This window comes from Phaeobacter gallaeciensis (assembly GCF_001678945.1).
Lineage (GTDB): Bacteria > Pseudomonadota > Alphaproteobacteria > Rhodobacterales > Rhodobacteraceae > Phycobacter > Phycobacter gallaeciensis_A.
The window spans coordinates 2,072,960-2,185,873 of the sequence record NZ_CP015124.1; the positions used below are offsets into that span (position 1 = coordinate 2,072,960).

The 112,914-nt window shown below is 62.5% G+C and carries 109 protein-coding genes, 3 tRNA genes and 2 riboswitches (2 of these 114 only partly in view); of the genes, 65 read left to right on the plus strand and 47 right to left on the minus strand.

Annotation, left to right across the window (positions count from 1 at the left end):
- Positions 1–427, plus strand: the 3' portion of a protein-coding gene (locus JL2886_RS09940; protein ID WP_065271857.1) for a UbiH/UbiF/VisC/COQ6 family ubiquinone biosynthesis hydroxylase. The gene continues 800 nt to the left of window position 1, outside the view; 427 of the gene's 1,227 nt are visible here — the last part of the coding sequence; the start codon falls outside the window, past its left edge; its stop codon occupies positions 425–427.
- Between the two features lie 108 nt (positions 428–535).
- Here the strand turns inward: JL2886_RS09940 and JL2886_RS09945 are convergent, their stop codons facing one another.
- The 3 genes from JL2886_RS09945 to JL2886_RS09955 are packed head-to-tail and all read right to left on the minus strand — an operon-like array spanning position 536 to position 2,334.
- Positions 536–730, minus strand: coding sequence for a Trm112 family protein (locus JL2886_RS09945; protein ID WP_065271858.1), 195 nt, complete (start codon positions 728–730; stop codon positions 536–538).
- The gene (locus JL2886_RS09950) at positions 727–1,371 is read right to left on the minus strand and encodes an LON peptidase substrate-binding domain-containing protein (protein WP_065271859.1); all 645 of its coding nucleotides are present in this window, start codon (positions 1,369–1,371) and stop codon (positions 727–729) included. Before JL2886_RS09950 ends, JL2886_RS09945 begins: the two co-directional genes overlap by 4 nt.
- A 27-nt stretch (positions 1,372–1,398) precedes the next feature.
- Positions 1,399–2,334, minus strand: coding sequence for a tetratricopeptide repeat protein (locus JL2886_RS09955; RefSeq protein ID WP_065271860.1), 936 nt, complete (start codon positions 2,332–2,334; stop codon positions 1,399–1,401).
- A 74-nt stretch (positions 2,335–2,408) separates the two neighbouring features.
- Between JL2886_RS09955 and JL2886_RS09960 the strand changes: the two genes are divergently transcribed.
- Complete coding sequence (locus JL2886_RS09960) at positions 2,409–2,930, plus strand: DUF6653 family protein (RefSeq protein ID WP_237028354.1); 522 nt, start codon at positions 2,409–2,411, stop codon at positions 2,928–2,930.
- Positions 2,931–3,136: 206 nt separating this feature from the next.
- On the opposite strand, the gene JL2886_RS09965 is transcribed toward JL2886_RS09960, so the two are convergent.
- Positions 3,137–3,925: an exodeoxyribonuclease III gene (locus tag JL2886_RS09965; RefSeq protein ID WP_065271861.1), complete on the minus strand. Its 789-nt coding sequence runs from the start codon at positions 3,923–3,925 to the stop codon at positions 3,137–3,139.
- Positions 3,926–4,216: 291 nt separating this feature from the next.
- Positions 4,217–4,903, minus strand: coding sequence for a response regulator transcription factor (locus JL2886_RS09970; RefSeq protein WP_065271862.1), 687 nt, complete (start codon positions 4,901–4,903; stop codon positions 4,217–4,219).
- Positions 4,904–5,074: 171 nt separating this feature from the next.
- Between JL2886_RS09970 and ribA the strand changes: the two genes are divergently transcribed.
- A complete protein-coding gene (ribA, locus tag JL2886_RS09975) occupies positions 5,075–6,163 on the plus strand; it encodes a GTP cyclohydrolase II (protein ID WP_065271863.1) in 1,089 nt (362 codons plus the stop codon).
- An 11-nt stretch (positions 6,164–6,174) separates the two neighbouring features.
- Positions 6,175–6,675 (plus strand): L,D-transpeptidase family protein, encoded by a 501-nt coding sequence (locus JL2886_RS09980; protein WP_065273630.1) that lies wholly within the window; start codon positions 6,175–6,177, stop codon positions 6,673–6,675.
- Here the strand turns inward: JL2886_RS09980 and JL2886_RS09985 are convergent.
- Positions 6,659–7,318 (minus strand): YggS family pyridoxal phosphate-dependent enzyme, encoded by a 660-nt coding sequence (locus JL2886_RS09985; protein ID WP_065271864.1) that lies wholly within the window; start codon positions 7,316–7,318, stop codon positions 6,659–6,661. The two genes, JL2886_RS09980 and JL2886_RS09985, sit on opposite strands and share 17 nt — an antisense overlap.
- 139 nt (positions 7,319–7,457) lie before the next feature.
- A complete protein-coding gene (locus JL2886_RS09990) occupies positions 7,458–8,441 on the minus strand; it encodes a porin (protein ID WP_065271865.1) in 984 nt (327 codons plus the stop codon).
- A gap of 446 nt (positions 8,442–8,887) precedes the next feature.
- Between JL2886_RS09990 and JL2886_RS09995 the strand changes: the two genes are divergently transcribed.
- From JL2886_RS09995 to JL2886_RS10015, 5 genes are all read left to right on the plus strand, one after another.
- A complete protein-coding gene (locus tag JL2886_RS09995) occupies positions 8,888–9,373 on the plus strand; it encodes a DUF3576 domain-containing protein (RefSeq protein ID WP_065271866.1) in 486 nt (161 codons plus the stop codon).
- Between the two features lie 91 nt (positions 9,374–9,464).
- Positions 9,465–12,032 (plus strand): leucine--tRNA ligase, encoded by a 2,568-nt coding sequence (leuS, locus tag JL2886_RS10000; RefSeq protein ID WP_065271867.1) that lies wholly within the window; start codon positions 9,465–9,467, stop codon positions 12,030–12,032.
- Positions 12,019–12,552, plus strand: a complete 534-nt coding sequence (gene lptE / locus JL2886_RS10005) for an LPS assembly lipoprotein LptE (protein ID WP_065271868.1) — start codon at positions 12,019–12,021, stop codon at positions 12,550–12,552. The genes leuS and lptE overlap by 14 nt, the downstream gene beginning before the upstream one ends.
- Positions 12,549–13,580, plus strand: coding sequence for a DNA polymerase III subunit delta (gene holA, locus JL2886_RS10010; RefSeq protein ID WP_065271869.1), 1,032 nt, complete (start codon positions 12,549–12,551; stop codon positions 13,578–13,580). Before lptE ends, holA begins: the two co-directional genes overlap by 4 nt.
- Before the next feature lie 116 nt (positions 13,581–13,696).
- The gene (locus tag JL2886_RS10015; protein WP_065271870.1) at positions 13,697–14,287 is read left to right on the plus strand and encodes a glutathione S-transferase family protein; all 591 of its coding nucleotides are present in this window, start codon (positions 13,697–13,699) and stop codon (positions 14,285–14,287) included.
- Here JL2886_RS10015 and JL2886_RS10020 read toward each other — a convergent pair.
- Complete coding sequence (locus JL2886_RS10020; RefSeq protein WP_065271871.1) at positions 14,260–15,468, minus strand: TIGR03862 family flavoprotein; 1,209 nt, start codon at positions 15,466–15,468, stop codon at positions 14,260–14,262. The genes JL2886_RS10015 and JL2886_RS10020 overlap by 28 nt on opposite strands.
- 80 nt (positions 15,469–15,548) lie before the next feature.
- On the opposite strand from JL2886_RS10020, the gene JL2886_RS10025 reads away from it, so the two are divergent.
- Positions 15,549–15,854, plus strand: a complete 306-nt coding sequence (locus JL2886_RS10025; RefSeq protein ID WP_065271872.1) for a hypothetical protein — start codon at positions 15,549–15,551, stop codon at positions 15,852–15,854.
- A gap of 248 nt (positions 15,855–16,102) precedes the next feature.
- Here the strand turns inward: JL2886_RS10025 and JL2886_RS10030 are convergent, their stop codons facing one another.
- Together JL2886_RS10030 and JL2886_RS10035 are read right to left on the minus strand one after the other, a co-directional pair.
- Positions 16,103–16,714, minus strand: a complete 612-nt coding sequence (locus JL2886_RS10030) for an enoyl-CoA hydratase/isomerase family protein (protein ID WP_065271873.1) — start codon at positions 16,712–16,714, stop codon at positions 16,103–16,105.
- Complete coding sequence (locus tag JL2886_RS10035) at positions 16,711–17,460, minus strand: SDR family oxidoreductase (RefSeq protein ID WP_065271874.1); 750 nt, start codon at positions 17,458–17,460, stop codon at positions 16,711–16,713. Before JL2886_RS10035 ends, JL2886_RS10030 begins: the two co-directional genes overlap by 4 nt.
- A 147-nt stretch (positions 17,461–17,607) precedes the next feature.
- On the opposite strand from JL2886_RS10035, the gene JL2886_RS10040 reads away from it, so the two are divergent.
- From JL2886_RS10040 to JL2886_RS10065, 6 genes are all read left to right on the plus strand, one after another.
- Positions 17,608–19,137 carry a DUF2125 domain-containing protein gene (locus tag JL2886_RS10040; RefSeq protein ID WP_065271875.1) on the plus strand — a complete coding sequence of 510 codons (1,530 nt, stop codon included), beginning with the start codon at positions 17,608–17,610 and terminating at the stop codon, positions 19,135–19,137.
- 144 nt (positions 19,138–19,281) lie between these two features.
- A complete protein-coding gene (locus tag JL2886_RS10045) occupies positions 19,282–20,628 on the plus strand; it encodes a TldD/PmbA family protein (RefSeq protein WP_065271876.1) in 1,347 nt (448 codons plus the stop codon).
- Positions 20,615–21,454, plus strand: a complete 840-nt coding sequence (locus tag JL2886_RS10050; RefSeq protein WP_237028355.1) for an inositol monophosphatase family protein — start codon at positions 20,615–20,617, stop codon at positions 21,452–21,454. Before JL2886_RS10045 ends, JL2886_RS10050 begins: the two co-directional genes overlap by 14 nt.
- Before the next feature lie 141 nt (positions 21,455–21,595).
- Complete coding sequence (locus JL2886_RS10055; RefSeq protein WP_274840507.1) at positions 21,596–22,729, plus strand: 3-deoxy-D-manno-octulosonic acid transferase; 1,134 nt, start codon at positions 21,596–21,598, stop codon at positions 22,727–22,729.
- Positions 22,716–23,720 carry a tetraacyldisaccharide 4'-kinase gene (lpxK, locus tag JL2886_RS10060; protein WP_065271878.1) on the plus strand — a complete coding sequence of 335 codons (1,005 nt, stop codon included), beginning with the start codon at positions 22,716–22,718 and terminating at the stop codon, positions 23,718–23,720. The genes JL2886_RS10055 and lpxK overlap by 14 nt, the downstream gene beginning before the upstream one ends.
- A 116-nt stretch (positions 23,721–23,836) precedes the next feature.
- A complete protein-coding gene (locus JL2886_RS10065; RefSeq protein ID WP_133245378.1) occupies positions 23,837–24,316 on the plus strand; it encodes a hypothetical protein in 480 nt (159 codons plus the stop codon).
- A gap of 134 nt (positions 24,317–24,450) precedes the next feature.
- On the opposite strand, the gene JL2886_RS10070 is transcribed toward JL2886_RS10065, so the two are convergent.
- Together JL2886_RS10070 and JL2886_RS10075 are read right to left on the minus strand one after the other, a co-directional pair.
- Positions 24,451–25,122: a DsbA family protein gene (locus tag JL2886_RS10070; RefSeq protein WP_065271880.1), complete on the minus strand. Its 672-nt coding sequence runs from the start codon at positions 25,120–25,122 to the stop codon at positions 24,451–24,453.
- Positions 25,119–25,646: a DUF721 domain-containing protein gene (locus JL2886_RS10075; protein WP_065271881.1), complete on the minus strand. Its 528-nt coding sequence runs from the start codon at positions 25,644–25,646 to the stop codon at positions 25,119–25,121. The genes JL2886_RS10070 and JL2886_RS10075 overlap by 4 nt, the downstream gene beginning before the upstream one ends.
- 84 nt (positions 25,647–25,730) lie before the next feature.
- On the opposite strand from JL2886_RS10075, the gene mutY reads away from it, so the two are divergent.
- Complete coding sequence (gene mutY, locus JL2886_RS10080; RefSeq protein WP_065271882.1) at positions 25,731–26,810, plus strand: A/G-specific adenine glycosylase; 1,080 nt, start codon at positions 25,731–25,733, stop codon at positions 26,808–26,810.
- 77 nt (positions 26,811–26,887) lie between these two features.
- Positions 26,888–28,033 carry an alkane 1-monooxygenase gene (locus JL2886_RS10085; RefSeq protein ID WP_065271883.1) on the plus strand — a complete coding sequence of 382 codons (1,146 nt, stop codon included), beginning with the start codon at positions 26,888–26,890 and terminating at the stop codon, positions 28,031–28,033.
- 45 nt (positions 28,034–28,078) lie between these two features.
- Here the strand turns inward: JL2886_RS10085 and hemN are convergent, their stop codons facing one another.
- Entirely contained in the window at positions 28,079–29,434 is a 1,356-nt protein-coding gene (gene hemN, locus JL2886_RS10090) for an oxygen-independent coproporphyrinogen III oxidase (RefSeq protein ID WP_065273632.1), read from the minus strand.
- A 233-nt stretch (positions 29,435–29,667) separates the two neighbouring features.
- On the opposite strand from hemN, the gene JL2886_RS10095 reads away from it, so the two are divergent.
- The 14 genes from JL2886_RS10095 (at position 29,668) to JL2886_RS10155 (ending at position 43,722) form a co-directional block, all read left to right on the plus strand.
- Positions 29,668–29,754, plus strand: a tRNA-Leu gene (locus JL2886_RS10095).
- A 158-nt stretch (positions 29,755–29,912) separates the two neighbouring features.
- Complete coding sequence (locus JL2886_RS10100) at positions 29,913–30,611, plus strand: fumarylacetoacetate hydrolase family protein (RefSeq protein ID WP_065271884.1); 699 nt, start codon at positions 29,913–29,915, stop codon at positions 30,609–30,611.
- Between the two features lie 516 nt (positions 30,612–31,127).
- Positions 31,128–32,174, plus strand: a complete 1,047-nt coding sequence (locus JL2886_RS10105) for a TRAP transporter substrate-binding protein (protein ID WP_065271885.1) — start codon at positions 31,128–31,130, stop codon at positions 32,172–32,174.
- 73 nt (positions 32,175–32,247) lie between these two features.
- A complete protein-coding gene (locus tag JL2886_RS10110) occupies positions 32,248–32,829 on the plus strand; it encodes a TRAP transporter small permease (RefSeq protein ID WP_065271886.1) in 582 nt (193 codons plus the stop codon).
- Positions 32,826–34,331, plus strand: coding sequence for a TRAP transporter large permease (locus JL2886_RS10115; protein ID WP_065271887.1), 1,506 nt, complete (start codon positions 32,826–32,828; stop codon positions 34,329–34,331). Before JL2886_RS10110 ends, JL2886_RS10115 begins: the two co-directional genes overlap by 4 nt.
- Before the next feature lie 268 nt (positions 34,332–34,599).
- Positions 34,600–36,138: a benzoate-CoA ligase family protein gene (locus JL2886_RS10120; protein ID WP_065271888.1), complete on the plus strand. Its 1,539-nt coding sequence runs from the start codon at positions 34,600–34,602 to the stop codon at positions 36,136–36,138.
- The gene (locus JL2886_RS10125; protein WP_065273633.1) at positions 36,138–36,956 is read left to right on the plus strand and encodes an alpha/beta fold hydrolase; all 819 of its coding nucleotides are present in this window, start codon (positions 36,138–36,140) and stop codon (positions 36,954–36,956) included. The genes JL2886_RS10120 and JL2886_RS10125 overlap by 1 nt, the downstream gene beginning before the upstream one ends.
- Position 36,957: 1 nt before the next feature.
- The gene (locus tag JL2886_RS10130; protein ID WP_065271889.1) at positions 36,958–37,413 is read left to right on the plus strand and encodes a DUF309 domain-containing protein; all 456 of its coding nucleotides are present in this window, start codon (positions 36,958–36,960) and stop codon (positions 37,411–37,413) included.
- A gap of 142 nt (positions 37,414–37,555) precedes the next feature.
- A complete protein-coding gene (boxC, locus tag JL2886_RS10135) occupies positions 37,556–39,214 on the plus strand; it encodes a 2,3-epoxybenzoyl-CoA dihydrolase (protein ID WP_065271890.1) in 1,659 nt (552 codons plus the stop codon).
- 51 nt (positions 39,215–39,265) lie between these two features.
- Complete coding sequence (gene boxB, locus JL2886_RS10140) at positions 39,266–40,717, plus strand: benzoyl-CoA 2,3-epoxidase subunit BoxB (protein WP_065271891.1); 1,452 nt, start codon at positions 39,266–39,268, stop codon at positions 40,715–40,717.
- Positions 40,718–40,802: 85 nt separating this feature from the next.
- Positions 40,803–40,976 (plus strand): hypothetical protein, encoded by a 174-nt coding sequence (locus tag JL2886_RS19590; protein ID WP_165832684.1) that lies wholly within the window; start codon positions 40,803–40,805, stop codon positions 40,974–40,976.
- Entirely contained in the window at positions 40,977–42,182 is a 1,206-nt protein-coding gene (gene boxA, locus JL2886_RS10145; RefSeq protein WP_065271892.1) for a benzoyl-CoA 2,3-epoxidase subunit BoxA, read from the plus strand.
- 19 nt (positions 42,183–42,201) lie between these two features.
- Positions 42,202–42,660, plus strand: coding sequence for an acyl-CoA thioesterase (locus JL2886_RS10150; protein WP_065271893.1), 459 nt, complete (start codon positions 42,202–42,204; stop codon positions 42,658–42,660).
- Between the two features lie 144 nt (positions 42,661–42,804).
- Entirely contained in the window at positions 42,805–43,722 is a 918-nt protein-coding gene (locus JL2886_RS10155) for a helix-turn-helix transcriptional regulator (RefSeq protein ID WP_065271894.1), read from the plus strand.
- Positions 43,723–43,747: 25 nt separating this feature from the next.
- Here the strand turns inward: JL2886_RS10155 and JL2886_RS10160 are convergent, their stop codons facing one another.
- Positions 43,748–44,962 (minus strand): winged helix-turn-helix domain-containing protein, encoded by a 1,215-nt coding sequence (locus tag JL2886_RS10160; RefSeq protein ID WP_065271895.1) that lies wholly within the window; start codon positions 44,960–44,962, stop codon positions 43,748–43,750.
- The gene (locus tag JL2886_RS10165; RefSeq protein WP_065271896.1) at positions 44,962–45,987 is read right to left on the minus strand and encodes a LacI family DNA-binding transcriptional regulator; all 1,026 of its coding nucleotides are present in this window, start codon (positions 45,985–45,987) and stop codon (positions 44,962–44,964) included. Before JL2886_RS10165 ends, JL2886_RS10160 begins: the two co-directional genes overlap by 1 nt.
- A 158-nt stretch (positions 45,988–46,145) precedes the next feature.
- On the opposite strand from JL2886_RS10165, the gene JL2886_RS10170 reads away from it, so the two are divergent.
- Positions 46,146–46,222 (plus strand) — tRNA-Arg (locus JL2886_RS10170).
- 166 nt (positions 46,223–46,388) lie between these two features.
- Here JL2886_RS10170 and JL2886_RS10175 read toward each other — a convergent pair.
- The 5 genes from JL2886_RS10175 to JL2886_RS10195 all read right to left on the minus strand — a co-directional run bounded on the left by JL2886_RS10175 (position 46,389) and on the right by JL2886_RS10195 (position 52,202).
- Positions 46,389–47,876: a globin-coupled sensor protein gene (locus JL2886_RS10175; RefSeq protein WP_065271897.1), complete on the minus strand. Its 1,488-nt coding sequence runs from the start codon at positions 47,874–47,876 to the stop codon at positions 46,389–46,391.
- 260 nt (positions 47,877–48,136) lie between these two features.
- Positions 48,137–49,534, minus strand: coding sequence for an adenylate/guanylate cyclase domain-containing protein (locus JL2886_RS10180; RefSeq protein WP_065271898.1), 1,398 nt, complete (start codon positions 49,532–49,534; stop codon positions 48,137–48,139).
- A gap of 179 nt (positions 49,535–49,713) precedes the next feature.
- Positions 49,714–50,817: a site-specific DNA-methyltransferase gene (locus JL2886_RS10185; RefSeq protein WP_065271899.1), complete on the minus strand. Its 1,104-nt coding sequence runs from the start codon at positions 50,815–50,817 to the stop codon at positions 49,714–49,716.
- 110 nt (positions 50,818–50,927) lie between these two features.
- Entirely contained in the window at positions 50,928–51,545 is a 618-nt protein-coding gene (locus JL2886_RS10190) for a ribonuclease HII (RefSeq protein WP_065271900.1), read from the minus strand.
- Positions 51,546–51,668: 123 nt separating this feature from the next.
- Positions 51,669–52,202, minus strand: coding sequence for a hypothetical protein (locus JL2886_RS10195; RefSeq protein WP_065273634.1), 534 nt, complete (start codon positions 52,200–52,202; stop codon positions 51,669–51,671).
- 188 nt (positions 52,203–52,390) lie between these two features.
- On the opposite strand from JL2886_RS10195, the gene JL2886_RS10200 reads away from it, so the two are divergent.
- The 3 genes from JL2886_RS10200 (at position 52,391) to JL2886_RS10210 (ending at position 55,050) form a co-directional block, all read left to right on the plus strand.
- The gene (locus JL2886_RS10200; protein WP_065271901.1) at positions 52,391–52,684 is read left to right on the plus strand and encodes a hypothetical protein; all 294 of its coding nucleotides are present in this window, start codon (positions 52,391–52,393) and stop codon (positions 52,682–52,684) included.
- Positions 52,656–53,357 (plus strand): winged helix-turn-helix domain-containing protein, encoded by a 702-nt coding sequence (locus JL2886_RS10205; RefSeq protein WP_065271902.1) that lies wholly within the window; start codon positions 52,656–52,658, stop codon positions 53,355–53,357. Before JL2886_RS10200 ends, JL2886_RS10205 begins: the two co-directional genes overlap by 29 nt.
- Before the next feature lie 139 nt (positions 53,358–53,496).
- Positions 53,497–55,050, plus strand: a complete 1,554-nt coding sequence (locus JL2886_RS10210) for a DUF427 domain-containing protein (RefSeq protein ID WP_065271903.1) — start codon at positions 53,497–53,499, stop codon at positions 55,048–55,050.
- Between the two features lie 266 nt (positions 55,051–55,316).
- Here JL2886_RS10210 and JL2886_RS10215 read toward each other — a convergent pair whose 3' ends face one another.
- Positions 55,317–56,261: an AEC family transporter gene (locus JL2886_RS10215; protein ID WP_065271904.1), complete on the minus strand. Its 945-nt coding sequence runs from the start codon at positions 56,259–56,261 to the stop codon at positions 55,317–55,319.
- 13 nt (positions 56,262–56,274) lie between these two features.
- Positions 56,275–57,378: a chorismate synthase gene (gene aroC, locus JL2886_RS10220; RefSeq protein WP_065271905.1), complete on the minus strand. Its 1,104-nt coding sequence runs from the start codon at positions 57,376–57,378 to the stop codon at positions 56,275–56,277.
- Between the two features lie 180 nt (positions 57,379–57,558).
- A riboswitch (TPP riboswitch) is annotated at positions 57,559–57,655 on the plus strand.
- A gap of 44 nt (positions 57,656–57,699) precedes the next feature.
- Between aroC and thiB the strand changes: the two genes are divergently transcribed.
- Genes thiB through JL2886_RS10235 form a run of 3 tightly spaced genes read left to right on the plus strand, consistent with a single transcriptional unit; the run spans position 57,700 to position 60,888 of the window.
- Positions 57,700–58,677 (plus strand): thiamine ABC transporter substrate binding subunit, encoded by a 978-nt coding sequence (gene thiB, locus JL2886_RS10225; RefSeq protein WP_065271906.1) that lies wholly within the window; start codon positions 57,700–57,702, stop codon positions 58,675–58,677.
- Positions 58,653–60,209 carry a thiamine/thiamine pyrophosphate ABC transporter permease ThiP gene (locus JL2886_RS10230; RefSeq protein WP_065271907.1) on the plus strand — a complete coding sequence of 519 codons (1,557 nt, stop codon included), beginning with the start codon at positions 58,653–58,655 and terminating at the stop codon, positions 60,207–60,209. The genes thiB and JL2886_RS10230 overlap by 25 nt, the downstream gene beginning before the upstream one ends.
- Positions 60,196–60,888: an ATP-binding cassette domain-containing protein gene (locus tag JL2886_RS10235; protein ID WP_065273635.1), complete on the plus strand. Its 693-nt coding sequence runs from the start codon at positions 60,196–60,198 to the stop codon at positions 60,886–60,888. The genes JL2886_RS10230 and JL2886_RS10235 overlap by 14 nt, the downstream gene beginning before the upstream one ends.
- Positions 60,889–61,010: 122 nt before the next feature.
- Here JL2886_RS10235 and JL2886_RS10240 read toward each other — a convergent pair whose 3' ends face one another.
- Positions 61,011–61,460 carry a 6,7-dimethyl-8-ribityllumazine synthase gene (locus JL2886_RS10240; RefSeq protein ID WP_065271908.1) on the minus strand — a complete coding sequence of 150 codons (450 nt, stop codon included), beginning with the start codon at positions 61,458–61,460 and terminating at the stop codon, positions 61,011–61,013.
- A gap of 82 nt (positions 61,461–61,542) precedes the next feature.
- A riboswitch (FMN riboswitch) is annotated at positions 61,543–61,801 on the minus strand.
- Between the two features lie 58 nt (positions 61,802–61,859).
- Between JL2886_RS10240 and JL2886_RS10245 the strand changes: the two genes are divergently transcribed.
- Positions 61,860–62,468 (plus strand): FMN-binding negative transcriptional regulator, encoded by a 609-nt coding sequence (locus JL2886_RS10245; RefSeq protein ID WP_065271909.1) that lies wholly within the window; start codon positions 61,860–61,862, stop codon positions 62,466–62,468.
- 34 nt (positions 62,469–62,502) lie between these two features.
- Here the strand turns inward: JL2886_RS10245 and JL2886_RS10250 are convergent, their stop codons facing one another.
- The 3 genes from JL2886_RS10250 to JL2886_RS10260 all read right to left on the minus strand — a co-directional run bounded on the left by JL2886_RS10250 (position 62,503) and on the right by JL2886_RS10260 (position 64,333).
- On the minus strand, positions 62,503–63,228 hold the full coding sequence (locus JL2886_RS10250; RefSeq protein ID WP_082996051.1) for an anti-sigma factor: 726 nt from the start codon (positions 63,226–63,228) through the stop codon (positions 62,503–62,505).
- Positions 63,213–63,767 (minus strand): sigma-70 family RNA polymerase sigma factor, encoded by a 555-nt coding sequence (locus JL2886_RS10255; RefSeq protein ID WP_065273636.1) that lies wholly within the window; start codon positions 63,765–63,767, stop codon positions 63,213–63,215. Before JL2886_RS10255 ends, JL2886_RS10250 begins: the two co-directional genes overlap by 16 nt.
- 146 nt (positions 63,768–63,913) lie before the next feature.
- Positions 63,914–64,333 carry a DUF7282 domain-containing protein gene (locus JL2886_RS10260; protein WP_065271911.1) on the minus strand — a complete coding sequence of 140 codons (420 nt, stop codon included), beginning with the start codon at positions 64,331–64,333 and terminating at the stop codon, positions 63,914–63,916.
- A 173-nt stretch (positions 64,334–64,506) separates the two neighbouring features.
- Between JL2886_RS10260 and JL2886_RS10265 the strand changes: the two genes are divergently transcribed.
- The 5 genes from JL2886_RS10265 to JL2886_RS10285 all read left to right on the plus strand — a co-directional run bounded on the left by JL2886_RS10265 (position 64,507) and on the right by JL2886_RS10285 (position 68,559).
- Complete coding sequence (locus JL2886_RS10265; RefSeq protein ID WP_065271912.1) at positions 64,507–65,109, plus strand: glutathione S-transferase; 603 nt, start codon at positions 64,507–64,509, stop codon at positions 65,107–65,109.
- A 214-nt stretch (positions 65,110–65,323) separates the two neighbouring features.
- The gene (gene petA / locus JL2886_RS10270) at positions 65,324–65,884 is read left to right on the plus strand and encodes a ubiquinol-cytochrome c reductase iron-sulfur subunit (RefSeq protein ID WP_065271913.1); all 561 of its coding nucleotides are present in this window, start codon (positions 65,324–65,326) and stop codon (positions 65,882–65,884) included.
- An 11-nt stretch (positions 65,885–65,895) separates the two neighbouring features.
- On the plus strand, positions 65,896–67,227 hold the full coding sequence (gene petB / locus JL2886_RS10275; protein WP_065271914.1) for a cytochrome b: 1,332 nt from the start codon (positions 65,896–65,898) through the stop codon (positions 67,225–67,227).
- A 19-nt stretch (positions 67,228–67,246) separates the two neighbouring features.
- On the plus strand, positions 67,247–68,038 hold the full coding sequence (locus JL2886_RS10280) for a cytochrome c1 (RefSeq protein WP_065271915.1): 792 nt from the start codon (positions 67,247–67,249) through the stop codon (positions 68,036–68,038).
- A 98-nt stretch (positions 68,039–68,136) separates the two neighbouring features.
- A complete protein-coding gene (locus tag JL2886_RS10285; protein ID WP_082996052.1) occupies positions 68,137–68,559 on the plus strand; it encodes a GFA family protein in 423 nt (140 codons plus the stop codon).
- A gap of 35 nt (positions 68,560–68,594) precedes the next feature.
- Here the strand turns inward: JL2886_RS10285 and mtaB are convergent, their stop codons facing one another.
- Both mtaB and dapF read right to left on the minus strand, forming a co-directional pair.
- Positions 68,595–69,857: a tRNA (N(6)-L-threonylcarbamoyladenosine(37)-C(2))-methylthiotransferase MtaB gene (gene mtaB / locus JL2886_RS10290; RefSeq protein ID WP_065271917.1), complete on the minus strand. Its 1,263-nt coding sequence runs from the start codon at positions 69,855–69,857 to the stop codon at positions 68,595–68,597.
- Positions 69,854–70,696 carry a diaminopimelate epimerase gene (dapF, locus tag JL2886_RS10295; RefSeq protein ID WP_065271918.1) on the minus strand — a complete coding sequence of 281 codons (843 nt, stop codon included), beginning with the start codon at positions 70,694–70,696 and terminating at the stop codon, positions 69,854–69,856. Before dapF ends, mtaB begins: the two co-directional genes overlap by 4 nt.
- 188 nt (positions 70,697–70,884) lie before the next feature.
- Between dapF and JL2886_RS10300 the strand changes: the two genes are divergently transcribed.
- A tRNA-Lys gene (locus JL2886_RS10300) sits at positions 70,885–70,960 on the plus strand.
- Positions 70,961–70,964: 4 nt separating this feature from the next.
- Here JL2886_RS10300 and JL2886_RS10305 read toward each other — a convergent pair.
- The 3 genes from JL2886_RS10305 to JL2886_RS19445 are packed head-to-tail and all read right to left on the minus strand — an operon-like array spanning position 70,965 to position 72,509.
- Positions 70,965–72,083, minus strand: a complete 1,119-nt coding sequence (locus JL2886_RS10305; RefSeq protein ID WP_065271919.1) for a tyrosine-type recombinase/integrase — start codon at positions 72,081–72,083, stop codon at positions 70,965–70,967.
- The gene (locus JL2886_RS19440; RefSeq protein ID WP_156767919.1) at positions 72,080–72,253 is read right to left on the minus strand and encodes a hypothetical protein; all 174 of its coding nucleotides are present in this window, start codon (positions 72,251–72,253) and stop codon (positions 72,080–72,082) included. The genes JL2886_RS10305 and JL2886_RS19440 overlap by 4 nt, the downstream gene beginning before the upstream one ends.
- Before the next feature lie 16 nt (positions 72,254–72,269).
- Positions 72,270–72,509, minus strand: a complete 240-nt coding sequence (locus tag JL2886_RS19445) for a hypothetical protein (protein WP_133245379.1) — start codon at positions 72,507–72,509, stop codon at positions 72,270–72,272.
- A gap of 138 nt (positions 72,510–72,647) precedes the next feature.
- Here JL2886_RS19445 and JL2886_RS10310 point away from each other — a divergent pair, with 138 nt between their 5' ends.
- The 6 genes from JL2886_RS10310 (at position 72,648) to JL2886_RS10335 (ending at position 80,850) form a co-directional block, all read left to right on the plus strand.
- The gene (locus JL2886_RS10310) at positions 72,648–73,070 is read left to right on the plus strand and encodes a helix-turn-helix domain-containing protein (protein ID WP_065271920.1); all 423 of its coding nucleotides are present in this window, start codon (positions 72,648–72,650) and stop codon (positions 73,068–73,070) included.
- A gap of 2 nt (positions 73,071–73,072) precedes the next feature.
- Positions 73,073–73,435 (plus strand): hypothetical protein, encoded by a 363-nt coding sequence (locus JL2886_RS10315; protein WP_133245380.1) that lies wholly within the window; start codon positions 73,073–73,075, stop codon positions 73,433–73,435.
- 25 nt (positions 73,436–73,460) lie between these two features.
- Entirely contained in the window at positions 73,461–76,655 is a 3,195-nt protein-coding gene (locus tag JL2886_RS10320) for a site-specific DNA-methyltransferase (protein ID WP_065271922.1), read from the plus strand.
- Between the two features lie 3 nt (positions 76,656–76,658).
- Complete coding sequence (locus JL2886_RS10325) at positions 76,659–79,433, plus strand: BPTD_3080 family restriction endonuclease (RefSeq protein ID WP_065271923.1); 2,775 nt, start codon at positions 76,659–76,661, stop codon at positions 79,431–79,433.
- A 149-nt stretch (positions 79,434–79,582) separates the two neighbouring features.
- The gene (locus tag JL2886_RS10330; protein WP_133245381.1) at positions 79,583–80,011 is read left to right on the plus strand and encodes a hypothetical protein; all 429 of its coding nucleotides are present in this window, start codon (positions 79,583–79,585) and stop codon (positions 80,009–80,011) included.
- A gap of 38 nt (positions 80,012–80,049) precedes the next feature.
- The gene (locus JL2886_RS10335) at positions 80,050–80,850 is read left to right on the plus strand and encodes a hypothetical protein (protein ID WP_156767920.1); all 801 of its coding nucleotides are present in this window, start codon (positions 80,050–80,052) and stop codon (positions 80,848–80,850) included.
- A gap of 330 nt (positions 80,851–81,180) precedes the next feature.
- Here the strand turns inward: JL2886_RS10335 and JL2886_RS19220 are convergent, their stop codons facing one another.
- From JL2886_RS19220 to JL2886_RS10360, 3 genes are read right to left on the minus strand one after another with little or no spacing between them, the layout of a single operon-like run.
- Positions 81,181–82,737 (minus strand): relaxase/mobilization nuclease domain-containing protein, encoded by a 1,557-nt coding sequence (locus tag JL2886_RS19220; protein WP_082996055.1) that lies wholly within the window; start codon positions 82,735–82,737, stop codon positions 81,181–81,183.
- A complete protein-coding gene (locus JL2886_RS10355) occupies positions 82,731–83,159 on the minus strand; it encodes a plasmid mobilization protein (RefSeq protein ID WP_165832686.1) in 429 nt (142 codons plus the stop codon). The genes JL2886_RS19220 and JL2886_RS10355 overlap by 7 nt, the downstream gene beginning before the upstream one ends.
- A gap of 19 nt (positions 83,160–83,178) precedes the next feature.
- A complete protein-coding gene (locus tag JL2886_RS10360) occupies positions 83,179–83,955 on the minus strand; it encodes a helix-turn-helix domain-containing protein (RefSeq protein WP_065271929.1) in 777 nt (258 codons plus the stop codon).
- Between the two features lie 516 nt (positions 83,956–84,471).
- Between JL2886_RS10360 and JL2886_RS10365 the strand changes: the two genes are divergently transcribed.
- The 10 genes from JL2886_RS10365 to JL2886_RS10410 all read left to right on the plus strand — a co-directional run bounded on the left by JL2886_RS10365 (position 84,472) and on the right by JL2886_RS10410 (position 95,997).
- On the plus strand, positions 84,472–85,668 hold the full coding sequence (locus JL2886_RS10365; RefSeq protein WP_082996056.1) for a class I SAM-dependent methyltransferase: 1,197 nt from the start codon (positions 84,472–84,474) through the stop codon (positions 85,666–85,668).
- 343 nt (positions 85,669–86,011) lie between these two features.
- The gene (locus tag JL2886_RS10370) at positions 86,012–87,028 is read left to right on the plus strand and encodes an ABC transporter ATP-binding protein (RefSeq protein WP_065271930.1); all 1,017 of its coding nucleotides are present in this window, start codon (positions 86,012–86,014) and stop codon (positions 87,026–87,028) included.
- Positions 87,025–88,119 (plus strand): ABC transporter ATP-binding protein, encoded by a 1,095-nt coding sequence (locus JL2886_RS10375; protein WP_065271931.1) that lies wholly within the window; start codon positions 87,025–87,027, stop codon positions 88,117–88,119. The genes JL2886_RS10370 and JL2886_RS10375 overlap by 4 nt, the downstream gene beginning before the upstream one ends.
- Before the next feature lie 66 nt (positions 88,120–88,185).
- Positions 88,186–89,712, plus strand: a complete 1,527-nt coding sequence (locus tag JL2886_RS10380; protein WP_065271932.1) for an ABC transporter substrate-binding protein — start codon at positions 88,186–88,188, stop codon at positions 89,710–89,712.
- Between the two features lie 88 nt (positions 89,713–89,800).
- Positions 89,801–90,745 (plus strand): ABC transporter permease, encoded by a 945-nt coding sequence (locus JL2886_RS10385; RefSeq protein WP_065271933.1) that lies wholly within the window; start codon positions 89,801–89,803, stop codon positions 90,743–90,745.
- A 1-nt stretch (position 90,746) separates the two neighbouring features.
- The gene (locus JL2886_RS10390) at positions 90,747–91,628 is read left to right on the plus strand and encodes an ABC transporter permease (protein ID WP_065271934.1); all 882 of its coding nucleotides are present in this window, start codon (positions 90,747–90,749) and stop codon (positions 91,626–91,628) included.
- Positions 91,629–91,645: 17 nt separating this feature from the next.
- A complete protein-coding gene (locus tag JL2886_RS10395; RefSeq protein ID WP_065271935.1) occupies positions 91,646–93,436 on the plus strand; it encodes a gamma-glutamyltransferase family protein in 1,791 nt (596 codons plus the stop codon).
- Positions 93,433–94,179, plus strand: a complete 747-nt coding sequence (locus JL2886_RS10400) for a DUF1028 domain-containing protein (RefSeq protein WP_065271936.1) — start codon at positions 93,433–93,435, stop codon at positions 94,177–94,179. The genes JL2886_RS10395 and JL2886_RS10400 overlap by 4 nt, the downstream gene beginning before the upstream one ends.
- Before the next feature lie 96 nt (positions 94,180–94,275).
- Positions 94,276–95,016, plus strand: coding sequence for a FadR/GntR family transcriptional regulator (locus JL2886_RS10405; RefSeq protein ID WP_065273639.1), 741 nt, complete (start codon positions 94,276–94,278; stop codon positions 95,014–95,016).
- 42 nt (positions 95,017–95,058) lie between these two features.
- Complete coding sequence (locus tag JL2886_RS10410) at positions 95,059–95,997, plus strand: acetamidase/formamidase family protein (RefSeq protein ID WP_065271937.1); 939 nt, start codon at positions 95,059–95,061, stop codon at positions 95,995–95,997.
- A 39-nt stretch (positions 95,998–96,036) separates the two neighbouring features.
- Here the strand turns inward: JL2886_RS10410 and JL2886_RS10415 are convergent, their stop codons facing one another.
- From JL2886_RS10415 to atpD, 8 genes are read right to left on the minus strand one after another with little or no spacing between them, the layout of a single operon-like run.
- Entirely contained in the window at positions 96,037–96,918 is an 882-nt protein-coding gene (locus JL2886_RS10415; protein WP_065271938.1) for a F0F1 ATP synthase subunit gamma, read from the minus strand.
- Entirely contained in the window at positions 96,905–98,545 is a 1,641-nt protein-coding gene (locus JL2886_RS10420) for a F0F1 ATP synthase subunit alpha (protein ID WP_269465797.1), read from the minus strand. The genes JL2886_RS10415 and JL2886_RS10420 overlap by 14 nt, the downstream gene beginning before the upstream one ends.
- A complete protein-coding gene (locus JL2886_RS10425; protein WP_065271940.1) occupies positions 98,511–99,293 on the minus strand; it encodes a hypothetical protein in 783 nt (260 codons plus the stop codon). Before JL2886_RS10425 ends, JL2886_RS10420 begins: the two co-directional genes overlap by 35 nt.
- A gap of 4 nt (positions 99,294–99,297) precedes the next feature.
- Positions 99,298–99,588, minus strand: coding sequence for a F0F1 ATP synthase subunit C (locus JL2886_RS10430; RefSeq protein WP_065271941.1), 291 nt, complete (start codon positions 99,586–99,588; stop codon positions 99,298–99,300).
- A 2-nt stretch (positions 99,589–99,590) separates the two neighbouring features.
- Positions 99,591–100,328 (minus strand): F0F1 ATP synthase subunit A, encoded by a 738-nt coding sequence (locus JL2886_RS10435; protein ID WP_065271942.1) that lies wholly within the window; start codon positions 100,326–100,328, stop codon positions 99,591–99,593.
- Positions 100,329–100,347: 19 nt separating this feature from the next.
- Positions 100,348–100,641 carry an AtpZ/AtpI family protein gene (locus tag JL2886_RS10440; RefSeq protein WP_065271943.1) on the minus strand — a complete coding sequence of 98 codons (294 nt, stop codon included), beginning with the start codon at positions 100,639–100,641 and terminating at the stop codon, positions 100,348–100,350.
- Complete coding sequence (locus JL2886_RS10445; RefSeq protein ID WP_065271944.1) at positions 100,638–101,027, minus strand: hypothetical protein; 390 nt, start codon at positions 101,025–101,027, stop codon at positions 100,638–100,640. Before JL2886_RS10445 ends, JL2886_RS10440 begins: the two co-directional genes overlap by 4 nt.
- On the minus strand, positions 101,017–102,417 hold the full coding sequence (gene atpD, locus JL2886_RS10450; protein WP_065271945.1) for a F0F1 ATP synthase subunit beta: 1,401 nt from the start codon (positions 102,415–102,417) through the stop codon (positions 101,017–101,019). Before atpD ends, JL2886_RS10445 begins: the two co-directional genes overlap by 11 nt.
- A 207-nt stretch (positions 102,418–102,624) precedes the next feature.
- On the opposite strand from atpD, the gene JL2886_RS10455 reads away from it, so the two are divergent.
- The 3 genes from JL2886_RS10455 (at position 102,625) to JL2886_RS10465 (ending at position 106,601) form a co-directional block, all read left to right on the plus strand.
- On the plus strand, positions 102,625–103,062 hold the full coding sequence (locus JL2886_RS10455) for a hypothetical protein (protein WP_065271946.1): 438 nt from the start codon (positions 102,625–102,627) through the stop codon (positions 103,060–103,062).
- A gap of 70 nt (positions 103,063–103,132) precedes the next feature.
- Entirely contained in the window at positions 103,133–105,877 is a 2,745-nt protein-coding gene (locus JL2886_RS10460) for a cation-translocating P-type ATPase (RefSeq protein ID WP_082996157.1), read from the plus strand.
- Complete coding sequence (locus JL2886_RS10465) at positions 105,864–106,601, plus strand: sulfite exporter TauE/SafE family protein (protein ID WP_197492312.1); 738 nt, start codon at positions 105,864–105,866, stop codon at positions 106,599–106,601. Before JL2886_RS10460 ends, JL2886_RS10465 begins: the two co-directional genes overlap by 14 nt.
- On the opposite strand, the gene JL2886_RS10470 is transcribed toward JL2886_RS10465, so the two are convergent.
- The 5 genes from JL2886_RS10470 to JL2886_RS10490 form a co-directional block, all read right to left on the minus strand.
- Entirely contained in the window at positions 106,602–106,847 is a 246-nt protein-coding gene (locus JL2886_RS10470) for an acyl carrier protein (RefSeq protein ID WP_065271949.1), read from the minus strand.
- Positions 106,844–108,007, minus strand: coding sequence for a dihydrolipoamide acetyltransferase family protein (locus tag JL2886_RS10475; RefSeq protein WP_065271950.1), 1,164 nt, complete (start codon positions 108,005–108,007; stop codon positions 106,844–106,846). Before JL2886_RS10475 ends, JL2886_RS10470 begins: the two co-directional genes overlap by 4 nt.
- Positions 108,004–110,007, minus strand: a complete 2,004-nt coding sequence (gene pdhA / locus JL2886_RS10480; RefSeq protein ID WP_065271951.1) for a pyruvate dehydrogenase (acetyl-transferring) E1 component subunit alpha — start codon at positions 110,005–110,007, stop codon at positions 108,004–108,006. The genes JL2886_RS10475 and pdhA overlap by 4 nt, the downstream gene beginning before the upstream one ends.
- Complete coding sequence (gene acsA / locus JL2886_RS10485; RefSeq protein ID WP_065271952.1) at positions 110,004–111,755, minus strand: acetate--CoA ligase; 1,752 nt, start codon at positions 111,753–111,755, stop codon at positions 110,004–110,006. Before acsA ends, pdhA begins: the two co-directional genes overlap by 4 nt.
- Positions 111,756–111,924: 169 nt before the next feature.
- Positions 111,925–112,914 carry the 3' end of an efflux RND transporter permease subunit gene (locus tag JL2886_RS10490; RefSeq protein ID WP_065271953.1) on the minus strand. It continues 2,283 nt past the right edge of the window, so the window shows 990 of its 3,273 coding nt (coding positions 2,284–3,273); the start codon falls outside the window, past its right edge; it ends in the stop codon at positions 111,925–111,927.

Genomic DNA, 112,914 nt, shown 5'->3' on the forward strand with positions numbered 1-112,914 from the left:
TAAGCGCTTTACCTATCCGCTGAACCTGACGCTCGCCAACAGTTTTATCGGGGACCGTATGGCGCTGATCGGCGATGCGGCCCACGGCATGCATCCAATTGCTGGCCAGGGTCTCAACGCCGGGCTGCGCGATGTCGGCGCCCTGGCCGAGGTGCTGACCGAGGCCACCCGGCGCGGCGAGGATATCGGATCATCGCTGGTGCTGGACCGCTATCAGCAGTGGCGCCGCTTTGACACCGCAACGCTGGCGCTGGCGACGGATACCTTCAACAAGCTGTTCTCGAACGACAACCCGCTGCTGCGGCTTGGTCGCGATATCGGCATGGGTCTGGCAGGCGCCGTCCCGGGCCTGCGCCGCGGCTTCATGCGCGAAGCCGCCGGGCTGACCGGCGATCTGCCGCGACTGTTGCAGGGCAAACCCATCTGATCAGGACGCAACCGCGCCGCGCGTTAGTGCGGCGCCGGACCTTAGGCCGCGCCTTTGTTTTGGCAAAGCCAAAGGACAGGCCGGACGCGGGAGTATCCAAGCTTCGCCTCACTCCAGCGGGCGGGCCTCGTCCACCAGCATCACCGGGATCCCATTGCGGATCGGGAAGGCCAGATTGGCAGGTTTGGAAATCAGCTCCTGCGCCGCGGCGTCGTATTCCAGAACTGCATTGGTCACCGGGCAGACCAGCGCCTCCAGCATGCGACGGTCAAAGGCGGGCGCGGCGGTGTGTTCTTCACTCATTGCAGGGGGTCCTCACTTGAACCGCTTCGCAAAGCGAATTCGATCAGGGTGACAAGGGTTTCGCGCCTTGTGGCAAGGCAGGGCGCCTCTAGCAAGGCCTGTTTGTCCTCGGGGTCGAAATCCAGCAGCATCGACAGGGAATTGATCAACAGCTCGTCATCGGCCTCCTGCAACGATTCCCAATCCGTCGACAGGCCGCGTGCCGCGAAAAAGCGTTCCAACAGCTCCAGCAGGTCCCCCCGTTCGAACCCGCAATCCGGTTCGCTCCGGCCCAGATCACCCTCAAAGCCGCTCCAGTTCACCTCGCAGCGGCGGTAGGGCGTGAAGCCATCGCATTCTTGCACCACCCGGAACCGGGATATCCCGGAGAGGGTGATCAGATAGCGCCCGTCATCGGTTTCGGAAAATTGCGATATGCGCCCGGCACAGCCGATGGCATGCAGCCCCTCGGCATCACCGCTGCGCAGCGGACAGGGCTGTACCATGCCGATCAGCCGCGTGCGCGTCTTCAGCGTGTCTTCCAGCATCTGAAGATAACGCGGTTCGAAGATATGAAGGGGCAGCTTTGACCGGGGCAGCAATAGCGCCCCGGGCAAGGGAAACACGGGAATCGTGTCAGGCAGATCTGCAGGCTTAAACATAGCCTTCAGTTTAGCGCGCAGGTGCCTTTAGGCAAATATCATCGAGCTCAGCTTGCGGCGCCCGTTCAGAACAACCGGATCGTTGGCAGGCAACGCCTCGAAGATGGTGAAGAGCTGCGCCTTGGCCGCGCCGTCGTTCCATTCGCGATCACGGCGGAACAGCTCCAGAAGTTCGGACACCGCCGCCTCGGCATCACCAGCCGCATGCAGAGCCTGCGCCAGATCGAAACGCGCTGCGTGGTCGGCCGGGTCGGCTTCGACCTTGGCGCGCAGATCGGCTACCGGACCGGCATTCTGCGCCTGACGGGCCAGCTCGATCTGGGCCCGAGCCGCTTCTATCTCGGCCGCGTCGGAAATCTCGGCAGGCGCGCCGTTCAGAATTGCCTCGGCCTGATCCAGATCTTCCATCGCGATATGCGCCCGCGCCAGACCACCATAGGCGGCGGCGTTCTTGTCATCCTCGCCCAGAACCGCGGCAAAGGTCTGCGCCGCATCGGCCGCTGCGCCTTCGGCGAGCATTTCCTCAGCCGCCTCCAGCGCCTCACCAAGGCCACCGCCTGCTTCCCCGCCTGCGGCCTCAATCACCTTTTTCAGGAAGGCGTCGATCTCGCTTGGCGGCAGCGCGCCCTGGAACATGTCGATCGGGCGGCCCTGCACAAAGGCCACCACTGTGGGGATTGATTGCAGCGGCAGCCCCTGCTGCGCCAGCGCCTGCGCCAGACGCTGGTTCTGGTCCACATCGATCTTGGCCATGGTGACCGCGCCATTGGCGCGCGTGACAGCCGCCTCCAGCGCCGGACCCAATGTCTTGCAAGGGCCACACCAGGGCGCCCAGAAATCGACGATCACCGGCGCCTGCATCGAGGCCTCAACCACGTCCTGCATAAAGGTCGCTTCTGTGACGTCCTTGATCAGATCACCTGCGGGCGTGGGCGCGCCTGCGCCTCCGAGAATATCCATCATGCTCTTGTTCTCCGTTTGGAACTTGCCCCCTATATGGAATCCCAAGGCCAAGAAACCAAGAGAGGAGTTGCCGCGTGCCGGTTCCGCGCATCGACATCTTTGCCCTGTCCGAGCGCCTGATGGCTATGGACGACGCGGCCTGGGCCCGTCACGCAAACCCGCTGAGCGTTTATAGCCGGGTGTCGATTCTCCCGCTTATGACCGTCGCGGTCTGGTCTCATCTCTGGCTCGGGTGGGGCGCTTTGGCGCCGGTTGCTCTGGTACTGATCTGGACATGGTGGAACCCGCGCGCCTTTGGCCCGCCAGCCACAACCGACAGCTGGGCGGCGCGGGGCACCTTCGGCGAACGGGTCTTTCTGAACCGTGCCAAGGTGCCGATCCCACCGCATCACGCGCAATGGGCCAGGATCCTGACCCTGGTCTCCGGGCTGGGCGTTGTTCCGTGGGTTTACGGGGTGTGGCAGCTGGACCCAGGTCTGACACTGTTCGGTCTCAGCTTGATGGTCGGCGGAAAACTCTGGTTCTTTGACAGGATGGTCTGGCTGTATCAGGACATGCAAGCGCAACGCCCGGAATATGCAAAATGGCTGCACTGATGGCATGCCCTCCCGCGCCCGCAGACGCCCCATGAGGCGCCTTCATGCGGCCTTGGGCCGGGCAGCGCGTTACCGCGCTGCTGTTTCTCCACGACGGTGACGTCTGAACGCGGCACCGCGCCGTGCGTCAGCACGGCGCACGGCCTAACTGCGGCGGGGCAATCAACGATTGCTCCAAAGCAGGCGGGAGCGCCCCCGCCCTGCGCCTAGAGGTCGAAGGTGGCAAAGACCGGTGCGTGATCGCTGGGTTTTTCCCAACCACGGGCGTCCCGCAGAACGCGGCTAGAGTGACCTGCGCTGGAAATGTCGCCCGTCGCCCAGACATGATCCAGACGCCGCCCCTTATCCGCTGCATCCCAGTCCTTTGCCCGGTAGGACCACCAACTATAGAGTCGCCCATCCGGGATGTCCTGCCGGGTGATATCGACCCAGTCGCCTGCATCCTGCGTCTCGGCGAGGTGTTCGACCTCAACCGGGGTGTGGCTGACGATCTTCAGCAGTTTCTTGTGGTCCCAGACATCGTCTTCGCGCGGGGCGATGTTGAGGTCGCCGACCAGAATGGATTTCTGTGGCTTTTCGCCGTGGAACCAATCCCGCATGCCAGTGAGGTAGTCGAGCTTCTGACCGAATTTCTCGTTGATCTCGCGGTCGGGTTTGTCGCCGCCGGCCGGGACGTAAAAGTTGTGGATGGTGACGCCATTGTCCAGCTGACCTGCAATATGGCGGGCATGGCCCAGATCGGCAAAATCCATGCTGCCGACCTCGGTGATGGGCATCCGCGACAGGATGGCGACGCCGTTGTACCCCTTCTGCCCCCGCGCGATCATGTGGGTATAGCCAAGCGCGGCAAAGCCCTCCATCGGGATCTTGTCGACCGGGCTCTTGCACTCTTGCAGGCACAGGACATCGGGCGCCTCTTCCTGCAGCAGCTTCAGCACGATCGGCTCGCGCAGGCGGACAGAGTTGATGTTCCAGGTGGCAAGGGTAAAGGGCATTGCGCGTCTCTTTCGTAACAGCGGGTCATGGCAGCGGCTCGGCGCCATTCTTGCCCTTCCGGCCCGCCGGATACCAGAGCCTATTTCCCTGGCTTCCCCCTATCACTCCCGGAAGTCCGCAGACAAAAAAAGGCCGGGCGCAAGGCCCGGCCCAGTCCAACAGGGAGGTGCATATCATGACCCGGATATGCGCGGGATGGGATCAGGGTAAAGATGACTGACAGACAGATCTTTGATCTGCGTCAACAGCTTTTCCCCGCAGGTTTCAAGCCCCGAACTGTCACAATCCGGTCAGGTCGACAGGCGGTAGCCACCGGATTCCGTTACCAGAATACGGGCATTGGAGGGATCGGGTTCGATCTTCTGGCGCAGACGATAGATATGGGTTTCCAGCGTATGAGTGGTCACGCCGGCATTATAACCCCAGACCTCGTGCAGCAGCACATCGCGCGCCACCACACCGTCGTTCGACCGGTAGAGGAACTTCAGGATGTTGGTTTCCTTCTCGGTCAGGCGAATCTTGCGGTTGTCCTCTGTCTCCATCAGCTTCATCGCCGGTTTGAAGGTATAGGGACCCAACGCAAAGACGGCGTCTTCGGACTGTTCATGGGTGCGCAGCTGGGCGCGGATCCGAGCCAGCAGCACCGGGAATTTGAACGGCTTGGTCACATAGTCATTGGCGCCCGCGTCAAGGCCGAGAATGGTATCGGCGTCGCTGTCATGGCCGGTGAGCATCAGGATCGGTGCCTTGACGCCCTGTTTGCGCAGCAGGCGGCACAGCTCGCGACCATCTGTATCGGGCAGCCCCACGTCGAGGATCACCAGATCATAGAGCGCTTCCTTGGCCCGCTCCATGGCGGCCTGACCGTTCTCTGCTTCGAAGACATCAAAGTCCTCGGTCATGATCAGCTGCTCGCTCAGCGCCTCGCGCAGATCGTCGTCATCGTCTACCAGCAAAATCTTCTTCAGTTGCGCCATGGCGGTGTCCTCCAGTTCGTGTGCAGACAGATGCGGTCAGCATCCCCCAACGACAAGGTATGCTGCAGAAGTTTCACGCCCTCGTGTCCGTCAGACAGGAATTGTTTCACTTCCGTTGCATTTGGGCCTAGGTAAGGGCTGTTATAATGTCACGAACTTCCGGATGGTCGCATGAGCCTGATGCCCACCATGATTGAATTGCTGGCCCGCGCACGGGTCGATTTGCGCATGGGCCTGCCCGTGGTGCTGGAGGGTGGCGACAGCGCGGCGCTGGCGATTGCCGTCGAAAGCCTGACGCCCGAGCGGCTGACGGAGCTTCTGTCCCTTGGCCCGGTGTCGCTGGCGCTGACCGCCCGGCGCGCCGAAACCCTGAAGGCGCGCGCCTATGATGAGGATCTCGCGCGCATCCAAGTCCCCGCTCAGGCCTCCTTGCAGTGGATACAGGCGCTGGCCGATCCCGCCGATGATCTCAATACGCCGATGAAAGGCCCGCTCACCAGCCTGCGCGACGGAACCGCCGATCTGCACCGTCTGGCGATTGCCCTGGTGAAATCAGCGCGGCTGCTGCCCGCGGCGCTACTGGTGCCCGTCAACACGCCCCCCCAATTCGCATCCGAGCACGGGTTGACCCGAATCGCCCGGGCTGCAGCCGAACCGCTGCTCAGCCAAAGCTCACCCCTGCATCCGGTGGCCGCCGCCCGCCTGCCGATGGTCGCTGCCGAGGCGGGCCGGTTACACATCTTCCGCCCCGAAGACGGCGCCGAGGAACATTATGCGGTCGAAATCGGCCGCCCCGACCGCAGCAAACCCGTGCTGGCGCGGCTGCATTCGGCCTGTTTCACAGGCGATGTTCTGGGCTCGCTGAAATGCGATTGCGGACCGCAGCTGCGCGGGGCACTGGCGCAGATGGGAGAAGAAGGCGCAGGCGTGCTGCTCTACCTCAACCAGGAAGGCCGCGGCATTGGCCTAGCTAACAAGATGCGCGCCTACAGCCTGCAGGACCAGGGCTTTGACACCGTCGAGGCAAACCACCGGCTGGGGTTTGAGGATGACGAGCGCGATTTCCGCCTTGGCGCTGCGATTCTGAAAGAGATGGGATTCAGCTCCGTCCGGCTGATGACCAACAACCCCAACAAGATTGCCATGATGGAAAAGACCGGCATCGCGGTGGCTGAACGGGTACCGCTGAAGGTCGGCGAAAACGCCCATAACGCGGGTTATCTCGCGACCAAGGCGGCGAAATCCGGGCATCTCTTGTGATGCCCCCCGCGCTGTCGCCCCGGGATCTGGTTCTGACCCCGCGCGGTCTGCGCTTCATGGGGCGCCTCCTGCCCTGTGCCATCGGCAAGGGTGGGCTGACCCAGAGCAAGCGCGAAGGCGACGGCGCCACGCCCGTGGGCGTACATCGCATCGCCGGGATGCTCTACCGTCCGGACCGCATGCTGCCCCCCACGGATTGGGCGGTGCCGATCGGGCCGGGGGATCTGTGGTCGGACGATGTGAGGGACCCCGATTACAACCTGATGGTCCGCGCGCCGCACGGTTTCAGCCACGAGCGCCTGCGCCGCGCCGATCCCCTATATGATCTGGTGCTGATCACTGACTGGAACTGGCCCAACGCGGTCAAGGGGCGCGGATCGGCCATCTTTATCCACCAGTGGAGGAGGCCCGGATATCCGACCGAAGGCTGCCTTGCCTTCAGCCGCAGTGATCTTCGCTGGATCGCGCAGCGGCTCCGTCCCGGCAGCCGGGTAATTATTCCGTCGGCTTGACCCGCTCGCCAAAAATCGCCGAGCCGACCCGCACATGGGTGGCGCCAAGCGCGATGGCAGTCTCGAAATCGCTGCTCATGCCCATCGACAGGCCGTCCAGCCCGTTACGCGCGGCGATCTTGGCCAGAAGCGCGAAATGCAGCGCCGGTTCCTCGTCCACCGGGGGAATGCACATCAGCCCCTTTACCGGCAGGTCCAGCGCCCGGCATTCGGAGATGAAGGCATCTGCATCGGCTGGAAGAATACCGGCCTTCTGCTCTTCCTCGCCGGTGTTGACCTGAATGAACAGATCCGGGCAATGGCCCAGCTCCTGCGCCAGCCGGGCGATGGCCTTGGCCAGCTTGGGACGATCCACCGAATGGATACTGTCAAAAAGCTCCATCGCCTGACGGGCCTTGTTGCTTTGCAAAGGGCCGATCAGATGCAGATCGATCCCGTCGAACCGTTCAGCGAAGCCCGGCCATTTCCCGGCCGCCTCCTGCACGCGGTTTTCACCAAAACAACGGTGGCCTTCTTCCAGCACCGCTTCGACCCGCTCGTTGGGCTGCACCTTGGACACCGCGATCAGATGAACCGAGCCCGGCGCACGGCCTGCGGCCTCTTCTGCCTTTGCGATGCGTGTCTTGATCTCTTCCAGGGACATGGTCGGCCTCCGAGCGATGAAAGTGCGGTTCGGTCTCGGCGCAGAGAAACACTGTTTGCCGACAAATGTTAAGAGGCAAAAGAAAAGGGCGAGCCTGCAAGCAGGCCCGCCCCCAATTTCACGCTAAGCGTGGTTCAGCTTAGAAGCTGAAGTACACACCAGCTTGGAACTGGTTGTCGTCGTCGGCTTCGTCAACGTAACCGGCAACCACGGTGGCGCCGCCACCCAGGTCGTACTGGTAGTTGATGCCGAAGGAGGTGCCGTCAACGCCGCCGTCACCTTTAACGGTGGACACGGAGCCCGGTGCGTCAGCGGAGTTCACCCAAACCAGAACGTTCGACGCTGCGCCGATGTCCATGTTGCCTTCCAGGGTGAAGCTGTCGACCTGGTCGGTGGAACCGTAGGCCAGTTTCGCGCCGAATGCACCGAAGTTACCGCCAGCAGCAGCAAAGGTGATGTCGTTCAGCGGAACGGAGGAGGACTGCATCGCTGCGGTGACATAGTAGTCGCCGAAGGAGTAAGTCGCCATCACGCCGGTGCGGTCTTCGCCGCCTGCGGAACCGGCAACGGTGCCGCCGTTACGCTGCGAGTAGGACACGTGACCGGTGAAGCCGCCTGCGGAGTACAGAACTTCGATGCCGTTGGAGCCAGCGCCAGCGGAGGAGTACGCGTCCCAGTTGAACACGGTGCCGCCGTTGGTTTTGATGGCAATCTGGTGGAAGCCCATGCCGTCGATGCCGGTACCAGCCGAACGGGTGCCGGTTGCGTACAGACCGGGTGCGTTTTCAACCGCGCCGATGATGTTGCCAACGTTCACGGTCACGCCGTTGTACGACACGCCAAAACGTGCGCCGTTGAATGCGCCGGTGCCGGCAACGCCGTCACGGCTTTCAGCCTGTGCGCGGTAGCGAGCGTTGAATGCAACGCCAGCGTCGGTTTCGGCGGTCATGTCGAACTGCAGGCGCAGACGGCTGGTGATGTTGGTTTTGGAACGGCCAACAACGCGCTCGTTTGCGGAGTTGTAGTCCAGACCGAAACGGCCGTAACCGGACATGCTGACTTCAGCAGCAGCCATGCCCGCGGTTGCGATCAGCGCGGTGGTCGCGAAGAGAACCTTTTTCATAGTTTTTCCCTCGGTTTTCAATTCACATGCCCAAACCGGGGAATCCGGCGTGGGTATGACAAGGGGTTTCGCTCTTTCGGCCCCGGTTTGGCAAGAGCCGCCCATTGGCCGCCGATCATTGTGGCCTGTGCTGGTGCAGCTTTGCCACAGTAGTAAATGCCGCCCCGATTTCGCCGCTCCCGCGCGGCTAAGCCATAGAGACAATATACTTTAATCACCGGCAGACCGCAGCGAGACTGTGACCAAGCGCTGCAACGCCATCTCTCTGTCTTCCGTTGATACCTTAACCTCTGCCGCCCAGCACAGCCGCCGCATAATCTCCTGCAAGGACCTCATCAGGCTGCCCCGGATCCGATTCGATGCATCACACCCGGATGCTAAAGCCCTTGCTCAAATTGCTGCGCATGCGATAGGACTGCCTCAAGTCAAAGGCTCCGGGAGCGGCTATGAAACTGCATAAGATATTTCAGGCGACCTTGATCGGCGCATTGTGCCTGAGCGTTGCCGCCTGCGGCGGGCGCAGCAAGGATCGTCCGGCCAACACGAATGTTGCGCAGGAATTCAACAACGACGTCGACGCCGCAAAGAGCGATAAATCCTCGATCTGGGATGTCTTTGGCGGCAAACCGGACCAGAAGGTCCAAGTGAACCGTTACCTGTGGAACGCCAGCATCGATGTGCTGAGCTTCCTGCCGGTGCAAAGCGTTGATCCCTTCACCGGCGTCATCATCACCGGTTATGGCACCCCACCCGGCGGCGGACGCTCCTATCGCGCCACCGTCCATATCAAGGACCCGGCGCTCGATGCGCGCTCTCTCAACGTCTCGCTGCATTCCAAGGGCGGGCCGGTCAGCGCCTCCACCACCCGCGCCGTCGAAGATGCGATTCTGTCCCGTGCGCGCCAGCTGCGCATCGCAGACAAAAAGTTCTGACTCCTCTGCCCTCTGGAAAGCCGCAGAAAACATCAGTATCACCAGCGCCGGGCCCCATCGCCCGGCGTTTTCATTCTAAAGGACCGCATCCATGTCGCGTTACTCTGCCTCTGAGATCGAAGCAAAATGGCAGGAGGCCTGGGAAAAGGCCGGAATCTTCCAGGCCAAACGGACGGCAGACAAGCCGAAGTATTACGTGCTGGAGATGTTCCCCTATCCGTCGGGGAAGCTGCACATGGGGCATGTGCGCAACTACACCATGGGCGACGTGATCGCGCGCTACAAAATTGCGACCGGCCATAACGTGCTGCACCCGATGGGTTTCGATGCCTTTGGCATGCCTGCGGAAAACGCCGCCATGGCCTCGGGCGGGCACCCCAAGGACTGGACCTACGCCAATATCGACACCATGGTCGAACAGATGCAGCCGCTGGGCCTGTCGCTGGACTGGTCGCGGATGTTCGCCACCTGTGACGAGGAATACTACGGCCAGCAGCAGGCGCTGTTCCTGGATTTCCTGGAAAAGGATCTCGTTTACCGCAAGAACGCCGTGGTAAACTGGGATCCGGTCGACATGACCGTTCTGGCCAATGAACAAGTTGAAAACGGCCGCGGCTGGCGCTCTGGCGCGCTGGTGGAACGGCGCGAACTGACGCAGTGGTTCTTCAAGATCTCCGACTATTCAGAGGAACTGCTAGACGCGCTCGATGGTCTGGACAACTGGCCCGCCAAGGTGCGCCTGATGCAGGAAAACTGGATCGGCAAATCGCGCGGTCTGCAGTTCTCCTTTGAACGCGCCGACGGTGGTGAGCCAATCGAGGTTTATACCACACGCCCCGACACGCTGATGGGCGCCTCCTTCGTGGGGATTTCCCCCGACCACCCGATTGCCAAACAGCTGGAGGCCGAGAACCCCGAACTGGCGGAATTCCTGGCCGAATGCCGCAAGGGCGGCACCACCGCCGAGGCCATCGAGACCGCGCCGAAACTGGGCCGCGACACCGGCATTCGCGTCAAACACCCGCTGAACCCGGAATGGGAACTGCCGGTCTGGATCGCTAACTTCATCCTGATGGATTACGGCACCGGCGCGATCTTTGCTTGCCCGGCCCATGATCAGCGTGACCTCGATTTCTGCCGCAAATACGACCTGCCGGTCACCGACACCTTCCTGGCGCTGGACGATCCCAAGCCGGTCGAAAACGAGGCATTTGTGCCGCCGAAGACCGAAAAGGTAAAATGGATCAACCACTTCGCAGGGCTGGACGTGGCCACAGGTGAAGAGGCGATCAACGCCACCATCGACAAGGCCGAATCCGAAGGCTGGGGCGAAGGCGTCACCAAATTCCGCCTGCGCGACTGGGGTCTCAGCCGCCAGCGCTATTGGGGTTGCCCGATTCCCGTGGTCCATTGCGATGCCTGCGGCGTGGTACCGGAGAAGAAGGAAAACCTACCCATCGCCCTGCCCTATGACGAAGACGGCAAGGCCATCGATTTCTCGGTGCCCGGCAACCCGCTGGACCGCCACCCCAGCTGGCGCGACTGTGCCTGCCCGAAATGCGGTAAGCCTGCCCAGCGGGAAACCGACACAATGGATACCTTCGTCGATTCGTCCTGGTATTTCGCCCGCTTCACCGCGCCGCGCGCCGAAACGCCCACGGTAATGGAAGAGGCAGATTACTGGATGAACGTCGACCAGTATATCGGCGGCATCGAACACGCGATTCTGCACCTGCTGTATTCGCGCTTCTTCGCCCGCGCGATGCACATCTGCGGCCACCTGCCGGAGAAGTCGAAAGAACCGTTCGACGCGCTCTTTACCCAGGGCATGGTCACCCATGCGATCTACCAGACCAAAGGCGACAATGGCCGCCCGGTCTATCACTACCCCGAAGAAGTCGAGCTGCGCGACGGCAAGGCCTTCCTCAAGGAGACCGGCGCCGAGGTTGAGGTGATTCCCTCGGCCAAGATGTCGAAATCCAAGAACAACGTGGTCGACCCGCTGCACATCATCTCGGCCTTTGGCGCCGATACCGCGCGCTGGTTCGTGCTGTCCGACAGCCCGCCGGAGCGCGACGTGGAATGGACCGCCGCCGGGGCCGAGGCCGCTTACAAGCACCTGAACCGGGTCTGGAACCTGTCGGTAAAGATCGCCGAGATGGACCCGAATGCATCCGGCAGCGGCGACGAGGACCTTTTGCGCGAGATGCACAAAGCGATCCGCGACGTGACCCTGGGTGTCGAATCCTTCGGCTTCAACGCGGCGATTGCCAAACTTTACGCCTTTACCAACACGCTGGCCAAATCCAAGGCGGGCGCGGCGGCGCAGAAACAGGCGATCATGGCGCTGGCGCAGTTGATGTCGCCGATGACGCCGCACCTGGCCGAGGCCGTCTGGGAAGCGCAGGGCGGCGAAGGTCTAGTGGCCACGGCAGCCTGGCCCGCCGCCGACGAATCGATGCTGGTCGAAGACAGCGTCACCCTGCCAATCCAGATCAACGGAAAACGCCGCGGCGAAATCACCGTCGCCAAAGATCTGGACAAAGCTGAGGTTGAAAAACTCGCGCTGGCGCACGAAGCTGTGCAAAAGGCGCTGAATGGCGGCGCCCCGAAAAAGGTGATCGTCGTGCCGGGTCGTATCGTCAATGTCGTTGCCTGATCCAAGGCATATCCTCGCGCTGCCGCTGGTCCTGTTGCTGGGGCTGGCCGCCTGTGGTTTCACCCCGGTCTATGCGCCGGGGGGCACCGGAGCGGCGCTTTATGGCAAGATCGCCATTCAGTCCCCCGAGGAGATCAAGACCGACAACGAAGTGAACGCCTACCTGCTGGTCCGCAATCTGGAGGAACGGCTTGGCCGCGCCTCTGGCAGCGATTACCGGCTGGACCTGTCCCTGCGCACCCGCAGCGAAGGTCAGGCGATCACCGCGGGCAATGAGACCACCCGCTATTCCATCGTCGGCGTTGCCAGCTACAGCCTGTTCCGCCTGTCCGACGGCATTATCGTGGCCAGCGGCAGCGAAGATGCCTTTACCGGCTATTCCGCCACCGGATCGACGGTGGAAACCCTGGCCGGGGAACGCGATGCCAATGCGCGGCTGATGCAGATTCTGGCCGATCAGATCACCGCCCGGGTGCTGACCACTGCGGATCTGGCCGCTGCGGCGCCGACTGCGGAATGAAGCTCTCCCCGCGCGACGCCGAGGGCTATTTCAAAAAGCCCGACCCGGACAAGACGGGCCTTTTGATATATGGCGCCGATGCCATGCGGGTGGCGCTGAAACGGCAACAGATGCTGGCGGCCCTGCTGGGCGCCGCGGCTGAGGAAGAAATGCGCCTGACCCGGATGCCCGGCTCCGAATTGCGCAAGGATCCGGCACAGCTTCTGGACGCGGTCAAGGCGGTCGGCTTTTTTCCCGGCCCACGCGCGGTCTTTGTCGAAGAGGCCAACGACAGCGCCGCCCCTGCGATTCTCGCGGCGCTGGAGGACTGGCAACCAGGCGATGCCCAGATCGTCGTCACCGCCGGGCAGCTGAAAGCCACATCGAAACTGCGCAAGGGTTTCGAATCGCATCGCAACGCCTATGCCACCGGCATCTATGACGATCCGCCCTCGCGGGCCGAGATCGAGCGGATCCTCTCCGAAGCGCAGATCCGAGATGTGCCTAGCGACAGCATGTCGGCGCTGACCGATATCGCCAATGACATCGGCCCCGGCGATTTCTCCCGCATGATCGAAAAACTGGCGCTCTACAAATACCAGGACAGCAGCCCCCTAAGCCTTGAGGATATCGACGCCGTCGCGCCGCAATCCACCGAAGCCGCACTTGACGATGTGCTGAACGTGGTGGCCGAGGGGCGCAGCGCCGAGATCGGCCCGCTGCTGCGGCGTCTTCAGGCGCAGGGCACCAATGCGGTGACGCTCTGCATCGGGGCGACCCGCCATTTCCGCACGCTTTACACCGTGGCCGCCGATCCCGGTGGTCCGGCGCAGGGCATCGGCCGCCTGCGCCCGCCGCTTTATGGCAAGCGCCGCGACCGGATGCTGCGGCAGGCGCAGGGCTGGGGCGCCGCCAAGCTGCAGACCGCGCTGACCATTCTGACCGACACCGACCTGCAGCTGCGCTCAGCCGGGCAGACCGCCCCGGCACTTGCCTTGATGGAGCGCGCTTTGATTCGGCTGGCGATGCTCAGCCGCGCCCGCCAGTAAGGGCCCAAAAGGCCGCAACGTTCTGCGGCCAGCGACGGGTGCAGGCAGGCTTCAGCCTTGACGCAAAGACAGCTGCGCGCATCTGATGCGCAGCAAAACCTGAGGGAGAGAAACCTATGTACACCGTGATCGGCAAACCGATGACCCGCGCCTTCCGCGTGATCTGGACGCTCGAAGAACTGGGCCAGCCTTATGATCTGAATACTGCCGCCCCGCACAGCCCGGATATCGTCGCCGTGAACCCCTCGGGCAAGGTTCCGGCCCTAGTCGAAGATGGCGAGGTGATCACCGATTCCACCGCCATCATCACCTATCTGGCGGACAAGCACGGCGCGCTCACCGCGCCCGCAGGGACCATGGCCCGCGCCAAACAGGATGCCGTCACCCATCAGATCCTGGATGAAATCGACGCCGTGCTCTGGACCGCCGCCCGCCACAGCTTTGCCCTGCCCGAAGAGCAGCGCGTGCCCGAAATCAAGGACAGCCTGCGCTGGGAGTTCGAGCGCAACATCGCCCGGCTCGAAGCGCGCCTGACCGGCCCCTACCTGATGGGGGACGCGTTCACCATCGCCGATATCATCTGCGTGCATTGCCTGAACTGGGCCTATGGCGCCAAGTTCCCGGTCGAAAGCCGTGCCCTGCTCGACTATTCCAAGACCGTGCGCAGCCGCGACGCCTTTCAGCGCACCGCAGCGCTGGCCAAGTAATCGACCGCGCCACGTCCGGCCCAGCGCCCGGTGGCAAGACAGGCCGTCAGAAGGTAGCCCCCCGTGGGCGCCTCCCAATCCAGCATCTCTCCGGCGCAAAAGGTGCCGGGGATTTCTTTCAGCATCAGCCCCGCATCCAGCGCCTCGTGGCAGACGCCCCCGGCGGTCGAAATCGCCTCATCCATCGGGCGCAGACCTTGGTGACGCACCGGCAGAGACTTGATCCGCGCCGCAAGCTCTGCGGAATCCTGCGGCAGCGGTCGGGCAAATTCCTGCATCAGCGCGATCTGCGCAGGCGTCAGTTTCAGTGCCTTGCGCAGATGATTGGCAAGGCTCGCCTTGCCACGCGGGCGAGTCAGTCTGCGCGTCACCTCTTCCACGGTCAGATTCGGCAGCAGGTCCAGCGTCAGATCCGCGCCCTCCCGCACCGCCGCGCAAATGGCGTAGATTCCGCCCCCTTCCAAACCGCGAGCAGAGATCACCGCCTCCCCGCGCGAAGACAGCGCCCCCGCGCGCAGCGCAATCCCTTTCAGCGGAACGCCGAAATGCGCCGCCATGTGATCCGACCAATCCACCACTAGCCCGGCATTGGCAGGCTTGAAGGGCGCCAACGCCACACCCCGCGCCGCCAGCAAATCCGCCCAGGCCCCGTCCGAGCCGAGCCGCGCCCAGCTTGCACCACCCAGCGCCAGAACGGTCGCCCCCGCGCGCAGCCGCACCATCCCTTCGGGCGTCTTAAAACTCAGGCAGTTCCCCTCCCAGCCAGTCCAGCGCCAGCGGGTGCGGCGTGCAACGCCCAACTCCTCCAGCCGCGCCAGCCAGGCGCGCAGCAACGGCGAGGCTTTCATTTCCCTGGGAAACACCCGCCCAGTGGAGCCGGTGAACAGATCGCGCCCCAGTCCCCGTGCCCAGTCCTGCACGGCGCCCGCATCAAATGCCCTCACCATGGGTGCAAGCCAGTCCCGCGCGGCACCATAATGTTCGATCAGGTCCTCGAAGGTTTCATCCTTGGTCAGGTTCAGGCCGGATTTCCCCGCCATCAACAGCTTGCGCGCAAGCGACGGTTTGGCCTCGGCCACCAGTACGCGATAGCCTGCGCGCGCCAGTTCCTCAGCCGCCATCAACCCCGCAGGCCCACCGCCGATGACCACCGCATCCCACTGTTCCGATTGCCCCGCCATGAAACTCCGCCTTCCGCCCCTTGCCCGCATCCATCTGCGCCGCATCTAATGCAGTCCAGCCGCAAAGACGAGAGGTCAGGATGCCAGAGCCGAACCCGACACCCATATGTCCCCTCTGCAACCGCCCCATCCCCGCGGACGTTCCGCAAAGCCTGCACCACCTGATCCCGAAACTCAAAGGCGGCAAGGGCGGCCCCACCGTGCTGCTACACCATATCTGCCACCGCGAAATCCACGCAGCCCTGACGGAGGCCGAGCTGGCCCGCGACTATGCCACCATCGACGCGCTGCGCAGCCATCCGCGCCTCGCCGGCTTCATCGCCTGGGTCCGCAAACGCCCACCTGGCTTTTCCTCCCGCGTACCGGGAAAGCGACGCAAGCGTTGATGCGCACCCGGCTCTGCTCCGGCACCGACAGCGGGTCAAGGCTGGCCGCAGGCCACCCTGCGCAGCAGGGGCAATGCGCCTTGAGGCGGTGACGGTGCCTCTACACTCGACATGGCCCTGTTGAGGCAGTTTCTGCCCTCAAAGGGCCTCTCAGCAGGAAAAACGCCGCGCGACAGCGCGGCGCTACGCCCAACGGGACGCGGGGCATGGCATGCTCCAAGGACGGGCGGGAGCCGCCCCTGCCCCTCTTAGCGGCACATCTCCAGAATACCGCGTGCAGTCTCCGGCTTGGCGGCCAGGGCATCGCTCAGCAGGGCGCGGGCGCTCTCCACCAGAGCATCGGGCTCCACGATCCGGTCCACCAGCCCCCAGGCACAGGCCTCTTCCGCCTCGATCTTCTGACCGGCGGCCAGGATCATCTTGGTGCGCGCCGGGCCGATCAGCGCCACCATGCGCGCCGGGTCCGAAGGCTGCGGCAGGTAGCCAAGCTTCATCACCGGATAGAAGAACTTTGCCGAAGGCACCGCCAGGCGGATATCACAGGCCAGCACCATGCCATTAGCGCCCCCGGCCAGCGTGCCGTTCAGCGCCGCGATGGTCAGGCAGGGCAGCGCCGCGATGGCGCCCGACAGCCGCTCCCACAGGGGCGAGGTGGCAAGCCCCGCGCGCGCCGCCTCCAAATCGGCGCCGGCGCTGAACACCTTGCCGGTACCGGTCAGGATAAATCCCCGCGCCTCGCCCGCGCGTTCGGCGATCTCGGCCAGTTCCGTCAGCATCTCAGCCGTCAGCGAGTTCGCCTTGTCCGGGCGGTTGATCGTCACCACCCACAGGCCCTCATTCGAAATCTCTAGGTTGATCATATCAGGCCCACCCGGCGGCGGATCGCGTCTTCGCGCAGGGAAATCTCCTGGCCGAGGAAATCATCGGCATCGCTGCCGCACATCCACAACAGCGCCTTCGCGGGCCATTCGGCGGGAATGTGGTCTTCCCAATCGAGCTCGCTCACCGGGTTGATGCCGCTGGCCTTGATCTCGCGCTGCATCTGGGTCGCGACGGTGCCCGGCGACAGGCCCATGGCGCGGATGCCATTGCCACCTTCCTCCAGGTGCAGGGCGCGGGTCAGCATCGCCGCCCCGGCCTTCGAGGTGCAATAAGCGCTCCAGGCCTCCAGCGGGTTATGCGCGGCGCCGGAACTCACCGTGATGATGGTGCCGCCCCCGGCGGGTTTCATCAGCGGCAGCGCGGCGCGGATGCCGTTGAACACACCCTTGATGTTGATATCGATCAGCTTGCCCCAGGCCGCCGGATCAGCCTCTTCCAGACGCGCGATCGGCTCGATCACCCCGGCGTTATTGATCAGCACATCAAGGCTGCCGAAATGCTCATGTGCTTTTTCCAGCGCCGCCGCAACCGCGCTTGGTTCCGCCACATCGCAGGCAAAGGCAAGCGCATTTCCGCCGAGTTCCCCGACCAGTTCGCCCAGCGCATCGGTGCTGCGCGCCAGCAGCGCCAGGTTGGCCCCCGCGGCGGCGAAAACCCTTGCTGCATCGGCTCCGATACCGCGGCTAGCCCCTGTGATGACGACCGTCTTGCCCTGCATATCCATATGATTTCTCTCCAATACCTGTATCGCGACAGTGGTTCCCCTCTGTGGTAAACTCCCTAGGGGGAACGGTCCAGCCCCAGGCCCCTTGACGCCGGTGGCGCCGCGACGGACCATGGTATCCAACGCTTGCTACGAAAGGTTTCACCCATGTCCATTTTTCTCGCGCGCAGCTGTGGCGCCGCTCTTCTTCTGACTGTTTCCGCCCAGGGGGCGCTGGCCGATCTCAGCGCCAAGGACGTCTGGTCCGACTGGAAATCCTACATGACCGGCACCGGTTACGAGGTGACCGCCACCGAAAGCATGTCGGGCGACACGCTGACGGTGTCCGATCTGTCGATGATGATGCCGATCCCCGACGAAGAGGACGTGACCGCCGGGCTCAGCATGCCCGAGATCAAATTCACCGAGAATGGCGACGGAACCGTCAGCATTCTGGTGCCCAAGGAATTTCCGCTGACCGTGCGCGCCAGCGAAGATGATGACAAGCTGACGGTAAATCTGATCATCACCCACGACGGCACGCCGGTGACGGTTTCGGGTGATTCCGAGAACATGACCTATGACTATGCCACCAGCGAGATGACGCTGACGCTGGACGGGCTGGAAGCCACTGGCGAGGACATCCCCCAGGATGCGATCCGGGGCACCGTCTCCCTCTCCGACATGGTGACAAAAACCACCATGTCGCTGGCCGGGGTGCGCAGCTACGATCAGACTTGGACCGCTTCAGCGCTGAGCTATGATCTTGGCTTCAAGGATCCGGACAGCGAGGATTTCGCCTCCTTCAACGGCGCGATGCAGCAGCTTCAGGCGCATGGCACCAGCACGGTTCCGGCCGATCTGGACAAGAGCGGTGATTTCTCCGCGCTGCTGGCTGCCGGTTTTGGTCTTGATACCGATTTCTCCTACACCAGCGGCACCTCTGCCTTTGCCTTTCAGGATGGCAGCGACAGCCTGACCTTTGACAGCACCTCGGGCGGCGGCAACTTTGGCGTTGCAATGGACGCAAGCAAACTGACCTATGACGTCACGCAAAAGGACATGGCCTTCAACGTCACCGGATCGGACATACCCTTCCCGCTGGCGCTCAGCATGGCCGAGGCTGGTTTCAACATCACCATTCCCCTTGCCAAGTCCGAGGAAGAACAGGACTTCGCGCTTGGCGTGGCGCTGCGCGACTTCGCGGTTCCGGAAATGCTCTGGGGCATGGTCGATCCGGCCGGCGCCCTGCCGCATGATCCGGCCAGCGTCGTGCTGAGCCTCACCGGCAAGGGCAAGGTGTTGTTCGACGTCTTTGATGCCGAAGCCATGGAAAAGGTCGAGGATGGCGAGGTCGCACCAGGTGAGTTGAACGCGGTCACCATCCAGGAGTTGCTGGTCTCGGCAGCGGGTGCCAAGCTGACCGGTACCGGTGATTTCGCCTTCAACAACGATGATCTGACCAGCTTTGACGGCATGCCGGCTCCCTCGGGCGAAGCGAACCTGTCGCTGACCGGTGCCAACACCCTGATGGACAAGCTGATCGAAATGGGCCTGATGAGCGATGATGACGCCATGGGCGCCCGGATGATGATGGGCATGCTGGCTGTTCCCGGCGAAGGCGAAGACACGCTGAACTCGAAGATCGAGATTTCCGAAGACGGCAAGATCCTCGCCAACGGCCAGCGCATCAAATAAGCTGACCCACAGCAAAAACGCTTTACGGGACCGCCTTTGCGCGGTCCCTTTTTCTTGCGGCAATTGTCCCTGCGCCCTTGCAGCAGGGGGTTCCTCTGGCTAGCTCTATGGCGACCCGCAGCAACAGGATGGCCCGAGACGCCCATGACCCAGACCCCCGAGACGCTTTGCCATGCCCTGATCGATGCCGCCCGCAAGGCAGGCGCGGATGCTGCCGATGCTATGGCCGCTGCAGGCAGTTCCCTCAGCATCGAGGTGCGCGAGGGCAGGTTGGAGCATGCCGAACGCTCCGAAGGCACCGATCTGGGATTGCGCGTCTTCCTGGGACAGCGTCAGGCGCTGGTCTCCTCCTCCGACAGCCGCCCCGAAACCATTGCCGCCATGGCCGAACGCGCCGTGGCCATGGCCCGAGAGGCGCCCGAGGACCCCTATACCGGCCTTGCCGCACCGGATCAGTTGGCGCAGAACTGGGACCTTGCGGCGCTGGATCTGAACGACCCCACCGCCGATCCGGCCCCAGCCGCCCTGCAAGAGGATGCGCTGGCCGCCGAAGCCGCCTGTCAGGCCATCGACGGGATCAGCCAGGTGCAATCCGCAGGCGCGGGCTATGGCCGCAGCTCGGTCTATCTGGCGACCTCGAACGGGTTTTCCGGCGGCTACACCCGCACCGGCCGGTCGATTTCCTGCACCGGCATCGCGGGCACCGGCACCGGGATGGAGCGTGATTACGACGGCGATTCCCGCACCTATCAAAGCGACCTGCGCAGTGCCGAAGAGATCGGTCGCAGCGCCGGGGAACGCACCGTGGCGCGGATGAACGCACGCAGGCCCAAGACCGGCACCTATCCGGTGCTGTTCGACGAACGGATTTCCGCATCGCTGATCGGTCATCTTCTGTCGGCGGTGAATGGCGCTGCCATCGCACGCGGCTCCTCCTGGCTGCAGGACAGTCTGGGACAGCAGGTGCTGCCCACGCATCTGTCGGTGATTGAGGATCCCCACCGCCCCCGCATTGCAGGCTCGCGCCCCTTTGACGGCGAAGGTCTGGCCACCCGCCGCCGCGCCATCGTCGAGGACGGCACCCTGACCGGCTGGACGCTGGATCTGGCCTCGGCCCGCAAACTGGGGATGGAAAGCACCGCAAACGCCGCCCGTGGCATCGGCTCGGTGCCGTCGCCGTCGAACTGGAACGTGGCGCTGACCCAAGGCGATCAAAGCCGCGCCGATCTAATTGCGGGCATGGGGACCGGGCTGCTGGTCACCTCGCTGATCGGCTCAACCATCAATCCCAACACCGGCGATTACTCGCGCGGCGCCTCAGGGTTCTGGGTCGAGAACGGTGCAATCGCCTATCCGGTGAACGAATGCACCATCGCGGGCAATCTGCGCGACATGCTGATGCGGATCGTGCCTGCCAATGACGCGCGGAGCTACCTGTCCCGCGTCGTACCATCGCTGCTGGTCGAGGGGATGACGCTTGCCGGCAATTGACGACGCCCAGACAGAGGAACAGGCAAAGGGCCTTACGGACCTCGAACTGCTGATCCGCGCCGCCGAGGCTGCGGGCGACATCGCCAGCCGCTACAGCGGGCCAACGGCGCGGCGCTGGGACAAGCCCGGCGGTCAGGGGCCGGTGACCGAGGCAGATCTGGCGGTGAATGCGCTGCTGGAAGAGATGCTGCCCGAGGCGCGGCCTGATTATGGCTGGCTATCCGAAGAAACCGAGGACAGCGCCGACCGGTTAAGCCGCGACAGCGTCTTCATCATCGACCCCATAGACGGCACCCGCGCCTTTGCCGAAGGCTCGCGCACCTGGGCGCATTCTCTTGCCATTGCCACCGCGGGCCGGGTCACCGCTGCGGTGATCTACCTGCCGCAGCGCGGTCTGATGTACACCGCGGCGCAAGGACAGGGAGCTGCCCGGAATGGCACCCCGATCCGCGCCTCCTCGCTGACCGATCTGGCGCTGGCCGAGGTGCTGACCGCGCGGCCCAACCTCGCCGCCGAACATTGGCGTACCCGCAATGCCCCCGGTTTCACCCGCAGCTATCGCCCGTCGCTGGCCTATCGCATGGCCAAGGTCGCAGACGGGCGCGCCGGTGCCATGCTGACCCTGCGCCGCAGTTGGGAATGGGACATCGCCGCCGGCGATCTGATCCTGCGCGAGGCTGGCGGGCAGGCGACCGACCGTCTGGGCCAGGACCTGAGGTTCAACAATCCTGTGCCATTGCTCAATGGGGTGGTGGCCGGACCTCCGGCCCTGCATAAGGAGCTGATCGAGGCGCTGGACCCCGACGGCCCCGGCATTGCAAGCTGATCCGGACGTTACGGTCCGACCACACCGGTTGCCCGCGACACGCAGATGAATTTTTGGACGCCCCATATGCCCAGCCGCAGCTCCCGCCCCGTATCAAGGACGGTTACCAGCACTGACCTGCCTCCGCGCCCGGAGGGGGAAGTGCTGTGGGTGCATGCGACCAGCACCGAACGCTACATGGCCCTCTGCGATGTCGGAAACCGGCTTAAGACGGCGCGGCCGGATCTGTCGGTTCTCGCCACCTGGGAGCCGGACATGGCGCCCCCGCCCGAGGCCGAAGGCTGCGATATCGCTGCGGGCCACCTGCCCCCTGACAGCCCGACGGATGTGCGCGCCTTTCTGGCCCTCTGGCGCCCGGATTTCTGCATCTGGTCCGGCGGACGACTGCGCCGCGTCCTGCTGCGGCACATGCGCGAACAACGCATCGACGCGCTGCTGGTCGACCTGACGGAAAAGGAACTGCCGAGCCGCACCAGTCGCTGGCTGCCCGATCAGCGCCGCCGCATGCTGGATGGCTTCGCTGCGATCCTGACTCCCGATGCCGAGGTCCAGAGCCAGTTGCAGCGCACCGGCATTTCGCCGGACAAGCTGCAGATGGCCGGACGTTTGCGGATCTCGACCTCACCGCCCGGCTGCAACGACGAGGAACTGACCGAGTTGCAAGGGGTGCTTGGCAGCCGTCCCGTCTGGCTGGCGGCGCAAGTGCGCCCGGACGAATTGCCGATGGTGCTGGAGGCACACAGGATCGCTCTGCGGCTGTTGCACCGGCTGATCCTTGTGCTGTCACCGGACAGCTATGGTGGCCTCAATGAATGTCGCGCCGCCCTGAAGGACAGCGGGCTGCAATATGCCGATTGGGACGCCGGGGATGAACCGGACGACTACACGCAGGTTCTGCTGGCGGACAAGGACGACCTTGGCCTCTGGTATCGGCTGGCGCCTGTCTGCCTGATGGCGGGCAGTCTGCACCGAGGCCGTGAGGGTCATTCGCCTCTGGACGCCGCCGCGCTCGGCTCGGCCATTCTGCACGGTCCCGGCACCGTGCGGCATCAGGAGATTTATGCCCAGCTGGCGAATTGCGGCGCTGCCGAATGCGTCTACACACCTCAGGAGTTGGCCGAAATGGTACTGCACCTGTCGGCCCCCGATATGGCGGCGGAAATGGCATTGGCAGGTTGGGAAGCCGTCACAGAGGGCGCAGCGATGACTGATCAGCTGATCGACCGGGTGCAGGATCTGCTCGACCTGAGGGAGGAGCGTAATGCGGCCTCCTGAGTTCTGGAACAAGGCGCCCGGCGCCTTTGATCTGCGCGCCATCCTGCTGGCGCCGCTGGGCCGTCTATATGGCGCGGTGACCCGCTCCCGGCTTGCCAAGGGCACGCCAGCGAAGGTCGACGTGCCGGTGATCTGCGTCGGCAACCTCAATGCTGGCGGCACCGGCAAGACGCCGACGGTGATCTGGCTGATCGAGACCCTGCGCGCCATGGGGCACGACCCGCATGTGGTCAGCCGCGGCTATGGCGGCACGCTGATTGGCCCCGAAGAGGTCATTCCCGCCCGCCACAAGGCCTCGCAAACCGGGGATGAGCCGCTGTTGCTGGCCGCCTTTGCCAATGTCTGGGTGGCCCGCGACCGCGCCGCCGGGGCACGCGCCGCTGCAGCTGCCGGGGCGACGGTGATCCTGCTGGACGACGGGTTTCAGAACCCAAGCCTGGCCAAGGATCTGTCACTGGTGGTGGTGGATGCGGCACGGGGCTTCGGCAATGGCCGCTGCCTGCCCGCCGGGCCGCTGCGCGAACCGGTGGCCGAAGGTCTGGCGCGCGCCGATGCCGTCTTGTCCATCGGCGCTCCTGCGGCGCAAGAGAAGTTCGCCCGCCTCTGGGGTGCGGCGCTGGGGGGGCTGCCACATGTCTCGGCCCATCTGGCGCCTTTGCAAACCGGTATGCCCTGGCAGGGCACCCGGGTTCTGGCCTTTGCCGGCATTGGCTATCCGCAGAAATTCTTTGATACATTGCGCACTCTTGGCGCCGATCTGGCCCGGGCCGAGGCGCTGGACGATCACCAAAGCCTGCCAACGGCGCTTTTGACCCGGCTCGAATCCGATGCAAAGGCACTGAACGCGCAACTGGTCACCACCGAAAAGGACGCCGTGCGCCTGCCCGCCAGTTTCCGCCACAAGGTGATCACCCTGCCGGTGCGGCTTGAGATTGCAGAGGCGGACCCTTTGACGGACATGCTGAAACGGGCGGCACCGCCACCGCCCTAACCACGAAAAGAAGAGGCTATGTCAGAAAATCGTGCTGGTCATCTCTGCGGACGAAGTGGCCATTGCTTTCCTGACGGTTTCTGCGAAGACCAACCGATCCAACAATGGAGGCGATGATGAAAATGTCCGGCACATTCTATCTGGCAAACGCATTTGGCATTATTGTCGCCTCTATCGCCCATGCCGCCGATCCAGCGGACCTCGGGGGCTTCATGTTGGGGAGTTCATTGGAAGCCGCGCAAAACCATGCGCGCGCACAGGAATGGAAACTCGTGCCGCTTTCAGACAATCTGCCTGGAACGTGGACTGTCGAAGGCGCGAACCTTTCCCTGTTTGTTTGCAACGGGGTGGTCTCTTCGGTCTCCGAGACCCTGGAAGGCGACTTCGAACAGTTCGCGGCTCTCGTTTTCTCGATGCAACTCGAGTTTGGTCAGCCCGATGTCCAGATCCTCAGCTATCGTTCAAGCATCGGGGTCATATCGACGATTGATGCACGTTTTGACATAGCTGGCGGAGGTGCCTCCGTCCAACTTCAAAGCCTCGGCGGAGACCGCACGTTCTCCGCAAATCATTGGATAGAAACCGAGTGCCAATGACGGCTGCTGATAATGGCTCGGAGTGAACGGCCGCGAAGGACTCACAGCGAATCAACGTGATTTTCTGATTTGACCAATGAAAAACCCGGCCACATCGGACCGGGTTTTCTGTTCGCGTGGATCCGGAAGCGGGATCAGCCGTCCAGTTCGGCGTCGATCAGCGCCTTGAAGGACTCATAGGACTGGTTCTCGATCTTCTTGCCGTTCAGCACGAAGGACGGCGTCGCGGTCACGTCGTGCTCTTCTGCGTTTTCCTGATACCAGGTCACCAGGGTCTGCGCCTTGGTGCCATCCTGCAGGCAGGCTTCCAGCTGATCGTTCTCAAGCCCGGCGAGGCGGCCGATCTTGCGCAGCGCGTCGACGATCTCGGTGGCGCCACCGGCACGGGCCCAGTCGGACTGCTCCTTGAAGATCAGATCGGTCATGCCAAAGAATTTCTCGGGACCAGCGCAGCGCGCGATCATCGAAGCCCAGAGACCATAGCGGTCAAAGTAGACCTCGCGGTAGATGAACTTCACCTTGCCGGTGTCGATATATTCCTCTTTCAGCTTCTTGTAGGGGCCCGTGTGGAAGTTGGCACAATGCGGGCAGGTGTAAGAAGCGTATTCGATCAGGGTCACCGGAGCGTCCTCGGCGCCCTGCACCATTTCGGTGATGGTCGAGGTGTCGACCTCGGCGTCCTGGGCATAGGCGGCCCCAATCAGCGGGTTTTCGGGCAGCCGGTTTTGGCCACTCAGCCCAGAGATGGCATAGGCGCCGGCAGCGACAGCCACCACGGCAAAGACACCAGACATAAGACGGGTCATTCATACCCCTTTCGAATTGTTTTCTGTTTTGTCAGAACGTTGCGCCCCAGCCGTTCCAGCGCGGCGCGCAACTCTTCGTTTCCCACCCCTTCGGCCGCCGCGGCGGCCTCGGATACGGCCTGTGGATCAGGCCGCAGCGGGGTGTTTTCCTTGGGTGCGTATTTGAACGAGACCTGACCGTCGGAAAACCCGATCGGCGCGGTCTGGGTGATCAGCACCTTGGAAATCGCATTGTAGCCATAGACCGCGTTCACCTTTTCGCGCAGCCGTTCCTTCTGCATCTCAAGCATCGGCGCATTGGCCCCGGTGGTCAGCACCGTCAGCGTTGCTCCGAAAGAACTGCGGCCATAGCCAACCTTGACCGGCCGGGCCATTGCCGCCAGATCGGCCCCGACGATCTCTTCCCAATGGGTCAAAAGGCGCGACACCGCAAAGCCCCGACTTTCGCCAGCCTTGCGGATCTGGTCGTTCAAAAGCTTGGAAGTCCGTGCGAACCCGCGTGTGCTGCTGCGCCTGAATGCCATAACTGTGGTTTTGCGTGACTGACCGCCCTATTGTAAAGGGTCCGTTTGCAGGGGCCAGAAAAAGGCAGGAACCGGGAGTAAACTATGCGTGATCTGAATGCGGATCCAGGCGGGCTCAGCCGCGATATCCTGGACTGGTACGACCGGCAGGCGCGGGACATGCCCTGGCGCACCGGCCCGGCAGACCGCGCCGCCGGGGTGCGGCCCGACCCCTATCGTGTCTGGCTGAGCGAGGTGATGTTGCAGCAGACCACCGTGGCCGCCGTGACCGACTATTTTCAGCGCTTCACCGCCCGCTGGCCCCGGGTCGAGGACCTTGCCGCGGCCGAGGATGCCGACGTAATGGCGGAATGGGCGGGCCTTGGCTACTACGCCCGCGCCCGCAACCTGCTGAAATGCGCCCGGGTGGTGGCGCAGGAGCTGGATGGCACCTTTCCCGACAGCTATGAGGCGCTGCTGAAACTGCCGGGGATCGGCCCCTATACGGCGGCGGCCATCGCCTCGATCGCATTCGACCGCCCCGAAACCGTTCTGGATGGCAATGTGGAGCGGGTGATGGCGCGGCTGCATGATATTCACGAGCCGCTGCCGGGATCAAAACCGCTGCTGAAGGACCGCGCCGCCGAGCTGACCCCTGAGGTCCGTCCCGGCTGCTATGCACAGGCGGTGATGGATCTGGGCGCCACCATCTGCACCCCGAAATCGCCCGCCTGCGGCATCTGCCCCTGGCGGGAGCCCTGCGCTGCGCGAATCGCAGGCACCGCGCCTGAATTGCCAAAGAAGACACCGAAGAAAGCCAAACCCACCCGTCACGGCATCGTCTATCTGGCGCGCAGCAGCGCCGGGGACTGGCTGCTGGAGCGGCGACCGGACAAGGGGCTTTTGGGCGGGATGCTGGGCTGGCCCGGCCCGGAATGGGGCGAGTCGCCCCAGCCTGCGCCGCCGTTTGACGCGGATTGGCAGGATCTCGGCGCCGAGGTGCGCCATACCTTCACCCATTTCCACCTGATCCTGCGGGTGATGGTGGCAGAGCTGCCTGAGGGGTTTGCACCCGCCGAGCAACAGGAGATCATCACCCGACACGCGTTCCGCCCCTCGGACCTGCCGACGGCGATGCGCAAGGCCTTTGACCTGTGGCGTGGCGGGCAGACCGGCGGCGACTGAGGCCATTCGACCTCTTGGGTTTGGGCCGGACCCGGCATAGGGTTTTCCCATCGCGCCATACTTTGGGAGTGCTCACGATGATCGCCGCCAAGATCGCCCCGGAAACCCTGAGCCGCTGGCAATCGGCCCTGCCGTTCTGGCTGTCCTTCCTGCTGGTGCCGCTGTTGTGGTTTTCCGCTATCATGGGTGGCTGGTGGGTACTGCTGACGCCGCTGGTGACATGGTATCTCTTTGCCGTGCTCGACGGGGTTTTCGGCCTCAACCTCGACAATGCCGACCCGATGACGCCCGAGGAGGATCTGCGCTGGTACAGCATGCTGACCATCGCCTGGGTGCCGATCCAGTTCCTGACGCTGTTTGGCCTGATCTTCTACGTGGCGGGCAGTGAAACGCTGAACGGGCTGGAAAAATTCGGCATCTTCTTTGGCATGGGCGTGGTCAGCGGCACCGTGGGCATCAACTACAGTCACGAGCTGATGCACCAGCGCAGCAGGGCGGAACGCTGGCTGGCCGATATCCTGCTGGCGATGGTGCTCTACTCGCATTTCCGCTCCGAACACCTGCTGGTGCATCACCGCTATGTCGGCACGCCGCGCGATCCTGTCACGGCGCGCTACAACGAAGGTTTCCACCGCTTTTATCCCCGGGTGCTGCGGCAATGCTGGCAATCCGCTTTTCGCGCCGAAAAGGAAAAACTGGCCAAAAAAGACCGCCCCTGGAGCGATCCGGCCAATCCGTTCTTCCGCTACTGGGCGCTACAGGCGGCCATGCTGGTGCTGGCGGTTCTGCTGGGCGGGTTTGGCGGATTGGTGCTGTTTTTGGTGCAGGCGGGCGTCGCCATCTGGCAGCTGGAGCTCGTCAATTACGTCGAACACTACGGGCTGACCCGCAAACATCTGGGAGGCGGCAAATACGAACCGGTGCGCCCCTGCCATTCCTGGAACGCTGCGCATAAGGCGTCAAACTGGCTGCTGATCAATCTGCAACGCCATTCCGATCACCACTATAAACCCGACCGGCGCTTCCCGCTGCTCCAGAACTATACCGAGGCAGACGCGCCGCAACTGCCCTATGGCTATCCGGTGATGACGGTGGCGGCGATGATCCCGCCCCTTTGGCGCCGGGTGATGAACCCGCGCGTACGCCACTGGCGCCAGATGTATTATCCGGAAATCACCGACTGGACGGCCTACAACAAGGCGCGCAACCCGATGCCCCGCTAACGAGGCTGCTGTCGCCGGGGCCACAAAAATCCCGGTGCACGCGGCTCAGGAGGCGCGGCTGTAGCGGGCGCCTTCGGGTTTATGCGCATCGAAATGGCTGGCGATCAGCCGGGTCAGGGCGCGTCCTTCGGGGCGGATCTCCAGCGCCTTGCCATCAAGTGTCACTAGGTCCCCGAACCGGGCCTGAACGGCGACCAGATCGGGATCGATACTGCGCGACAGATCACCGAATTCTCGCTCCAGCGCCGCGCGGTCGAGACGGAAATCACACATGATCATCTCGATGGCGCGACCACGCAGGTGGTCCTCTTCGCTCATCTCATGGCCCCGCGCCCCGGCGAGCTGCCCCTTTTCGATCCGCTCCACATAGGCAGGGGTCGCAGCGGCGTTCTGCACATATCCCCCGGCAAAACGCGAAATCGAAGAGGCACCCAACCCGATCAGCGTCGGGCACCGGTCATCGGTATAGCCTTGGAAATTGCGCCGCAGGTGGCCGCTTTTGGCCGCCTTGGCCAAACCGTCCTCGGGCAGAGCAAAATGGTCGATACCAATCGTTTCATAACCAGCGGCGCGGAACTGATCCGCAGCCGCGCAGGCCAGATCATAGCGTTCGGCGTCTCCCGGCAGGGCGGATTCGTCGATCAGCTCCTGACGTTTGGCCATCCAGGGCACATGGGCATAGCCGAACAGCGCGATCCGGTCCGGTGCAAGGCTCAGCACCTTTTCAACCGTATCCTTCAGTCGCGCGGCGTCCTGATATGGCAGGCCGTAGACCAGATCGGCATTGAGCGAGGTGATCCCCGCCTCCCGCAGATCCTCGACACAGGCGCGCGTCACCTCATAGGGCTGTTCCCGGCCAATGGCGGCCTGCACCTCGGGATTGAAATCCTGAATACCGATACTGGCCCGGTTCATGCCTTCTTCGGCCAACGCCGCGATCTTGTCCCGGTCCACCAGCGTCGGGTCGATCTCGACCGAGAACTCCCAGTCCGGCGTCGGCGGGAAGACCGCCTTGACCGCCTGGGCCAGCCTGTGGATCAGCGCTGGCGGCAGGATGGTCGGCGTGCCACCGCCCCAGTGCAACCGCCCCATCTGCAGCCCCGCGGGCAGATGCGGCGCGACCAGCTTCAGCTCGGCCTCCAGCGTTTCGACATAGCTTTCCACCGGCTCGGGCCGACGGGTGCCCTGGGTCCGGCAAGCGCAGAACCAGCACAGCCGCTCGCAGAACGGGATATGCAGATACACCGAAACCGGAACCGCCGGATCAAGCGCATCAAGATGCCCGACCTGTTCCGCCGCACCCACGGCGGAAGAAAAGACCGGAGCGGTCGGGTAGGAGGTGTAGCGGGGCACCCGGCTGTCGAACAGGCCAAGGGCGGCAAGGCGGTCAATCTGTGTCATACCGCCTTTTTGCCGCTCAGGCGCGCGCTGACTTTGCGCAGGATCAAATTGCACGGGAAAAATCACCCACCCGGTCGGCTATTGCAACGGTCCAGCCAGAAAGGCCCCATCAACCGCCTGAATTCGCGGGACATCGGCAGCAGCCATCCCCGCACAAAAAATTTGTGACATTGGGCGCATTTTGAGTTTGACGCCCCGCGCGACTCTGCTTATACGGCCCCTCACCAACCCGTGCCCAGATGGCGGAATTGGTAGACGCGCTAGCTTCAGGTGCTAGTGTCCGTATGGACGTGGAGGTTCGAGTCCTCTTCTGGGCACCATATCATTCTCCTGAAATTGTTGTAGTATCTTGGCCCCGAGCGCCTCTGATCTGTCGCTGTCCGTGATCGGTCCGTGCGGGGCTGCGAGACGGGTTTTCCTGTGCTAGGCATCCATCACGATACCACAGCCCAGCCCGTGACCATCAGGAGCGCCCGAGATGACCGATACCCTGTTTACCCTGCCCGAAACCGCTACGATCCCGGTTCTGGGAGAGGACCGCACCTATCCCATCGGGCGTATCTTCTGCGTCGGGCGCAACTACGCCGCACATGCTGCCGAGATGGGCAATGAGGTCGACCGCGAAGCGCCCTTTTACTTCACCAAATCCGCAGCCAATGCGATTCTGACCGGCGCTACCGTGCCCTACCCGCTTGGCACCTCTGATTTCCACCACGAGATGGAGCTGGCCGTGGCCATCGGCGCGCCGCTGTTCCGCGCCACGCCGGAAGAGGCCCGCACAGCGGTTTATGGCTATGGCAGCGCGCTGGACATGACGCGCCGGGATCTGCAGGGGCAGGCAAAGGACAAACGGCGCCCCTGGGATCTGGGCAAGGATCTGGAGCAAGGCACGGTTTTCGCCCCCCTGACCCGCAGCGCTGACTGGGACGGCCCAGCGGGCAAGCGGATCTGGCTTAGCGTCGACGGTGAAATACGTCAGGATGCCAGCCTGGATGAGATGATCTGGTCGGTCGAGGACATCCTCTGCCACTTGTCGGGTTATTACCACCTGCGGCCGGGCGATCTGATCCTCACCGGCACCCCAGCAGGAGTGGGAGCGGTAACAGCCGAACAGTCGATGACTGGCGGAATCGACGGGTTGAGCCAGGTCGAACTGACCCTCAGCCCCGCTGAATAAGATCAAAGGGCCATAGAGCCGCCCCGAAGGTTCGAAACCGTCAAGAATATGTGCGCTGGGTCCATTCCTGATCCCGGCGCCTTGGCCCTATCAATTACAGGGCTGTGCGCAAAGCGTACCACAGTCCTGCGCAGCGATAGGGAGGGTTGCGACCGCAGCGGCAAGGCAGCGATCCGCCGAAATGTCTTTTTTCATGGCTCCTGCGCCAATCAGTGATTGATCTTCACGAAATGAAATGCTGGAATGTATCCGGTACGGCTCAGATATGGAAATCTTGTAACATTTTCTAAACGAGTCTGAGCGCTGATTTGGGACCAGCCAATTCATGAGTGAAAAATGCATGATCTGCTGTTGATGGTTACAAATGCACCAAATAGCAGGAGGTCAGCGAAGTTTGTTTTGTGATCCGCAGGGGTGTGGAGGGGACCAAAACAGAAAGAAAATAGGCAATATATTGCAATAATGTTAGTTGCCTGCATTATGTTGCTTGGAAGTAGGGTCAAAGGGAGGAATCACATGACCACTCGCAGAAAGATTCTTGGCGCAGCAGGCGCGGCGGCCATTGCCGCAGTATGCGCCACATCCGCCTTCGCGCAGGAGGTAACGCTGAAGCTGCACCAATTCCTGCCGGCGCAGGCAAATGTGCCGAAACTGGTTCTGGATGTCTGGGCCGACAACGTTGAGGCCTCCTCGAATGGCCGTATCAAGATCGACCGCTATCCCTCCATGCAGCTGGGCGGCAAGCCGCCGGAACTGATGGACCAGGCCATCGACGGCGTTGCCGACATCGTCTGGACCGTGGTCGGCTACACGCCGGGCCGCTTCCCGTCGACCGAAGTCTTCGAACTGCCCTTCATGATGACCAACGCGCGTGCCACCTCGCACGCTTATTGGGAAATGTTCGAACGCCACATGAAGGACACCGAGTTCAAGGACGTCCACATCCTGGGCACCTGGGTGCACGGCCCCGGTATGATCCACACCACGGATCCGGTTGAAACCCCCGCCGACCTGCAGGGCATGAAGATCCGTGGCGGTTCCCGCTCGGTCAACGCGCTGCTGACCGAACTGGGCGCAACCCCCGTCGGCATGCCGGTTCCCGCGATCCCCGAAGGCCTGTCCAAAGGCGTGATCGACGGCACCACCATCCCGTGGGAAGTCACCACCGCTCTGAAAGTTCCGGAACTGGTCGAGAACCACACCGAATTCACCGGCAAGGCGCTTTATACCCTGACCTTCGTTCTGGCGATGAACAAGGACAAGTATGAAAGCCTGCCCGATGATCTGAAGAAGGCCATCGACGACAACTCCGGTCTGGAGTTCTCCGTCTTCGCCGGCGGCACCCAAGCAGATTCCGACGGCCCGGCCCGCGAATTCGCGCTGGACAACGGCAACAACGTCATCACCCTCAGCCAGGAACAGACCGACGAGTGGCGCGCGCTGGCTCAGCCGATCTACAACAAATGGCTGGCCGACATGACTGAAAAAGGCATCGACGGGCAGGCCCTGCTGGAAGAAGCAACCTACCTGATCGAAAAATACACACCGCAATACGTGAAGTAAGCGGTAGCATAGTCAAAGGGCCGCAGCGCACCCGTGCCGCGGCCCTTTGCGTACTCAGAAAAGGGTAAACACCATGCAAAAGCTCATGATGGGGTTGGCCAGGAAGATGGCCATATTGGGCGGTATGGTCCTCGTTCTCCTGATCATCCTGACCTGCCTTTCGATCATCGGCCGCCTGCTGAACGGCGTGCTGCACGGAAGCCTCATGCAAGGGCTCGCTCCTGCGCTGTCAGACTGGCTGATCAACTACATCGGACCAATCAACGGGGACTTCGAACTGGTAGAGGCCGGCGTGGCATTCGCCATCTTCGCGTTTATCCCACTGTGCCAGATCACATCGGGCCATGCCTCGGTCGACGTTGTGGCAAACGCCTTTCCCGTCAAGGTGAACCGGTTCCTGCGCATGGTGGTCGCGATCCTGTTCGCGGGGGTTCTCGCCCTGATCACAGAACGGCTCGGCGCCGGCATGGTCGGCAAGTACTACAATGGCGAGACGTCGTTCCTGCTCGAGTTTCCTACCTGGTGGGCCTATGCCGCCAGCCTCTTCGCCTCCAGCATGGCTGCTGTGGTGGCGATCTATGTCGCGATCGTGCGTACAACCGAATTTATGACCGGCCGCATTGAGCTGTGGGACGGTGTGGAGGGTGAGCAGTGACAGCTCTTGAAATCGGAATATCCTCATTCCCCATCCTGATGATCCTGATCTTCCTTCGGGTTCCCATCGGGCTTTCGATGTTCCTGGTGGGCCTGGTCGGGTTGATCCTGGTCACCGACGGAACCCAGGTTGCCTTTGGCCGACTGAAAAGCGAGACCTACTCGACCTTTTCCTCTTATTCGCTGACTATCGTGCCGATGTTCCTGCTGATGGGGCATTTCGCAACGCTGGGCGGCATGTCGTCGGCCCTGTTCAGGGCGGCCGCCAGTTTCCTTGGCCACAAGAAAGGCGGCGTCGCCATGGCCTCGATCGGGGCCTGCGCCGGCTTTGGCGCCATCTGCGGCTCCTCGCTGGCCACGGCGGCAACCATGGGCCGCGTCGCCCTGCCCGAGCTGAAGGAATACGGCTATGCCGGTGGCTTCTCGACCGCAACACTGGCGGCGGGCGGCACCCTGGGCATCCTGATCCCGCCTTCGGTGGTGCTGGTGATCTATGCCATCCTGACCGAGCAGAATATCGCCAAGCTGTTCCTCGCAGCCTTCATTCCCGGCATCCTCGCCGCGGTTGGATATGTCATCGCGATTTCGATCTATGTGCGCATGTTCCCCGAAAGCGCGGGCACCCGCCCCTCGGTTCCCTGGGCGGAACGGATGGAAAACCTGGTCAAGGTCTGGCCGGTTCTGCTGGTCTTTGGCCTTGTGGTGGGCGGCATCTACGCCGGTTGGTTCACCCCAACCGAAGGTGCGGCTGTGGGTGCATTCGGCACCGGGTTCATCGCCTGGCTGAATGGCGGCCTGAACCGTGAAACCATGGTCGACAGCTTCATCGTCACCGCCCGCTCTACCGCGATGATCTTCTTCATCGTGCTGGGCGCCGGTTTCTACAACGGCTTCCTCGCCCTCACCAAGGTACCACAGGAACTGGCAGATTTCGTCGTCAGCCAGGGGCTGAGCCCATGGATGGTTCTGGCGCTGATCCTGGCCTTCTACCTAGTCTTTGGGTGCCTGATGGACAGCCTGTCGATGATTCTGCTGACCATTCCGATCTTCTTCCCGGTGATCTCGGTGATGGACTTCGGCCTGTTGTCCCTGCCCGCGATGCAGGCGGATGCAGCGATGGAGGTGCTGCGCAACGGGGTGCCGGATGGCATGGGGGCTGAAATGCTAGCCTCGATACAGGAAGCCATCGCCAACGGCATGGAACTGACCCGCGAGCAGATGAAGGAACTGGGCATCCGCGTTACCGAAGGCCGCGTCAACCGGATCGAATCGGAATACGTCGCCATCTGGTTCGGCATTCTGGTTCTGATCGTGGTCGAGGTTGGCCTGATCACTCCGCCTGTGGGCATGAACCTGTTCATTATCAACGCGATGGACCGGACCACCCGCATGGTCGACACCTACAAGGCTGTGATGTTCTTTGTGGCATCGGACATCATCCGGGTGATTATCCTGGTCGCCTTCCCGATCATCACGCTGCTGCCGCTGATGCTGCTGCACTGACCATCAGGTCCGACGACCCCCTGCAATTGATCCCCCCGTCAGACCTCTGGCGGGGGGATTTTTTGTCTGCGAGCCACCAGACCGGCCCGCCTCGGACCTTCATCAGCGGAAATATGTGCAAAATAGTGCAGTTTATTGCAGCGATATGTTGCATTATTTTGCGACCGGTGCATTAATCCGTCCCAGAACACGACTGCGCCGCCGGGGAGGGCCGCGCAGGCCGCCGGAGCGCCCCGCGCCTTCCGCGGCACATCAGGGAGGAGCGAGGATGACACCCAGCGGCAATGCGGCAGGATATTTTGTGGATCGCCACCGGAGCGAGCGCCCGGACAAGGTGGCCTTCCGGGAGGCCGCCGGCGCGCAGCGGCAGCTTACCTATGGCGATCTGGCCGAAAGCTCGGACCGGATGGCAGGCGCCCTGCGCCGGGCGGGCATAGCCCGCGAATCCCGCGCCGCCATGCTCGTGCTGGATCAGATCGAATTCCCGCAGATCTTCTGGGGCGCGCTCAAGGCCGGTGTCGTGCCGGTGCCGCTCAACACCCTGCTGTCCACCTCGGTTTACGAGGTCATCCTTAAAGACAGCCGCGCCACCATCCTGTTTGTCAGCGCCGAACTCTGGCCGGTGGTAGAGCCCGCCGTCGCTGCCTGCCCGGATCTGCAGCGCGTCGTGGTGATCGGCGGCGAAACGCCGGAGGGCTGCAACAGTTTCGAGGATTTCCTTGCCGGGGCAGAGCCGATGGAGGCCGTGGCCTGCTGCCCCGATGAAACCGCCTTTTGGCTCTATTCCTCTGGCTCCACCGGGCAACCCAAGGGCGTGCGCCATGTGCATGGGGCGCTGGCCGCTACCGCCGACACCTATGGCGCGCAGGTGCTTCAGGTGGCCGAGGACGATGTGATCTTCTCGGCGGCAAAACTGTTCTTCGCCTATGGGCTGGGCAATGGCATGACCTTCCCCCTGTCGGCGGGCGCCACCACCATCCTGTTCGATGGCCGTCCGACACCGGACTCGGTGCTGTCGATCCTCGATTCAGAAAAGCCAACCCTCTATTGCGGTGTGCCGACGCTTTATGCGGCCACGGTAGCGGCACTGGAAACCGCCGAGAAACCAGACGCGCCCCTGCGCCGCTGCATTTCCGCAGGTGAGGCCCTGCCCGAAGAGGTCGGCCGCAAATGGGAAGACATATGGGGCGTCGAAATCCTCGATGGTGTCGGATCGACCGAGATGCTGCATATCTTCCTGTCGAATGCGCCGGGCGATGTGGTCTATGGCACCTCAGGCGTGGCGGTGCCGGGGTACGAACTGCGGCTGGTGGACGAGAACGACGAGGAGGTGCCCGCAGGCGGCATTGGCGAACTTCTGGTGCGCGGTGCCTCGGCCGCCGAAGGGTACTGGAACCAACGCGGCAAGAGCCGCAGTACCTTCGAAGGCGAATGGACCCGCACCGGCGACAAATACGAACGTGGCGAGGACGGGCGTTTCATCTACTGTGGCCGTACCGATGATATGTTCAAGGTCTCCGGGATCTGGCTGTCTCCGTTTGAGCTGGAACAGGCGCTGGTCGCCCATCCCGCCGTGCTGGAAGCTGCCGTTGTGCCCGCCCGCGACGAGGAGGGTCTGGAAAAACCAAAGGCCCATATCGTGCTGAAGGACGGGACCGGGAACGACGCACTGACCGCCGATCTCAAGGCGTTTGTGAAGGAAAAGGTCGGCAAGTGGAAATATCCGCGCTGGATCGTCTATGCCGACGACCTGCCCAAGACGGCAACCGGCAAGATCCAGCGCTTCAAATTGCGGGAGGATGCATGATGGCGTTTGAATGGGGTGGAAGTGGCACGGTCACGGCAGGCGGTGCCAATCTGGAATATGCCTGCCATGGGCCTGCGCCGGATCAGGCTCCAACCCTAGTGCTGCTGCACGAAGGGCTGGGCTGCGTGGCGCTGTGGCGCGATTTCCCCGAAAAACTGGCTGCGGCCACCGGTTGGGGTGTCTTTGTCTATTCCCGCCAGGGCTATGGCCAGTCCGATCCGGTGACCTTGCCCCGGCCGCTCGATTTCATGACCCGCGAGGCAAAGGACGTGCTGCCCGGGCTGCTGGATACCATCGGTCTGGAGCATGGCGTGCTGATGGGCCACAGCGACGGCGCCACCATCGCGGCGATCTACGGCGGCAGCGTGCTGGATCACCGGGTGCGCGGGCTGATCCTGATGGCCCCGCATTTCTTCACCGAACCGGGCGGCCTTGCGGAAATCGCCAAGGCGAAAGAGGCTTATGACAGCGGCGATCTGAAAGAGAAGCTGGCGAAATATCATAAGGACCCCGAAGGCGCCTTCCGTGGATGGAACGATGTTTGGCTCGACGAAGGCTTCCGTGACTGGGACGTTGCAGATGTGATCGACTATCTGCGGGTGCCGGTTCTGGCCATTCAGGGCCGCGAGGACCAATACGGCACCCTCGCCCAGGTCGAGGTGATCGAGGAACGCACCTATTGCCCCTGCGATATGCTGGTGCTGGAGGATTGTCGCCACAGCCCACAACAGGACCAGCCACAAAAGGTCATCGACGCGGTCGCCGAATTCACCAGCCGTCTGGCCCGGATCGAGGCCGCCGAGGTCGAAACCGCCTGACATGGCCCGTTTTCCGGATCCGCCGCACGCCCATATCCCGGGCCAGACGCCCCGGCATCCGGAAGGCACCTTCGATGCGATCTGCGAGACAGCAAGACCGGAACAGCCCCTTGGGGCTGTTTTCGCGTCAGACGCCTGGCGTGCCGGATGTCAGTATTTCCGGACCGGTTATTTCTGGGAAGCACATGAGGTCTGGGAAGCGGTCTGGATGGCCCTGCCTGATCCCTCGGCCGAACGACGACTAGTGCAGGGGATGATCCAGCTCGCGAATGCAGCGCTGAAGCAGAAGATGCAGCGCCCGCGCGCGGTGCAGCGGCTCTGCGATATCGCCGACGCGCAGATGACCGACCTGCCAGGGGCGCTGTGGATCACCGCAGACCTGCAGGAGGATCAGATTCGGGCGCAGCTGCTGGACCTTCGCCGCCAGACCGAGAACACCACAAAAAGTGCACTATAATGCATTTTCAAAGCGGATATTCCGCAATCACACCGCAATATTCTGCATTATTATGCCGAAAGAAGGCATTATTATGCATCTTTTCCTTTGCCAGCCTGCAAAGCTGCGGTAGGTTACTCACAACAGAACTCAGGAGCGCGACATGCCCCAGGCAATCGATTTTCAAACCGACCCTTCGAAGTATCGCCACTGGCGGGTGGAGTATGATGGCCCCATCGCAAACCTCTACATGGATGTGGACGAAGACGGCGGGCTGTTCGACGGCTACCAGCTGAAGCTCAATTCCTACGATCTGGGCGTCGACATCGAGCTGTCCGACGTCGTGCAGCGGATGCGGTTCGAACACCCCGAGGTCAAGGTGGTGATCATGCGCTCGGGCAAGGACAAGGTATTCTGCGCTGGCGCCAATATCCGTATGCTGGGCGGCGCCAGCCACGCCCACAAGGTGAACTTCTGTAAATTCACCAACGAGACCCGCAACACCTACGAGGCCGCCGAGGCGGATTCGGGTCAGAAATACATTGCCGCCGTTCAGGGCGCCTGCGCCGGTGGTGGCTATGAACTGGCCCTCGCCTGCAACTACATCATGCTGACCAATGACAGCGCCTCCTCTGTCGCCCTGCCCGAAGTGCCGCTGCTGGCGGTTCTGCCCGGCACCGGCGGGCTGACCCGCGTCACCGACAAACGCAAGGTGCGCCGCGATCTGGCCGATATCTTCTGCTCGGTCGAAGAAGGCGTCAAAGGCCAGCGCGCCGTTGACTGGCGTCTGGTGGATGAGGTGGTACCGAATTCGAAATTCGCCGACACCGTTGCCCAACGCGCCCAGGAATTTGCTGCTGCCAGCAGTAAGGCAGACGGGCTGACCGGTATCACCCTGGGTCCGATCACCCGCAGCTTTGGCGAAGATTCGATCACCTATACGCTGGTCGAGGTCGAAATCGACCGCAAAGGCGGCCGTGCCACCGTGACCCTGAAAGGCCCCGATGGCGATGCCCCGGCAGATACCGCTGCGCTCCAGGCCGAAGGCGATCAGACCTACCTGCTGCGTCTGGCGCGTGAGCTGGACGATGCCATCCTGCACCTGCGCCTCAATGAACGCGAAGTCGGCACCGTGGTGTTCCAGACCCAAGGCGACGCCGAAAAACTGCTGGCGCATGAAGCGCTGCTGCTGAACAACCGCGATCACTGGCTGGCCAATGAAATCCTGATGTACTGGAAGCGCCTGCTGAAACGCGTCGACATGACCTCGCGCTCGCTGGTGGCCGTGGTCGAACACGGCTCCTGCTTTGCCGGGCCGCTGGCGGAACTGCTGTGGGCCGTCGACCGCTCCTACATGATGCTGGAAGAATTCGAAGGCGACAATCGCCCGCTGGCCGCCATCACGCTCAGCGAAGGGAACTTTGGCACCTATCCGATGGGCAACGACCTGACGCGGCTTCAGACCCGGTTCCTCGGCACCCCCGAGTCGGTCGAGGCGCTGCGCGATCATATCGGTGAGCCGCTTGAGGCCGATCAGGCCGAAGAGCTGGGCCTTGTGACCTATGCCTTTGACGATATCGACTGGGAGGACGAGGTGCGCATCTTCCTTGAGGAACGCGCCAGCTTCAGCCCCGATGCGATGACCGGCATGGAGGCCAACCTGCGCTTTGCCGGGCCCGAGACGATGGAAACCCGTATCTTTGGCCGCCTGACCGCCTGGCAGAACTGGATCTTCCAGCGCCCCAACGCGGTGGGCAGCGATGGCGCCCTGCAGCGCTACGGCACCGGCCAGCGCGGCGAATACAACATGGAACGCGTGTAACCAGGAAATACAGCGGTAGCCCAAGGCGGCGCCGCGTGACGGAGGAACGATATGCTTGATCTCATCAATGTCAGCTATGACACCCAGATTCCCAACAACGTTGGCCTGTCCAGCGACAAGAAGGTGCTGAAGGCGCTGGAAAAATGGCACCCCGGTTACATCAACTGGTGGAACGACCTGATCCCGCAGAACTTTCAGGAATCGATGGTCTACCTGCGCACCGCCGTTTCGGTGGACCCCAAAGGCTGGGCCAAATTCGACTACGTGAAGATGCCGGAATACCGCTGGGGCGTGCTGCTGGCGCCGCAGGTCGAAGGCCGCACCATTCCCATGGGCGAACACTATGGCGAACCGGCCTGGCAGGAGGTTCCCGGCGAATACCGCAACATGCTGAAGCGCCTGATCGTCATTCAGGGTGATACCGAGCCGGGCTCGGTCGAGCAGCAGCGTTTCCTCGGCCTCACCGCGCCGTCGCTTTATGACATGCGCAACCTGTTCCAGGTGAACGTCGAGGAAGGCCGCCACCTCTGGGCGATGGTCTACCTGCTGCAGAAATACTTTGGCCGCGATGGTCGCGAAGAAGCGAACGAGCTGCTGATCCGCTCCTCCGGCTCCGAAGAGGCGCCGCGGATGCTGGGTGCCTTCAACGAGGAAACGCCGGATTGGCTGTCGTTCTTCATGTTCACTTATTTCACCGACCGCGACGGCAAGATGCAGCTGGAATCGCTGGCACAATCGGGCTTTGACCCGCTGTCGCGCACCTGCCGCTTCATGCTGACCGAAGAGGCGCACCACATGTTCGTGGGCGAAACCGGTGTGGGCCGTACCATTCAGGCCACCTGCGAAGCGATGAACAAGGCCGGGATCACCGACCCCTATGACATCAACAAGATCCGCGACCTGGGTGTCATCGACCTGCCCACCATCCAGAAAAAGCTGAACCTGCACTACACGCTGTCGCTGGATCTCTTTGGTCAGGAAGTTTCCACCAACGCCGCCAATGCCTTCAACTCGGGCATCAAGGGGCGTTACATGGAAATGCGCCTGAAAGACGACCACAAGCTGACCAACGACACCTACGTTGTGCGCACCGTCAAGGATGGTCAGATCGTCGCCGAAGAAGTGCCGGCCCTGACCGCGATCAACATGCGTCTGCGCGACGACTACGTCAAAGACGCCGCAGGTGGCGTGGGCCGCTGGAACAAGATCATCGAAAAGCACGGCATCGAATTCGAGATGAAGCTGCCGCACGAAGGCTTCCACCGCCAGATCGGCGTGTTCTCCGCAGTGCGCTGCGACCCCGAAGGCAACATCATCTCGCAAGAGCAGTGGGACGCCAAGGTCAAGGACTGGCTGCCCAACAAGGAAGACGGTGCCTTTATCCAGTCGCTGATGAAACCGGTCTACGAGCCGGGCAAATACGCCAGCTGGATTTCGCCGCCAAAGGTCGGCATCGACAACAAGCCGGGCGATTTCGAATACGTGAAACTGCACATGGCATAAGCAGGGTTTAACCCTCTCTTTGCCGGCGCCTGTCACACTGACCGGCAGGCGCCGGAATTCAACAGCCAGACCGGAGGATCCCCAGATGGACATCACCCGCAGCCAAGCTGAAACGCCCAATGCCAACCGTGTGTCGGTTCAGATCAATGGCCTCAAAGGCCCCTGTGTGGGCTGTTCCGACTGTGTCGGCATGTGTCGCGAGTTGATCGATGCGCTGACCGTGCCCGATGCGATCCTCAAAAAAGCGCCGAGAAGCTGAATGACCAACGCCCCCACCGCGCCGCTGAAACAGCATCTGATCGATCCCGAGATCTGCATCCGCTGCTACACCTGCGAAATGACTTGCCCCGAAGAGGCGATCGAGCATGACGACATGAACGTCGTGGTCGACGCGGAGAAATGCAATTTTTGCATGGATTGCATCCCGGTCTGCCCGACCGGCTCAATCGACGAATGGCGGGTGGTGAACACCCCCTATTCGGTGGATGAGCAGTTCGAATGGATGGAACTGCCCGAGCAGGAAGAGATTTCCGGCGGCGACGCTGCCGAAGGCGATGTCGAGGCGATGGACGATGCCGTTGCTGCGCTGCTGGCCGATGCCCATGCCGGCGCGGGCGGCAAGGCGACCGCCCCCGCGAGCGCCAGCAAGCCGGTGATCAACATGTACACCCCCGGCAAACCGGCCCGGGTCAAGGTGCAGGGCAATTACCGGCTGACCGACAAGGACAGCGACAGCGATGTACGGCACATCATTCTTGATCCGGCGGGCCTGCCCTTTCCGGTTCTCGAAGGCCAAAGCATCGGTATCATCCCCCCCGGCACCGACGCCGAAGGCAAACCGCATCTGCCGCGGCTTTATTCCGTGTCCAGCCCGCGCGACGGCGAACGCCCCGGCTATCACAACATCTCGCTGACCGTGAAACGCGAGGAACAGGGCCTGTGCTCCAACTATGTCTGCGACCTTGCTGCGGGCGACGAGGTACAGGTGACAGGGCCCTTCGGCGCCACCTTCCTGCTGCCCTCGGATCCCGCTGCCGACATCATGATGATCTGCACCGGCACCGGTTCGGCCCCCTTCCGCGCCTTCACCATGCGCCGCCTGCGTGAGGCACCGCATGAGACCGGCAAGATGACTCTGATCTTTGGCGCCCGCCGCCCGGGTGAGCTGCCCTACTTCGGCCCGCTAAAAAAGATCCCCGATACGTTCATGACCAAGCTCTTTGCCTTTTCCCGGCAGGAGGACGCGCCCAAGCAATACGTGCAGGACCGTCTGCGCGAGGAATCCGACCGGGTTGCCGCGCTGATGCAGAACCCGGCGGGCCATATCTATATCTGCGGGCTGAAAGCAATGGAGCAAGGCGTCGAAGAAGCCTTGCGTGATATTGCCCGCTCCCATGGTTTGAACTGGGCCGAACTGCGCGATAAGATGCGCACCGACGGACGTTACCACGTCGAAACCTATTGAGCCGCAGGACAAAACCCAGATGACAGACCAGATCGCCCCCGCCGGACAGGACGCCGGGACGGAGAACTTCGTGCACGAAATCCGCGTCGGTTGGGGCGACTGCGATCCGGCCAAGATCGCCTATACCGGCCGCCTGCCCGCCTTTGCGCTGGAGGCGATCGATGCCTGGTGGGAACATAACCTGGATGGCGATGGCTGGTTCCAGATGGAACTGGACCGCGGCACCGGCACCCCCTTCGTGAACATGAACATCGATTTCCGCTCGCCGGTGACCCCACGCCACCGGCTGATGTGCGAGGTCTGGCCCTGCAAGCTCGGCACCAAATCGATCACCTTCCGGGTGGATGCACGGCAGGACGGTGTTTTGTGTTTCGAAGGCACCTTTACCTGCGTCTTTATCGATCCGACCAATTTCACCGCCAAGGCGGCACCCCCGGATTACCGCGCCGTGGTCGAACCCCGGCTGCGCCCGGCCTAGGTTCCCATTCCCCGCTCCCGCGCCCCACTGACGTGGGGTCCCGCAAGATAATGCACTCCGCAGCCGCGCTCGTACCGGTTTTCATTTGAACCGGATGCGGCAGCGCCTTAAGTTTGTGCATTATGTTTCATATATCGGCGCCGCATGAGTGAGATCACCAATTTCCGGGGCGAAACCCGGCCCGCGCAGGACAAAAGCGAGATCGACCAGGTCGTTCCCGCCCTGATTTCACGCGTGGGGGAACGGGTCCGCAAGGCACGCGAGCGCAAGGGCATTCCGCGCCGGGTTCTATCGGACCGTTCGGGTGTGTCGCCGCGCTATCTGGCGCAGCTAGAGGCCGGAGAGGGCAATATCTCCATCGGCCTCTTGCAACGGGTGGCCGTGGCGCTGGATCACCGCATCGAATGGCTGATCGGCGAAGAGGATCCCTGGACCTCGGACGCGGTGCGGGTGGCGGATCTTTATCGCGGCGCCACCAGCAGCACCCAGCAGGCGGTTTTGGACCTCTTGGCGCCGCAGACGCCGGAAACCCAGCGCGCCGGGCGCGTCTGTCTGGTGGGTCTGCGCGGCGCAGGCAAATCGACCCTTGGCAGCATGGCGGGCAAGGAGCTTGGTATTCCCTTTGTCGAGCTCAACAGCGAAATCGAAAGCCAGTCCGGCATGCCGGTGTCCGAACTGATGGCGCTTTACGGCCAGGAAGGCTACCGCCAACTGGAGGCGCAGGCGATCAACCGCATCATCGCAACCCATGACAGCCTGATCCTGGCCGTCGCGGGCGGCATCGTCGCCGAACCGGAGACCTACACCAACGTTCTGGCGCATTTTCACACCATCTGGATCAAGGCCCGGCCCGATGAACATATGGCGCGGGTGCGGGCGCAGGGCGATGAACGCCCGATGGCGGGCAACCCCGAGGCGATGGAACAGCTCCGCTCGATCCTGACCAGCCGCGAGGCCCTGTACGGCAGGTCGCTGGCGCAACTGGACACCTCGGATCAGACCGTGGATCAGTCGCTGGCCAGCCTGATCACCATGGTCCAGGAGCGCGGCTTTACCGGTTGATCCGGATTGCATCCGCAAGCTTGTCTCATATCGGGTCGCGCAACCAATCATCGGCGAAGGCAACGTTTTGCAGCCCGGCGAAGCGCGCCACCCTGTCCAGTTCCGCCTCCAGCCTGCCGATACGCGGCGCTGACCAGCTGACCCCGCGCTCGGGCCAGACGGCGGTGATATTCAGCTGCCCCGCGCCGCGATCCGCTTTCATGTCGATCCGCCCCACCAGACGCTCCCGCTCCATCAGCGGGAAGACGTAGTAACCGTATTTGCGCTTGGGTGCGGGGGTGAAGACCTCGATCCGGTAGTGAAAGCCGAACAGGCGTTCGGCCCGCTTGCGATCCCGCAGGGCCGGGTCAAAGGGGCTCAGCACCCGCATCCGCCCCGGTGCCGGACCCAACGCCTCGGCCTGTTCCACGATGCCCGGGCGCGCCAGCACCCGGCGCCAGCCACCATCGGCCTGTTCGATCTCGACCTCCTCAAGGGCGCCAGATTGCAGCTGCGCCGCTGCCCATTCCTTTGCCTCAGTGGCCGAAGCGGTATCCCAGAAGGCCGCGAGTTCGCCCGAGGTGGCAAAACCCAACCGATCCATCGCGCCATTGCACAGCCAGTCGACCGTCGCTGCCACATCCACAGGTGCCACGCCCGGGTGCAGGCGTTCGTCGATCACCCGCTCGGTCAGGTCATAGCATTTCTGAAACCCCTCGCGCCCGACCACCGTCAGCGCGCCGGACCGCCAGAGGTATTCCAGCGCGGTCTTGGAAGGATGCCAGTCCCACCAGCCGCCCGATCCCTTCTTCTCGTCCTTGCCGATATCCGATGAGCTGATCGCCCCGTGATCGCGGATATGTTCCAGCACGGTGGCGAACTGCGCCTCGAATCCGTCCCGCCGCCAGTTGCGCCAGCGGCTGCGCAGCAGATCGGCATCGCGCTGAAACCTAAGATGCCAATGGGTGTAATAGGCCATCGGGATCACGGCGGCATCGTGGGTCCAGTGTTCGAACAGTCCCCGATCCGCCTCGTACAGCCGTTTCAGATGGGCGGGGCGATAGCTGGGCCTGCGGGAATAGAGGATCACATCATGCGCGCGCGCGACCGTGTTGATACTGTCGAGCTGCACAAACCCCAGCCGCGAAATCAGATCCAGCAGGTCAGCGCCCTTCGACGGGCCGCTCGGCGCCTCCAGCAGCGCGTGCCGGTCCAGAAACAGCCGTCGCGCCGCCCGGTTGCCCAGCCGTGCCCGCGCCATCAGCGCCGTTTCAGCGTATCGCCATAGGCGATGGTCGGGGTGAGGGTCACGTGGCGTTCGATCTCGGCGTCGGGATCTTCCAGCTGCGCGGCAATGATCTCCGCCGCCTTGCGCCCGATTTCCTGACGGCAGGCATCCATGGTGGCCAGCTTGCGCGGCAGACCCTGCAACAGTTCAACCCCGTTGAAACCCGCAAGACCAATCTGCCCCGGCACGTCGATACCCTGCTCCAGCAGATACAGCAGCCCACCAGCCCCGATCATGTCATTGGAGTAATAGAGGAAATCCAGATCCGGAGAGCGTTCCAGCATTTCCGCCGTCATCTCGCGCCCCTTGGCCAGCGCCGAGCCGCCAGAATAAAAGGCGCGGTCTTCGATCTCGACGCCTTCCTTGGCCAGCGCCTCGGTAAAGCCTTCGAAGCGTTTGCGGGCGCGGTGGTCCAGCGGCATCTTGGTGCCCATGAAGCCGATGTGACGATACCCGGCTTTGAGGATCGCCTTGGCCATCTCGCTGCCCGCGCGGCGGTGCGAAATTCCGACCATCGCATCCACCGGCTTGCCATCGGTATCCATGATCTCAACCACCGGAATGCCCGAGGCATTGAGCATGGCGCGCGCCGCCTCGGTATGTTCAAGCCCGGCAATGATCACCCCCGAGGGCCGCCAGGACAGCATCTCGTAAAGAACCTTTTCCTCTTTTTCCGGTTGATAGTCTGTTACCCCGACGACTGGCTGCAGCTCGGTGTTTTCCAGCACTTTGTTCACCCCGGTCAGCACCTCGGGAAAGACCATGTTCGACAACGAAGGAATGATCACCGCCACCAGATTGACCCGTTTCGACGCCAGCGCGCCGGCGATCTTGTTGGGCACATAGCCCAGTTCCTTGGCCGCGGTCAGGACCTTGGTACGGGTCTTTTCCGACACGTCCCCCCGGTTGCGCAGCACCCGGCTGACGGTCATTTCCGAAACACCTGTGGCTTCCGAGACATCACGAAGGGTGAGCGGGCGCTTGTTGTCGGTGGTCACGGGCGTGGACCTCTTTGATTGTTTCCTGAGCGATGTTAGCGCAGACGGCGATGACAACACAATGGCAACCACGCCGACCTGCCGGATCTGAAAAATACGACCACGCAGCCACATAGCATTGTGATGGCAGATGTGATTTGCTATCGCCTGAAACGCGCGGCCCCGTGGCTCAACTGGATAGAGCAGCCCCCTCCTAAGGGGCAGGTTGCAGGTTCGAATCCTGCCGGGGTCGCCAGTGATCAACTATTGGAAGATCATGTTTGGGGTCCGGGTCACAGAACTGGAAAAGCGCCGTATTCGGTTGCCCATGTTCTGCCGTTTCGCGTTGGCAACTTGTCAGACCAGGCACCGCCACCGACCAGTGTCAGCGGCGGACAGGTCGTGCCCCGCGCACCCGGTTTTCAGGCGGCGTTGGCTTCGGTGCCGTCTACTGAATTGGCTAGGTAGGCTTCGAACTCCTGGTCCATCCGGCCCTCGGCTCCGCCCACCGCATGAAGCCCAAGCGTGCTGAACCCATCCATGCTGGTCTTCAGTCGACCCGAATCCTCGGCAAGCTTCGAGGTGGTTTCATAAACCGCGCCCGCCCGGGTGGCGTTATCCAGCGTGGTCTGACCCAGATCGCTCATGCTGCTGTCGATTTCCTGCAGGCTGAGCGATTGACGAGAGATTACGCCGGAGATTTCCGACATCAGCTGCGAGACGTCGATCACGCCTTGACGAATGCCGGACAGGCTTTGCCCCGTGGCGCGAACCAGATCGCTGCCATCGTTGACGTGGATCGAGCTTTCGGCAATCAGGGCCTTGATCTCGTTCGCGGAATCCGACGCCCGCGCCGCAAGCGAGCGCACCTCGGAGGCGACCACGGCAAATCCGCGCCCGGCCTCTCCGGCCCGGGCCGCCTCGACCCCGGCGTTCAGCGCCAGAAGGTTGGTCTGAAAACTGATATCCTCGATCACATCTACGATTTTGGCGATTTTCGACGAGGACGTTTCGATACGTTCCATCGCTTCGATGGCCCTCTCCACCACAAGACCGCCTTCTTCGGCATCCTTACGGTTCAAGTCCGAGTGTCGACTGGCCTTCTCGACCATATGGGTGGCCTCGGTGGTGCCAGCGGAGACATGGCTGACGGCGGCGACGGCCTCTTCCAGGGTGGCCGCCTGCTGTTCAGCGCGCTCTGCCATTTCCCGTGTTAGCTCCGAGGTTGAGCTGATTTTGTCGGCAACCGAATTGGCGCGTGTTGTGGCATCGGAAATGATCCCAGACCAGCGGCCAAGCAGATTGTTGTAAGATTCTCGGATCCCGTCGAACCGCGCCGGAATCCCGTCTTCTTGTCGGATCGGCCTGGTCAGGTTGCCCTTCTCCAGCTCGAAAATACCGGTGGTCAGCACGTCCAGTGCCTTGCTGTGTTCGGCATGCTGCGCCTCGAAATACGAGGCGATCACCCGCTCGCAATCGGCCATCATCAACCGGTTCACCAGTTGTACCTGTTTTGACAGCACCGCCCGGCTGGTCATCCGCTTGCGCACCAGGATATCCATCATATCGGCCCCAGCCGAGGAATAACCGCCGAGATACTGAATGAAAGGCAGGCGCAACTCGTAGTGGACCCTGCCGACCCGAGCAGCGGAATCAAAATACTCCTGGTCGAACCGCCCCGAGAACAGCCGCTGCCAATGCGCCTTCTGGGCCGCTTTAGCGTGGGCAACCACCTTGTCATCGGCAAAGAAACGGCGGGTTTCCTCGCGTTCCAGCACGCGATCATAAAACCGCTCCAGCACCCGGCCGAGGTGTGGCACGAGCAGTTTTTCGGTCTGGGCGATCAGATCCTTGCTATCGGTATCAAGAGAAAACCACTGGAAAAAACTCTGATGATCTGTGGATGACATGTGACGCCCGTACCCTTGTTAAACTTGTGATCTTTCTGCCTTGCAGCATTTGATGACTAGTTAAAGACGTGCGTGAAAGTTACAAGAATACCGACCTAAACCTTTGCGGTGAAATGATTTTAATTCACCATAAATTCGATTATTGAAATCTAAAAAAGAGAGCAGCATACCGCGTGCACCCCGCCTTACGCCAAGGGTCCGCATTAAACGGTTCGAAAATGCCCTGAAACGCTCTTCTCTGCTGGCGTAGCCTGACCGAGTCAGCCACAGGTCGCGGTTACGCTCCAGACGCGCATGGACTGATCCAGACCGCGGATATCCTGTCCGTCGTGACAGGTGAAATCATTCAAAAGCTCCGGCGCCTGCCCCTCGGCCATGACCTGCCCGCGCAAATCATCACTCATCACGATCTGCGCCTGCAGTCTGCGGGTCATTTCTTCGAGCCGTGCCGCCACGTTGACCGCAGTCCCGATCACCGCATACTCCAGCCGGTTTGCACCGATATCCCCCAACACGGTCTCGCCATAGTGAATGCCGATACCGGCGCAGATTTCCGGCTCTCCCCGGCGGCGCCGGTCGCGATTCCAATCCGCCAGCGCCTCTTGCATCGCAATGGCGCAGGCCAGCGTATCGGTGGCATCCTGCGGTCCAGCCATCGGGGTACCAAAGGTCGCCATCAGCCCATCACCCAGATATTTATCGAGCGTCCCCCGATGACGGAAAACCTCGCGCTCCATCCGGGCATGAAAGGCCCGCAGCAACTCGATCACCCGGTGGGGATCCTGCCCCGCGCTCATCCGGGTAAAGCCGACGATGTCGATGAACAACACGCCCACATCCTGGCTGCGCACCTGCTTCAACGGATCGTCGTTCTGCGACAGCTGGTCCACCACATTGGGCGAGAAATAACGCGACAGGTTGGCCCGTTCGCGTTCAAGCCCCGCGTTGTCCATCAGCAACCGGCTGAACCGGCGCGCGGAAATCCCCAGCGTCACCGCCACCAGAAGAAAGACAAAGATCTCCTGAATGCGCAGGGGAATGTTGAAACTGTTCGGATCCATGATCGACGCCAATTCGGTGCCGGGACCAAAAGCGGCCTGCGTGGCGGCGGTCAGTTCTGGAAATGGGTCCGCAAACCACCACGCCAGGCCCAGTCCAGCGGCCCACATCGCAGAGGTCCAGACCCCGATCGCGATCACCGTGCGCCAGGAAAACGCCAGTGTCCCGCCCGCCAGGATCACAAAGAAATAGAGGAAGTTGTCGATCCTGTACTGCATCGCCAGCGGCAGATCACTGGGGCTGAAGGGATTCGGCGCCACCATGCCCACCGTCATGATCAAGAGGTCCATGAAGATCAGCAACAGCTCGACCCGGGAACGCCCCACCTGTCCATAGCGCTGAATCAGCCAGCCGTTGAGGCACAGCAGCAGCAGAATGCCATGGTAATAAAGCACATCCCAGGTCGGGCTGACGGCAACCAGAAAGACCGAGATGACAGCCATCGCAATCCAGCGCGCCCGCACCGCGAGTTCCAGACCCTCGCGCTTGTGCGCCTCCAGCGCCGCCGCTGCGTATTGGCTGTCCCCCACGGGATCCGCCGCATTGACCGTCTCAGCGGCGCGCATCTGCTGCGCCGCACCCAGAGCCGTATCCGCCATCGTCCGTTCCTTCGTTCCCGATCCGACCATAGGCATCACCCCGGCGGGACGCACCCCCTATCCCGCAGGTAGAACCAAAAAAGCCCCGCCAACAGGGCGGGGCAAGGTGAGGTGCCCGCGCCCCTGACCAAAGGTCGGGGCACAGGCACCAGCGGTGTTGTTTGGTTTTCTCGGTTAGATCAGGCCTGCATTTCCGCGCGGATCTGCTGACGCAGAACATCGATCGGAACGGTCTTGCCGTCGCGGCGGAAGCACCAGTAGGTCCAGCCGTTGCAGGACGGTGCGCCCTCCAGCGCGGCGCCGACCTGATGGATCGAACCTTTAACCTCGCCGCCAACCAGCGTACCGTCGGCACGCACCTTGGCCTTGTGGCGCTGGTTCATCGAAAACAGCTCTTCGCCGGGGCGCAGCATGCCGCGTTCGACCAACTGGCCAAAGGGCACACGCGGCTCGGCCCGTTTGCTGGCCGAAACCTGCAGGGCTTCACGGTCGAACTTGCGCACTGCCTTGATGCGTTTTGCTGCTACCTCGCGGTAGGCCTCTTCCTGTTCGATCCCGATGAACTCGCGGCCCAGCATCTTGGCCACGGCGCCGGTGGTACCAGTGCCAAAGAAGGGATCAAGCACCACGTCGCCCGGGTTGGTCGAGCCGACCAGGATGCGGTGCAGCAGCGATTCCGGCTTTTGCGTCGGATGCGCCTTGTCGCCATTCTCGTTCTTCAGACGCTCATGCCCGGTGCAGATCGGCAGCACCCAGTCGCTGCGCATCTGGATGCCTTCGTTGAGGGCCTTCAGCGCTTCGTAGTTGAAGGTGTATTTTGCGCCTTCCGACTTCGACGCCCAGATCATCGTCTCGTGGGCGTTGGTATAGCGCTTGCCACGGAAGTTCGGCATCGGGTTGGACTTGCGCCAGATCACATCATTCAGGATCCAGTAGCCCTCGTCCTGCAGCGCCGATCCGACCCGGAAGATGTTGTGGTACGAGCCAATCACCCAGATCGAGCCGTTCGGCTTCAGGATCCGGCGCGCCTCGCGCAGCCAGGCGCGGGTGAAATCGTCATAGACCTTGAAACTGTCGAACTGATCCCAGTGATCATCGACAGCATCGACCTTGCTGTTGTCGGGGCGATGAAGCTGGCCCTTCAGCTGCAGGTTATAAGGGGGGTCCGCGAAGATCAGATCGACGGAATTTGCCGGGAGTCCGGCCATGACCTCGATGCAATTGCCACCAAGAATCGCGTTTAGAGGGAGCGCCGCGGCGCCCTTCGTCATGGTTTTGTTCATTTGCTCTGCCTCAATAACCACGGCGCATTTTTGCGCTCATTTTGGTTATCCACAGGATGAGTCATCCGGGATTCGAGGTCAATTTGTTTTTTAGAACAGCAGTCTACGGTTCACTCTTGATACAATATCTTGTGGACCGGCTTGAAGGATCTCCGATGATGTGGGGTGACGCCCAATTCCTCAAGCGCCGTGCGGTGCTGTTTCGACGGGTAGCCTGCGTTTTTCTCCCATCCATATCCTGGAAACTGTTGCGCTAAATCCACCATGATCCGATCCCGGGCCTCTTTGGCCACGATCGAGGCCGCCGCGATCGACAGTGATTTGCCGTCTCCCTTGACCACCGCTTCGGCCGGAATCTGCAGCCCGTTGGGGATCATGTTCCCGTCGATCAGCAGGTAATCCGGCTGCGGGTTCAGAGCTGCCACGGCGCGTTCCATCGCCAGATGCGAGGCGCGGAGAATATTAAGGGAATCAATCTCTTCAACGGTAGCATGGGCAATCGCAACCACCCCATTGTCAAAGATCGCCTGCTCCACCGCCTGGCGTTTTTTCGGGCTCAGTTTCTTGGAATCATTCAGCCCCTCGGGAATGCATTCAGGGGTCAGTATGACGGCTGCTGCCGTGACCGGTCCGGCCAATGGCCCCCGGCCCACCTCATCCACTCCGGCGATGATCAGGGACCCGCGGGCGCGGGCGGCGTCTTCAAGGCTGTAATCTGGCTGGTCCATGGATCCGAGAGACCCAAACCAGCGCAGTTTTGCAATCCCGTCACGCCCGGCCAAAGGAAAAAGAGGGGCAATGCCCCTCTGAAATCGCCTCTTACTGTTGCGGAAATACCACCGCCCTGCCCGTCACCGGCGCACCAACCGGTAACCTCGGTTCTGCAGGCAGGTCGGCTTGTAACCGCTGCGATGCTTGTGCCCGTTCCAGAAGGTTACCCGGCAGGCCTGCGGCAGCGCCGATTCGTACCGGTATTGGCGCTTCAGGCAGTTCTCCCCGACCAAGGTGTGGCTGCGGCTGTAGCGCGGGAAATAGCGCACGCATTGCGCCGGAAGGTTATAACGCGCCACCCGGGGCGGCAGCGGGCGCGACCCGTGATGCGGACGACCGTGGTGGGGGTGTGCGCCGTGCTGAGGATACCCATGGCCATGCGGCGGCGTGGTCACCGGTGTAGTGTAACGGTCCTGGTGCCGCGCATCATTGATCGCCGCGCCCAGAATGCCAAGCAGAGCCACTCCTGCCAGCACCTTTGCCACGTCTTCGTCGGCACGGGCAGGCGCGGCGGAGATACCGGTAATGGCCAGCGACAGCGACAGAATCAACGCAATGAACTTGCGGTGGGATTTGCCCTGGGGGCAGCGGCGGGTGGAAGCGGAGTAGGTCATATCAAAGCCTTTCATCAGGGGCGCAGGGCGGCATGTCGTTGAATGTTTCATCGTGGCCAGAAGCCGGTGATCCAACCCTGGCTTTGCTGCCGCCGGACAGGCAATAACGCCCCCCTGATATCGGATATCAGCCCCGCCAAGACGCTGTTGTTATTGAATATCGGCGCGTTCGGGCGCAGGGTTGCGTCATGAAACACATGCTCCTGATCCCCCTCCTGGCTCTTGCCCTGACTGCGGGCGTACCGCAGGCGCAGGCCGCCGATTGCTATGCCGATTACAAGGCCAAGCAGGACAACCCGCTGAAACTGCATTATGGCGTCATCCAGCTGTCCGGCCCCTGCAAGAAGGGCCCGGCCCGCAAGGAAATCACGGCCCGTCTGGCGCCTGCCGGATGGACCCTCTTGAACGTGCTGTCGGTCTTTGGACCCGAAGGCCTGCAACAAAGGAAGGCCAATGCGGGCTCCTATTACCTCCGTTTCTGAAATGCGCGCCGCGGGCGGGCGGGTGGTCGCGTTTGGTATCGTCGCCATCGTGGCGCTGCTGGCGATTGCAGGGACCTGGCTTCTGCTGACCCTGCCCGATGCCAACGCCTTTAACGCCCGTGTCGAACGGGTCTTTGTGGAAAACGACCTGACCACCCAGGCTGAGATCAAGCTGCTGGAGATTCTCGCCCAGTCCGGCACCGCCTTTGCCGATACGCTGGCCAGCTACCGTATGGTGATCTTTGTGCTGCTGGTCTTTGCCGCTGCGATGATGCTGGCGGCGCTGGTGGTGCTGACCATGCTGCTGCTCCTGAACCGGCGCATGGCGCAGATCGAACGCGCCGGCATTCAGGTCAACGAGCTGCTGATCAGCCGCGAGGAAAACACCGTCTACCTCAACAGCATGGGCTTCCGCCTGACCCCGGCAGCGATGGAGACCCTCGCGGCCCTAGCCGAGGCGCGGATGGATGATGATGTCCTGTCGGGCGCTGAAATCGAAGCGGTGATTTCCGGCCGTCACAGCAGCGATTGTGACGAGGCCGCCGGCGCCACCCGGATCAAACGCCTGCGCGATACCCTTGGCAACCAGATGATCAGCGAGCTTCTGGTCAAGAACATCGCCAAACGCGGCTATGTCCTGGCCATTAGCAAGGATGTCATCCGCATGGTATAATGCGCGACAGAGCACCGACATCGTGCGCAACCTGCACATCACCTGTGCGGCATCTGCCGGTTTCGCATCTGGAAACCCGGCAGAGCCCGCCCCATATAGGACCAACTCCACAGATCGGTTTTTAAAAAGGACAGCCCGGATGAATGTGCACGTTAAGCCCCCCGCCCGGGGATACGGCATTCTGGTCGAACCGCTCAGCGGTCCGGTGCGGGTGTTCCGCAACGGTGTCCTTCTCGCCGAAAGCAGCGCAGCAAAGGTGATGTATGAAACCCGCCTGCCGCCCACCGTCTATTTCCCGCGCGACGATGTGTTGGTGCCCCTCTCCGAACGGGTGGCGCTGCAAACCTTCTGCCCGTTCAAAGGCACCGCCTGTTATCACGATCTGAAGCTTGAGGACGAGCGCGTCGACAATGCGGTCTGGATCTACGAGAACACCCTGCCCGAGGCCGCCGGGATCACCGGCCATGTGGGTTTCGTGCAGGATGATGAAACACAGCTGGATCTGGGGGAGAACACGCTCACCCCGCCCGATTCCGGCAATATCTCCGGCCCGCTGATCGACTGGCTGCTGCGCGAAGCAGCAATGCTGAACACTCCCGAAAGCTTTACCGAGGCGCTGGCGGAAAAGCTGCGCGAACAGGGCGTGCAACTGGCCCGGCTGTCGGTGCTGGCCTGGTCCCTGCACCCGATGATCGCGGGCAAGAACTACGTCTGGAAACGCCGCTCCCCAGAGATCATCGTCACCGCACCCAGCTATGACCTCCTCAGCAAACCGCAGTATCAGAACAGCCCCCTGCGCCATGTCTCGCAGGGGCTTGGCGGTGTGCGCCACCGGCTGCACCGCGATCTGCCCGACGATGCCTTCCCGATCCTGCAGGACCTGCGCAGCGAAGGCGCCACCGATTACGTCGCCATGCCGCTGCCGTTCTCGGACGGGCGTACCAACGTGATGACCGTGGCCAGCGATCACCCCGACGGGTTCACCACCGCCAATCTGGGCCTGATATTTGAATGCAGCGCCGTCATCGCCCGCTATTACGAGGTCTTCATGCAGCGCGAAAACGCACAATCGCTGCTGGAAACCTATGTCGGCAAACGCTCCGGCGCGCGGGTCCTGGGCGGTGAAATCCGCCGCGGCGACGGAGATGAGATCGACGCCGCCATCATGTTCTGCGATCTGCGCAATTCCACCAGACTCGAAGAGGACCTGGGCCGCGATGCCTATATCCAGCTGCTGAATGGCTTCTTTGAAACCGCCTCTACAATCGTGCATGACAACGGTGGCGAGGTGCTGAAATTCATCGGCGACGCTGTGCTGGCGGTCTTCCCCGCCGATCCACAGAAAAGCTACCGCGCCCGCAGCCAGGCACTGGCCTCGGCCCGCGCCATCGTCGATGCACTGCCGGAGCTGGCGCGCGACACCGGGCTGGCGGCGCTGCAATGCGCCACCGGCCTCGCCTATGGTTCGGTCACCTATGGCAACGTCGGCTCGCAGGAACGGCTCGATTTCACCGTAATCGGACGCGCCGCCAACGTCGCCGCCCGCCTGGGTGAATATGGCAAGACGCAAGGCCACCAGATCGTGGTCAGCGCCGATGTGCTGAAAGACCCCTCCAATGCCATCCCTCTGGGCGAGGTCGAACTGCACAATGTCTCCCGCCCGGTGAACAGCTACGCGATCCCCACCTCCTGACCTGCCCTTCCGGTCCCCACTCTCTGGTGATGGGTCAAGGGCCGCACTGCGGCCGCGCGCCAGCGCGGTTCACCCTTGAGGCAGCGCCAGAGGGTATGATCCTTGTGTAGGTCCGTTGAGGGCAGATCTGCCCCTCAATGGACCTCTCAGCAATTACACTTGCGCTGTCCAAAGGACAGCGCCCGGCCCAAGGCCGCACGAAAGGGGGCTGGCGCAGCCGACCCCCTGCGGGCGCGGGAGTATTCCGCCTGCCCCAAAGACTTAGCTCAAACCAGCAGCCACAACAGAACGGTCAGCGTCACAAAGGCGAGGCTCGTGGCGGTCAGCATAGCGAGGCTCGCCGCGCCCTCCAGCCCCTGCCGCTGGGCCAGCACCGTATAGATCCCGAACATCGGCATCGCCGCCGACAGGATCACCGCGCTGTGCAACTCTTTCGGCATCGTCACCAGACCCGCCCATAGCAGCACCGCCGCCGCGCCAGCCACCAGCGCCGGGTGCAAAAGCAGCTTGCTCGCCGCGATCTGCGCCGCAAGACTGCGGTTGCCGTGCATCGGCAGCCCCACCAGCGATCCACCGATCACCACCAGCGACAGCGCCCCGGCCGAGGCCGCCAGCATATCGACAAAACGCAGGAACGGCCCCGGCAGCGCAAACCCGGAGGCCGAAACCACAAGCCCCAGCGCCAGTGCGATCAGCATCGGCATCTTCGCCATGTTCCACAGGATACCGCGCAGTTTCGGCAACAGCGGCTGGCCCGGCGTGCTGCCCGCCAGTTCCATCAAGAGCAGGCAGGTGGGGATCAGGATCAGGTTCTCGACCAGCAGGTTCAGCGCCAGGATCACCCCGGCCAGATCCGGAAAGGTCAACAGCATGATCGGATAGCCGACAAAGCCGTTGTTGGGACAGGTCGATCCCATCACGCCCAGCGCCCGGCGACGCGGATCCACGCCGCGCAGGGTGAACAGCACGAAGGAAACCGCGATGGTGGCAATGCCGCCCAGACCATAGGCCAGCACGTATCCGGGCTGGAACACTTCGGCCGGGTTGCGCGCTGCCACGGCGGAGAAGATCAGCGCCGGTAGGGCGATGTTCAGCACATAGGCCCCGAACCGGCGCATATCCTCTGGGGTGAACCAGCCTTTCCAGACGATCCCGTAGCCAAGGCCCAGCGCCGCATAGATCGGAAAGGTGATCGACAGGATCGCGCCCATGGCTCTGTGGCTCCTAGCCGATCTTCCCCTGGTTCTCGCCGATCTGTCCGCGGTGCAGCATCAGGTGATCCAGGATCACGCAGGCCATCATCGCCTCGGCCACCGGCACCGCGCGGATACCAACACAGGGGTCATGGCGGCCCTTGGTGATCACCTCGGCCGGGCTGCCATCCTTGCGGATCGACTGGCGCGGCGTCAGGATCGACGAGGTCGGCTTTACCGCGAACCGCACCACCACATCCTGCCCGGTGGAAATCCCGCCCAGGATACCGCCTGCATGGTTGCTGGAATAGACCGGCTGACCATCGTTGCCCATGAAGATCTCATCGGCGTTTTCCGAGCCTTTCAGACGCGCGGCATTCATGCCTTCACCGATCTCCACCCCCTTGACCGCGTTGATCGACATCATCGCCGCCGCCAGATCGGTATCGAGCTTGCCATAGACCGGCGCGCCGATCCCGGCGGGCACGCCGCGCGCCACCACCTCAATCACCGCGCCAACGGAATCATGCGCCTTGCGCAACGCCTGCAGGTAGTCTTCCCAGTCTTTCACAGCGCCCGCATCGGGGATCCAGAAATCATTCTGATCGATGGCGTCCCAATCGAACCGTTCCCGGTCGATGCCCATCTCGCCCATGGCGACCATATAGCCCTTGATCTCCAGCCCCGGTGCCAGCGCCTTGATCGCCTCGCGGGCAACACCGCCCGCAGCCACCCGCGCCGCCGTTTCCCGCGCCGAGGACCGTCCGCCGCCGCGATAATCGCGGTTGCCGTATTTCTGGTAATAGGTGATGTCGGCATGACCGGGGCGGAAGGTCTGGGCGATATCGCCGTAATCCTTGGAGCGCTGGTCGGTGTTCTCGATCATCAGCTGGATCGGCGTGCCGGTGGATTTTCCTTCAAAGACACCCGACAGGATCTTCACCGCATCCGGTTCGTTGCGCTGGGTCATGTTCTTGTTCTGACCCGGGCGGCGCTTGTCCAGCCACTGCTGCAGCATCTCCGGCTCCAGCGGCACGTTCGGCGGGCAGCCATCGACGGTGGCACCCAGCGCGGGACCGTGGCTTTCACCCCAGGTGGTGACGCGGAAAAGATGGCCAAAGCTGTTCATCGACATGGGGGCGGTCTCCTTTGCGATCCGTGCTTAGCGGCGGGGCGGGCGTGGCTCAAGTGCAATTGCGCCCGCGTTGCCTGTCCCGCGCACGCTGCGGCAAGGCGCTGGTCACCTGTTTCGCGCGCGAAACATCCGCGCCGCCGCCCTCTTTCCTTGTCTTTGCCGCCCCCGGGCCCTAGGTTGCCGCTCACCTCGGGGTGCGTCGCACAAGGGCGCTGAGATCACACCCGTTGAACCTGAACCGGCTAACACCGGCGGAGGGAAGGTTATGGATAAGACCCGTCAACGGCACCACCCTTGCCTATCGCCGCAAAGGAGGATGCCATGAAGTATTCTGTTTTTGCAGCGGGACTGCTCGGCGCATCGGCGGCATTCGCCGAGACGCCCGAATTGACCGTTTACACCTACGACAGCTTTGTCTCGGACTGGGGCCCCGGCCCTGCGGTCGAGAAGGCCTTTGAGGAGGTCTGCGGCTGCGATCTGAAACTGGTCGGCGCGGGCGATGGCGCCGCGCTGCTGGCGCGGATCAAGCTGGAAGGCAACCGTTCCGATGCAGATGTGGTGCTGGGGCTGGATACCAACCTCACCGCCGCCGCCAAGGACAGCGGCCTGTTTGCGGATCATTCCGTCAGCGCCGAGTTCGATCTGCCCATCGCCTGGGAAGACGCGACCTTTGTTCCTTATGACTGGGGCTATTTCGCCTTTGTCCACAATGCGGATGCCGATGTGCCGGGCGATTTCAAATCGCTGGCCGCCAGCGACACCCGGATCGTGATCCAGGATCCGCGCTCCTCCACCCCCGGTCTGGGCCTGTTGATGTGGGTGAAGGCCGCTTACGGGGGTGAGGCGCCGACGATCTGGGAAGGTCTTGCCGACAATATCGTCACCGTCACCAAGGGTTGGTCCGAGGCCTATGGCATGTTTCTTGAGGGCGAGGCCGACATGGTGCTCTCCTACACCACCTCCCCCGCCTATCACCTGATCGCTGAAGAGGACGCCAGCAAGGCGGCCGCGTCGTTCGCCGAAGGGCACTACATGCAGGTCGAAGTCGCCGGTAAACTCGCCGCGAGCGACCAGCCCGAGCTGGCCGATCAGTTCCTTCAGTTCATGGTCTCGGATGCCTTTCAGTCCGTCATCCCCACCACCAATTGGATGTATCCGGCGGTGACACCCGAAGACGGTCTGCCCACGGGATTTGAGACACTGATCACCCCGGAGAAATCGCTGCTGCTGCCCGCCGATCAGGCTGCGGCTGTGCGTGATGCGGCGCTGGACGAATGGCGCGGCGCGCTCAGCCGCTAAGCCCGGCTGCGGGATATGGCGCCGCCCTGCTGGTGGCGGCGCTGATCCTTGGCACGCTGGCAGCGGTCGCCTTGCGCGCCGAACCCGGGCGCGGGCTGGTCACCGCCGATTGGGCGGCGGTGCGGTTCACGCTGGTGCAGGCGAGCCTTTCTGCCCTGTTCAGCGTCGCCCTTGCGGTGCCTGTGGCCCGCGCGCTGGCACGGCGACGCTTTGCCGGGCGCAACCTGCTGATCGCCCTTTTGGGCGCACCCTTCATCCTGCCCGTGATCGTCGCTATCCTTGGCCTGCTCGCAGTCTTTGGCCGCGCGGGCTGGGTCAGCGATGCGCTGGGACTGTTCGGACTTGAACCCCTCAGCATCTATGGTCTGCACGGTGTTGTGCTGGCCCATGTCTTTTTCAACCTGCCGCTGGCGACGCGGCTGATCCTGCAAGGCTGGCAGGAGATCCCCGCCGAACGTTTTCGTCTGGCCGCGCAACTGGACGCAGACGCGCGCGCCATGTGGCAGCTTTTGGAGGCACCGATGCTGGCCCGCGTCGTACCCGGCGCCTTGGCGGTGGTCTTTGCCATTTGCCTCTCCAGCTTTGCCGTGGCCCTGACGCTGGGCGGTGGCCCGCGCGCCACCACCATTGAACTGGCGATCTATCAGGCCTTCAGTTTCGATTTCGATCTGGGCCGCGCGGCGCTGTTGTCGGCGGTGCAATTGCTGCTGACCGCGCTGGCGGCCATGATCGCCCTGCGCGCCCCGGTGGGCGAAGGGTTCGGCAGCGGGCTTGACCGAATGCTGCGCCGCTGGGACGGGCGCGGCGCCATGGCGCGCGGCTTTGATGGCTTCTGGATCCTCTTTGCCGCCCTGTTCCTGCTCCTGCCGCTGCTGGCGGTGGTACTGTCGGGGCTGCCGGGAGTGCTGTCGCTGCCCGCCTCGGTCTGGCAGGCCGCGGGGGCCTCAATCCTGGTGGCAGGCGCCAGCACCCTGATCCTGCTGGCGCTGGCACTGCCGATGGCGCTGGCGGCGGCGCTGGGGCGCCCGCTGCCAATGGAGATCGCCGGACTTCTGGGACTTGCCGCCTCTCCGCTGGTGATCGGCACCGGGCTGTTCATCCTGATCTATCCTGTGGCCAGCCCCTTTGCGCTGGCGCTGCCAGTGACGGCGCTGGTCAATGCGGTGATGGCGCTGCCCTTTGCCATGCGGATCCTGATCCCGGCGGCCCGCGATGTCATCACCCGGCACCGGCGGCTTGCGCTCTCTCTTGATATGACCGGGCGACCCTTTATCCTGTGGGTGGTCCTGCCGCGTATGCGGGCGCAGATCGGATTTGCCGCCGGGCTGGCGGCGGCGCTGTCGATGGGGGATCTTGGAGTCATCGCCCTTTTTGCCGATCCCGAGGTCGCCACCCTGCCCTTGCAGGTCTACCGGCTGATGGGCGCCTACCAGATGCAGGCGGCAGCGGGCGCGGCGCTGGTGCTGCTGTGCCTGTCGATGGGGGCCTTCTGGATCCTGGACCGGGGAGGACGCTGGCATGCTGAAGCTTGAACATATCCGCATCGACAATGGCGGCTTTATCCTGACTGCTGATTTCGCGATTCCCCCCGGCGCGCGGGTTGCGGTCATCGGCCCTTCCGGCGCGGGCAAGACCACCCTCATCGAGGCCGTCGCCGGGTTTCTGCCCCTCTCCGGCGGGCGGATCCTCTGGGGAGAGAGCGATATCAGCGATCAATTGCCCGGCAAGCGTCCGGTCGCCATGCTGTTTCAGGATGGCAATCTGTTTCCGCATCTGACTGCGGCGCAGAACGTCGGGCTGGGCCTGCATCCGAACCTGCGACTGAGCGATTCCGAACACGCCCGCGTCGCGCAGGCGCTGGAGCGAGTCGGCCTTTCAGGCATGGAGGCGCGCAAACCTGCCGCCCTGTCCGGCGGACAGCAAAGCCGTGTCGCGCTGGCGCGGGTGCTGGTGCAGGGGCGGGATATCCTGCTGTTGGATGAACCCTTCGCGGCACTGGGTCCTGCCTTGAAGGCCGAGATGCTGGATCTGGTGGCGGAACTGGCAACGGAGAGCGGCGCAACGCTGTTGATGGTGAGCCATGACCCCGGCGACGCCCGGCGCATTGCCGATCAGGTGGTGCTGGTGGCCGAGGGGCAGGCTCATCCGCCCCGGCCAACGGCGGATCTTTTGGACGACCCGCCGCCTGCCTTGAAGGCTTATCTGGGGTAGTTTGTTTTCAGAAGGACAGTTCAGCGTCCGACCGAGGTGGGAGCGGAACGCGCCCGCCATGGGGGCGGGCGGACGCGTGCCTGCCGCTGAAGCGGCAGGCTGTTGGTCACAAATACGAAGGTTTACGCAGCCTGCGCCAATCCCTTTGCCTGCTCCCGCGTCTTGGTGATCATCAGCGCAGCCTGCGCCGCCTCGCGGCCCTTCTGAACGAAATGGTCGCGGTAGATCGCCATGTGGTGATCGGTTTCCTGGAAATGATGCGGGGTCAGCGAGACGGACAGCACCGGCACGCCGGTGTCCATTCCTGCACGCATCAGCCCGTCCACGACCGCCTGCGCAACGAAATCATGCCGGTAGATGCCGCCATCCACCACCAGCGCGGCGCAAGCCACGGCGGCGTATTGGCCGGTCTTGGCCAGCTCCTGCGCCATCAGCGGCATCTCGAATGCGCCAGGCACGTCAAAAACATCGATCTGCTCGGCCGGGATCAATTCCTGAAATCCTTCGAGCGCGCGATCGACGATATCGGCGTGCCAATTGGCCTTGATGAATGCATATCGGGTGTGTGTCATGGTTATCTCCTATAGGTTCGACACGTCACCCAAGGCGATAACGAACGGCAGGAGCCCCGCCCCGAAAAAGGCAGTCCCTGTCGCACGTTCTCTTCCATCCGGACTATAACCGTCGGCTCTGGCCTCTCACCAGATCTGCTTGTCACTTTCCTGACTGCTCCACAGCTTGATCCGAAAACCGGTTCCCACTTTTCGGGCTGTGGACGCGCTTGTCCAAGCCACCGGAACCGATGTTCGCCTCATTGGCTGTGGGTTCACGCCCCGAAAAGCCGCTCGCGGGCTGACGGGGACACGCCCCGCATACCGCCGGTGGGGAATTTCGCCCCGCCCTGAGAACAGGCGAAACTTGCCAACAGCGGGCCGGTGTTTCAAGTCTGTTCGCGACGTCAGGAGATCAATATGCACCCCAATCCCATTTATCATGATGCAGACCGCGCGCAGAATCTCGATTTTGCCCGGACGCGCGCCTTTGGCGTTCTGGCGGTTTCCACGGCAGAGGCGCCGCTGATCAGCCATGTTCCGTTCTTACTAAGCGAAGACGGCACCTCTACCGATCTGCATCTGGTGCGGTCGAACCCGATCACCCGGGTGCTGAAATCCCCGCAGACTGCGCGGCTGGCGGTCAGCGGGCCGGATGGCTATGTCTCGCCCGATTGGTACGGGCTGGCCGATCAGGTGCCGACCTGGAATTACGTGGCTGTGCATCTGACCGGCAGGCTGGAGCAGCGCCCGCAAGATGAACTGCTGGATCTTCTGGACCGGCAATCGGCGTATTACGAGGCGCGGTTGCTGCCAAAACCACCCTGGCACAGCGACAAAATGGAACCGGAGGCGCTGGAACGGATGATGCGGATGATCGTGCCGGTGCGGCTCAGCATCGAAACGGTGGAGGGCACCTGGAAGCTGAGTCAGAACAAGCCTGAGCCCGCCCGCACGGCGGTCGCGGATCAGATCACCACCGGTTTTGGCGCCGAGCTGGATGATCTGGCCCGGATGATGCGCCCCTGATCCCCGGACTGCCCCGCGCGGGTCGGGGCAGCAATCACAGGGTCTCGACGGCGGCCGCAGCCAGAACCTCGCCGGTGGGGGCACCGGTGGGCGAGCCGCCTTCTGGTTCGTCCGAGATCGCCAGAGTCGCCCCGGCAAACTGCTGCACCAACTCCGCAGGCAGGGTCACGAAAATCTCATTCTCATCCGGCAGCACCCCAAGGGAGACCGGCGCCTCGGCCCCATCGGCAATCAGCCACAGTTCCAGCGCCCGGCCGGGACGCGGCGCGCCCTGATCACGCCGGATCAGCAGCAGGTTCTGCTCCGCATCGAGCCCGGCGGCCACGAAGAGGTCGCCATCGGCCGAGGCCAGATCAACATGATAGGCCGGTGAGAAATCCGGGCGCGTCAGGATCGGCACCAGCACCAGCGCCGCCACCAGAACCAGCGCCGCCGCCAGCGCGCCAAGCCCCATGCGCCAGGCCGAGAAGATGCGCCGCACGCCTTCTGGACCTTCCGGCGCGGCGTCGATCTGCGCCATCAGCGCCGCCTTCACCCGGGCGGGTGGCGCGGTCTCGGGTACCTCTTCGGCAAGGCTGGCAAAATGCGCCTCCCAGCGATGAACCTCTTCCCGCAGGGCAGGCTCCGCCGCCAGGCGCGCCTCAAAGCTGCGCCGTGCCTCGGCATCCAGAAGATGCAGCACGTATTCGGCGGCGAGGAACTCGTCGTCGAAGGGAGGCTCTGCCTGAGGGGTATCGGTGCCGCTCATCGGGTCAGACATTCTTTCAGTTTCTGGAGGCTGCGACGCAGCCAGGTACGCATCGTATTCAGCGGAACGCCGTGACGTTCCGCCAGGGTCTGGTAATTGTCTCCTTCCAGATAGGCGCCGCGCACGGCCTCTGCACGGTCCTGCGGCAATTCCTCCATGCAGGCGTTCATGCGGGCCTGCTCGGACCGGGCAATGGTAGTGGCTTCGGGGCCGGGGTTACTGTCCGGCACCTGCTCCAGCAGATCGCCGCCGTCGCCCTGACCGGACATCCGCGCCTGACGGGACCGCAGCCGGTCAATCGACAGGTTTCGGGCGATGGTGATCAGCCAGGTCATCGGACTGTGCCCAGTCACCGCATAACTATCCGCCTTGGCCCAGATCCGCAAAAAGACCTCTTGCAGGGTATCTTCGGCCTCGCCGCGGTTTTTCAGCACCCGCAGGCAGACGCCGAACAGCTTGGCACTGGTCGCATCATAGAGCGCTGCGAAAGCACGCCGGTCGCGCAGGGCGATTCGTGCGATCATCGTCTCGATCTCTGCTGGTGTTGTCATATCTGCCCGGCCCTGATTTCCCATCTAGGTAGACAGGTCGTGCAGAAAGTCAAAACACCCGGCGCAGAACGCCGGGTGCCCTGCCTCTGCTCTTAGTCTTGCAACCAAGAAGGAGGCATCTGGCCAGCGGTCAGCCAAAGTCTGTTTTACTTGGCGGTGATGACGGTCATCACCAGGTTGCCGTCCATCTTGACCGGGCCGTCTTCCTTGGCGCCAAGCGTGTATTCGAACATGCCGGTCTTCATGCCGCCGTCCTCGCCGTGGACCATCAGCATCAGCATGTCGCCTGCCGCGACCTCTTCGGTCAGGATGGCGGCGACATCGGCGGTTTCACCTTTGCGCAGCGGCGCGTGCCCCACAACCGGGCCCGGCTTCATGTCGGCATTGGTGCGGTGCACCACCAGCCAGCCGTTCGCGGGCGCCACAACCTGGCTGGCACTGACCATGCCGTTTGCAACCGACTGATCCTCGGCCATGACCATGGGCTTCATATGGCCACCGGCGAGCACCGGGGCGGACAGGGCGGCAGTGGTTACCAGAGCGGCAGACAGAATAACGGATTTCATTGTGAAACTCCTTCCAAGAGATGTGTTTCAAGCGTTCGAATTGGCGAACCAATGTCGGTTCACCCCGAAATCACGCAGCAGCCGCGAAAAAGTTTCAGCGCGCCCCAGATTTTTTTCACATTGTATTGTCCCGCTGGCGATCTAGGGTGGCGGCAAACCTTGGGAGGTCCATCATGAAACTCTTTCACTCGCCCGCCTCGCCCTTTGTGCGCAAAGTCATGGTGCTGCTGCATGAAACCGAGCAGCTGGAGGATGTGGACATTGTCGATGTGCACACCACGGCCATCGCCCCCAGCGACGATCTGAAGGCCAGCAACCCGCTGGCCAAGATCCCGGCGCTGACCCGGGCCAGCGGGCCAACCCTTTATGACAGCCGGGTGATCTGCGCCTATCTGGACCATCGCGCGGGCAGCAATCTTTATGCGCGTTCCTGGGATACCAAGGTGCTGGAGGCGACCGCGGATGGCATGATGGATGCAGCGGTCCTGATGACCTATGAACGGCGTCTGCGTCCCGAAGGCATGGTCTGGGAAGACTGGATCGAAGCTCAGCTAGGCAAAGTGCTGGGTGCCTGCTCGGCGCTCAACAGTCGCTGGATGGCGCATCTGAAAGGACCGCTGGACATGGGGCAGATCGCCGTCGCCTGCGCCCTCGCCTATCTCGATTTCCGCCACCCGACCTCGAACTGGCGCCACGGCAACGAGGCGCTGGCGGACTGGTTCGCGGAATTCGAATCGCGTCCCTCGATGCAGGCCACCCAGCCGCCAGCCGCCTGAACCGCAGCCTGCGACCGGGGATGGGCCTGTCAAAACAACAGTGGCTTTTGTGACAGTCTGTAAAAAGAAACTGCCCACGCGACACAACGGCGCGTATATCACGGCTGGACGAAAGGGCTTCTCCCCGCTAGATACGCGCGATAAGGCACTGCGGGTTTCTTGCAGTGTATGCGCATGTTTGCCCTAAACGGGCGCTGGAATTGGAGAAAACCTCGTGTCCCACGCAGAAGACAACGAAGGAACCCGGAGAGATTTCCTCTACTACGCCACTGCCGGCGCCGGGGCAGTCACCGCAGGTGCCGCAGTCTGGCCCCTGGTCAATCAGATGAACCCCTCTGCTGACGTCAAGGCGCTGTCCTCGATCATGGTGGACATCAGCGGCGTGGAAGTGGGAACACAGATTTCCGTAATGTTCCTTGGTAAGCCGGTGTTCATCCGCCGCCGGACCCAGGCCGAAATCGACGAAGCCCGGGCGGTTGAACTGTCCGCGCTGATCGATCCGGCCTCGGAAAACCCGAACAAGCCGGGCACCGACGCATCGGACGAGAACCGCACCATGGACGAAGCCGGCGAATGGCTGGTCATGATGGGTGTCTGTACCCACCTCGGCTGTGTGCCGCTGGGCGATGGCGCTGGTGACTTCAACGGCTGGTTCTGCCCCTGCCACGGTTCGCACTACGACACCGCAGGCCGGATCCGCAAAGGCCCCGCCCCGCAGAACCTGCACGTACCGGTCGCCGAGTTCCACGACGACACAACCATCAAGCTGGGATAAGGAGACGCCACATGTCCGGTATTCCGCACGACCATTACGAACCGAAGACTGGCGCAGAGAAGTGGCTGCACAGCCGCCTGCCCATCGTCGGTCTGATCTACGACACAATCATGATCCCCACCCCCAAGAACCTGAACTGGTGGTGGATCTGGGGCATCGTTCTGGCCTTCTGCCTGGCGCTGCAAATCGCCACCGGCATCGTGCTGGTGATGCATTACACTCCGCATGCTGATCTGGCCTTTGCCAGCGTTGAGCACATCATGCGTGACGTGAACGGCGGCTTTATGCTGCGCTACCTGCACGCAAACGGCGCCTCGCTGTTCTTCATCGCGGTCTACATCCACATCTTCCGCGGCCTGTTCTACGGCTCCTACAAGGCGCCCCGCGAAATCACCTGGATCATCGGCATGCTGATCTTCCTGATGATGATGGGCACCGGTTTCATGGGCTACGTTCTGCCCTGGGGTCAGATGTCCTTCTGGGGCGCGACCGTGATCACCGGCCTATTCGGCGCCATTCCGTTCATCGGTGAGCCGATCCAGACCTGGCTGCTGGGCGGACCCGCTGTTGGCAACGCGACGCTGAACCGCTTCTTCTCGCTGCACTACCTGCTGCCCTTCGTGATTGCTGGCCTCGTGATCGTCCACATCTGGGCCTTCCACACCACCGGCAACAACAACCCGACCGGTGTTGATGTCCGTAAAGGTTCCAAGGAAGAAGCCGAAAAAGACACCCTGCCGTTCTGGCCCTACTTCGTGATCAAGGATTTCCTGGGTCTGGCCATCGTTCTGGTGATCTTCTGGGCCGTCGTCGGTTTCATGCCGAACTACCTGGGTCACCCCGATAACTACATCGAAGCCAACCCGCTGGCGACGCCTGCACACATCGTTCCCGAATGGTACTTCCTGCCGTTCTACGCGATCCTGCGTGCCTTCACCTCCGAAGTCTGGGTGGTTCAGATCGCCTCCTTCATCACCGGCGGTATCGTCGATGCGAAGTTCTTCGGCGTGCTGGCCATGTTCGGTGCCATCGCGGTGATGGCTCTGGCGCCCTGGCTGGACACCAGCCGCGTGCGTTCGGGTCGCTACCGTCCGATGTTCAAGTGGTGGTTCTACCTGCTGATCATCGACTTCTTTGCCCTGATGTGGCTGGGTGCGATGCCCGCAGAAGAGCCCTATGCATCGTTCTCGCTGATCGCATCGGCCTACTGGTTCGGCTACTTCCTGGTGATCCTGCCGCTGCTGGGTGTCATCGAGAAGCCAACCGCAATGCCGGCCACCATCGAAGAGGATTTCGACGCCCACTATGGCAAGAAATCCGGCGAAGCCACTCCTGCCGAGTAATCTAGAAGGACAGCTACCCATGTTGAAGAAACTCGCAACCGGTGCCGCCTTCGCTCTGGCGCTCATTCCTGCCGCAGGTTTTGCGGCAGGCGGAAGCGGCCACGTGGAGGACTTCCAGTTCTCTTTCGAGGGCCCCTTTGGCACCTATGACCAGAACCAGCTGCAACGCGGTCTGCAGATCTACACCGAGGTCTGCTCGGCCTGTCACGGTCTGAAGTTCGTGCCGCTGCGCACCCTGTCCGACGAAGGCGGCCCCGGCCTGCCCGAGGATCAGGTCCGCGCCTACGCCGCTGAAAACTTCGAAGTGTTCGATGCCGAGCTGGACGATTTCCGCCCCGCAAAACCGGTTGATCACTTCCCGGCGAACACCTCGCTCGGCGCCCCCGACCTCAGCCTGATGGCCAAGGCGCGCGCCGGTTTCCACGGTCCCTACGGATCGGGTCTGAACCAGCTGTTCAAAGGCATGGGCGGTGCCGAATACATCGCATCGCTGCTGGACGGTTACACCGGTGAGACCAAGGAAGAAGCAGGCACCACCTTCTACGGCAACACCGCCTTCCCCGGCGGCTGGATCTCGATGGCGCCGCCGCTGTCGGATGAGCAGGTGGAATTCGCTGACGGTCACGCCAACGACGTGCACCACATGGCGCAGGACGTCGCGGCCTTCCTGATGTGGACCGCAGAGCCCAAAATGATGGCCCGTCAGACCGCCGGTTTCGTCGGCGTGCTGATCCTGACCGTGCTGTCGGTGCTTCTGTACCTGACCAACAAACGCCTCTGGGCGCCGCACAAGGGCAAGAAGACCTCCTAAACCGGGTCTTCCCCTGATGCAGAAACAGAAAACCCCCGCCAGTGGCGGGGGTTTTTCTTTGTGGTTGCAGCATCGGCCATGCCCTCTAGGGTCTGTCCATGACCAGATACACCGGAAAATGCCTCTGCGGCGCCGTCACCTATGTAGCAACAGGGCAACCGCGCGTTGTCGCGCAATGCCATTGCGAGGAATGCCGAAGGATCAGCGGGACAGGTCACACAGTCGGCGCCATGTTCCCGATAGAGGCGGTCACCATCAGCGGTGAGGTCAGCACCTTCAGATACCCGTCCGCAAAGGCCTCAGAGGTTACCAAGGCGTTCTGCGGCACTTGTGGATGCCCGATCTACGGACAGAACACCCGCACCCCCGATCACCTGACCCTGTCGCTTGGCACGATGGACGATGCGGAGGGTCTGGAGATCGAAGTCGTCGTATTTGCACGCGACCGGCCGCATTGGGACCAACTCGGCCCTGACGTGCTCTCCTTTGCAGGCCAACCCGACTGGACGCCAAAGGACTGATCCCCGCGCAAAGGGGCGCAGGGAGGGCCGATTATTCAGGCAGTCAGCTGGCCCTTGGAGGCGCCTGTGATCACCGCAGTCACGATCTGCCCCTCATCCTGCGCCGCTTCGAAGGTCACCTCAGTGAACTGCTCTGTGCGGCCCATATGGGGGTTTTCCATCAGGATCCGATGCGTGCGCCCTACCTGCGCAGCAAGGTGTTTCTGAACCTGCGCATCGCCTGCGGCGCGCAGACGGGCAGCGCGTTCCTTGATCACCTTGCCATCCACCTGCTTCGGGATTTTCGCCGCAGGCGTGCCTTCCCGTTTCGAGTAGGGAAAGACATGCAGCCAGGTCAGATCGCAATCCGTCACCAGCTTCAGCGAGTTTTCGAAATGCGCCTCACTCTCGGTCGGAAAACCGGCAATGATATCGGCACCAAAGGTCATGTCGGGGCGCAGTTTGCGCGCCTCCTCAGCAAACCGGATGGCATCGTCGCGCAGATGGCGCCGGGCCATGCGTTTCAGAATCATGTCGTCGCCATGCTGCAGGCTCAGGTGCAGATGCGGCATCAGGCGCGGCTCGGTGGCGATGGCCTGCATCAGGTTCTCGTCCACCTCGATCGAATCGATGGATGAAATGCGCAGACGCGGCAGATCCGGCACCAGTTTCAGGATCCGCATCACCAGATCGCCCAGTTTCGGCTCAGCAGGCAGATCCGCCCCCCAAGAGGTCAGATCCACCCCGGTCAGCACCACCTCGTTATAGCCCTTGTCCACCAGCCGCTTGATCTGATCCACCACCACACCGGCAGGGACCGAGCGGGAATTGCCGCGGCCATAGGGGATGATGCAGAAGGTGCAGCGGTGATCGCAGCCGTTCTGAACCTGAACATAGGCGCGGGAGCGGGTGCCGAATCCATCGATCAGGTGGCCTGCGGTTTCGGTAACCGACATGATGTCATCGACCTGAACCTTCTCGGTCTCGCCAATGAAATCAGGCCCCTTTGCGATCTCAGCCCAGGTATCCGGTTGCATTTTCTCGGTATTGCCGATGACGCGGGTAACCTCTTCCATCGCGGCAAAGGTCTCGGGCTCGGTCTGGGCGGCGCAGCCGGTGACGATGATCGGCGCCTCCGGGTTTTCCCGGCGCAGGCGACGGATTTCCTGGCGCGCCTTGCGCACCGCCTCGGCCGTCACCGCGCAGGTGTTCACCACCACGGCATCCTCCAGCCCCGCCGCGCGGGACAGTTCCTTCATCGCCTCGGTTTCATAGGCGTTGAGGCGGCAGCCAAGCGTGGTGAACTTGGGCGCTGTCATCGCAGCGAATCCAGAAATTCAGCGGTGAGGGTGCCGCTGAAGACATGCATTGTCGGGCCGGTCATCCAGACACCATCCTCGCGCCAGTCGATCCACAGGGTGCCCCCATCCAGGTCAATGCGCACCCGGCGCCCTGTGAGCCCCCTGCGAGCCGCTGCAACCGCTGTGGCGCAGGAGGAGGAGCCAGAGGCCAGAGTCACGCCCACACCGCGCTCCCACACCCGCATACGGATATGATCGGGGCCGACAATATGGGCCACCTGCACGTTGGTACGTTCAGGATAGAGCGGATGATGCTCATAACGCGGGCCGAACTCCGCCAGCGGGATGAGATCGGCGTCCTCGACAAAGAAGGTACAATGGGGATTGCCCATACCAGTGGCCGTCGGCCCGCCCTCGATCGGCAGCTCCAGCGTGTCCATCTCCTCGGCCAGCGGAATTTCCTGCCAGTCCAGCTGCGGCTGGCCCATATTGACCGAAGTCAGGCCCTCGCCCGCATCGCGCGCATACAGATCACCGCGGTCGGTGGTCAGGTGCAGCGCATCCTTGCCGGTCTCAAGCATCAGGTGGCGGGCAATGCACCGGGTGGCATTGCCACAGGCCGCCGAGGTCGAGCCATCCGCATTGTAGAAGGTCAGATGCGCATCGCCTGCACCGTTTGAGATCACAGCGAGTTGATCGAACCCCACACCGAACTGTCGGTGTGCGATTCCCTGCGCCAGCGCGGGCGTGATCGCGATATCCTGCACACGCGCATCCACAACGACAAAGTCGTTGCCCAGCCCGTGCATCTTCATGAAGGGGAAACCGATGTTTTCTGTCATGCTCATGGCGGGCATATAGACCCCGCGCAAAGATGAATCCAGCCTTGTGCCAATAAACTTGAAAAAAGGGGTTGACCCCCCGCCGTACTCCCCCTAGATACGCCGCCTATCGGGACAGCATGGATGACCAAGCCAAGCGACACCGACGCGAATTAAGCGCTTGATCCTTCGGGAGTATTTCGCTTAGACAGCATAAAGATAGTGGGCCGTTAGCTCAGTTGGTAGAGCAACTGACTTTTAATCAGTGGGTCGCAGGTTCGAATCCTGCACGGCTCACCACTTCTCATAAATTATCCTTTCCCTGCTTGGGGTTGGTGTCAGAATTGACGAACCTCTCGGAAAGGTTCGCCAAATTGCGCTCGCCATTGGGGCGGGCGATCAGTTTCTCAATCGCGGAATCGGCCATGCCTTCGCGGCCAGCGGCCTCGGTGTAGCGCTGCACGAGGGCCAGTGTTTTATGCCCTGTGACCGCGCCGATCTCGTGCGCAGTAGCCCCGGCCTCGGCCAGACGGCGTGCACAGGCCTTGCGCAGCCCATGGGCCGAGCACTGGGGCAGTTTCGCGTCTTCTGTCCATCGCTGCATGAGATTGCCCAGACCACCGGCGGATCGCATCGTGCCCTTCTGGGTGGCTAGGAAGGGCTGGTCCTTCGGCAACTTGTCCAGAACCTCCGCCAAGTCCGGATGGATCGGCACGGAAACCAGCACCCCGCCTGAGCGTTGCGTCTTCTGCCGCCGGTACTCGATCTTGCCGTTGCGGACGTTCTTCGGCCCCAGCTTCACCGCATCGACACGCGCCGCGCCGGTATAGAGCATCAACGTCACCGCCGTATGTGCAAGCGTGCCGGGCTTGTGGGCCTTGAAAAACTGAGCCAACTCATCCTCGTCCCAAGTATGGAAACCGTCACCGCCAACGCGAAAGGGCTTCGTCGCGCGTGCAGGGTTGTCACCGCGCCAGTCGAGCGTGATCGCAAAATCCATCAACTGGATCAGCCGCTTGCGCAGGTTGTTTGCCGCGGTGGGTGTCTCGGCCTTCTCCGCCAGGATTGTCTGCACATGCCGCCGCTGCATCAAGCGCACCGGCTTGTCGCCATGCTCCTCCCGGAATTTCTCTACAATCCCGCGATAGACTCTCTGCGTGCTTGGCGCGAGATCGAGGAACTCGGGCGAGCGATACCAAAGCGCGACAAGCTGGCTGACACTGTAGGGCTTGGTCCGGTCTGCCCCAATCAGCCCGCGCGTCTTGTGGCCATTTACAGCGTCTTCGTATCGCCGGACAAACTCCTCGGACCCGTAGTCGCTCCCCAACTCAGCTGAGAATCCACCCTTCCGAAACCGCCACCGCCGCTTCCCGTGCCGGTCAAAATAGGCCGTTGCGCCAGGAAACTGCTTACGGCGTTTCACGGGCGATCCCAGGGGTTGCTGACCTCGTCCATCTGCTTCTCAGTGCTGTAGATCACAACCTTGCCGTCCCGGCTGATCTCGGACCGCACGACCGGAATGCCTGCATCCCGGTACGCCTTGAGGTATCGTGTCAATTCGCTCTGCGTCAGGGTCGCGCGGGGCATGGCCATGGTGTGTCCCTTTCCGTCAGAGGCTGTGGTGCTGCGGCTCGCCCAAGGGCAGGCGCGGCTGGTCGCTATCAGGACGTTTCACCCTCGTCGCGTTCCTCTGGAACCGCTCCCAACCGCTCATGGTCAACATCTTGGTCTTCGAGGATATCTCGACGAACTCCAGCCGTCCGTCGTTCATGAGCGCGCGAATTTGCGCAGGGCTTAGCCCAACGATCTCGCTAAGTTGTTTGGGTGAAAGCAGACGTTCTCGTTCCAAAATAGCCTCCTTCGCCTGTGGTTGAAGGGAATCGCTTGTTTCGCATCATCTGGCATGGTCAGATGGCGAAAGAAGCGAAAAAGTGTCATTTTGTGCATATTTGCTAAATACGACACGAACGTCAATTGGAATCTGCTTATGGCGCGAGAAACGTCTGATTTGTTTGTTGGGGTCGGGGCCAGGCTCGCGATCACACGCAGTGACATCGGGCTTTCGCAAACCGACATGGCCAAGGAAATCGGCGTCTCGCTGCGGGCATATCACAGTTACGAAAAGGGTGAACGCGGGCTGCCGATCGAGGCTCTGGTCGCGATCCATGACAAATTCGGATCGGATGTGAACTGGATTCTCCTCGGCACCAAAGCGGCCCGCGTCGAGCATGACATCGACGCGCTGGAAGCGTTTGAAACCTCGCTTGACCGGTTCCTCACCGAACAGGGCATCCGGATCAAAAGCGAAAAGCGCGGTGCCATCGTCGCGCGCTGGTATCGGTCGCTCCTCGACGGAAAAGAGATCGAAATGGAAAACGTCCACACGTGGATCGAATTATTGAGGGAATAGAAGTGCAGGTTATTCAGTCGCCCCAGTGGCACCGTCAGAATTTGGTCACGTTGGAGCGTATCCACCAGGACATTGCGCGCTTTACCGGGCCGGTCTTTCACATCGTCACCATCGCGGCGGCGATTTATCTGCCATGCTATGCCAAACTGATGCTGTTCTCTGTTCCCGGCGCGCTTGACCCGATGATGGTGCTGCTGGCCCTGTCTGCGGTTGCGCTTGTGCTGGTCTCTCCGGCCTTCGCCCTGGCGGCGACGGTGGAGGTCTATTTTACCCGCCGGATCGCCCGAGCATCGCGGGTTGGTGCATCGCATTTCCATGATGCAACCGTCGGGTGTTCCCGCTATGGTTCGTCAAAAAGAACATAAGTGATTTCAAGGGTAAGGGGCGCATATGGCATCCGATCTTTCTGACCTGATCCTCTCTCTAACGCCCGAGGATGGTTCTTCCATCGGCAATGGCGCGATGCTGGCGCGGCTGCGGGATCATATTCCGACCCTGACCGAGGAAGCCTATGCCGAGGCGAGAGATGCGCTGATCGACGAAGGCACGCTGGGCCGTGGCAAGGGGCGTGGCGGGTCGGTCTATCGGGCGGATGTTGTTGATCTGGAACTGACGGCTCCGGTGGCAAAGGAACCGAAGGCCACCACCGGCACGCGCAAGAAGGCCAGCCGCAAATCGGATGAGCCGACCGAGGTGCTGTCCTATCGTCACGACGAAACGCGCGTGAACAATCCCGAGGTGGGGATGGTGCATGCCGACACCGACCCGGATGGGGAGAAATCCACCTGGGCCTATGACCCGCATCTGGACCCGGTGCTGAACTTTGACAGCGCGCGCGGGGCGATTGAGACGCTGATTGATGACGCATTGGCCAGTGACGATCCGGAGCGGATGAAGGACGCGCTGACGGAACTCAAACGCCTGCAGGCCCCTTACCTGAACTGGACGGGCAAGGCGGAGAAGACGAGCTTTGAGGTCGATACCGTCTCGCTCCACGTCCATGAACGGGTGGACCCGGCGACGATCCTGGCCAATGCGGCCAGGCGGCTGAAGGGGCAGGATGCGGCGACGCAATGGCGGCAACCGGACTTGTTCGCCGCCCCGTTTGAGAACCTGCCGCTGCGCCAAGCGCTGGATTTCTACCATCACGAAAAGGGCTGGTCGAACCGGCTGGTGGCGGGGGACAGCCTGCTGGTGATGAACTCGCTCCTGACCAAGGAGAGCATGGGCGGCAAGGTGCAGATGATCTATATCGACCCGCCCTATGGCATCAAATACGGGTCGAACTTTCAGCCTTTTACGAACAAGCGCGACGTGAAGGACCGGTCAGACGCCGACCTGACGCAAGAGCCCGAGATGATCAAGGCGTTCCGGGACACTTGGGAACTGGGCATCCATTCCTACCTCACCTATCTGCGCGACCGGCTGATGCTGGCGAGGGAATTGCTGACCGAGAGCGGGTCGGTGTTCGTGCAGATTTCGGATGAAAATTTGCACCACGTTCGGGAGTTGATGGAGGAAGTCTTTGGCGCTGAAAACTATGCTGGACTGATTGCCTACAGCGCTACCACAGGACAAACATCCGGGCTGTTGGCGCAAATCACGGATTACATTCTTTGGTATGGCAAGGACAAAAGCCAGCTGAAGCACAATCGGTTGCTTACCGTGGGCCCTGCAATTGACAATCCGAAGGAACGGTATGTCTGCGTAGAGACTCCTGAAGGCCACATCATTGACTTGTCCGTAAAACAAAAAACCGGCGAAGAAGATTTCCCTGATGGCCGAATTCTAAAGCTTGAAAACCCATCGTCACAGTCGGGCGACGAAAACAGCCGACGACAATTCACTGCCTTCAAGAAGACCTTCAAACCCGGTGGGAGTCGTGGCTGGTCAACTAGCGTCGATGAAGGAATGCCAAGGGTCCTTAGGGCTGGCTATTTTCGTCAGCAAGGTAATTCGCTCTGGTGGAAGTCTTATCGGGATAGCGGCCGTGTTCGTCCGCTCAACTCACTTTGGACTGACACGAGACAAAATGCCTTTGGAGATGGCAAAGTTTACGTTGTGCAGACTGCTCCCAATGCAATTGAACGCTGTCTCCTGATGACCACCGATCCCGGCGACCTGGTACTCGATCCCACCTGCGGCTCCGGCACCACCGCTTTCGTCGCCGAGAAATGGGGGCGGCGGTGGATCACCTGTGACACCTCGCGCGTGGCGGTCACGTTGGCCAAGCAGCGGCTGATGACCGCCAGTTTCGATTACTACGCCCTGCGCTATCCCCATGAGGGGCTGAAGGGCGGCTTCGACTATGAAACCGTGCCGCATATCACGCTGAAATCCATCGCCAACAACCCCGACATCGACACGATCCATGACGAGGATCATCCCAAGATCGCGGCGGCGCTGGACGATTTGAACGCCGCGCTCAAATCCGCGCCCCCGCTGCCGATCAAGCCCACGCAAGGCTATCGCAAGGGCAAACAGGTCTCATTCCGCGATGGCGACGTGCTGGAGGAATGGGAGGTGCCGTTTGACCTGCCCGAGGGTTGGCCCGAGGCGGCCAAGGCCCCGTTCGAGGCATTCCACAAAGCCCGCCAAGCCATGCAGCGCCGCATGGACCAATCCATCGCCGATCACGCCGATCAGGAAACGCTCTACGACAAGCCCCGCATCGACAAGAACAAGCTGCGGATCACCGGCCCGTTCAGCGTTGAGGCAGTGCCTGCGCCTACGGTGCTGTCCCTCGACGAAACCCTGCCGGCGGAAGAGGCTGACAGCACCGTTGCCCGCTCTGGCGAGACCTCGCGCCAGTCGCTTTGGCGCGATGAGCTGCTGAAAACCGGTGTGCGCGGCAAGGGCGGCAACATGATGCGCTTTGCCGAGTTCGAGGTGATCCCCGGCACCAAGTTCCTCCATGCCAGCGGCTCGGTCGCAGATACAGGCGAGCGCGTGGTGGTAAGTTTCGGCCCCGAACATGCCGCGTTGGAGCAGCGCCAGGTCGAAGAGGCAATGAACGAAGCCTACACGCTGATGCCGAAGCCAAAGTTCCTGCTGTTCTGCGCCTTCACCTTTGACCCGGAGGCCGCCAAGGACATCGATGAGATGAACGTGCCGGGCATGACCTTCCTCAAGGTTCAGATGAACACGGACCTGCTGACCGAGGATCTGAAGAAGAAGCGGGCGAGCAATGAATCGTTCTGGCTGATGGGCCAGCCCGAGGTCGAGTTGCGCAAGCGCGGTGATGGGATGTGGGAGGTCGAGGTGCATGGCTTCGACTACTTCAACCCCAAGAATGGAAAGGTCGAGGGCGGAGGCAAGAAGCAGATCGCCATGTGGTCGCTGGATCAGGACTACGATCAACGGTCATTGATGCCGCATCAGGTGTTCTTTCCCATGGCCGATGCCAAGGGCGGCTGGAACCGGCTGAAAAAGACAATCCGCGCGGAGTTGGACGAAGACCTGCTGGAGCAGTTCCACGGCACGGTGTCGTTGCCGTTCGAGGCCGGTGACAACAAGCGGATCGCGGTGAAGATCGTGGATGATCGGGGCATCGAGTCCCTCAAGATCGTCGCGCTGGAGGGATAAGCCATGTCCCTGATCATCAACCGCCCGTGGGAGCGGCCAGAGCAGCACTGGGTCGAGGGCAAAGGCGGCAAGCTGGAGATCAAGCCGAAGCGGCGGCCTGCCAGTTACGAGGTCTTCGACGCGCGCAACAACACCAAGCGTACAGAAGTGCTGGCCATGGTCAACACGATCCGCGACCGCGTGGATCAGTGGCGCGAGGACGGCTATCCGGGCGTGACAATTGTGACGCGTAAGTTGTTGGAGCATTGGCATGATGAGACGGCGCGCCAACATCCGTTCTATTTCTGCCAGTTGGAAGCGATTGAGACACTGATCTGGTGGGTCGAGGGCGCGGAAGCCTACAAGCAGGGTATCCATGTGCCCGGCGATGGCGGTGCCTGGGAGCGGCTCTGCAACAAGATGGCGACCGGCGCGGGCAAGACGACGGTGATGGCGATGATCATCACGTGGCAGGTGCTGAACGCGCTGACCTATCCCAAGCGAAACAAGGATTTCAGCCGCGCGGTGTTCATCGTGGCCCCTGGCCTGACGGTGAAGGGCCGGTTGCAGGTGCTAATGCCGTCTGAGGGCAGTTACTACGATGAGTTCAATCTGTGCCCCTCGGAGTCGATGCGCCAGAAGCTGAATCAGGCCGAGGTGCTGATCGAGAACTGGCACACGCTGATGCCGTTGAAGGAAGTGCAGCGGTCGGTCGTTCAGAAGGGCAAGGAGTCCGACGAGGCCTTCACCCGTCGCGTTCTGGGCAAGCTGGCCGCGCACAAGGACATCATCGTCATCAACGACGAGGCGCACCACGCTTATCGGAAGCCGCCTGAGCTGAAGATTTCCAAGAAGCAGGCAGCGGATCAAGGTATCGACCTGGACGAGGCCACGCGCTGGATCGAAGGCTTGGACCGCATCCACAAAACGCGGCGCATCCAACGTTGTTTCGATCTGTCCGCGACGCCATTTGCCCCGACGGGCAAGAAGAGCACTGACACGGCATTGTTCGATTGGATCATCTCGGATTTCGGGCTGAATGACGCAATTGAGGCGGGGCTGGTGAAGACGCCGCGCGTTGTGGTGCGGGATGATGCGCTGCCAGATGCCAAAACGCTGCAATCAAGGCTCTACCACATCTATCGTGACAAGTCGGTCTCCGAAGACCTGAACCGTGCCAAGGCTGAACCGCACGAAGCTTTGCCAAAGCTGGTTCAGGACGCTTACACGCTGCTTGGGGCGGATTGGCGTGAGACGGCAAAGGACTGGGCCGAAGCCGGGCATCACTCGCCGCCGGTCATGTTGACAGTCTGCAATCGGACAGAGACAGCAGCCCGGATTGAAAACTATTTCAACCAGGGCGATGCCCATTGGCCGGAGCTTCAGGCCCCGAATAAAACCCTTCGCGTTGACTCGAAGGTGCTGGACAAGGCGGAGATTGGCGAAGCAGCAACGTCGGACAAGGCGTATGATCAGCGCCTTCAGGAGATCGTTGAGGCCTCTGACATTCCTGAAACGAGGAAGCGTCAGCTCGGCGAGCTGAAGAAGGAAGAACTGCTCCGCGAGATCATCGACAATGTCGGCAAACGCGGTCAGGCCGGGCAAGACCTTCAGAACGTGATTTCGGTGGCGATGCTATCCGAGGGGTGGGATGCAAAGAACGTCACCCACATCATGGGTCTGCGCGCCTTCACGTCGCAGTTGCTGTGCGAACAAGTCGTTGGTCGGGGACTTCGGCGGGTTTCCTATGATACCGACGAGAATGGTCTGTTTCTACCGGAATACGTGAACGTCTTCGGCGTTCCTCTTTCAATCTCCGAAGCTGGGGAACCCGGTGAAGCGCCACCTCCGCCTAAACCGACAACACAGATTGAAGTCATTCCTGAACGTGCCAATCTGGAGATCAAATGGCCGAACGTGGTTCGTGTCGAGTCGGTTGTCCGTCGCGAGTTGTCTGTCGAATGGTCGGCCGTTGAGACGCTTACGCTTGATCCTGCCTCCACGCCCATCAGCGCGGACCTAGCCCCTGCTCTAGGCGGTGCAACCGACATGGGCAAAGTTTCCTCGATTGACTTGGAAAAGCTCCCGGACGGCTTCAGGCTTCAACGCCTCGTGTTTCAAGCAGCCCGAAAGGGGTTCGCTGGTCTGTCTCATAGCTTCAAAGGGTCGGAAGACCTGCTTGCCGCGCAACTTGTCCGGATAGTCGAAGAATTCATCGACTCCGGGGCGCTGCATGTTCCGTCGCTTTTCCACTCCGATCCTCTAAGGCGTCGCATTCTGATCGCACTCAACATCGATCTGGTTGTTCAGCATCTCATGCAAAGCGTTTTTGAGCAGAACAGGACAAAGTTGACGCCGATCTTCGACGAAGAAAACCCAATCGGCTCCACGGGACAAATGCGCACCTGGTACACGACCAAGCCCAACTTCCCTGCTTTTAAGTCACATATCAGCCATTTGGTGGGGGATTCCTCCTGGGAAGGGCATGCAGCCAATGTGTTTGAGCAGTCAGACGAAGTATTGGCGTATGCGAAGAACGATCACCTCGGATTTCAAATTCAGTATTTGTGGTCTGGCTCTCGTCGGCGATACATTCCTGATTTTCTAGTGAAGCTCACCAGCGGAAAGCTTTTGGCGTTGGAGATCAAAGGTACGGACAGCCCACAGAACAAGGCAAAAAGAGATGCGTTGGCAGAGTGGGTGGAGGCGGTGAATGATGTGGGAGGGTTTGGGCTGTGGTCTTGGGATGTGGCTTTTGCGCCAGCGGAGATAAAGGACATTGTTTTGAGGCACGTTTGATCGGCGTTACAACGCAGGCTGAAAGAAGTGTGCTCCATCTATCTGGCGTTGCACTTCCCATGAAAGTGTTCATGGAAGCAAAGAAATAGTTTACTGAAAGGCCATTTGAAGTAGTGGTCGTCGGCAATGAGGAAAGGAAAAGGTACCCAATGGACGAGAAGCAGCTCAGAGATTTCTTAGTTGAGCGCGTGAATGCTCATTGGCAAACGCCAAAGAAGCTACTGCTGCTGGCCGATGTCCCCAGCGAGCTCAAGGAGCATAAGGATCTGGACTACAAGGACATTTTGGGAGACAAGCGACTGAAGTCATTTGCAGAAGAAATGCAAGGAGACGGAGGCTTCAAGCTTATCCAACATCCTAGCCAAAAGGCAAAGCTTGCTCTTGTGCCTTTTGATGCAGACTACGAATTTCCCGAGGTTAGCCTCGATGCAGGTGGTGGCAAAAGAAGGGGTGATTTACCCGGAAATCACCGCAAGGTAACACTGGATTTTCTTTCGATCGTAAAGTCTTTGCCTGAAAAGGACCAATCAGAGATCATCATTCCTGCTAGAATTATTGCCAAGCTCATTTCCGACTAATGGAGATACTGCTTCTTGTTGCGACTCGTGACGATTCGTTGCGGCAGTTCGTAGGTGCTCAAAAGAACAAAACCTTCCCGCAAGAAGCCTTCAAGCGAGGATTTCTTGCGCAGAGGAAGGTGCGTCAAGTCGTCAATGCAGTTGATGTTCGTGAGTTTACCACGTCGGATGACTTAGAAGCATTTGTTGAGCAGAGGCTCGGCAGTGCTGATGGTTTGTTGCTTCTTATTGATCAGGAGAGTGCGGGCCTAGCTAAGTGCATCCGATCAGCTGCTTTGGTTTGTGAAATCGATGTCACTCGGGCTTCGAGAAACTATCAGAATTTTTTGCACGATAGGCTCAGCAAGCTTGCAAAAACAATCAATTACTTGGCGCGTCACTTCAACGATGGCTCAGACGCGCCGTTGTTGTCTTTGCCGCTTAGAAATTTCAAGTGTCCTGCGCTTGCAGGTTTACAGGAGACAATTGCCGCCGATCCGTGCAATTCGCAGATTGCTGATAGCGTCGACGCGAGTCTGCAGAGGCTCCGCCGACGCGTAAGACCTCGGAAGAAGACAAGCTACAAAACCAAGTACGCTGTTGACGACAAGGAACGATTCTTTGTCTTCGGGAAGGAGAAGCACGCGCTTCCCGATTCTGGAGCGCCGCACAGGCGCTCGTGCAAATTAAACAGCTGTTTTCGTTTCGGATGCCGGATTGATGATACACGGCACTTCAATGTCTCGGAAGGTGAAGGCGACACCACCACCATTTCTGGCGAGTTCACCGATTGCCACGGCGACAAACGGAGTGTGGCCGGCGGCACGCATATCAATATGTTTTCAAACGATTTCTTCTGAAAATGAAAAGGAGGACTGCAACACAGCCCTCCTTAGGTATTCAGAATTTCGTTGCCTATCACGTCTCTCACTTCCGCTGCGGCAGTCAGCCAAATCGACTCCAGAACATGGTTCCGGTCTCTCCAGCATCCCATCCAACACTCTGGCGCACCGATGCTCAAGCGTGATGTTGAGTTCCATCGTTTCGCGCAAAAGTGCGTGTAGGCACGAACTGTAGATAAGAAAATACGGGGCAAATGTCAATTTTTTCTCAATGACTGATGCCAAGGCAACGGTGGAGAACCGGCTACCGCTTCGGATTCCTAGCAGATTTTGCAATTCTTCAATAGACTAATGCGTCAGCCCCCGGTCCATGTCCCGCTCCCGCGCCTCTAGCTCTGTTTCAGCCACTCTTCGGCGTCCTTCGCTAAGCTCAAGCTCTCGTTCAACTTCGCGTCCAGCGCGTTGTAGGTGGCCTCTTCGCTCAGCAAGCCACGCAACGCCTGCATTGACGCGATCTGCGAGCGTATGAGCAACGTCGCGCAACCCGCGATACCATCCAACTGGGCTTGCAGCCTCTTCGTCGAGCGCGCCTCTAACCCGCTCAATTCCTGCGCTGAGGTTTCGCAGGCCGTCACCAACCGCTCGACGCAGGCGAGCAAGTCGCGCTCCAAGGCTGTCAGGGGCGTCGTCATTCATCTCTCCTCGATCTTGATGCAGATGACTGGCGTCCCGGCCAGTGTGCAGGTCTTCAGCTCGGTCCTGTCGGGGTCCAGAGTCAGCCAGGTCTGTTCCCCCTGGTCGATCCGCGTCAGGCCCAGTTCCGTCAGCTCCGAGCGCGTCAGCAGCACCGTCCAGAACCAGCTCACGGCCATCATCGAGGCGATCCCCGTCACGATCAGCCCCGAAATCACCCAAGGCGAGATCGTCAGCCAGCGCCTGATCTGTTCGGTCCGCGTCTCGAACAAGCTCCTGTTCTCGTTCAGGAAGCGGCGCGTATCGTTCTCGATGGTACGCCGCGCGTCGCTCGCAATGGTTGTCAAATCGGTCCTGAAGCTCTCCAGCTGGGATGCCATCGAGTCGGCGTAGTCCTGGCGTATCGTGTCCAGCTCCGCGTTCAATTTCTCGCTCAGCCGGGTCGGCTTGCCAGTCTTCATGGAAAACTTCTCCTTTCAGGCGCCAGCGCTCGCCGGTCTCGGGGTCCTGGGCAGTCAGGTAGGCCTTGCCGACGCGGGGCAACTCGAAGCCTGCGTCCGTGAGCACGTCGATCATGCTGGCGCGATCCTCGATCAGACCCATCGAAATCTGATCGAGGATCCACGCATGCAGCTCGTCGCGGCCATGGGCACGGGTCGGGGTCTCGATGGTGTCGCGCACCTCCTGCACGCGCTCCAGCTCCATCGGGTCGGCCCAGCCGTGCCGCTGGTTCATCATGTCGCGCAGGCTGTCATAGGTATCCTGATAGCCCGGCGGTGCGATGTTAAGGCTGCGCCCGGTGGTCAGCTCAAGGCGCGGTGTGCAGAAGTGCAGCTCTACGCGATCCTCGTGGCTGTGGCGGACCCAGAGAATGTCATACTGCTCGCCGTCCAGCCCGGCGAAGGCCAGCTGCTCGAAGGCATCCATGACCTCGGCCTGCTGCGCCTCACTGGGGGCATCCTGGGCGGCAAAGCTGATCACGCCAGCGCGGTAGCTCCATTGGTGGCGGCTGGCGTCGATCAGCGCCTCGGTGCGGCTCGGGTCGCCACGTAACACCTCGGGCAAGGGCTCGCGCGTCACCATCAAGAGCTGGCCGTCGGCATCGCGGATCAGGTCGCGGTTGCCGTCATAGGCCAGCACGCGCTCGGCCACGAGATAGCCGACCGGCCCCGCGCCCGCGCCTTTGCCATTGGGGAAGAACTTGATCAGCACCGCCGCGCCTCTTCGAGGAGCTGGGCAAGCTGGCGTTCGATCACCAGCAGGCGGCGCGCGACGGTCAGACTGTCGAGGTCGGTGCGCCCCGCCAGCATCGCGCGGTTCAGCCAGCGTGCGATCTGGTTGAGGTTGCCGCCAATGCGCCCGACCGCCAGCACCAGCGCCGGATCGACGCGCGGCACGGGCTTGCGGCGGCGCGCCTCGGTCAGGCCAAGCGCCTCACGCAGGAGCGTTGCGGCGGGCAGGCCTGCGGCCTCGGCCTTGGCGCGCAGCTCGGCTTTCTCAGCCGCCGTGCAACGGAAGACGAAGGTCTCCGTCAGCGGCTCCTTTGCGCGGGTCCTGCCCGCGCCGGTGGGGTTCGAAGGGGAGGCTTGCCGCCCCTCGCAAGGTCCCGTGTCATCCGCGCCAGCGTATGACATGGGTCGCCTTGCTGTTTCCTCAGATCGCATGGCGGTGCTCCGCGTTTTCAGACGTCTCGCGGATCAGATTCCGCAGGAAATCAAGCTGATCCCGCCATTCTGTGCTGCCCACTGGGGCCGGTGTCCGTGCCGGAAGCCAGTATCCCAAGTGATGTTCGTGCGGTGACATGGGCAGGCTGCGTTCCAGCGTGGTCATGCCTTCCCGAGCCAACCTCTCGTTCCAGTCACGGACAAAGCAGATGCCCCTCGGCACGAAGACCAGGTGCTGGCCGTCCGGGGCTCGTTTTGAGCGGGTTTCGCCGGATTGCCCTTCATCGGGCAAATCCGGCGCGGACGCGCGCCCTCGTTCTTTTCTAAGTTCTTGTTCTCTGTTCGGGGGGCGATCCTGTCCCCCTTTCGCGGACAGGTCTGTCCCGCTTTGCGGACAGGATTGTCCCCCTTTGGCGCGGCCAAGCGGGACAACCTTGTCCCCCTCCCGGCGACGCTCGGTTGCCCGTTTCATGGCCGCTTCGGTCGGACGATAACGCGACGAGTTCCCCTTGTTGGTCCCGCGCTCGATGGTCATGTAACCCGCCGCCTCGACCTTGTTCAGCGCCCGCTTGACCGACTTGGCGTGCTTGCCGATGGCCGCGCCGATGGTCTCGAACGAGGGGCGGCTCTCTCCGGTCTCATGGTCAGCATGTGCCAGCGCCAGGTAGAGCGCCACGCGCAGGGCGTTGTCGTCCAGCTCGTGGTCGGTGACCATCTCCAGCAGGTATTGCAGCTTGATCTTGCAGAAGGGCAGAAGCTCAGACATCGGCCCCTCCCGCGATTGCGATCACGGGTGCGATCTGGTATCCATTCAGAGCAAACTTTTCGATTTGGCCGTTGACGCGGGTGCCAGCCCAGTCAGCGGCCTTTCGGTTTCTGAGACCCCTGAAACGGTTCGCCGGAGGCCCGAAGAGCCCAATCATATCAAGGGGTGGGAATTTCCGGTTCGCCAGCGCAAGCCTTTGATTTCCCTCACCCCGTACAGTCCTGCACGGCTCACCACTTTCTTCAAGACACTCAAATCACTGATCACACACCGATAGATACATCGGTGCGAATGCTCCGGTTTTCTCGGACGCAAACCATCCCTGAACGACAACCACGCCTGCGCACGCTTGCCGCAACTGCCCAATCCAGACGCAGAAGTTCGGCGTGATTCCCTCTTCACAACCGCCCCCCCCCAACCTTCGCCCAAGGCACAAGCCATGCGGACCTCAAAGCTTTCCTTAATCCTCTTGTGGCAGGATTCGGGCACAAAAAGTGACTAGAAGGGTCAATCTGAATGACGAAGGCTTCAATTTCCTCCTGCCCGGTTTGCGAGAATGCACTTGGGAATCTGACGCTTGAGCGCCGCCCGCAGGTCCCCTCACTTCAGAATGTCGCTCTGGAAACCCCGGATGCCGCGCGAACATTTCCGACCGGGGCGCTGCATATCCTGCGGTGCGCTGCCTGTGGTTTCGTCTGGAACGATGAGTTTGACCCGTCCCATATTTCCTATGATGCCGGATACAACAACGACGTCACCGCATCACCCTATTACCTGGCCCACCTTGATGCCATGGCCGACCGAATTCTCGCCTCGGTGCCCGAAGATCAGCCCATTCACTATGTTGAAATCGGCTGTGGCGAGGGCGATTTCATGGCCCTGCTTCACGCGCGTGGAAAAGGCCGTGTTGCCTCGCTGACCGGATTTGACCCTTCGTTCACGGGCGATGACAACCTGCCTGACGGCGCCGTGGTCCACCGGGTCATGTTCACCCCCGATCAGATCGATAAAATTCCCGCAGAGGCCAATGTCATCTGCTCACGCCACACGATCGAGCATATCAACGATGTTCAGGCCTTTGCCGAGGCGCTGGCAGCGTCAATGACGCCGGAGCGGAGCCTTTTCCTGGAAACGCCGGACGCCGATTGGATTCTGCGCAACCTGGCCTTTCAGGACTTCTTCTACGAGCACTGCTCGATCTACACGCCAAGATCCGTTGCAACGCTTCTGGCCCGCCATGGCCTGGCCTGTGAGGTCGTGCCCGCCTATGACGATCAGTACATGTGGATCTCGGCCCGGATGATGCCGTCACAGGAGGCATCCGACCCCACCCTGCCGACAATCGACGATGCCGCAGCCAAACGGTATGTATCCGAGACCAATCAAATCAGGTCTCAGTGGCAAGGCTATCTTGAGACCCGGCGCAAGGTGGGGCCCATCGCGCTTTGGGGTGCGGCTTCCAAGGGCGTGACCTTTTCCCTGCTTTTCAACAGCACAGAGGACGCGCCGATTGACTTCGCCATTGATCTCAACACTGCAAAGCAAGGCTGTTTCATGCCGATAACCGCCACTCCGATCCTCCCGCCCGAAGCGGCGCGCGATCAGGGGGTGCGGACCATCATTATCATGAACCCCAATTACGAGGCCGAGATTCGCCAGCACATCAGCGACCTGGGCTGTGGCGACGTGGAAATCACAGTTCTCAATCACTAGCGGCAGATCCTAAAGGCGTATTCCCAGCATCGGGCGCGGCGTGAGCGCGATCACGCCGCGGGCCTGCCGTTGCGTCCGGCGTTTTCAGCTCTCCCTTTTTTCAACGAGGCGTCCGTGCGTTGCCCGCTGAAAAACAACCCTTGCCGCCACCCGCCAAGGCTGAGCGCGCCCGCTGCGCGTGAACCTTCGGCACACCCCCTCCTTCCCGCCTGCCTAAATTTTTGTCAGATTTTCCCGGTGGTCCGCCTGGATGATATCGAGGGCGTTGACAGCTGCTCAATTTGAACCAATAGTGAATTGGTACAAATGATCCAGACCAATTCAAAGGCCGGGGAGGCCGCATATGCCAACAGGGCAGATTCAGACAGATGCAGGACCGGCGGATATTCTGCGCCTCGAAGACTTTACACTGCGGTTTCGTGGCCAGGAGAAGGCCACCGTCAACGGTATGAGCCTGAAAGTCTCCCCCGGTGAAATCCTGTGTATCGTCGGCGAATCGGGTTGCGGCAAAAGCGTGACCGCAATGTCGATCATGGGGCTATTGCCCAAAGGATCCTCAGAAGTTCTGTCCGGAAATCTCGATTTCCTTGGGAAATCCTACGATCTGCGTCAGGAAAACCTGCCCGCCGATCAACGTGGTAATCAGATCGCGATGATCTTTCAGGAACCGATGACCTCGCTCAACCCGTCCTTCACGGTTGGCGACCAGATCGCAGAAACCGTGCTGCAGCATCAGGGTGGCACCCGGGCCGAGGCAATGGAACGCGCCCATCAGATGCTGGAGAAGGTCGGCATTCCCGCGCCACGTCAACGGCTTGGCGAATATCCGTACCAATTGTCCGGTGGTATGCGTCAGCGGGTGATGATCGCCATGGCGCTGGCCAATGATCCGCAGCTGCTGATCGCCGATGAACCCACCACCGCGCTGGATGTGACCATCCAGGCGCAGATCCTTGATCTGATCTGCGATCTGCGCCGCGACACCGGCATGGGCACCATCATGATCACCCATGATCTGGGGGTCGTTGGCGAAGTGGCCGATAGCGTTGCCGTCATGTACGGCGGGGAAGTGGTCGAACAGGGCCCCACTCAGGAAATTTTCGCCAACCCTCAGCATCCCTATACAATCGGCCTGATGAGCGCGATGCCGCGCCTTGATCGCCCCGGCGAACGTCTGGCCACGGTGCCAGGTTCGGTTCCGGCGATCCGCAACATGCCCGAAGGCTGCCGGTTCCGCTCGCGCTGCGCCTTTGCCGCTGCCGCCTGCAGCACGCGGCCCGATCTCAGAACGCTTGCAGACGATCACAGCGTCGCCTGCCATTTCGCCCCTCTGGAAACCCATGTGGCGGTGCAGGCATGAGCAGCAAGGACATGATTCTCCGCACCGACGCGCTGACCAAACATTTCGGCGGCGTCGGCTTTCTGAAGAAATCCCCGGTGGTGCAGGCGGTCGACGGGATCTCGCTTGAGGTGAAGCGCGGCGAGACCTTTGCCATCGTCGGCGAATCCGGTTGCGGCAAATCCACCCTCGCGCGGTTGCTGATGCGGCTGCTGGAGCCCACGTCGGGGGAGGTCGTCTTTGACGGCAAGGACATCAGCCATGCCGCCGGACCGGATCTGACCCGGCTGCGCCGCGATATGCAGTTCATCTTTCAGGATCCGTTTTCCTCGCTCAACCCGCGCATGACCGTGGGCAAGCTGATCGCAGAACCGCTGGAGGTCCACGCCCCCGAGCTGAGCGCCGCCGAACGCCGCGCCAAGGTGGCCGACATCATGCAGAAGGTCGGCCTGCCCGCAGAACACGCGGGCCGCTATCCGCATGAATTCTCCGGCGGGCAACGACAGCGGATCGGCATTGCCCGCGCCCTGATCACCGGACCAAAACTGGTCATCGGGGATGAGCCGGTCTCGGCGCTGGATGTCTCGGTACAGGCGCAGGTGATCAACCTTCTGGGTGATCTCAGCCGCGAACTGGGGGTAACGCTGGTCGTCATTGCCCATGATCTGGGCGTGATCCGCCACATGAGCGACCGTGTCGCCGTCATGTATCTGGGCCGTATCGTGGAAATGGGCACCGCCGAAGAGGTCTTCAGCGCCCCGCACCATCCCTACACCCAGGCCCTGCTGGCCTCGATCCCGGCGCCCCGCCCCGAGGGCGAGGACCGCATGACGACGCTGACCGGCGAAATGCCCAGCCCCGCCGCACCGCCGCCCGGCTGCCGGTTTCACACCCGCTGCCCCTTTGCGCGGCCGGATTGCAAAACCACGGTACCGGATCTGTCCGCCGTGGAGGGCGCATCACATCAGGTGGCCTGCCACCACTGGCAGGAGATCGACGCTCCGGCCGGTGCGCCGCAGCAGGCCCCCCATTCCGCTGCTGCCGAAGAACGGTTTGCCCTGTACCGCGCCGCCATCGAAGGCGCCAAGGTCACCCCGCTGACGCCGGAATAATCCCATCAGAACACCCCCAGAACCAACCGTAACCAAAAGCAAGACCCGACAGAGAGGACCAAGACGATGAAACACTTGAAACCCACCCTGATGGCTGCCCTTCTCGGCGCCACCGCATTGGGGATGATGACCACCGGCGCCAGCGCCAAGGATCTGCGCATCGGCCTGCAATCGGACGCCGACGTGCTGGACCCGGATCAGTCGCGCACCTTCGTGGGCCGCATCGTCTATGCCTCGCTCTGCGACAAGCTGGTCGACATCACCCCGGATCTGGAAATCATCCCGCAGCTGGCCACCGCATGGCAGGTGTCCGAGGATGGCATGACCGTCACCATGCAGCTGCGCGAAGGCGTGGTATTCCACGATGGCACCCCCTTCAACGCCGAGGCCGTGGCCGCGAATATCGAACGCTCCAAGACCCTCGATGAATCGCGCCGCAAATCCGAGCTGTCCTCCATCACCTCGACCGAAGTGACCGGCGAGTATGAGATCAAGCTGAACCTCAAAGGCCCCGACGCGACGCTTCTGGCGCAGCTGGCCGACCGTGCCGGCATGATGATGTCGCCCACCGCCGCCGCGACAGCAGGCGTGGATTTCGGCCTCAACCCGGTCTGCTCCGGCCCGTTCAGCTTTGAAGAGCGTGTCGCCCAGGACAAGATCGTCCTGAAGCGGTTCCCGGACTACTGGAACGCCGACAAGATCGCCTTTGACAGCGTGACCTTCCTGCCGATCCCGGACACCACCGTGCGTCTGGCCAACCTGCAGTCGGGTGATATCGACATGCTGGAGCGTCTGGCCGCCACCGACCTGGCACAGGCCAATGCAGATGCGAATATCGCTGTCGCCGACGCGGTTTCGCTGGGCTATCAGGGCATCACCTTCAACCTGAACAACGGTGAAAAGGGCGACAACCCCTGGGGCAACGACGCGCGCCTGCGTCAGGCGTTCAGCTATGCCATCGACCGCAACGCGATCAACCAGGTGGTCTTTGAAGGCGCCTTTGCCGCTGGCAACCAGCCCTATCCGCCGACCTCGCCCTGGTATGACGCCGATTACCCGGTTCCGGGCCGCGATGTGGCCAAGGCCAAGGAACTGCTGGCCGAAGCCGGGTATCCCGATGGTCTGGAGCTGGAAGTACAGGTCCCCAACACCACCGTTCCGCTGCAGCTGATGCAGGTGGTTCAGGCCATGGCCGCCGAAGCAGGCATCGACGTGAAGATCGTCTCGAAAGAGTTCGCCACCCTGCTGGCCGATCAATCCGCCGGTGACTACACCGCCAGCCAGATCGGCTGGTCCGGCCGGGTCGATCCCGATGGCAACATCCACCAGTTCATGACCACGAACGGTGGCCTCAACGACAGCAAATACTCGAACCCTGCCGTGGATGAGGCGCTGAACGCGGCCCGCGTTGCCGCCAGCACCGAGGCCCGCAAGGCGTCCTATGATGCCGCACGCGACGTGCTGGTCGAGGAATCGCCGATTGTCTACCTCTACCATCAGACCTGGATCTGGGCGCATAACACCAATCTGGAAGGCTTCACCGCCTATCCGGACGGGATGATCCGCCTCGAAGGCGTCACCTGGAACGAGTGATACCCACCCTGCGCCGCCCCGCCCTGCGCGCGGGCGGCGCAGATCTTCTGGCCCCTCGGGGTCGCAGCCAATCCGTCAGGTCTGCCCGATGTTCCTGTTCCTCATGCGCCGCATCCTGATTGCGGTGCCCACGATCATACTGATCTCGATCTTTGTCTTCGCCCTGCAAAAGCTGCTGCCGGGGGATCCGCTTCTGGTGCTCGCCGGAGAAGAGCGCGACCCCGAGGTGCTGGAACTGCTGCGCGAGAAATACCGCCTGAACGATCCCATCATCGTGCAGTATTTCACATGGATCACCAATGCCCTGCAGGGAGACCTCGGGATTTCGCTGCGTACCAACCAGCCGGTCACCGAGCTGATGATGCAGAAACTGCCGGTGACGCTGCAACTGGCGGCGATGTCGATGATCTTTGCCCTGACTATCGGCGTGCCTGCGGGCATCCTGTCGGCCTACCGCAAGGGTACGCTGACCGATTACCTGGCCAATGTGGTTGCCCTTTCGGGTCTGTCGATCCCCAACTTCTGGCTTGGCATCATGCTGATCCTGCTGGTGTCGGTGAAATGGCAGCTGCTGCCCGCATCCGGCTATGTGCCCCTGTCCGAGGATTTCGCGCAGTCGATCCGCACCATGTTGATGCCTGCCTTCGTGCTGGGCACCGCCCTTGCCGCCACGATGATGCGGCACACCCGCTCGGCCATGCTGGGCGTGCTCAGCGCCGATTACGTCCGCACCGCCCGTGCCAAGGGGCTGACCGAACGCCGAGTGGTCCTGAAACACGCCTTCCGCAACGCGCTGACCCCGATTGTCACCCTGACCGCGCTGCTGTTCGGCGAATTGGTGGCTGGCGCCGTCCTGACCGAGCAGATCTTCACCATTCCCGGCTTTGGGAAGATGGTCGTCGATGCGGTGTTCAACCGCGACTATGCGGTGGTGCAGGGTATCGTTCTGGTGACCGCGGTCGGCTTTATCTTTATGAACCTTCTGGCCGATGCGCTGTATTTCATCCTCAATCCACGGCTGAGAGGGCAATAAGATGACCGAAGCAACAGCCCCCTTCACCCCCGAGCAGGATGCAATCAGCGACGGCAAGAACCGCGTCTGGAAGAAGTTCCGCTCTCACCGCAGCGCCTTGTTCGGCGGCATTCTGGTGGCCTTCTTCGTGGCGATTGCCCTCTTGGCCCCCGTGCTGCCGATCCCTGATCCCGCCGCCACCGACTGGGGCGCCGTGCGCAAGGCGCCCTCGGCCGCCCATTGGATGGGCACGGATGAGATTGGCCGCGATGTGCTGTCCCGCCTGATCTGGGGGGCGCAGGCCTCGCTTCTGGCCGGTGTGGTCTCGGTCGGGATTGCCCTCGCCCTTGGCGTGCCACTCGGCATTCTGGCCGGCTATTTCGGCGGCTGGACCGATGCGGTGATCTCGCGCTGCACCGAAGCCCTGCTGGCGGCACCCTTCCTGATCCTGGCGATTGCGCTGGCGGCCTTTCTTGGTCCGTCGCTGACAAATGCGATGATCGCCATCGGGATCTCGGCCACGCCGATCTTCATCCGCCTGACCCGCGGGCAGGTGCTGACCGTGCGCTCCGAAGACTACGTGGACAGCGCCCTGGCCATCGGCCTGCCGACGCCCAAGATCCTGCGCCGCTATATCCTGCCCAACGTGCTGCCGCCGATCCTGGTGCAGGCAACCCTGACCATTGCCACGGCGATCATCGCCGAGGCCTCTCTGTCCTTCCTCGGCCTTGGCCAGCAGGCGCCCGCGCCCAGCTGGGGATCGATGCTGAACACAGCGAAGAATTTCCTCAATCAAGCCCCCTGGATGGCCATGTGGCCGGGCATCTCGATTTTTCTCGTGGTGCTGGGCTTCAACCTTCTTGGCGATGGTCTGCGCGATGCGCTGGACCCCCGCGAGCACTAGACCAAACGGAGACATAGATGTCCGATTTTACAACACGGCCCGAAATCCGGGGCACCTTCGGGGTCGCAACCTCGACCCATTGGATTGCCTCGACCGTCGGCATGAGCATTCTGGAAAAGGGCGGCAACGCATTTGACGCCGCCGTCGCAACCGCGCTGGTCCTGCAGGTGGTCGAACCACATCTGAACGGTCCGGCCGGCGATATGCCCGCGATCTTCCACAAGGCGGAAACCGGCGAAACCAAGGTGGTCTGTGCACAGGGCGTGGCGCCCAAGGCGGCGACCATCGAAGCCTACACCGAACAGGGGCTGACCCTGATCCCCGGTTCGGGTCTGCTCGCAACCGTTGTTCCCGGCGCCTTTGACGGCTGGATGATGCTGCTGCGCGATCACGGCACCATGTCCCTTCGCGAGGTGCTGGAACCGGTGATCGGCTATGCTCGCGATGGCCATCCGGTGCTGCCGCGTGTGGCCAATACCATTGCCGGTCTGCAGGAATTCTTTGAAACCGAATGGCCAACCTCGGCTGCTGTCTGGGCCCCGGATGGCGAAGCGCCGAAACCCAACGCCCTGTTCAAGAATCCAGATCTGGCGCGCACCTACGAACGTCTGGCCGAAGCGGGCGAAGCCGCAGGTGAGGACCGTGTCGCCCAGATCGACGCCGCCCGCGCCGAATGGCGCGAAGGTTTCGTGGCCGAGGCGATCTTTGACTATCTGAAAGACGCCCATGTGATGGATGTCTCGGACGAGAAACACAGCGCGGTGCTGGCGCCCGAGGACCTGAAGGACTGGCGTGCCACCTATGAGGACACCCTGTCTTACGAATACGAAGGCTGGACGGTGCACAAGACCCACGCCTGGAGCCAAGGGCCGGTGCTGCTGCAGGGCCTTGCCATCCTCAAAGGCTTTGACCTTGGCGCGATGGATCCCTTTGGCGCCGAGTTCGTGCACACCGTGACCGAAGCGATGAAGCTCGCCTATGCCGACCGCGAGGCCTATTACGGCGACCCCGCCCAGTCCGAGATCCCGATGGAGTACCTCCTCAGCGAGGAATACAACGCCGAGCGCCGCAAGCTGATCACCGACAAGGCCTCGACCGAGCAGCGCCCGGGCCGGGTGCCGGGCTTCGAACATCTCGCCGACGCCTATGTCGAGCGCGCGGCGCGGGACTTTAACGTCGGCCAGGTGGCGGCGCAGGAACCGACCATGTCGCACCTCACCGAAAAGCGCGGCGATACCGTGCATCTCGACGTGATCGACCGTTGGGGCAACATGGTCGCCGCGACACCTTCGGGCGGCTGGCTGCAAAGCTCCCCGGTCATTCCGGGCCTCGGTTTCCCGCTCAACTCCCGCGCCCAGATGTTCTGGCTGGAGGACGGTCTGCCAACCTCGCTGGCGCCGGGCCGCCGCCCCCGCACCACCCTGACCCCCAGCTATGCGGAAAAAGACGGTGTGCAGATGGTCTTTGGCACCCCCGGCGGTGACCAGCAGGACCAGTGGCAGCTGATCTGGTTCCTGCGTTTCGTGCATTTCGGCATGGAGCTGCAGCAATGCATGGATGCGCCGCTGTTCCATTCCATGCACTTCCAGGGATCCTTCTTCCCACGCGAAGTGCGCACCGCCGAAATGATGGTCGAGCCCAACTTTGGCGAGGCGGTAATCGCGGACCTGCGCGCCCGGGGTCACAACGTCGTGGTGGCGGATCCCTGGACCGTCGGCCGCCTGACCGCTGCCCTGCGCGAGCCGGACGGCATGCTGCGCGCGGCGGCGACCCCGCGCCTGATGCAGGCCTATGCGGTCGGCCGATGACCTGGTCGCTGATTGCCAAGAATCCCGAGGATGGCCCGATCGCTGTGATCGTCGCCTCCCGGTTCTTCGCCTGCGGCGCGGTGGTGCCCTTTGTCGGGCCGACTGTCGCCGTGGCGTCGCAGGCCTTCTGCAATCCGGTCTGGGGCACCGAGGGACGCAGGCGCATGGCCGCCGGTGAAAGCGCCCAGGCGGTGCTCGCCGATTTCGCCCTTCGCGATCAGGGGCAGGCGATCCGCCAGGCCCATATGATGGATGCCGAAGGTCGCTTTGTCGCCCATACCGGCGCCGATTGCGTCGACTGGGCCGGGCACCTCTTGGCCGAGGATCATTCGGTGGCGGGCAATATGCTGACCGGCCCCGAGGTGATCGAGGCAACCTCGGCGGCCTACAAGGACAACGCGGATCTGCCCTTTGCCGAGCGTCTGATCGTGGCCATGCAAGCCGGAGAGGCCGCAGGTGGCGACAAACGGGGCCGTCAGGCCGCCGGACTGGTGATCCATCGCGGACAAGAGCATGCCTGGCTCGACATCCGGGCCGATGACCACGCGGACCCCCTAGGTGAGCTGGCCCGCCTCTGGGAGGTCGCGCAGGAACGCTATGTGCATTTCTCCAAGGGCATGCCCACGGCCGAGAAGTTTTCTGGCCTGCCCACCCGCGAAGGCATCGACGCCGATATCGCCGCGGCAGAGGCCCGCCGCATCGCAGAAGGACGCCCCAGCAAATCGCAGGCCGTCGATTATTGATCAAACAGCGCCCGGTATGCCCCGGGCGCTGTTGTTTTTACCCTTTGCGCCATTTTTTGCTTCAATATGCAGACCCTGTCTGAGAAAAAGTCTGTCATGTCATCACACTCCCGCAGCTCGTCTATCGAGCCGATCAAACAAAAGGTTCTGGCCCTGATCAAATCGGGCAGCCTCGCCGCGGACGGAAAACTGCCCACCGAACGGGTTCTGTCGGAACAGTTCGACGTCAGCCGCAGGGCGGTGCGTCTAGCCCTCGACAGTCTGGAAGAACAGGGGCTGGTCTGGCGCAAACAGGGCAAGGGCACCTTTGCCGGACAGCCCGCCGACCCAACCGGAGACCTCGCAGCCAAGATCGCCGGGGAAACCAACGCGCTACAAGTGATGGAAGCGCGCCTGTGTATCGAGCCGGAGCTTGCCGCGCTGTGTGCCAAACGGATGCAGCCGGATGAGCTGATGCGCCTGCGCCGTCTGGCCCAGCGGCAGTTTGAATCCAACGGTCCGGAAGCGATCGAACTTTGGGATGGCGCCTTTCACCGGCTGATCGCCCAATGCGCCCGCAACCGGCCATTGCTGACCTCCTTTGCCCTGCTTGACCGGATCCGCGAGAACCCGGAATGGATCCGCATCCGCGCCCGTGCCCGAAGCGGCCCGTCGCTGGAAGTGTCGCATTGCGAGCACGTGACCATCATCGAGGCGATTGCCACCGGCGACAGCGATGTGGCCCGCACCGCCATGCGCGAACATCTGACCACCCGCTTTGACGCGCTGCGGAGCGAAATGGACCCCGGCGACGACAGCTGGGAGACCGAACTGTTCGACATAGACACCGGCAAGTAACAGCGGCGTACAGATCACAACGGAACCGGCAGGAGACGCATCATGACATCCACCCTTCCCGCATCGGTGCAGAGCTGCCACTGGGGCTTTTTCGACGCGGCCCATCCGCCTGCCCTGTCCATCGACAGCGGCGAAGAGGTCATCATCGACACCGTCTCGGGCGGCCCCGACATGTTGCCCGGAGATGGTTTTCACGTGCCGCCGGAATTGCTGGAAATTCACGCCGCCGGTCTGCCGGGCATGCCGGGCCATATCCTGACCGGCCCGGTCGAGGTGCGCGGCGCCCAGCCGGGCGATGTGCTGCAGGTCGATATCCTCGATATCTCGCTACGGCAGGACTGGGGCTACAACATGATCCGGCCCTTGGCCGGGACGCTGCCGCTGGAATTTCCCAAACGCCAGCGCACCATCCTGCCGCTGGACGCCGAGCGGCAACTGGCCCACCTGCCCTGGGGCACCGATCTGCCGCTGGCGCCGTTCTTTGGGGTCATGGGGGTGGCGCCGCCGCCGGAATGGGGGCGGATCTCCACCATCGAGCCGCGTCGCCATGGCGGCAATATCGACAATAAGGAACTGATCGCGGGCACCACCCTGTACCTGCCGGTTCTGGCACCGGGCGCGCTGTTTTCCTGTGGCGACGGTCATGCCGCGCAGGGCGATGGCGAGGTCTGCGTCACCGCCATCGAAACGGCGCTGCGCGGGCATTTCCGCCTGACCCTGCGCAGGGACCTGTCGCTGGACTACCCACAAGCAGAAACGCCATCGCATCACATCACCATGGGCATGCATGCCGATCTGGATGTCTGCGCCGAAATGGCCCTGCGGGACATGATTGCCGTGGCCGAGGCGCGATTGGGGATCAGCCGGGAAGACGCCTATATGCTCTGCAGTCTCGCTGCGGATCTGCGCATCACCCAGACGGTGAATCGCGAAAAAGGCGTGCATATGATGATGCCGAAAAGCCAGCTGCAACGCCCGTAACGGCGCCTGTATCCAGTCCGCCGCGCCGACACAGGGCTGTCAGGCTGGATCACCCTGATCCACCGCCTCGAAGCCTGAAATGATATCCAGCAACTCGCGGGTAATTTCCTCCTGCCGTTTCTGGCGATAGGCATCCATCAGCTCTTCGCGGTGGTCGCTGATATTGCCCTCTGCCCGGCGCATGGCAGCCAGACGCGCAGCGTGTTCGCTGGCCAGGGATTCGGCAAGCGCGCGATAGATCTGCACAAAGATCCGCTGCCCGATCAGCCAGGAGAACAGCTTGGTCGGCGCCATGCGGTAGGTCGGCAGGCTGCGCGATGGCCAGGATTCGCGTGCCAGCGCATCGAGATCCCCGCGCGGCACCGGCAGCAGCGGCCACTCGGTCGGCACCGCCAATGAAGCCCCGGCGCGGCGGTTGAACAAAAGCGAAACTGTCCCGACGCCCGCTTCGGTCCAGCGGTCGATTTCCACCGCAACCGCATGCACCGTGGCCGTCAGACCGGCGGCCGATCCGGGCAGCGCAAACAGCGCATCGGGCATATGCCCTTCTGCCTCCATATGCGCCGCCACCCGCTGGCCCAGCACGCAGAGGCGGCAATCGCTCTCCTCCAAGAGCCGCGCGACCGCGCGACCGCCGATCCTGTCGTTGAACCGCCCGCACAGCCCCCGGTCAGAGCCGATGACGATCAGCGCCGATCCCGGCGCCACCTCTGCGGGTGACCCCACCTGCGGCTGCAGAGACTGATCACGCAGCACAGCCTGCAACCCCAGATCCACCGTGCGTTCATACTGCAGCATAGCCGCAGCTGCGCGTTCGTACTGTCGGATACTGACCGAAGAGAGGCTTTTCATGGTGCGTACGATGGAATGGATCTCGGCGGTGGTGTGCATCCGCGCCGAAAGCGCCTCAAGCGTCTGCATCACCCACTCCTTCGCGCCGCGGCGAATGCGGATCGTCGGGATAGAACCCGGTCAGCGCCGCCTGCATCGCCGTGATCAGGGCCGCCCGCTGCGCCGGGTCCAGCGGCGCGCCGCCCTCGATGGCATCGCAGATCTCGGAACAGGTCCGGCGGGCGGCCCGAGCCGCATGCAGCCCCGCATCGCTGACCCTGTCAGCAGGAATGGCATCGAACAACCCTTCGGTCGCGGCCAGCAGCGCCGCGATCTGGTCCGCCACCTCAAGCAGGTGATGTTCACGCTGCTTGAGGATTTCCCGTACCCGCAGCCCCCGGTCCAGCCGCTGCCGTGTCTCGGCATCGATCTGGGTGCCAAAGCGGGCAAAGGTCTCCAGCTCTTCGAATTGCGCGTAATAGAGCCTTAAATCCCCCGCCACAGCGCGAAAGGCAGGCAATTGCGCCTTGCCGCCAACGCGGCTGACCGAGGTGCCGATGTCGATGGCCGGCAGCCTGCCCTTTTCGAACAGCGAGGGCGACAGGTAGATCTGCCCGTCCGTGATGGAAATGAGGTTGGTGGGAATAAACGCGGAAATATTCTGCGCCTGTGTTTCGATCACCGGCAGAGCAGTCAGCGAACCGCCACCGTGTTCTTCGCGCAGCGGAGTGGCGCGTTCCAGCAGCCGCGAATGAATATAGAAAATGTCACCGGGATAGGCCTCGCGGCCGGGCGGGCGGCGTAACAGAAGCGACAGCTCGCGATAGGCGCGGGCATGGCGGGTCAGATCGTCATAGACGATCAGCACATCACGCCCTTCGTCCATGAAATGTTCAGCCATGGCAGTGGCCGCATAAGGCGCGATGAACTGCAACCCCGGCGCGTCCTCTCCGCCGGCCACCACGACGATGGTCCGCTCCAGTGCGCCGCCCTTGCGCAGGCTATCGATCACCCGCGCCACCGCCGAGGCCCGCTGCCCGATGGCGCAATAGATCGAGATCACCCCGGTGTCGCGCTGGTTCAGAATGGTATCGACGGCGATGGCCGTCTTGCCGGATTGCCGATCACCGACGATCAACTCGCGCTGACCACGCCCGATGGGCACGGCGGCATCGATCGCCTTGATCCCGGTCTGCAGCGGCACGCTGACCGGGGCGCGGTGCATGATGGGCGGGGCCGCACGTTCGATGGGGGCGCGGTCGCGGCACTGCAACGGTCCAGCACCATCGATGGGCTGCCCCATCGCATCGACAACCCGCCCCAGCAGCGCGGCACCAACCGGTGTGTCAACGACGCGGCGTGTGCGGTGCACCTTGTCACCGGGGCGGATGCCGACGCTGTCACCCAGTACAATTACCCCGATGCGGTCGGTGGCCAGGCTGGAGGCGATACCAGTCTGCCCACCGGCAAAGACCACCAGCTCATCCGCCCTGAGGTCGGGAAACCCGGCGATCCGCGCAATGCCATTGCCAACAGAAAGCACCCGGGCAACATCGGTGATTTCGGCCACCGGGGCGGTTTCGGCAAGGATCCGGTCCATCCGGTCGACCAGCCCTGCGGCAATCCGGCCCGCCATGCCCTGCCCGTCTGTGCGCTTGTCATTGCGCCCGCCGTTCTGCCCGTCATGCGGCATCGGCAGCCTCGCTTGCCACGGCATCCAGGCTTTCTTCGATCAGCAGGCCCAGCCGGTCCAGATAACGCCCCGCCGACCAGTCCAGCACCTGATGACCCAGCGTCAGACGGATGCCAAAGGTGACATCCCCGGCGGTGGCATAATCCACCTTGATACCCTCTGCGATTTCGTCGTGGATGGCGCGGGTCAGGTGACGCCGCGCCGCGCTTGGCAGCTCCATGCTGCATTCCACCAGCGCCGCCCCCGGCATGCCTTCCGCTGCCCGTTCCAGCCGCCTGCGCTCCTCAAGGTCGAGCGAGGACAATTGCCGGGCGAACTCTGCCGCCATCTGCTCCGCCAGATCGGCCCCGGCGAAATCCGCCAGAACACGGCGCAGCGCCTGCCCCACGTGGGCGGCTGTGCGCTTTTGCATCTCCAGCACGATTTCAGTGCGGTCCTCCTGCAAATGGTCCAGCCAGGCCGCACGTTTCTGCTCCATGTCTTCGCGCAGATCGGCCTCCAGCTCTTGGCGCAACGCCTCGGCTGCGGCGCGGGCCTTTGCCATCTCGGCCTCCCTATGGCTGTCCAGCGCCTGCCGCTCGGCCCGCAGCGCTTCGGCTTCGGTGACAGCCTCTTCACGCACGCGGCGCGCATCGCCAAGCCGCTCGGCAATCCGTTGTTCCCGCTCGGCCATTGCCTTGGTCACAGGCCCGTAAAGAAAGCGTTTCAGCAACCAGATCAGAACGAGGAAGTTCACCAGTTGCGCCGCGACGGTCAGCCAGTCGATCTGCACCGGATCATCCTCCGCCCGGGAGCGCCGCAGTCAGAGCGGCGATGTCCACGAATGGGTTGGCAAACAGCAGAATCATCGCCACCACGAAACAGTAGATCGCGGTGGATTCGATCATCGCAAGACTGACGAAAAGGGTGCGGGTGATCGTCGGGGCGGCGTCCGGCTGCTGTGCAAGGGACTGCAGCGCCTGCGCCGCGGCCCGGCCTTCGGCCAGCGCGGGGGCGATGGCACCGATGGTGATGGTCAGCCCCGCCGTGACAATCGAGGCGATGGCGATCCAGACGGAAGCGTCCATGATCAGGGTTCCTTTCGTGTTTGGCTGTGACCGGTTTGGTTGGCAGGGGAGGCGCCGACACCAGACGACGGCGATCGGCTGCTGCGGGCGCCCGAGGCGATGTAGACCATCGCCAGAACGGCAAAGATATACGCCTGAATCAGGCCGGTCAGCAGGCCCAGAACCTGCATGACCACCGGGAAGAAGAACGGCGCCACGCTGATCAGGATGCCGACGATGATCGTGCCGCTCATGACATTGCCGTATAGGCGCACGGCCAGGGCAACGGTCCGCGATGCCTCTGACACCAGATTGAAGGGCAGCATGATGGGGCTGGGCCGCACATAGGTCTTCAGGTAACCGCCGATCCCCTGCCGAGCGATGGAAAAGGCGGGCACTGCCACCAGCACCGCGATGGCCAGCGCCGCAGTGGTGGAGAGGGAGCCGGTAGGCGGCACATAGCCAGGCACCACCGACAGCAGGTTGGCGGCGGCGATGAACAGGAACAGGGTTCCGATAAAGGGCAGATAGCGCGCGCCGTCACCGCCGCTAATCTCGGAAATCTGGTCGCGGATGGCGGTGACGATGACCTCCAGCATGACCTGCCAGCGGGAGACCTTTTCGCCCGTCGACAGGCGCGAGGTGACCAGCCAGGACCCGGCGGCCAGCAGCGCCATCACCAGCCAAGTGAACGCCACGGTGGCGGTCAGCTGCAACCCGTGCCATTCGGCCAATACCCATTGATCGGGACTGATCTGCATCACAGTGTCTCCGCCTGTGTCATTCATCACCCCCTTCGCGCTGCACCCAGTACCAGGCGTTGAGACAACCCAGCGCCGCACCAGCCAAAAGCAGGATCAGCGTCCAGGACCGGTGCGACTGGACGTGTCCATCGATCCAGACGCCCAGCGCGACGCCCAGAACCACCGGCACCGCAACTGACCAGCCGACAAGACCGAACATCCCCAGCCCATAAAGCGCGCTGCGCTGCGGGTGCTTTTGTGCCGCCTGTTTGCGACGGGCCTTGCGGACGATCTCTTCCGCCTCCTCTGCGTCGGGCCGTTCGCCGTTCATAGCGCCTGCTCCAGTTCCAGGAACCGGCGCACGATCTGTGCCTCCAGCCGAGCCAAGGCTGCGCGGGCGGCCCGTTCGCTTTGCTCGGCGGCGCGGAAATCGGCCTGCGCCCGCTGTTGCACCGTCTGCAGATCATCGCCCAGCACCGCGCCGGAGGTGGAGACCAGCACCTCATCCCCGACCTTGACCAGGGTTCCGGAATGGATCCCGGCATAGCGCACCTGGCCGCCCGTCTCCTCGTAAGTCAGGATGCCCGGGGCCAGCTGAGAGACATAATCGATATGGTGCGGCAACATCCCGAATGCGCCATCCGGCCCTTCGGCCACAATACGCACGACCTCCAGATCAAGGCACAGCCGGTCGGGCAGCAGGATCTTAAGCCGCATATCCCGCCCCCTCTTTCTGCTCCAGATCCGCCACCGTTCCGATCATGTAAAAAGCGCTTTCGGGATGGTCGCGGAACTCATCATTCAGGATGCGCTCACAGGAGGTCAGCGTCTCACTCAGCGGCACGAAACGCCCCGGTATGCCGGTCATCTTTTCGGTGGAGTAAAACGGCTGTGTCAGAAACCGTTCGATCTGCCGGGCGCGGCGCACGGTGGCGCGGTCCATTTCCGAAAGCTCCTCCAGCCCCAGCATGGCGATGATATCCTTGAGATCCTCGTACTCGGCCAGAGTGTTGCGCACCGCGCTGGCGATCATGTAGTGGCGGGTGCTGACAACCCCCGGCGTCAGCATCCGGGAAAAGGATTTCAGCGGGTCGATGGCGGGATACAGCCCTTCGGAGGCCTTCTTGCGCGACAGGGTGATCGAGGCTGACAGGTGCGAAAACGTATGCGTCGCCGCCGGGTCGGTGAAATCATCGGCCGGCACGTAGACCGCCTGAATCGAGGTCATGCTGCCCCGGCTGGTGGAGCAGATCCGCTCTTCCAGATCGGCCAGCTCGGTGCCCAGCGTCGGCTGATAACCCACCCGCGACGGGATCCGCCCCAGAAGGCCCGAAACCTCAGAGCCGGCCTGCACGAAACGGTAAATATTGTCGATCAGCACCAGAACATCGCGGTTCAGATCGTCGCGGAAATACTCGGCAATGGTCAGGGCCGCATGGCCGACGCGGAACCGCACGCCGGGGGTTTCATTCATCTGGCCAAAGACCATCACGGTGCGGTCCAGCACCCCGGCCTCCTCCATGTCGCGATGCAATTCCTCGGCTTCGCGGCAGCGTTCCCCGATGCCACAGAACAGGCTGATACCCTCGTATTCGGCGACCATATTGTGGATCATCTCGGTGATCAGAACGGTTTTGCCAACGCCTGCACCGCCGAACAGCCCCGCCTTGCCGCCGCGTTCCAGCGGGCTGAGCAGGTCAATCGCCTTGATCCCCGTCTCAAACAACTCACCCTCGGCCCGGCGCCGGGACAGCGGCACCGGCGTGCCATGGATCGATCGGCGCGGCATGTCACCGGGCAGCGGGCGTCCGTCAATGGGATCGCCGAACAGGTTGACCATGCGTCCAAGCAGGGCAGGCCCCACCGGCACCGAGAGCGGCAGACCGGTGTTGCGCACCGGCATGCCAAGGCGCAGCTCCGTGTTGGGATTGAGGATCAGCCCGCGCGCGGTCTCCCGCCCCGGCAGGCTGGCGACCTCGATGGTGATCGCGGGATCGGACAGGGTGACCAGACGAGTGCCGATTGCGGGCAGCTCTGCCGCGAACCGGACATCGGCGATGCTGCCCTCGATGGCAGTGATATGGCCAATGGATGCGCTGTCGGACACGTCGGATCCTTTTGTTGCACCTGTGCTGCAAGCCTATCAGAAACAGGCGTTTGGTGCTGATATTATGACCCATCGGCGCATTCACCTTGATTGGAGTCAATTCAATGACATGGGAATCAGACTATTCTGCCTATGATTTCCGCACCCGGGCGGAGCGGATCCGCTGCACCCGGTGTTTGTCTTATGACGCACAACCAAAGGTGTCCCATGGCCAAAACTCAATCTGAATCGAAAACCTCCGGCGGCTTTGATCAGGCGGCGCAGGCTCTGTTTTCCGCCAATCCTCTGCTGGGCCCGCAGGCGCATCAATTCTGGGAAGTCCAGGAAAAGATCCTGCAAGAGGCCGAACAATTTTCAAAACACTGGTTCGACCGCCGCCACACGGCGGCCCGCACCGCATTGCAGGCCACGGCAGAGCTGTTCGGCACTGCTCCGGTCGATCCCGGTGCGGCGGCCAAGGTGCTGCACGACTGGCAGATGCAATCCGCCGAGCGGGTGGCCGAAGACGTCCAGGAATGGGTCGATTTCTGCACCCGCAGTGCAGAATATGTCACCGCCGGTGAAGTCAGCGCCAACAAGGAAACGCTGGATTCGGTCTCCGCTGCGGTCGAGGATGCAGAGCACGGCCACGCAATTCCGGTGTGACCCGGCCGCCACCTGACATTTCCGGATGGGCAGTTTCCAGGTTGTCCCGCACCGCGTGACGGAGAGTGATATGGCACCGGTGACGGGCACAGCACCAGACGCCTTGCCTTTCGCCCTGCCTGCAGCGGATGTCGCTGCGGCGCTGGCCTGCGATCCGGCCCGCGGCCTGAACGCCGCCGAAGTTGCCGCCCGCCGCGCCCGCCACGGCAGGAACCAGCTGCGGGCCCAAAAGCCGCAAAGCGCGCTGCTGCTTCTGGCGCATCAGTTCCGCAGCATCATCATCTGGCTGCTGGCCATGGCAGCCGGGTTGTCCTTTGCTTTCGGTGACATTCCAGAAGGTCTGGCGATCCTGGTGGTGATCCTGTTCAACGGCGCCATCGGTTTTTTCACCGAATTGCGCGCGGTCCGCTCGATGGAGGCATTGCTGCGCATTGCCGAGGTCAGGACGCTGGTGCGCCGCGACGGCAGAGTGCGCCGGATCGATGCCCGCGCGCTGGTGCCGGGAGATATCGTGATCCTCGATGCCGGAGACATCGTCACCGCCGATCTCCGTCTGCTGCAGGCCTCGAACCTGCAAAGCGATGAATCGATCCTGACCGGGGAATCCCTGCCCGTTTCCAAGAGTATCGACCCGGTCGCCCCGGAGGCCGGGATCCCGGACCGTCACAACATGGTGTTCAAGGGCACCGCAATCACCCGCGGCGCCGGAGAGGCCATCGTCGTGGCCACCGGGATGACAACCGAAATCGGCCAGATCAGTGCCCTGACAGAAACCGCCGAGGCCGAGATATCGCCACTGGAGCGGCGGCTGGACAGGCTCGGCCACCGGCTGGTCTGGCTGACGCTGGCTCTGGCCGCGTTGATGATTGCAGCGGGCGTTCTGCGCGGTCACGCGCTGATCGACATGATCCGCACCGGTACGGCGCTGGCGGTAGCGGCGGTGCCCGAAGGCCTGCCGATCGTCGCCACCCTCTGTCTGGCGCGCGGCATGTGGCGCATGGCGGCGCACAATGCGTTGATCACCCGGTTGTCCTCGGTAGAAACTCTGGGGGCAACGACGCTGATCCTCACTGATAAGACCGGCACACTGACAGAGAACAAAATGGCGGCGGTGCGCTACCTGTTCGAAGGCGCCGAGGTCCGGCTCGCGAAAAATGCCGCCGCACCGGCTGACGACCGCTTCGATCTGGCGCTGCGGATCGGGGTTCTGTGCAACAATGCCGAAACCGGCAATCCGGCCACCGGAGACAGCGCCAGCGGTGAGCCAATGGAGGTCGCACTGCTGCACGCTGCCCAAGCAGCCGCGATGACCCGCGCGGAGCTTGAGCAAGATTTTCCCCAGGTGGCCGAACACGCCTTTGACCCCGAGCATAAGATGATGGCCAGCGTCAACCGCGCCGCGGACGGGGACCGGGGCGGGTTCATCTACGCCATCAAAGGCGCGCCCGAAGCGGTGATCGAAGCCTGCGACACTCACTTGCTGCCGAATGGTCCGGCGCCGCTGGATGGCCCAGCGCGGCAGGAATGGGCAGCCCGGCAAAGCGCCGCCGCGCGCGAGGGGCTGCGGCTGCTGGCGCTGGCAATCAAGCACGCCGAAACACCTGACGAAGACCCTTATCAGGGCCTGACGCTGGTGGGGTTGGTGTGTTTCCTGGATCCGCTGCGCGCTGATGTGCCCGATGCGATCCGCGCCAGCCTGGCGGCCGGGGTGCGGGTCGCGATGATCACCGGCGATCATGCAGATACTGCGGCAACAATTGCCCGGGACGCCGGTTTAACTCTGGGCGACCTCACGGTGATCGAAGGCGATGACCTGCGGGATTTCGACCCTGATACGGCGGATTTCGCCTTGCGTGACAGGGTGCTGGCGGCAGATGTCTTTGCCCGTGTGGCGCCGGAAACGAAACTGACGCTTGTGCGCCTGTTCCAGCAGGCCGGGCATGTGGTTGCCATGACCGGCGATGGCGTCAACGATGCCCCGGCGCTGAAGAAATCAGACATCGGCATCGCCATGGGCAAACGCGGTACACAGGTCGCGCGCGAGGCGGCCGATGTGGTGCTGAAAGACGATGCCTTCGGCACCCTGATTGAGGCCATGTGGCAGGGGCGGGTGATTTTTGACAATATCCGCAAATTCGTCGTCTACCTGATGTCCTGCAACGTCAGCGAGGTGCTGGTCGTCGGCATCGCCGTCGGCGCCGGTCTGCCCGCACCGCTTCTGCCCTTGCAGATCCTGTTCCTGAACCTTGTAACCGATGTATTCCCGGCCTTTGCACTGGGGCTGGGCAAAGGAGACAGAGCGATCATGTCCCGGCCGCCCCGCGATCCCTCGGAGCCCATTGCCGGACGGCCGGAATGGGCGTTGATCGGTGTTCTCAGCCTGCTGATCACCGGCGCGACACTGTCGGGGTTTGCTCTAGCGCTCTACTGGCTGCGACTGGAGACCGGGCAGGCGATCACGGTGGCCTTCGTGACACTGGCCCTGGCGCAGCTGTGGAATGTCTTCAATGTGCGGGGGGGCAGCGGGCGGCAACTGGTCAACGACGTGACGGGGAACCCATACATTTGGGCAGCGCTGGCCCTTTGTGCTGGTCTGGTGGCACTGGCGTTGTGGCTGCCGTCGCTGTCGGCGCTGCTGGATCTTCCCGACCCCGGCCTGCCGGGATTGGGTCTGGCTGCAGCGCTCAGCCTGGTGCCGTTGATTGCCGGGCAGATCCTGCTGTTGTTCAACCTCACACCGGGACATGACCGCGAGCAAGGAACGCAGCCGTCAGGCCGGGCCAGCCTTCGGGGGCGCGACGTTGAACGCGGTTGATCTGCTTCTGGCCGGATCCGTGGTTTTCTCTGCGGCCTTTCTGCGTGGTTATTCGGGGTTCGGTTTTTCGACTGTCCTGATGGCCGGACTGATCTTCTGGCTGCCTGCCAGCCAGATCGCGCCGATGTCCATCGCGCTTGAGATCATCGCATCGCTGGGACAATCGCGCAGCGTGCTCAGGGATGTGGAACGCCGCGCCCTTGCCTATCTACTGCTGGCCGGGTTGATCGGCAATCCAATCGGGGTGGCACTGCTGGATCATGTACCGGATCAGGCGATGCGGATCGGCGTGCACGTCTTGATCATCGGCGCGGTGTTGACGCTGCTGCTGCGGCCCATCCGGCCCACAGTTCCAACCGCCATGGTTCTGTCCCTCGCCGGCTTCATTGCCGGTGTGGTCAATGGCGCCACCGCAATGAGCGGGCTGGTGCTGGGCCTGTTCTTCACCACAACCGCGATCAGTTCACGGGCCATGCGGGCGACAATGATCGCCTATTTCTTCTTCACTGATCTCTGGGCTGGCGCGCTTCTGACGGTCTCCGGCCACTACGGCGGGCAGATCCTGTGGCATATCGCAGCCGCCCTGCCCCTGCTGTTCATCGGCCTATGGCTGGGCTCAATCTGTTTTGCCCGCTATGGAAGCCACGACAGGCGTTTTCGCCGCATCGTGCTGTGGCTGCTTCTGGCGCTGTGTCTTATCGGCTTGGGCCGGGCCGTACTCTAATCAGGCCACCCGGGCCGCCAGATACTCCACCAGATGATCGAAGCTGTCCATCTGGGGATAATCCGCCTCGGGCATCTCCAGAGCGAACCGTTTGCCCAGCGCGGTGACGAGGTTCAGGAAATCGATCGAATCGATGTCGAACTCATCCCGCAGATCGGCGCTGCTGTCGATGTCGTCCAGCGGGATATCCGGCGCGATCCGGGTCAGCTCTTGGCCAAGGGCCTGTTCTATCTCGGTGCGGGTCATAGGGTTTCGGGCTCCTGTAGAAATCGGTCGATGGCGCGCAGGAACAGCGCGCCGCGATGGCCGTCGCTGACGCGGTGGTCTGCGGCCAGTGTCAGGGTTGCGATCTGGCGCGGCACCACCTTGCCATCCACCACCCTGGGGCGCAGCGCGGGCGTACCGATGCCGACGATGGCCACCTGTGGTGGGTAGATCACCCCAAACAGCCCGTCGATGCCGCGGTCCCCCAGACTGGTGAGGGTGATGGTGGCATCCGACAATTCGCGCGCCTTGAAGCGGCCCGCGCGCACCCGCCCGATCAGATCGCGCATCTGCGCCATAAGCCCGTCGCGCTCCTGCGCGGCCACATCGAACAGCGCAGGCGCCACCAGCCCGCCACCGCGCAGGGCGATGGCAAGACCTATATGGGCCTCCTTGGCTGGGGTGAAGGTGCCACCTTCGAAATGGCCATTGAACTCGGGGTATTTCTTCAGCGCCCGCGCCATGGCGCACAGGTAGAACACCGGCGGTAGCACACGGTCCTCGGGCGCGCGGGTTTCGTTCATCTCAGTGATGAAGTCATCAAGCGTGGTCAGATCCACCTGATGGGTGAGGTAGAAATGCGGAATTTCCCGTTTGGAGCGCGACATCGCGGCGGCAATCGCCTGCCGCATGGCGCTGAGGCCGGTGTCCTGCGGCGCAGTCTTGCCGCCTGCCGTGATATGGGCGGCGACATCTGCGTGGCGGATCGGCTGGCCGGATGGCACCGAGAGTGCACTGAGGTCCACACCCTTTTCGGCCGCCAAGCGTCGTGCCGCTGGAGAAGCGACAATGCGTGTACCGGTGGGAACAGATGGTGCCGGTTGCGGAGGCTCTGCGACCGCCCGGGGTTTGGGCTTTTCAGGCTCTGGCACAGGCGCAGGTTCTACAGTCTGCCCATCTGCTGCCTCCCCGGTATCGATCCGTGCCAGCGGCGTTCCTACGGGCACGCTCTCCCCGATGCCGACCAGCCATTCCGTCACCGTTCCGGTCTCGTAGCACTCTATCTCAATGGCGCCTTTCTGGGTTTCCACCACGGCGATGATATCGCCGTGCGTGACGGGTTGGCCCACGGCCACCACCTGTTCCATCAGGGTGCCCGCCTCCATATCCGCCCCAAGCGAGGGCATGAGGAAATCGCTCATGGGGTCGCCCCCATCACCCGGCGGGCGGTGGCGAGGATCTCCGCCACCTGCGGGATCGCCGCCTGTTCCAGATGCCCCGCATAGGGGATCGGCACCTCGGCGCTACACACCCGGGCCAAGGGGGCGTCCAGATCCCAAAAGGCCTCTTCCGCCAGGATCATGCCAATCTCAGCGGCCAGGCTCCCGCTCTTCCAACCCTCATCCACCATCACAGCGCGGCGGGTCTTGCGCACCGAGGACAGGATCGTCTCCCGGTCCAGGGGCCGCAGCGAGCGCAGGTCGATCACCTCCGCGTCGATGCCTTCCTGCGCCAGCGCCTCGGCCGCCTCCAGCGTCTTGAACAGGGATCCGCCATAGGTGATCAGCGAAATATCCGTGCCCGCCCGCCGGACCACGGCGCGGTCGATATCCACGGAACCAGCGTTTTCGGCCAGCTCCCCCTCGCGGTTATAAAGCATGACGTTTTCAAAGATCAGCACCGGGTCAGGATCCTCAAGCGCGGTCCAGAGCATGCCACGCGCGTCCTCCAAAGTTGCAGGCGCCAGCACCCGCAGGCCGGGGATATGGGCGTACCAGCCTTCGAGTGAATGCGAATGCTGCGCCGCCAGCTGCCGCCCCGCGCCGGTGGCCATGCGGATCACCACCGGCACCCCGAACTGGTTGTTCGACATATGGCGGAAGGTGGCGGCGGTGTTGAGGATCTGGTCCAGCGCCAGCAGCGAGAAGTTGACCGTCATCACCTCGACAATGGGCCGCATCCCGGCAATGGCAGCGCCAATCCCGGCACCGGTGAACCCGGATTCCGACAGCGGTGTATCGCGGATGCGGTCCTCACCGAACTGATCGAGCAGCCCCTTGGAGACCGCATAGCAGCCACCGTAACGGCCAACGTCCTCTCCCATCAGGAAGACACGGGGATCGCGGGTCATGGCATCGATGATGCTCGCGCGCACTGCGGCGCGGTAGGTGGTGGTGACAGGTTTTCCGGGCGGCGCGACCTCGGGCGGCGCGGGCCGATCAGGCGACATTACATATTTGGCGAGGTCCGCCACCGGCTCCTCTGTGCCACTTTCGGCAAAGGCGACGGCCTCGGCAATCTCGGCGTCAACCTCCGCGGTGATGTCATCCACTTCGCCCGCGCGCAGCAGATGATTTTCCTCGGCCCAGGTCTGGAACCGGACGATTGGCCCCTTGGCGCGCCAGTCGGCGACCTCCTCCTTGGGGCGGTAAAGCTGGGCATCGAACATGGAATGCGCGCGGAAACGGTAAGTGCGGCATTCCAGAAATTGCGGCTTGCCGGAGTCGGCAATCGCCTTCAAAGCCTTCCGCGCAGCGCCTTCAACGGCGACGATATCCATGCCATCCACAACGTGGCTGTCGATGCCATAGCTGGCCGCCTTGGCGTGAATGTCGGTCTGCGATTCCGAGCGGTCCAGTGCCGTGCCCATGGCATAGCCGTTGTTTTCACAAACGAACAAAACCGGCAGATCCCAGAGCGCGGCAAGGTTCAGACTTTCATGGAACTCGCCTTCGGCCACCGCGCCCTCGCCAAAGAAACAGGCGGTGACGGCCTCGGCCCTTTGCATCCGGTCGGCCAGCGCAAGGCCAGCGGCCAGAGGCAAGCCACCGCCGACGATGGCATTGCCGCCGTAGAAATTGTGATCGCGGCTGAACATGTGCATCGAACCGCCCCGCCCCCCGGCGCAGCCTTCAGCCTTGCCGTACATTTCCGCCAGGACGCGGCCCATGGGCACCCCGCGCATCAGCGCATGACCGTGTTCGCGGTAGGTGGCGACCACCCGGTCCTGCGGGCTGAGCAACGGGATGATGCCCGCCGCAACCGCTTCCTCCCCATCATAGAGATGCAGGAACCCACGTATCTTTTCGCGGGAGTAGAGTTCGGCGCATTTGTCCTCGAAATGGCGGATGCGGATCATCGCCTTCAGCAGCTCGCGGACATGGGCGTGGTCAAGGCGGGGTTTCACATGGTCGATGCTCATGTCTCGTCACTTTCCAGGGTTGAGATATCGCCTTCAGGCAGGCCCAGCTCGCGCGCTTTCAGAAGGCGGCGCATGATCTTGCCGCTGCGGGTCTTGGGTAGGTTCTTGCGAAAGGCGATCTCTTTCGGGGCGACCGCAGGCCCCAGCCGTTTGCGGGCGTGCCCCAGCAGATCAAGCCGCAGATCCTCATCCGGCTCATACCCCGGTTTCAGCGCCACATAGGCCTTCACCAGCTCACCCGCGGTTTCATCGGGAATGCCGATAACGCCGACCTCGGCGACGGCCTCATGCTCCATCAGGGCGCTTTCGACCTCAAATGGGCCAATCAGATGGCCTGCGCTTTTGATCAGGTCATCGGCGCGGCCCACAAACCAGAAATACCCGTCCGCATCGCGCATCGCGAGGTCACCGGTCAGGTACCAGCCATCGCGGAAGCATTTGTCATAGCGCGCCTGTTCATGCAGGTAGCCACGCATCATCGACGGCCAGCCGGGACGCAGGGCCAATTCTCCCATCGCCTGCGGCTCGGTCAGGGCGCGCAGAGAGTCTCCTTCCGGGTCCATTTCGACGATTCCCGCCTCGATCCCCGGCAGCGGCCTTCCCATGGAGCCGGGTTTCACATCCATCGCGGCATAATTGGCGATCATGATGCCGCCGGTTTCGGTCTGCCACCAATTGTCGTGGAACGGCTGACCAAAGGCCGTGTTTCCCCAGATCACCGCCTCGGGGTTCAGCGGCTCGCCGACGCTGGCCATGAACCGCAAGGCGGGGAAATCACGCCCCTGAAGCGCCTCGGTGCCAGCCTTCATCAGCATGCGGATGGCTGTTGGCGCTGTGTACCAGACGTTGACGCCCTCGCCTTCCAGAATGTCATACCAGCGAGCGACGTCAAACTCGGCCTCGTCAACGATCATCGAAACGCGGTTGGTGAGGGGCGCGACGATCCCGTAGGACGTGCCGGTCACCCAACCCGGATCGGCGGTGCACCAATAGGTATCGCCCGCCCGCAGATCCAGCGCGATGCGCCCGGTCCAGTTGTGGGCGACCACCGCCTGATGCACATGCACGACGCCCTTCGGCTTGCCAGTGGTGCCCGAGGTAAAATGCAAAAGGGCTGTGTCCTCGGGATTCATGGCTTCGGTGGTGAACTCCTCCGAGGCATCCGCCATCAGGTCGGTCAGCGGCAGGGTATCCTCTGCCGCCTCATCAATGACAAAGACCTTCCGCAGATCCGGCAGATCCGGGCGCAGGGCTTTCACCTTGCGCTTATAAAGCCGCGCGGTGGTGATCAGCGCATTGGCACCGCCGATCTCCATCCGCGAGCGGATCGGCTCGGGACCGAATGCCGAAAACAGCGGACAGAAGGTGCAACCTGCCTTCAGCGTGCCAAGGGCGGCGATGTATAGCTCCGGCACCCGCCCCAGCAAGGCATAGACCCGATCACCCTTTTGCAGACCCTGGCTACGCAGCATATTGGCGAAGCGGTTGGTTTCCGTCTGTAGCGCGGCGTAGGTAAAATCCTGCTGCGAGCCTGATTTTGAAATCCAGCGCAGCGCCAGCTGCTCCCCATGGCCGGATGCCACGTGGCGGTCCACGGCTTCATGCGCGATGTTCATCCTGCCATCGGACAGCCCATCGATCAGCGCCTGCGCGTCGTCCCAGGAAAACCCGGCGCAGAGGGTATCGTAATCGGTCATATTGGCAGCGGCCCTGACGCTGGCCGGTTTTGTGATCGGCGCTGTCGCCATGATGATCCTCCCCTCCGCTTGCCGCGCCACGCCGGGGCGCGTCTTTGACAATCATAGGTGGCGGGATGGCCCGCGCAGATGACCAGGATCAAAGCGCGGCGCTTTTCCCTCCTTCTGGAAACGACCGGCGATAGGGGCACGGCGGGGCAAGCCCCGCCAAACCGATGCATTATGCCGTGTCGCGACCGCCGCGGAACGCCCAGTAGATCGCCGGGATGACCAGCAGCGTCAGCGCGGTAGAGGTCGCCAGCCCGAACAGCAGTGAAATCCCCAGCCCCTGGAAAATCGGATCGACCAGAATAAAGGCCGCGCCCGACATCGCCGTGATCGCCGTCAGGAAGATCGGCAGGAACCGCACGCCCCCTGCCGCCAGCAGCGCATCATGCAGCGAACGTCCGTTGTCCTGTTCGCGGCGGATGAAATCCACCAACAGGATCGAGTTCCGCACGATAATCCCGGCAAGGCTGATGAAACCGATCATCGATGTCGCCGTGAAGGGCGCATCCATCGCCCAGTGGCCCAGGGTGATCCCGATCAGAGTCAGCGGGATCGGCGTCATGATCACCAGCGGTAGCTTGAAGCTGCGGAACTGGCCAACGATCAGGAAATAGATCCCGATGAGCGCCGCACCAAAGGCCGCACCCATATCGCGGAAAGTGACATAGGTGACCTCCCACTCGCCATCCCACAAAAGGATCGGATTGCTCTCATCCATCGGCTGACCGTAAAGGGTGACCTCAGGCTTCATCCCCTCGGGCCAATCGCGGGCGTCGATCTCCTCCTGCACCGCGATCATGCCGTAGATCGGCGCTTCGAACCGGCCCGCCAGATCGGCGGTGACCATCTCCAGATCCAGCCCGTTCTTGCGGAACACCGGCCATGAGCCTTGCTCGACCGAGACGCGTACCACTTCGCCCAGTTCCACGTTGCCCTCACCGATGCCGGCGGGACCGCGGGCGGGCAAGGGTGTCGCCAGCAGCGCTTCGGTGACCTGACGGCGCTCCTCGCTCAGCTTCAGACTGATCGGGATGGGCCGCACCCCGCCGCCGCGCTGGGAATAACCAACAGTGGTGCCATGGAACAGCAGCGACAGCGTGTCATAGACCGCGCTTTGCTCCACCCCGTGGAAATCAAGGCTGGCCTGATCGATCTCGATCCG

What these genes read in the sequence shown, in the direction of transcription:
- JL2886_RS09945 (WP_065271858.1), bottom strand. Translation starts at nt 730, where the DNA reads ATGAGTGAAGAACACACCGCCGCGCCCGCCTTTGACCGTCGCATGCTG.
- JL2886_RS09950 (WP_065271859.1), bottom strand. Translation starts at nt 1,371, where the DNA reads ATGTTTAAGCCTGCAGATCTGCCTGACACGATTCCCGTGTTTCCCTTG.
- JL2886_RS09955 (WP_065271860.1), bottom strand. Translation starts at nt 2,334, where the DNA reads ATGATGGATATTCTCGGAGGCGCAGGCGCGCCCACGCCCGCAGGTGAT.
- JL2886_RS09965 (WP_065271861.1), bottom strand. Translation starts at nt 3,925, where the DNA reads ATGCCCTTTACCCTTGCCACCTGGAACATCAACTCTGTCCGCCTGCGC.
- JL2886_RS09970 (WP_065271862.1), bottom strand. Translation starts at nt 4,903, where the DNA reads ATGGCGCAACTGAAGAAGATTTTGCTGGTAGACGATGACGACGATCTG.
- ribA (WP_065271863.1), top strand. Translation starts at nt 5,075, where the DNA reads ATGAGCCTGATGCCCACCATGATTGAATTGCTGGCCCGCGCACGGGTC.
- JL2886_RS09985 (WP_065271864.1), bottom strand. Translation starts at nt 7,318, where the DNA reads ATGTCCCTGGAAGAGATCAAGACACGCATCGCAAAGGCAGAAGAGGCC.
- JL2886_RS09990 (WP_065271865.1), bottom strand. Translation starts at nt 8,441, where the DNA reads ATGAAAAAGGTTCTCTTCGCGACCACCGCGCTGATCGCAACCGCGGGC.
- JL2886_RS09995 (WP_065271866.1), top strand. Translation starts at nt 8,888, where the DNA reads ATGAAACTGCATAAGATATTTCAGGCGACCTTGATCGGCGCATTGTGC.
- leuS (WP_065271867.1), top strand. Translation starts at nt 9,465, where the DNA reads ATGTCGCGTTACTCTGCCTCTGAGATCGAAGCAAAATGGCAGGAGGCC.
- lptE (WP_065271868.1), top strand. Translation starts at nt 12,019, where the DNA reads ATGTCGTTGCCTGATCCAAGGCATATCCTCGCGCTGCCGCTGGTCCTG.
- holA (WP_065271869.1), top strand. Translation starts at nt 12,549, where the DNA reads ATGAAGCTCTCCCCGCGCGACGCCGAGGGCTATTTCAAAAAGCCCGAC.
- JL2886_RS10015 (WP_065271870.1), top strand. Translation starts at nt 13,697, where the DNA reads ATGTACACCGTGATCGGCAAACCGATGACCCGCGCCTTCCGCGTGATC.
- JL2886_RS10020 (WP_065271871.1), bottom strand. Translation starts at nt 15,468, where the DNA reads ATGGCGGGGCAATCGGAACAGTGGGATGCGGTGGTCATCGGCGGTGGG.
- JL2886_RS10025 (WP_065271872.1), top strand. Translation starts at nt 15,549, where the DNA reads ATGCCAGAGCCGAACCCGACACCCATATGTCCCCTCTGCAACCGCCCC.
- JL2886_RS10030 (WP_065271873.1), bottom strand. Translation starts at nt 16,714, where the DNA reads ATGATCAACCTAGAGATTTCGAATGAGGGCCTGTGGGTGGTGACGATC.
- JL2886_RS10035 (WP_065271874.1), bottom strand. Translation starts at nt 17,460, where the DNA reads ATGGATATGCAGGGCAAGACGGTCGTCATCACAGGGGCTAGCCGCGGT.
- JL2886_RS10040 (WP_065271875.1), top strand. Translation starts at nt 17,608, where the DNA reads ATGTCCATTTTTCTCGCGCGCAGCTGTGGCGCCGCTCTTCTTCTGACT.
- JL2886_RS10045 (WP_065271876.1), top strand. Translation starts at nt 19,282, where the DNA reads ATGACCCAGACCCCCGAGACGCTTTGCCATGCCCTGATCGATGCCGCC.
- lpxK (WP_065271878.1), top strand. Translation starts at nt 22,716, where the DNA reads ATGCGGCCTCCTGAGTTCTGGAACAAGGCGCCCGGCGCCTTTGATCTG.
- JL2886_RS10065 (WP_133245378.1), top strand. Translation starts at nt 23,837, where the DNA reads ATGAAAATGTCCGGCACATTCTATCTGGCAAACGCATTTGGCATTATT.
- JL2886_RS10070 (WP_065271880.1), bottom strand. Translation starts at nt 25,122, where the DNA reads ATGACCCGTCTTATGTCTGGTGTCTTTGCCGTGGTGGCTGTCGCTGCC.
- JL2886_RS10075 (WP_065271881.1), bottom strand. Translation starts at nt 25,646, where the DNA reads ATGGCATTCAGGCGCAGCAGCACACGCGGGTTCGCACGGACTTCCAAG.
- mutY (WP_065271882.1), top strand. Translation starts at nt 25,731, where the DNA reads ATGCGTGATCTGAATGCGGATCCAGGCGGGCTCAGCCGCGATATCCTG.
- JL2886_RS10085 (WP_065271883.1), top strand. Translation starts at nt 26,888, where the DNA reads ATGATCGCCGCCAAGATCGCCCCGGAAACCCTGAGCCGCTGGCAATCG.
- hemN (WP_065273632.1), bottom strand. Translation starts at nt 29,434, where the DNA reads ATGACACAGATTGACCGCCTTGCCGCCCTTGGCCTGTTCGACAGCCGG.
- JL2886_RS10100 (WP_065271884.1), top strand. Translation starts at nt 29,913, where the DNA reads ATGACCGATACCCTGTTTACCCTGCCCGAAACCGCTACGATCCCGGTT.
- JL2886_RS10105 (WP_065271885.1), top strand. Translation starts at nt 31,128, where the DNA reads ATGACCACTCGCAGAAAGATTCTTGGCGCAGCAGGCGCGGCGGCCATT.
- JL2886_RS10110 (WP_065271886.1), top strand. Translation starts at nt 32,248, where the DNA reads ATGCAAAAGCTCATGATGGGGTTGGCCAGGAAGATGGCCATATTGGGC.
- JL2886_RS10120 (WP_065271888.1), top strand. Translation starts at nt 34,600, where the DNA reads ATGACACCCAGCGGCAATGCGGCAGGATATTTTGTGGATCGCCACCGG.
- JL2886_RS10125 (WP_065273633.1), top strand. Translation starts at nt 36,138, where the DNA reads ATGGCGTTTGAATGGGGTGGAAGTGGCACGGTCACGGCAGGCGGTGCC.
- JL2886_RS10130 (WP_065271889.1), top strand. Translation starts at nt 36,958, where the DNA reads ATGGCCCGTTTTCCGGATCCGCCGCACGCCCATATCCCGGGCCAGACG.
- boxC (WP_065271890.1), top strand. Translation starts at nt 37,556, where the DNA reads ATGCCCCAGGCAATCGATTTTCAAACCGACCCTTCGAAGTATCGCCAC.
- boxB (WP_065271891.1), top strand. Translation starts at nt 39,266, where the DNA reads ATGCTTGATCTCATCAATGTCAGCTATGACACCCAGATTCCCAACAAC.
- JL2886_RS19590 (WP_165832684.1), top strand. Translation starts at nt 40,803, where the DNA reads ATGGACATCACCCGCAGCCAAGCTGAAACGCCCAATGCCAACCGTGTG.
- boxA (WP_065271892.1), top strand. Translation starts at nt 40,977, where the DNA reads ATGACCAACGCCCCCACCGCGCCGCTGAAACAGCATCTGATCGATCCC.
- JL2886_RS10150 (WP_065271893.1), top strand. Translation starts at nt 42,202, where the DNA reads ATGACAGACCAGATCGCCCCCGCCGGACAGGACGCCGGGACGGAGAAC.
- JL2886_RS10155 (WP_065271894.1), top strand. Translation starts at nt 42,805, where the DNA reads ATGAGTGAGATCACCAATTTCCGGGGCGAAACCCGGCCCGCGCAGGAC.
- JL2886_RS10160 (WP_065271895.1), bottom strand. Translation starts at nt 44,962, where the DNA reads ATGGCGCGGGCACGGCTGGGCAACCGGGCGGCGCGACGGCTGTTTCTG.
- JL2886_RS10175 (WP_065271897.1), bottom strand. Translation starts at nt 47,876, where the DNA reads ATGTCATCCACAGATCATCAGAGTTTTTTCCAGTGGTTTTCTCTTGAT.
- JL2886_RS10180 (WP_065271898.1), bottom strand. Translation starts at nt 49,534, where the DNA reads ATGGCGGATACGGCTCTGGGTGCGGCGCAGCAGATGCGCGCCGCTGAG.
- JL2886_RS10185 (WP_065271899.1), bottom strand. Translation starts at nt 50,817, where the DNA reads ATGAACAAAACCATGACGAAGGGCGCCGCGGCGCTCCCTCTAAACGCG.
- JL2886_RS10190 (WP_065271900.1), bottom strand. Translation starts at nt 51,545, where the DNA reads ATGGACCAGCCAGATTACAGCCTTGAAGACGCCGCCCGCGCCCGCGGG.
- JL2886_RS10195 (WP_065273634.1), bottom strand. Translation starts at nt 52,202, where the DNA reads ATGACCTACTCCGCTTCCACCCGCCGCTGCCCCCAGGGCAAATCCCAC.
- JL2886_RS10200 (WP_065271901.1), top strand. Translation starts at nt 52,391, where the DNA reads ATGAAACACATGCTCCTGATCCCCCTCCTGGCTCTTGCCCTGACTGCG.
- JL2886_RS10205 (WP_065271902.1), top strand. Translation starts at nt 52,656, where the DNA reads ATGCGGGCTCCTATTACCTCCGTTTCTGAAATGCGCGCCGCGGGCGGG.
- JL2886_RS10210 (WP_065271903.1), top strand. Translation starts at nt 53,497, where the DNA reads ATGAATGTGCACGTTAAGCCCCCCGCCCGGGGATACGGCATTCTGGTC.
- JL2886_RS10215 (WP_065271904.1), bottom strand. Translation starts at nt 56,261, where the DNA reads ATGGGCGCGATCCTGTCGATCACCTTTCCGATCTATGCGGCGCTGGGC.
- aroC (WP_065271905.1), bottom strand. Translation starts at nt 57,378, where the DNA reads ATGTCGATGAACAGCTTTGGCCATCTTTTCCGCGTCACCACCTGGGGT.
- thiB (WP_065271906.1), top strand. Translation starts at nt 57,700, where the DNA reads ATGAAGTATTCTGTTTTTGCAGCGGGACTGCTCGGCGCATCGGCGGCA.
- JL2886_RS10230 (WP_065271907.1), top strand. Translation starts at nt 58,653, where the DNA reads ATGGCGCGGCGCGCTCAGCCGCTAAGCCCGGCTGCGGGATATGGCGCC.
- JL2886_RS10235 (WP_065273635.1), top strand. Translation starts at nt 60,196, where the DNA reads ATGCTGAAGCTTGAACATATCCGCATCGACAATGGCGGCTTTATCCTG.
- JL2886_RS10240 (WP_065271908.1), bottom strand. Translation starts at nt 61,460, where the DNA reads ATGACACACACCCGATATGCATTCATCAAGGCCAATTGGCACGCCGAT.
- JL2886_RS10245 (WP_065271909.1), top strand. Translation starts at nt 61,860, where the DNA reads ATGCACCCCAATCCCATTTATCATGATGCAGACCGCGCGCAGAATCTC.
- JL2886_RS10250 (WP_082996051.1), bottom strand. Translation starts at nt 63,228, where the DNA reads ATGTCTGACCCGATGAGCGGCACCGATACCCCTCAGGCAGAGCCTCCC.
- JL2886_RS10255 (WP_065273636.1), bottom strand. Translation starts at nt 63,767, where the DNA reads ATGACAACACCAGCAGAGATCGAGACGATGATCGCACGAATCGCCCTG.
- JL2886_RS10260 (WP_065271911.1), bottom strand. Translation starts at nt 64,333, where the DNA reads ATGAAATCCGTTATTCTGTCTGCCGCTCTGGTAACCACTGCCGCCCTG.
- JL2886_RS10265 (WP_065271912.1), top strand. Translation starts at nt 64,507, where the DNA reads ATGAAACTCTTTCACTCGCCCGCCTCGCCCTTTGTGCGCAAAGTCATG.
- petB (WP_065271914.1), top strand. Translation starts at nt 65,896, where the DNA reads ATGTCCGGTATTCCGCACGACCATTACGAACCGAAGACTGGCGCAGAG.
- JL2886_RS10280 (WP_065271915.1), top strand. Translation starts at nt 67,247, where the DNA reads ATGTTGAAGAAACTCGCAACCGGTGCCGCCTTCGCTCTGGCGCTCATT.
- JL2886_RS10285 (WP_082996052.1), top strand. Translation starts at nt 68,137, where the DNA reads ATGACCAGATACACCGGAAAATGCCTCTGCGGCGCCGTCACCTATGTA.
- mtaB (WP_065271917.1), bottom strand. Translation starts at nt 69,857, where the DNA reads ATGACAGCGCCCAAGTTCACCACGCTTGGCTGCCGCCTCAACGCCTAT.
- dapF (WP_065271918.1), bottom strand. Translation starts at nt 70,696, where the DNA reads ATGCCCGCCATGAGCATGACAGAAAACATCGGTTTCCCCTTCATGAAG.
- JL2886_RS19440 (WP_156767919.1), bottom strand. Translation starts at nt 72,253, where the DNA reads ATGGCCATGCCCCGCGCGACCCTGACGCAGAGCGAATTGACACGATAC.
- JL2886_RS10310 (WP_065271920.1), top strand. Translation starts at nt 72,648, where the DNA reads ATGGCGCGAGAAACGTCTGATTTGTTTGTTGGGGTCGGGGCCAGGCTC.
- JL2886_RS10320 (WP_065271922.1), top strand. Translation starts at nt 73,461, where the DNA reads ATGGCATCCGATCTTTCTGACCTGATCCTCTCTCTAACGCCCGAGGAT.
- JL2886_RS10325 (WP_065271923.1), top strand. Translation starts at nt 76,659, where the DNA reads ATGTCCCTGATCATCAACCGCCCGTGGGAGCGGCCAGAGCAGCACTGG.
- JL2886_RS10330 (WP_133245381.1), top strand. Translation starts at nt 79,583, where the DNA reads ATGGACGAGAAGCAGCTCAGAGATTTCTTAGTTGAGCGCGTGAATGCT.
- JL2886_RS10355 (WP_165832686.1), bottom strand. Translation starts at nt 83,159, where the DNA reads ATGTCATACGCTGGCGCGGATGACACGGGACCTTGCGAGGGGCGGCAA.
- JL2886_RS10360 (WP_065271929.1), bottom strand. Translation starts at nt 83,955, where the DNA reads ATGTCTGAGCTTCTGCCCTTCTGCAAGATCAAGCTGCAATACCTGCTG.
- JL2886_RS10365 (WP_082996056.1), top strand. Translation starts at nt 84,472, where the DNA reads ATGACGAAGGCTTCAATTTCCTCCTGCCCGGTTTGCGAGAATGCACTT.
- JL2886_RS10370 (WP_065271930.1), top strand. Translation starts at nt 86,012, where the DNA reads ATGCCAACAGGGCAGATTCAGACAGATGCAGGACCGGCGGATATTCTG.
- JL2886_RS10375 (WP_065271931.1), top strand. Translation starts at nt 87,025, where the DNA reads ATGAGCAGCAAGGACATGATTCTCCGCACCGACGCGCTGACCAAACAT.
- JL2886_RS10380 (WP_065271932.1), top strand. Translation starts at nt 88,186, where the DNA reads ATGAAACACTTGAAACCCACCCTGATGGCTGCCCTTCTCGGCGCCACC.
- JL2886_RS10385 (WP_065271933.1), top strand. Translation starts at nt 89,801, where the DNA reads ATGTTCCTGTTCCTCATGCGCCGCATCCTGATTGCGGTGCCCACGATC.
- JL2886_RS10390 (WP_065271934.1), top strand. Translation starts at nt 90,747, where the DNA reads ATGACCGAAGCAACAGCCCCCTTCACCCCCGAGCAGGATGCAATCAGC.
- JL2886_RS10395 (WP_065271935.1), top strand. Translation starts at nt 91,646, where the DNA reads ATGTCCGATTTTACAACACGGCCCGAAATCCGGGGCACCTTCGGGGTC.
- JL2886_RS10400 (WP_065271936.1), top strand. Translation starts at nt 93,433, where the DNA reads ATGACCTGGTCGCTGATTGCCAAGAATCCCGAGGATGGCCCGATCGCT.
- JL2886_RS10405 (WP_065273639.1), top strand. Translation starts at nt 94,276, where the DNA reads ATGTCATCACACTCCCGCAGCTCGTCTATCGAGCCGATCAAACAAAAG.
- JL2886_RS10410 (WP_065271937.1), top strand. Translation starts at nt 95,059, where the DNA reads ATGACATCCACCCTTCCCGCATCGGTGCAGAGCTGCCACTGGGGCTTT.
- JL2886_RS10415 (WP_065271938.1), bottom strand. Translation starts at nt 96,918, where the DNA reads ATGCAGACGCTTGAGGCGCTTTCGGCGCGGATGCACACCACCGCCGAG.
- JL2886_RS10420 (WP_269465797.1), bottom strand. Translation starts at nt 98,545, where the DNA reads ATGCCGTGGCAAGCGAGGCTGCCGATGCCGCATGACGGGCAGAACGGC.
- JL2886_RS10430 (WP_065271941.1), bottom strand. Translation starts at nt 99,588, where the DNA reads ATGGACGCTTCCGTCTGGATCGCCATCGCCTCGATTGTCACGGCGGGG.
- JL2886_RS10435 (WP_065271942.1), bottom strand. Translation starts at nt 100,328, where the DNA reads ATGCAGATCAGTCCCGATCAATGGGTATTGGCCGAATGGCACGGGTTG.
- JL2886_RS10440 (WP_065271943.1), bottom strand. Translation starts at nt 100,641, where the DNA reads ATGAACGGCGAACGGCCCGACGCAGAGGAGGCGGAAGAGATCGTCCGC.
- JL2886_RS10445 (WP_065271944.1), bottom strand. Translation starts at nt 101,027, where the DNA reads ATGCGGCTTAAGATCCTGCTGCCCGACCGGCTGTGCCTTGATCTGGAG.
- JL2886_RS10455 (WP_065271946.1), top strand. Translation starts at nt 102,625, where the DNA reads ATGGCCAAAACTCAATCTGAATCGAAAACCTCCGGCGGCTTTGATCAG.
- JL2886_RS10460 (WP_082996157.1), top strand. Translation starts at nt 103,133, where the DNA reads ATGGCACCGGTGACGGGCACAGCACCAGACGCCTTGCCTTTCGCCCTG.
- JL2886_RS10470 (WP_065271949.1), bottom strand. Translation starts at nt 106,847, where the DNA reads ATGACCCGCACCGAGATAGAACAGGCCCTTGGCCAAGAGCTGACCCGG.
- JL2886_RS10475 (WP_065271950.1), bottom strand. Translation starts at nt 108,007, where the DNA reads ATGAGCGATTTCCTCATGCCCTCGCTTGGGGCGGATATGGAGGCGGGC.
- pdhA (WP_065271951.1), bottom strand. Translation starts at nt 110,007, where the DNA reads ATGAGCATCGACCATGTGAAACCCCGCCTTGACCACGCCCATGTCCGC.
- acsA (WP_065271952.1), bottom strand. Translation starts at nt 111,755, where the DNA reads ATGGCGACAGCGCCGATCACAAAACCGGCCAGCGTCAGGGCCGCTGCC.